Origin of the sequence: Xanthomarina sp., from assembly GCF_035306605.1 — a bacterium.
Classification (GTDB): domain Bacteria; phylum Bacteroidota; class Bacteroidia; order Flavobacteriales; family Flavobacteriaceae; genus Xanthomarina.
In genome coordinates this window covers 1-89690 of the sequence record NZ_DATGNR010000010.1, presented here as the reverse complement: position 1 = coordinate 89690, position 89690 = coordinate 1, and the positions used below count along the sequence as shown (strand labels likewise).

Annotated in this window: 83 protein-coding genes and 1 tRNA gene; 40 read left to right on the top strand and 44 right to left on the bottom strand. The window is 33.0% G+C overall.

The window, feature by feature from the left end; genetic code table 11:
* Positions 1 to 1073, bottom strand: a 1073-nt coding sequence (gene alaS / locus VKY41_RS01615; protein ID WP_500812685.1) for an alanine--tRNA ligase, incomplete at its 3' end; no start/stop codon positions are given.
* 228 nt (positions 1074 to 1301) lie between these two features.
* Between alaS and VKY41_RS01610 the strand changes: the two genes are divergently transcribed.
* Genes VKY41_RS01610 through VKY41_RS01590 form a run of 5 tightly spaced genes read left to right on the top strand, consistent with a single transcriptional unit; the run spans position 1302 to position 4507 of the window.
* A complete protein-coding gene (locus tag VKY41_RS01610; protein WP_500812684.1) occupies positions 1302 to 2273 on the top strand; it encodes a M23 family metallopeptidase in 972 nt (323 codons plus the stop codon).
* Positions 2273 to 2602 (top strand): MerR family transcriptional regulator, encoded by a 330-nt coding sequence (locus VKY41_RS01605; RefSeq protein WP_500812683.1) that lies wholly within the window; start codon positions 2273 to 2275, stop codon positions 2600 to 2602. Before VKY41_RS01610 ends, VKY41_RS01605 begins: the two co-directional genes overlap by 1 nt.
* A 57-nt stretch (positions 2603 to 2659) precedes the next feature.
* Positions 2660 to 3259, top strand: a complete 600-nt coding sequence (locus VKY41_RS01600; protein ID WP_500812682.1) for a LemA family protein — start codon at positions 2660 to 2662, stop codon at positions 3257 to 3259.
* Between the two features lie 7 nt (positions 3260 to 3266).
* A complete protein-coding gene (locus tag VKY41_RS01595) occupies positions 3267 to 3704 on the top strand; it encodes a TPM domain-containing protein (protein ID WP_500812681.1) in 438 nt (145 codons plus the stop codon).
* Positions 3704 to 4507, top strand: coding sequence for a TPM domain-containing protein (locus VKY41_RS01590; protein WP_500812680.1), 804 nt, complete (start codon positions 3704 to 3706; stop codon positions 4505 to 4507). The genes VKY41_RS01595 and VKY41_RS01590 overlap by 1 nt, the downstream gene beginning before the upstream one ends.
* Positions 4508 to 4569: 62 nt before the next feature.
* Here VKY41_RS01590 and VKY41_RS01585 read toward each other — a convergent pair whose 3' ends face one another.
* Together VKY41_RS01585 and der are read right to left on the bottom strand one after the other, a co-directional pair.
* Complete coding sequence (locus VKY41_RS01585) at positions 4570 to 5427, bottom strand: TraB/GumN family protein (RefSeq protein WP_500812679.1); 858 nt, start codon at positions 5425 to 5427, stop codon at positions 4570 to 4572.
* 27 nt (positions 5428 to 5454) lie between these two features.
* A complete protein-coding gene (der, locus tag VKY41_RS01580; RefSeq protein ID WP_500812678.1) occupies positions 5455 to 6759 on the bottom strand; it encodes a ribosome biogenesis GTPase Der in 1305 nt (434 codons plus the stop codon).
* 235 nt (positions 6760 to 6994) lie between these two features.
* On the opposite strand from der, the gene VKY41_RS01575 reads away from it, so the two are divergent.
* On the top strand, positions 6995 to 7504 hold the full coding sequence (locus tag VKY41_RS01575; protein WP_500812677.1) for a GTP-binding protein: 510 nt from the start codon (positions 6995 to 6997) through the stop codon (positions 7502 to 7504).
* 65 nt (positions 7505 to 7569) lie between these two features.
* Here VKY41_RS01575 and era read toward each other — a convergent pair whose 3' ends face one another.
* Positions 7570 to 8451 (bottom strand): GTPase Era, encoded by an 882-nt coding sequence (era, locus tag VKY41_RS01570; protein WP_500812676.1) that lies wholly within the window; start codon positions 8449 to 8451, stop codon positions 7570 to 7572.
* 184 nt (positions 8452 to 8635) lie between these two features.
* On the opposite strand from era, the gene VKY41_RS01565 reads away from it, so the two are divergent.
* From VKY41_RS01565 to VKY41_RS01535, 7 genes are all read left to right on the top strand, one after another.
* Positions 8636 to 9322, top strand: coding sequence for a hypothetical protein (locus VKY41_RS01565; protein ID WP_500812675.1), 687 nt, complete (start codon positions 8636 to 8638; stop codon positions 9320 to 9322).
* Positions 9322 to 10428 (top strand): BamA/TamA family outer membrane protein, encoded by a 1107-nt coding sequence (locus tag VKY41_RS01560; protein WP_500812674.1) that lies wholly within the window; start codon positions 9322 to 9324, stop codon positions 10426 to 10428. The genes VKY41_RS01565 and VKY41_RS01560 overlap by 1 nt, the downstream gene beginning before the upstream one ends.
* A 102-nt stretch (positions 10429 to 10530) precedes the next feature.
* Positions 10531 to 11112: a GNAT family acetyltransferase gene (locus VKY41_RS01555; RefSeq protein WP_500812673.1), complete on the top strand. Its 582-nt coding sequence runs from the start codon at positions 10531 to 10533 to the stop codon at positions 11110 to 11112.
* A 98-nt stretch (positions 11113 to 11210) separates the two neighbouring features.
* The gene (locus VKY41_RS01550) at positions 11211 to 11771 is read left to right on the top strand and encodes a Crp/Fnr family transcriptional regulator (protein ID WP_500812672.1); all 561 of its coding nucleotides are present in this window, start codon (positions 11211 to 11213) and stop codon (positions 11769 to 11771) included.
* Positions 11772 to 11948: 177 nt separating this feature from the next.
* Positions 11949 to 13322 carry a TolC family protein gene (locus VKY41_RS01545; protein ID WP_500812671.1) on the top strand — a complete coding sequence of 458 codons (1374 nt, stop codon included), beginning with the start codon at positions 11949 to 11951 and terminating at the stop codon, positions 13320 to 13322.
* 24 nt (positions 13323 to 13346) lie between these two features.
* Complete coding sequence (locus tag VKY41_RS01540; RefSeq protein ID WP_500812670.1) at positions 13347 to 14309, top strand: HlyD family secretion protein; 963 nt, start codon at positions 13347 to 13349, stop codon at positions 14307 to 14309.
* A 46-nt stretch (positions 14310 to 14355) separates the two neighbouring features.
* Entirely contained in the window at positions 14356 to 15534 is a 1179-nt protein-coding gene (locus tag VKY41_RS01535; protein ID WP_500812669.1) for an ABC transporter permease, read from the top strand.
* A gap of 22 nt (positions 15535 to 15556) precedes the next feature.
* On the opposite strand, the gene VKY41_RS01530 is transcribed toward VKY41_RS01535, so the two are convergent.
* The 4 genes from VKY41_RS01530 to VKY41_RS01515 form a co-directional block, all read right to left on the bottom strand.
* Entirely contained in the window at positions 15557 to 16711 is a 1155-nt protein-coding gene (locus VKY41_RS01530; RefSeq protein WP_500812668.1) for an RtcB family protein, read from the bottom strand.
* Between the two features lie 495 nt (positions 16712 to 17206).
* Positions 17207 to 18085, bottom strand: a complete 879-nt coding sequence (locus VKY41_RS01525) for a universal stress protein (protein WP_500812667.1) — start codon at positions 18083 to 18085, stop codon at positions 17207 to 17209.
* Positions 18086 to 18128: 43 nt separating this feature from the next.
* Positions 18129 to 19607 carry a BCCT family transporter gene (locus VKY41_RS01520; RefSeq protein WP_500812666.1) on the bottom strand — a complete coding sequence of 493 codons (1479 nt, stop codon included), beginning with the start codon at positions 19605 to 19607 and terminating at the stop codon, positions 18129 to 18131.
* A 9-nt stretch (positions 19608 to 19616) separates the two neighbouring features.
* Positions 19617 to 19802 (bottom strand): hypothetical protein, encoded by a 186-nt coding sequence (locus VKY41_RS01515; RefSeq protein WP_500812665.1) that lies wholly within the window; start codon positions 19800 to 19802, stop codon positions 19617 to 19619.
* An 866-nt stretch (positions 19803 to 20668) separates the two neighbouring features.
* On the opposite strand from VKY41_RS01515, the gene VKY41_RS01510 reads away from it, so the two are divergent.
* The 6 genes from VKY41_RS01510 (at position 20669) to VKY41_RS01485 (ending at position 29833) form a co-directional block, all read left to right on the top strand.
* A complete protein-coding gene (locus VKY41_RS01510; protein WP_500812664.1) occupies positions 20669 to 22123 on the top strand; it encodes an FAD-dependent monooxygenase in 1455 nt (484 codons plus the stop codon).
* A 294-nt stretch (positions 22124 to 22417) separates the two neighbouring features.
* Positions 22418 to 24262 (top strand): PLP-dependent aminotransferase family protein, encoded by a 1845-nt coding sequence (locus tag VKY41_RS01505; RefSeq protein ID WP_500812663.1) that lies wholly within the window; start codon positions 22418 to 22420, stop codon positions 24260 to 24262.
* Between the two features lie 378 nt (positions 24263 to 24640).
* Positions 24641 to 26263 (top strand): FMN-binding glutamate synthase family protein, encoded by a 1623-nt coding sequence (locus VKY41_RS01500; protein WP_500812662.1) that lies wholly within the window; start codon positions 24641 to 24643, stop codon positions 26261 to 26263.
* Positions 26264 to 26605: 342 nt separating this feature from the next.
* Positions 26606 to 27166 (top strand): hypothetical protein, encoded by a 561-nt coding sequence (locus VKY41_RS01495; RefSeq protein WP_500812661.1) that lies wholly within the window; start codon positions 26606 to 26608, stop codon positions 27164 to 27166.
* 215 nt (positions 27167 to 27381) lie between these two features.
* Positions 27382 to 28497: a DUF2914 domain-containing protein gene (locus VKY41_RS01490; RefSeq protein ID WP_500812660.1), complete on the top strand. Its 1116-nt coding sequence runs from the start codon at positions 27382 to 27384 to the stop codon at positions 28495 to 28497.
* 175 nt (positions 28498 to 28672) lie between these two features.
* The gene (locus VKY41_RS01485) at positions 28673 to 29833 is read left to right on the top strand and encodes a pyridoxal-phosphate-dependent aminotransferase family protein (protein ID WP_500812659.1); all 1161 of its coding nucleotides are present in this window, start codon (positions 28673 to 28675) and stop codon (positions 29831 to 29833) included.
* Positions 29834 to 29892: 59 nt separating this feature from the next.
* Here the strand turns inward: VKY41_RS01485 and VKY41_RS01480 are convergent, their stop codons facing one another.
* Positions 29893 to 30333, bottom strand: a complete 441-nt coding sequence (locus tag VKY41_RS01480; protein ID WP_500812658.1) for a universal stress protein — start codon at positions 30331 to 30333, stop codon at positions 29893 to 29895.
* Positions 30334 to 30763: 430 nt separating this feature from the next.
* Between VKY41_RS01480 and VKY41_RS01475 the strand changes: the two genes are divergently transcribed.
* The 3 genes from VKY41_RS01475 (at position 30764) to VKY41_RS01465 (ending at position 35001) form a co-directional block, all read left to right on the top strand.
* Entirely contained in the window at positions 30764 to 32827 is a 2064-nt protein-coding gene (locus tag VKY41_RS01475; RefSeq protein ID WP_500812657.1) for an amino acid carrier protein, read from the top strand.
* Positions 32828 to 32958: 131 nt separating this feature from the next.
* A complete protein-coding gene (locus VKY41_RS01470) occupies positions 32959 to 34386 on the top strand; it encodes an SDR family oxidoreductase (protein ID WP_500812656.1) in 1428 nt (475 codons plus the stop codon).
* A 108-nt stretch (positions 34387 to 34494) separates the two neighbouring features.
* Positions 34495 to 35001: a M23 family metallopeptidase gene (locus VKY41_RS01465; protein WP_500812655.1), complete on the top strand. Its 507-nt coding sequence runs from the start codon at positions 34495 to 34497 to the stop codon at positions 34999 to 35001.
* Between the two features lie 388 nt (positions 35002 to 35389).
* On the opposite strand, the gene VKY41_RS01460 is transcribed toward VKY41_RS01465, so the two are convergent.
* From VKY41_RS01460 to VKY41_RS01445, 4 genes are all read right to left on the bottom strand, one after another.
* Positions 35390 to 35462 (bottom strand) — tRNA-Met (locus VKY41_RS01460).
* 119 nt (positions 35463 to 35581) lie between these two features.
* Positions 35582 to 35764, bottom strand: a complete 183-nt coding sequence (locus VKY41_RS01455) for a CPXCG motif-containing cysteine-rich protein (RefSeq protein WP_500812654.1) — start codon at positions 35762 to 35764, stop codon at positions 35582 to 35584.
* Positions 35765 to 35830: 66 nt separating this feature from the next.
* On the bottom strand, positions 35831 to 36652 hold the full coding sequence (locus VKY41_RS01450; protein WP_500812653.1) for a leucine-rich repeat domain-containing protein: 822 nt from the start codon (positions 36650 to 36652) through the stop codon (positions 35831 to 35833).
* 116 nt (positions 36653 to 36768) lie between these two features.
* Complete coding sequence (locus tag VKY41_RS01445; RefSeq protein WP_500812652.1) at positions 36769 to 38673, bottom strand: ABC-F family ATP-binding cassette domain-containing protein; 1905 nt, start codon at positions 38671 to 38673, stop codon at positions 36769 to 36771.
* A gap of 85 nt (positions 38674 to 38758) precedes the next feature.
* Between VKY41_RS01445 and VKY41_RS01440 the strand changes: the two genes are divergently transcribed.
* Positions 38759 to 39151, top strand: coding sequence for a DUF983 domain-containing protein (locus VKY41_RS01440; RefSeq protein ID WP_500812651.1), 393 nt, complete (start codon positions 38759 to 38761; stop codon positions 39149 to 39151).
* On the opposite strand, the gene VKY41_RS01435 is transcribed toward VKY41_RS01440, so the two are convergent.
* The 9 genes from VKY41_RS01435 to VKY41_RS01395 all read right to left on the bottom strand — a co-directional run bounded on the left by VKY41_RS01435 (position 39132) and on the right by VKY41_RS01395 (position 50462).
* Positions 39132 to 40178, bottom strand: a complete 1047-nt coding sequence (locus VKY41_RS01435; protein WP_500812650.1) for an NAD(P)/FAD-dependent oxidoreductase — start codon at positions 40176 to 40178, stop codon at positions 39132 to 39134. The two genes, VKY41_RS01440 and VKY41_RS01435, sit on opposite strands and share 20 nt — an antisense overlap.
* A gap of 93 nt (positions 40179 to 40271) precedes the next feature.
* The gene (gene porN / locus VKY41_RS01430; RefSeq protein WP_500812686.1) at positions 40272 to 41171 is read right to left on the bottom strand and encodes a type IX secretion system ring subunit PorN/GldN; all 900 of its coding nucleotides are present in this window, start codon (positions 41169 to 41171) and stop codon (positions 40272 to 40274) included.
* A 53-nt stretch (positions 41172 to 41224) separates the two neighbouring features.
* Complete coding sequence (gene porM / locus VKY41_RS01425) at positions 41225 to 42775, bottom strand: type IX secretion system motor protein PorM/GldM (RefSeq protein WP_500812649.1); 1551 nt, start codon at positions 42773 to 42775, stop codon at positions 41225 to 41227.
* A 54-nt stretch (positions 42776 to 42829) separates the two neighbouring features.
* A complete protein-coding gene (gene porL / locus VKY41_RS01420) occupies positions 42830 to 43474 on the bottom strand; it encodes a type IX secretion system motor protein PorL/GldL (protein WP_500812648.1) in 645 nt (214 codons plus the stop codon).
* A gap of 80 nt (positions 43475 to 43554) precedes the next feature.
* Entirely contained in the window at positions 43555 to 44925 is a 1371-nt protein-coding gene (gene porK, locus VKY41_RS01415; RefSeq protein ID WP_500812647.1) for a T9SS ring complex lipoprotein PorK/GldK, read from the bottom strand.
* A gap of 168 nt (positions 44926 to 45093) precedes the next feature.
* On the bottom strand, positions 45094 to 46260 hold the full coding sequence (locus tag VKY41_RS01410) for a formimidoylglutamase (protein ID WP_500812646.1): 1167 nt from the start codon (positions 46258 to 46260) through the stop codon (positions 45094 to 45096).
* A 20-nt stretch (positions 46261 to 46280) separates the two neighbouring features.
* Entirely contained in the window at positions 46281 to 48803 is a 2523-nt protein-coding gene (gene topA, locus VKY41_RS01405) for a type I DNA topoisomerase (RefSeq protein WP_500812645.1), read from the bottom strand.
* A gap of 133 nt (positions 48804 to 48936) precedes the next feature.
* On the bottom strand, positions 48937 to 49683 hold the full coding sequence (locus tag VKY41_RS01400; RefSeq protein ID WP_500812644.1) for a hypothetical protein: 747 nt from the start codon (positions 49681 to 49683) through the stop codon (positions 48937 to 48939).
* Between the two features lie 20 nt (positions 49684 to 49703).
* Positions 49704 to 50462, bottom strand: coding sequence for a hypothetical protein (locus VKY41_RS01395; RefSeq protein WP_500812643.1), 759 nt, complete (start codon positions 50460 to 50462; stop codon positions 49704 to 49706).
* 163 nt (positions 50463 to 50625) lie between these two features.
* On the opposite strand from VKY41_RS01395, the gene miaB reads away from it, so the two are divergent.
* From miaB to groL, 7 genes are all read left to right on the top strand, one after another.
* Complete coding sequence (miaB, locus tag VKY41_RS01390; RefSeq protein WP_500812642.1) at positions 50626 to 52071, top strand: tRNA (N6-isopentenyl adenosine(37)-C2)-methylthiotransferase MiaB; 1446 nt, start codon at positions 50626 to 50628, stop codon at positions 52069 to 52071.
* A 61-nt stretch (positions 52072 to 52132) separates the two neighbouring features.
* The gene (locus tag VKY41_RS01385; RefSeq protein WP_500812641.1) at positions 52133 to 53392 is read left to right on the top strand and encodes a sigma-54 interaction domain-containing protein; all 1260 of its coding nucleotides are present in this window, start codon (positions 52133 to 52135) and stop codon (positions 53390 to 53392) included.
* 8 nt (positions 53393 to 53400) lie between these two features.
* On the top strand, positions 53401 to 53907 hold the full coding sequence (locus VKY41_RS01380) for an LptE family protein (RefSeq protein WP_500812640.1): 507 nt from the start codon (positions 53401 to 53403) through the stop codon (positions 53905 to 53907).
* Between the two features lie 4 nt (positions 53908 to 53911).
* A complete protein-coding gene (locus VKY41_RS01375) occupies positions 53912 to 54871 on the top strand; it encodes a DUF8458 domain-containing protein (protein ID WP_500812639.1) in 960 nt (319 codons plus the stop codon).
* 2 nt (positions 54872 to 54873) lie between these two features.
* Entirely contained in the window at positions 54874 to 55233 is a 360-nt protein-coding gene (secG, locus tag VKY41_RS01370) for a preprotein translocase subunit SecG (RefSeq protein WP_500812638.1), read from the top strand.
* A gap of 154 nt (positions 55234 to 55387) precedes the next feature.
* On the top strand, positions 55388 to 55663 hold the full coding sequence (gene groES, locus VKY41_RS01365; RefSeq protein ID WP_500812637.1) for a co-chaperone GroES: 276 nt from the start codon (positions 55388 to 55390) through the stop codon (positions 55661 to 55663).
* A 118-nt stretch (positions 55664 to 55781) separates the two neighbouring features.
* On the top strand, positions 55782 to 57410 hold the full coding sequence (groL, locus tag VKY41_RS01360) for a chaperonin GroEL (RefSeq protein ID WP_500812636.1): 1629 nt from the start codon (positions 55782 to 55784) through the stop codon (positions 57408 to 57410).
* A gap of 85 nt (positions 57411 to 57495) precedes the next feature.
* Here groL and VKY41_RS01355 read toward each other — a convergent pair whose 3' ends face one another.
* From VKY41_RS01355 to xrtF, 6 genes are all read right to left on the bottom strand, one after another.
* Positions 57496 to 57696 carry a putative signal transducing protein gene (locus VKY41_RS01355; protein WP_500812635.1) on the bottom strand — a complete coding sequence of 67 codons (201 nt, stop codon included), beginning with the start codon at positions 57694 to 57696 and terminating at the stop codon, positions 57496 to 57498.
* Between the two features lie 109 nt (positions 57697 to 57805).
* Entirely contained in the window at positions 57806 to 58159 is a 354-nt protein-coding gene (locus tag VKY41_RS01350) for a heavy-metal-associated domain-containing protein (RefSeq protein WP_500812634.1), read from the bottom strand.
* A gap of 27 nt (positions 58160 to 58186) precedes the next feature.
* Entirely contained in the window at positions 58187 to 60424 is a 2238-nt protein-coding gene (locus VKY41_RS01345) for a TonB-dependent receptor (RefSeq protein WP_500812633.1), read from the bottom strand.
* A 211-nt stretch (positions 60425 to 60635) separates the two neighbouring features.
* Complete coding sequence (locus VKY41_RS01340) at positions 60636 to 61046, bottom strand: HYC_CC_PP family protein (protein ID WP_500812632.1); 411 nt, start codon at positions 61044 to 61046, stop codon at positions 60636 to 60638.
* Positions 61047 to 61116: 70 nt separating this feature from the next.
* Complete coding sequence (locus VKY41_RS01335) at positions 61117 to 61545, bottom strand: exosortase F system-associated membrane protein (RefSeq protein WP_500812631.1); 429 nt, start codon at positions 61543 to 61545, stop codon at positions 61117 to 61119.
* On the bottom strand, positions 61538 to 62089 hold the full coding sequence (xrtF, locus tag VKY41_RS01330) for an exosortase family protein XrtF (protein WP_500812630.1): 552 nt from the start codon (positions 62087 to 62089) through the stop codon (positions 61538 to 61540). Before xrtF ends, VKY41_RS01335 begins: the two co-directional genes overlap by 8 nt.
* Before the next feature lie 91 nt (positions 62090 to 62180).
* On the opposite strand from xrtF, the gene VKY41_RS01325 reads away from it, so the two are divergent.
* The 8 genes from VKY41_RS01325 to VKY41_RS01290 all read left to right on the top strand — a co-directional run bounded on the left by VKY41_RS01325 (position 62181) and on the right by VKY41_RS01290 (position 71021).
* Positions 62181 to 62636, top strand: a complete 456-nt coding sequence (locus tag VKY41_RS01325) for an XrtF-associated fRMsr-like GAF protein (RefSeq protein WP_500812629.1) — start codon at positions 62181 to 62183, stop codon at positions 62634 to 62636.
* A 168-nt stretch (positions 62637 to 62804) separates the two neighbouring features.
* Entirely contained in the window at positions 62805 to 64337 is a 1533-nt protein-coding gene (gene purH / locus VKY41_RS01320) for a bifunctional phosphoribosylaminoimidazolecarboxamide formyltransferase/IMP cyclohydrolase (RefSeq protein ID WP_500812628.1), read from the top strand.
* Positions 64338 to 64474: 137 nt separating this feature from the next.
* Complete coding sequence (locus VKY41_RS01315) at positions 64475 to 65503, top strand: rod shape-determining protein (protein WP_500812627.1); 1029 nt, start codon at positions 64475 to 64477, stop codon at positions 65501 to 65503.
* Positions 65504 to 65511: 8 nt separating this feature from the next.
* Positions 65512 to 66333, top strand: coding sequence for a rod shape-determining protein MreC (mreC, locus tag VKY41_RS01310; RefSeq protein ID WP_500812626.1), 822 nt, complete (start codon positions 65512 to 65514; stop codon positions 66331 to 66333).
* Complete coding sequence (locus tag VKY41_RS01305; RefSeq protein ID WP_500812625.1) at positions 66326 to 66829, top strand: rod shape-determining protein MreD; 504 nt, start codon at positions 66326 to 66328, stop codon at positions 66827 to 66829. The genes mreC and VKY41_RS01305 overlap by 8 nt, the downstream gene beginning before the upstream one ends.
* Entirely contained in the window at positions 66829 to 68688 is a 1860-nt protein-coding gene (gene mrdA, locus VKY41_RS01300) for a penicillin-binding protein 2 (protein ID WP_500812624.1), read from the top strand. The genes VKY41_RS01305 and mrdA overlap by 1 nt, the downstream gene beginning before the upstream one ends.
* Positions 68688 to 69965 (top strand): rod shape-determining protein RodA, encoded by a 1278-nt coding sequence (rodA, locus tag VKY41_RS01295; protein WP_500812623.1) that lies wholly within the window; start codon positions 68688 to 68690, stop codon positions 69963 to 69965. The genes mrdA and rodA overlap by 1 nt, the downstream gene beginning before the upstream one ends.
* A 261-nt stretch (positions 69966 to 70226) precedes the next feature.
* Entirely contained in the window at positions 70227 to 71021 is a 795-nt protein-coding gene (locus VKY41_RS01290; protein WP_500812622.1) for a neuromedin U, read from the top strand.
* A 371-nt stretch (positions 71022 to 71392) separates the two neighbouring features.
* On the opposite strand, the gene gldC is transcribed toward VKY41_RS01290, so the two are convergent.
* Complete coding sequence (gene gldC / locus VKY41_RS01285; RefSeq protein ID WP_500812621.1) at positions 71393 to 71725, bottom strand: gliding motility protein GldC; 333 nt, start codon at positions 71723 to 71725, stop codon at positions 71393 to 71395.
* Positions 71726 to 72688, bottom strand: a complete 963-nt coding sequence (gene gldB / locus VKY41_RS01280) for a gliding motility lipoprotein GldB (RefSeq protein ID WP_500812620.1) — start codon at positions 72686 to 72688, stop codon at positions 71726 to 71728.
* A 94-nt stretch (positions 72689 to 72782) separates the two neighbouring features.
* Here gldB and nadE point away from each other — a divergent pair, with 94 nt between their 5' ends.
* A complete protein-coding gene (gene nadE / locus VKY41_RS01275; protein ID WP_500812619.1) occupies positions 72783 to 73571 on the top strand; it encodes an NAD(+) synthase in 789 nt (262 codons plus the stop codon).
* 99 nt (positions 73572 to 73670) lie between these two features.
* On the top strand, positions 73671 to 74300 hold the full coding sequence (locus VKY41_RS01270) for a response regulator (RefSeq protein WP_500812618.1): 630 nt from the start codon (positions 73671 to 73673) through the stop codon (positions 74298 to 74300).
* Here the strand turns inward: VKY41_RS01270 and dnaG are convergent.
* From dnaG to VKY41_RS01200, 14 genes are all read right to left on the bottom strand, one after another.
* Positions 74286 to 76256, bottom strand: coding sequence for a DNA primase (gene dnaG, locus VKY41_RS01265; RefSeq protein ID WP_500812617.1), 1971 nt, complete (start codon positions 76254 to 76256; stop codon positions 74286 to 74288). The two genes, VKY41_RS01270 and dnaG, sit on opposite strands and share 15 nt — an antisense overlap.
* A gap of 316 nt (positions 76257 to 76572) precedes the next feature.
* Positions 76573 to 77277: a hypothetical protein gene (locus VKY41_RS01260; RefSeq protein ID WP_500812616.1), complete on the bottom strand. Its 705-nt coding sequence runs from the start codon at positions 77275 to 77277 to the stop codon at positions 76573 to 76575.
* A 124-nt stretch (positions 77278 to 77401) separates the two neighbouring features.
* The gene (locus VKY41_RS01255; protein WP_500812615.1) at positions 77402 to 78379 is read right to left on the bottom strand and encodes a polyprenyl synthetase family protein; all 978 of its coding nucleotides are present in this window, start codon (positions 78377 to 78379) and stop codon (positions 77402 to 77404) included.
* Positions 78380 to 78413: 34 nt separating this feature from the next.
* On the bottom strand, positions 78414 to 79454 hold the full coding sequence (rlmN, locus tag VKY41_RS01250; protein ID WP_500812614.1) for a dual-specificity RNA methyltransferase RlmN: 1041 nt from the start codon (positions 79452 to 79454) through the stop codon (positions 78414 to 78416).
* Between the two features lie 286 nt (positions 79455 to 79740).
* Complete coding sequence (gene queA / locus VKY41_RS01245) at positions 79741 to 80790, bottom strand: tRNA preQ1(34) S-adenosylmethionine ribosyltransferase-isomerase QueA (protein ID WP_500812613.1); 1050 nt, start codon at positions 80788 to 80790, stop codon at positions 79741 to 79743.
* Positions 80791 to 80915: 125 nt separating this feature from the next.
* Positions 80916 to 82178 carry a 3-phosphoshikimate 1-carboxyvinyltransferase gene (locus VKY41_RS01240; RefSeq protein WP_500812612.1) on the bottom strand — a complete coding sequence of 421 codons (1263 nt, stop codon included), beginning with the start codon at positions 82176 to 82178 and terminating at the stop codon, positions 80916 to 80918.
* Between the two features lie 4 nt (positions 82179 to 82182).
* A complete protein-coding gene (locus VKY41_RS01235; protein ID WP_500812611.1) occupies positions 82183 to 82509 on the bottom strand; it encodes a nucleotide pyrophosphohydrolase in 327 nt (108 codons plus the stop codon).
* Between the two features lie 2 nt (positions 82510 to 82511).
* Positions 82512 to 84536 (bottom strand): DUF3858 domain-containing protein, encoded by a 2025-nt coding sequence (locus VKY41_RS01230; protein WP_500812610.1) that lies wholly within the window; start codon positions 84534 to 84536, stop codon positions 82512 to 82514.
* Between the two features lie 3 nt (positions 84537 to 84539).
* Positions 84540 to 85271 (bottom strand): DUF3858 domain-containing protein, encoded by a 732-nt coding sequence (locus tag VKY41_RS01225; protein ID WP_500812609.1) that lies wholly within the window; start codon positions 85269 to 85271, stop codon positions 84540 to 84542.
* Positions 85204 to 86445, bottom strand: coding sequence for a DUF3857 domain-containing protein (locus tag VKY41_RS01220; protein WP_500812608.1), 1242 nt, complete (start codon positions 86443 to 86445; stop codon positions 85204 to 85206). Before VKY41_RS01220 ends, VKY41_RS01225 begins: the two co-directional genes overlap by 68 nt.
* 75 nt (positions 86446 to 86520) lie before the next feature.
* Positions 86521 to 86973 carry a D-aminoacyl-tRNA deacylase gene (gene dtd / locus VKY41_RS01215; RefSeq protein ID WP_500812607.1) on the bottom strand — a complete coding sequence of 151 codons (453 nt, stop codon included), beginning with the start codon at positions 86971 to 86973 and terminating at the stop codon, positions 86521 to 86523.
* Between the two features lie 81 nt (positions 86974 to 87054).
* On the bottom strand, positions 87055 to 88014 hold the full coding sequence (rsgA, locus tag VKY41_RS01210) for a ribosome small subunit-dependent GTPase A (RefSeq protein WP_500812606.1): 960 nt from the start codon (positions 88012 to 88014) through the stop codon (positions 87055 to 87057).
* A gap of 51 nt (positions 88015 to 88065) precedes the next feature.
* Positions 88066 to 89148 (bottom strand): chorismate mutase, encoded by a 1083-nt coding sequence (locus VKY41_RS01205; RefSeq protein ID WP_500812605.1) that lies wholly within the window; start codon positions 89146 to 89148, stop codon positions 88066 to 88068.
* A gap of 88 nt (positions 89149 to 89236) precedes the next feature.
* Positions 89237 to 89690 (bottom strand): prephenate dehydrogenase dimerization domain-containing protein (locus VKY41_RS01200; RefSeq protein ID WP_500812604.1); only part of this gene is annotated, 454 nt, incomplete at its 5' end.

The window sequence follows — 89690 nt, the reverse complement described above, 5'->3', positions numbered from 1 at the left end:
AGTTGCTTTTGAGATTTCAATTCAGGGAATGCATTTCCCATTTTCTTACTTAAAACGTCAACCAATCTATAAATAAACGGTTCTTTTTGATCTAAAAATGTAAAACTATAACGAATGGCACGACGTAAAATTCTACGAATTACATAGCCCGCACCAGTATTACTTGGCAATTGGCCATCGGCAATAGAAAAAGCTACCGCACGAACATGGTCTGAAATTACACGAATAGCAACATCTACCTTCTCGTCTTTCTCATAATCCTTACCAGTAATTGCTTCAATTTCACGAATAATTGGGGTAAAAACATCAGTATCGTAATTACTTTGTACGCCTTGTAAAACCATACATAGACGTTCAAATCCCATACCTGTATCAATATGTTTATTTGGTAATGGCTCTAAAGATCCATTTGCTTTTCTATTGTGTTGCATGAAAACCAAATTCCAGATTTCCACCACTTGAGGATGATCCATATTGATTAGAGTTTTCCCATCAATTTTGGCCTTTTCTTCTGCTGAACGAATATCTACGTGAATCTCACTACATGGCCCGCATGGTCCCTGCTCTCCCATTTCCCAGAAGTTATCCTTTTTGTTCCCCATAAGGATTCTATCTTCCGAAATAAACTGCTTCCATAAATCGAAAGCTTCTTGATCCATAGGAATCCCATCGGCTTCATCTCCTTCAAAAACTGTTACGTATAGAATGTCTTTATCTATTCCATAAACTTCGGTTAACAATTCCCAAGCCCAGGCAATGGCTTCCTTTTTAAAATAGTCGCCAAAACTCCAATTTCCAAGCATCTCAAAAAGTGTGTGATGATAGGTGTCGTATCCTACTTCTTCCAAATCGTTATGTTTACCAGAAACTCGCAAACATTTTTGGCTATCAGCAATTCGGTTATTTTTTGGTTCAGCATTTCCTAAAAAATATTCTTTAAAAGGCGCCATCCCAGAATTGACAAACATCAGACTCGGATCGTCTTTTAAAACCAAAGGTGCAGAAGGCACAATACTATGTTTTTTCTCTTTAAAAAAACTTAAAAATTTCGAACGTACTTCTTGAGATTTCATCTATTTATTTTGAAGGCTGTTGTGTTAAATTTTGTATAAAACCACTTTTTTTTACAATTTCTCTGCAAATCTATTTTAAATTTCGGACTGAGAGACGTTAGTTTCCCATTTTATCGTTTAGTTTTCACTAAATTTACAATGAAAATATTTTGTAGGTTTGTTCGTTTTGGATACTAATTGATAATTCGTTTATAATTAATTCCATGCAAAAATAGCATAAATTAGACAATGAGTAAAGTAAAATATTATTATGATCCAGATACGCTTGCTTATAGAAAAATAGAGCGTAAAAAAAGACGAACTGTTAAGTACATTTCTCTGTTTTTATTGGCATCAGCATTATTTGCTTTTTTATTCGTTTTTATTGCAAGTCAATACATAGAATCTCCACGAGAAAAAGGCTTAAGACACGAATTACAAAACGCCCAATTACAGCTTGAACTACTAAATAAAAAAATGGATGAAACAGAAATTGTTTTAGCTAGCATTGCGGATAGGGATAATAATATTTACAGATTATATTTTGAAGCCAACCCCATTCCTGACGAACAAAGAAAAGCAGGATTTGGTGGAATTAACAGATATAAGGATTTAGAAGGATTTGACAACTCCAAATTAATTATAGAAAGTCATAAACGAATCGATCAACTACAAAAGCAAATTGTAGTTCAATCAAAATCTTTAGACGAAATAGCCAAATTAGCTGAAGAAAAAGAAGAATTGCTAACAGCTATTCCTGCTATTCAACCAGTAAAAAATGAAGATTTAAAAAGAATGGCCTCTGGTTATGGAATAAGAACCGACCCTTTTACTAAAGCTAGGAAAATGCACTGGGGGATGGATTTTACCGCTCCTCGTGGCACACCAATTTACGCTACAGGTGACGGTATTGTGGTTAGAGCTGATAACGGTTCCGCAGGATATGGAAACCACGTACGTATCGATCATGGATATGGTTATGTAAGTCTTTACGCCCATATGTATAAATACAATGTTAAAAAGAATCAGAAGGTAAAAAGAGGAGATATTATTGGCTTTGTAGGAAGCACAGGCCGATCAGAAGCACCTCATTTACATTACGAAATATTTAAGGATGGAGAACGAATCAACCCACTTAATTTCTATTATGGAAGTTTATCTGCCGAAGAATTTAATGAGTTGTTAGAACATGCTTCCTTAGAAAATCAATCGTTAGACTAATGCACATAGAATTACCTGAAAAACGTTATTACAGTATTGGAGAAGTTGCCAAAGCCTTCGATGTAAACCCATCTTTGATTCGTTTTTGGGAAAAAGAATTCGATGTCTTAAAACCGAAGAAAAACGCAAAAGGGAACAGAAAATTTACTCCCGAAGACATAAATAATCTTAAATTTATTTATCATCTCGTAAAAGAAAGAGGCTTTACACTTGAAGGTGCTAAAACGCATCTTAAAGAAGAAAAGAAAAAACCTTTAGAAACCTTTGAGATTATTAGTAAATTGAAAAATATTAAATCGCAACTTCTTAAAATTAAAGAACAATTGTAACATTCTCTTTACTTTTGCAACTAATTAAACAAACACTAACACTTAAAACAATATATTATGAAAAAATGGTTAATACCGGTAATTATCATAGCCGTCCTTGGTTTTGGTATTTATAATTGGGCTGTAGGATTTAACAACACTGCTGTGGTGCTAAATGAAAACGTAAGTGAATCATGGGGAAATGTCCAAACCTCGTACCAACGAAGAAACGATTTAATTGGAAATCTTGTAAACACAGTTAAAGGTGCTGCTGATTTTGAAAAAAGCACATTAGAAGCGGTAATTAAAGCAAGAAGTGAAGCTACAAAAACAACAATTGACCCTTCAAATATAACTCCGGAGCAATTACAAGAATTCAATCAAGCACAAGGAGGATTAAGCAGTGCTCTATCAAGATTATTAGTAACGGTTGAAAGATATCCAGAGTTAAAAGCGAATCAGAATTTCTTGAAACTGCAAGACGAATTAACTAGCACTGAAAACACCATTCAAACTGCAAGAACTCGCTATAACGAAGCTATCAAACCTTACAATACTCATGTAAAGAAATTTCCTAATTCCATATTAGCAGGAATATTTAATTTTGAAAGTAAGCCATATTTCGATGCTGAAGCTGGAGCAGAAAAACCAGTAGAGGTTGAATTTGATTTTAATTAAATAAAACATGTCTAAAATAGAAGATTTTTTAACTGCGCAAGAAGAACAAGAAATTGTAGAAGCTATTCGAGTGGCCGAAAAAAACACCTCTGGAGAAATACGTGTGCATCTTGAAAAATCTTCTAAAATAGACGCTTTTAATCGTGCTATGGAAGTATTCCATTATTTAAAAATGGACAACACCAAAGAACAAAATGGTGTTTTAATATACGTAGCAGTTGAGGATAAAACTTTTGTTATATATGGTGATAAAGGCATAAATGACATTGTAGGAAAAGATTTTTGGAACTCCACAAAAGATATCATTCAAACTCAGTTTAAAGCAGGAAACTTTAAGCAAGGTCTTGTAGACGGTATTTTAAAAGCAGGAAAAGAATTAGAAAAACATTTTCCTTGGCAACACAACGACACCAACGAATTACCCAACGACATATCCAAAGGATAATGATAAAGCCCCAAAAAATAAAATTTCTTATTATTCTGTTTGTGAGTTTGTGTTTTTCGCAAAACTTATTGGCGCAGTTCGATATACCTAAAATACCTAAAGAACAAACCAGTGTTTACGATTACATGTCGCTGCTAAGTGCTTCAGAGAAAAGTAACTTAGAACAAAAACTTATAAAATATTCCGATACAACTTCAACCCAAATTGTTGTAGTTATTATTCCAACCGCTAAAGGTGAAAACATTGGGCTTTTATCGGCTAAATGGGCTCATGAATGGGGAGTTGGACAGGCAAAGGAAGATAATGGGGTATTTATTCTATTAGCTAGAAACGATAGAAATATATGGATTTCTCCTGGATACGGAGTGGAACACAAATTAACGGCAGGAATTGTAGGCGAGCTTACTAGAAACATTATAATTCCAGAATTTAAAAAAGGAGATTATTACAGTGGTTTAGACAAAGGAACTGATGCTATTTTCCAAATTTTAATGGGAGAATATCAAGGTACTAGAAAGCCTAATACTAATTCCGAATCGCCAGATGGTTTTATCATATTCCTAATTATATTTTTTATTATTATTTTAATTTCAATTTCCAAAAACCGTAAAGGTGGTTCCGGAGGCTCAGGCAGTAATAATTCAGGAGGCTTTAGCATTCTCGACGCCATTATTTTAAGCAATATGGGCCGAGGTGGCTTTGGTGGCTCGTCTGGTGGCTTCGGAGGTTCTTCAGGAGGCGGATTTGGAGGCGGTTTCGGCGGAGGAGGTTTCTCTGGTGGTGGAGCTGGCGGAAGTTGGTAAACTTTAATTCTTAATATAAGAAAATAAAATCCATTATTTAGTTTCTAAATTAATGGGCTCTTTTACCTCCTAACTATTATAGGCTCAACCAAAAAACCTTTGCTTTTAAGCTGTTCTAGTAATCCACAAGTATTCTTTAAATGAAAAAGCCCTACAGCAAGAAAGCAATTGTTTGTTCTAAATAAATTTGGTAAAACTTGTAACCATTTTTCATTTCTTCCTTGAATTAAAACATCATTATCGCAAGGCTCTTCAAAATCATACGCTAAACCAAAATTCCTGTATTCATTTGCCATTTTACAGTATTCTGAATAATCATCATTAGAAAGCAACATGTTTATTAAAGAACTAATATCTTTCCTTTCGTCCTTCCACTTTGGACTATTATACTGAATATTAATTAACTCCAATTGTAAACTATCTGTTTCTAACCCTAAAACCTTTATGTTATTCTCCCTAGCTAAATGCTCTAAATAATTATCAAAATGCGTCCATGTATCCAAAGAATTATTGGTATTACATTTTATTCTCTGAAATTCTTGTTGCAGTTTCCATTTCAGCTCAATAGGCCTCAATTTATAAATATCAACCTTCCAGTTTTTACTTAATACCTGTAGCTTGGCAAAATCCTTCTTTTTAAGTTTTCTTTCAACTTTATTAGAAGCTTTCCTTTTGTTAATTAATGCTTGAGTATGTTCTGTTTTACAAACCGACTCGAAGATAGCTAAATCGGATTTATATAAGAGTTCTCTAATTTTAGGAATTGAATCTACAAAGGTATTTCCAAATTGATGAAAAGTTCCAACAATAGTCGAGGTTTTATGATTTACAGTATCTGTTACTCTCCACAAAATAGTGTTTTGTGACATGGAAAACTGCATGAAGAAAACACAAATTATAAAAAATGTCCACTTCTTCATTATAACCCCAACTATTGTAAGACCTATTTATTTTTTACGCATGTAAACACTTACTGGCACTCCTTTAAAATCGAAATGTTCACGAAGTTTATTCTCTAGAAATCGTTTATAAGGATCTCTAACATACTGAGGTAAGTTACAGAAAAAAGCAAATTGCGGTTGTGGTGTAGGCAATTGCATTATATATTTAATCTTTACAAACTTTCCTTTGTAAGCTGGTGGAGGGTAATTTTCTATAATAGGAAGTAAAACCTCATTTAACTTACTTGTTTTAATTTTTTTGGTTCTGTTGTTATACACTTCAACAGCCGTTTCTATTGCCTTAAAAATACGTTGCTTGTTTAAAACAGACATAAATACAATTGGCACATCCGTAAAAGGCTCGATTTCTCTTCTAATAATTTTCTCGAATTCGTTGGTAGATTTATGATCTTTTTCAACTAAATCCCATTTATTTACTAAAATAACAATCCCTTTTCTGTTGCGTTCGGCTAACCAGAAAATGTTTTGCACTTGTCCGTCGAAACCACGAGTCGCATCCATAACCAATAAACACACATCGCAATGTTCAATAGCACGTACACTACGCATTACAGAATAAAACTCTAAATCGTCTTTAACTTTAGCTTTCCGTCTAATTCCAGCAGTATCTACTAAATTAAATTCAAAACCAAAACGGTTGTATTTAGTGTCAATAGCATCTCTAGTTGTTCCAGCAATATCTGTAACAATATATCTGTCTTCACCAATAAGCGCATTAATAAAAGAAGATTTTCCTGCATTAGGTCTTCCTACTACGGCAAAACGAGGAAGTTCAGTTTCTTCAACTTCTTCTTTTACAGGCAACGCTTCAACAAGCGCATCTAGTAAATCTCCAGTTCCACTACCACTAATACTAGCAATAGTAAAATATTCTCCTAAACCTAAGGAATAAAACTCAACAGCATCTTGTGCACGTTTTGCATTATCTACTTTATTAACTACTAAAAAAACTGGTTTTTTAACCTTTCTAAGTAGGATGGCAACATCCTCATCCATTCCAGTTACGCCAGATTCAACATCTACCATAAAAATAATAGCATCTGCCTCATCAATAGCCAACTCAACTTGTTTATCGATTTCCGCTTCAAAAACGTCATCACTTCCTAAAACATATCCCCCCGTATCGATTAGAGAAAATTCTTTCCCATTCCAATCACTTTTTCCGTAATGTCTATCTCTAGTTACACCACTCACCGCATCTACAATAGCCTCCCTTCTTTTAATTAAACGATTAAAAAAAGTGGACTTTCCAACATTTGGTCTTCCAACAATAGCAACTATGTTACTCATTCTAAATAAATTTTGATGCAAATATAATGATATGCTAAGTATTTAATTGTATTTTGTTTGCTTCAAAAAAATAAAAATGAAATTGTCTCAAATATCATTATAATTACTTAGTGTTTTAATTCCTTGTTTATTGGTACTTTCCAAAAGCAAATACCCCAAAACTTGAGTGGTTTTACAATTAAAATACCAACTATTTCTTGACTGATTTACAAATTTAACTGATTTAAAAAACGATATGCCTAATTCATCAAAAATCAATGATGTGGTTTTAAGACCACGTTTTAAGTTTGAAAAAAATCAAAATTATGAAGAATTATTAAGCTTGTTTGACAAAGCGAAACAGGAGCAAAAGAACTTTGTAGTTTCTAGAATTGACAATCATGTGTTTCTTAGACTACCAAAACACAAACAGCATTTTTGGTCGCCACAATTACATTTAGAAATAGACGAACTAGAAACAAATTCAAGCACAGTTAAAGGCTTGTTCGGACCAAACCCAACTGTTTGGACCATGTTTATGTTTTTCCATTTTATTGTGGCCGGTATTTTTATAGTATTTGGAGTTTGGGCTTATTCAAATTGGACCTTAAAAATCACATTTAGTCTGCAAATTAGCATTATGATTTTAATGGTAATTATCTGGTTAGCACTATATTTTATTGGTCAATTAGGCAAGAAATTTGGACTAGATGAAATGCATAAGCTTTATGGTTTTATGAAAGCTACACTCCAAGAAGACAGCTAGTTAATAAGTCTAGTTTTGAAGTTTATTTCTTCACTCCTCACCCACTTATTTCTTAGTTTTTAGGTTTACTGATTGTATCCAAAACGACGCAATTGTTTTTGGTCGTTACGCCAGTTTTTATTCACTTTTACATAAAGTTCTAAGTGGACTTGTTTACCAAAAAACTTCTCTAAATCTTTTCTAGCCTCTATTCCAACACGTTTTAAGGCCGAACCTTTGTGTCCGATAATAATCCCTTTTTGAGTATCGCGCTCTACCATAATTACTGAACGCATTCTGATTATTTCTTCTTCTTCAAAAAACTCTTCGGTATCAATTTCTACAGCATAAGGAATTTCCTTTTTATAATGCATTAAAATTTTCTCGCGAATGGTTTCGTTTACAAAGAAACGTTCTGGCTTATCGGTTAACTGATCTTTTGGATAAAAAGCAGGTGATGCTGGAAGTAATTCAATAATTCTATCAAAAACTTCTTTTACTTGAAAACCTTCTAAAGCAGAAATAGCAAAAATTTCAGCATTCGGAACTTTCTCAGCCCAGCTTTGGACTTGCTCTTCTAGTTGATCTTGGTTGGATTTATCAATTTTATTAAGCAATAATAAAACTGGAATCTTGGATGTTGTAATCTTGTTAAAAAAGGATTCGTCTTTTAATTCCTTTTCTCCTATTTCAACCATATAAATTAACACATCGGCGTCATCAAATGCCGACTTTACAAAATCCATCATAGATTCTTGTAGCTGATAGGCTGGTTTTATAATTCCTGGAGTATCAGATAAAATCATTTGAAAATCTTCTCCATTTACTATACCAAGAATACGGTGTCTTGTGGTTTGTGCTTTCGATGTAATAATTGAAAGTTTTTCACCTACAAAGTCATTCATTAATGTTGATTTTCCAACGTTTGGATTTCCAATAATATTTACAAAACCTGCTTTGTGCATCATGTTAATTTAGAACTGCAAAGATAGTTTTAAAAATTTAAACTTGATAAAAACCAAATAACTAATGAAAATAAATCATGAACTTCAATTTTAGTACATCATCTTTTTGAACCTTTAAATATTTAGTACGTGATTTTTTTAATACTTTAGTGGGATATTTAAAACCTTTGTTAAAGCAGCTCTTTAAGTGATAAACAAATCCCATTTTACAATTTTATTAATAACATTTCTATGTGTTATTCCTAGCTTCTGTTATGCTCAAAACAAAGAAATTGACTCTACAGAAACTAGTGAAATGACACCTTTTAGAAAAGGAAGATGGCTTACTGGACTTACTGGATCTATAGGTTCAGGATCTTTCGAGAATACTAAAACCGAAAACAAATCCATTAGCAATTGGTACCGAATAGAAATTGGAACGGGGAAATTTTTAATAGACCGCTTAAATATTGGTTTATCTGCTAATATGGAACGAAGTAATATTGAAAATGATATTTCTGAAAATACATCTGAAACATTTTTTATTGGCCCAAAAGGCACTTACTTTTTATCGCCGAGCAATATAGGTTCAGTGTTTTTTAGCTTATCGCCTGGATATGCACTTTATAGAGAAACCATTGGTAGTTTAGTTGCAGATGTTTACGTTGAAAATTTAAACAAAGGTGGAGGATTTGGATTTCTTTCAACCTTCGGTTTTTCGTACGTTATCCACGACCGAGTATCTTTCGATTTAGGTCTTAATTACAATGTATATTGGTTAAATTTGAACCAAGAAACCAATATCAATCCTGCAGTAAAAAATGTTAGCTACGAACTTAGTAACCTCTCTTTTTCCTTCGGATTTAAAATTTTATTAGACTCGAAACCTTTATAATGAAAAAGCTATTTTTCTTCATATTAATAAGTCTCCTTTTAAGTAAGATTAGTTATAGTCAGGAAGATGTAATTAAGTCGGACACCATTAATAAGAATAAAAAAATTCAATTTGTTGCCATACCGATTATATTCTATACACCAGAAACAAGCTTTGGTTTTGGTGCTGGAGCTCAAGTATTTTTATTAAAACAGAAAAACATTTATAATGATAGAGTGTCCAATATTTTTGTAGACTTTATAACGACATCGAATAAACAGTTTATTATAGATGTAATTCCTCAAATATATATTGGCAATGGCGATTATTTTCTAGACATGAATTTTAAATGGAAAATATTTCCAAATAATTTTTGGGGAATTGGGAACACAACCCCTAATAGCAATGAAGAGTCGTACGATATGACCTCGCAAATTCTAAAAATTAGTTTCTTAAAAAGATTACCTCCTGCTTTAAATTTTGGCTTTGAATATATTTATGAAAATCACAATGTTACAAAAATAACGGAAGAAGGACTTTTAAGCACCAACGATATTTTAGGTAGTGATGGCGCTGTAATTAGTGGTTTTGGAGTGATTTTCAACCTAGATTCAAGAGATAATGTTGGCTCACCTATTTCAGGTCACCTTCTAAAAATGAACGCTCAGTTTTCTAGCGAACTTTTTGGAGCAACCCAGAACTACAATAAATTTATAGCAGATTTGCGCACCTACCAAAAATTAGGAGAAAAAAGTATTGCTGCACTACAATTATACTACGAAGGAAATTATGGCAACCCTCCTTTTCAAGGCTTAGCGTGGTATGGTGGAGGAAACAGAGCCAGAGGTTATTATCAGGGAAGATATATTGATAAAAGTTTATACCTATTTCAGGCGGAATACAGATATCGTTTTCATCCTCGTTGGGCTTTAGCTGGATATGGTCTTTTTGGAAAAGTGGGCCACGACCAAAAAGAACTCTTTAGTATTAAGGATTTAAAACCAAGTGCTGGTGGCGGACTTCGATTTAAACTTTTAAAAACTCAAGACACATGGGTACGTTTAGATGCGGGAGTTGGAATTGATGGCAGCAATGGTGTTTATTTTGGTATTAACGAAGCCTTTTAAATGGTTGATGATAGCCTCTTTCAAAATATTTGAAATTTAAAATCAGTAATTAATAGTTTTTAATATCATCTTCAAAACACTTATAGTTTCTTTATAAAAAAAATGGAAAGTATTCAAACTAGAATTGGAAACAAGAATGACATCGATGGTATTCTTGCACTACAGGAAAAAAACTTGTTTCGAAACCTAAACAAAACAGAGCTAAAAAACGGCTTTGTAACCACTCCTTTTACAGCCAAACAAATTGAAGAAATAATTAATGAAAACGGCATATTTGTAGCAATTAATAACAATAACAATCTGATTGCATACGCTTTCGCTGGGAGTTGGAAATATTTTGAACAATGGGAAATCTTCAATTTTATGGTCTCTCGTTTTCCAAACTTAACCTTTAACGGAAACAAAATAACAACTGAAAACAGTTTTCAATATGGACCTGTTTGTATTGACAAAGCTTATCGCGGAAAGGGTTTTTTAAATAAAATTTTTGAAGAAATGAGAGTTGAATTTCATAAGAAATATCCAATTTCCATTACGTTTATAAATAAGATCAATATCATTTCTGAAAAAGCACATACTAAAAAACTAGGTTGGAAAATTATAGATGAGTTTGAATTTAACAACAACACCTATATTGGATTGGCATTCGACATGAAAAATTCTGTATTGAATTTAAAGGATTGAAATCAGGTTAGAATCTCCCTAAAACAAAGAAGTTTATTCTTGATTATTTTTCAATATATTTGAACTTAATCGCTCAGTCAGTTATATCTTAAAACTATATGAATTTATCCAATTTCCTGCTTTCTATAATACCGTACAATCCTGAAGAATTAAAGGAAATTACATCTTATTTTGAAAAAGAACTCATTCCTAAAAACACCAAGTTAATTGAACAAGGCCAGATTAGCAAAAAACTATATTTTGTTGAAAAAGGTATGGGTAGAAGCTTTTACCTAATGGAAGATGGTAAAGAAGTAACCCAATGGTTTTTTGGAGTAGGAAAATTTATGACAAGCGTTGATAGTTTTTTTCAGCAAAGCCCTAGTATCTATTCATTAGAAACATTAGAAGATTCTCTTGTTTATTCTATCTCTAAAGAAAACATGGACTTTTTATTCTCCAAATATCATAAATGGGAAAAACTAGGAAGATTAGTTTCTATTCAAATGTTATCTAAAGTGGTAAACAAGCTCAATGCTGTGCAATTTCAGACTGCTCGTGAACGCTACGACTATATGCTAGCAGAATTCCCAAACATATCTCAGCGTGTTCCATTAGGATATATTGCTTCATATCTTGGGATGTCTCAAGAAACACTTAGCCGGATACGACGAGGTTAACACCCATAGAATTTCAACATAATAATTATTCCTAAAATCAACTTCAACTATAATATTTGTTAGAACCCTGGAACTAATTTTCATGAATCTAAATACCTTAGTGTTTTTGACTTAGGTCAAAAGGAACAACTTTAATTTGTATTAACTTTGCATTGTAATTTTAAAAAAATGTTACTAATGCAAATTAAAAAAAGCTTTTTCTATATTTTGTTTATCGGTATTGTTGGGCTTTTTCCAATCGAAAATTATGCACAACAATTAGATCCAGAGCTAAAGGACTTAATTATTAAAGGACTTAACAAGAGTCAAAAACTGAAAATTAATTCAATTGAAGCCGAACAGGCAAAACTAGATCAACAATTAGCAAAATCAGTTTTTATTCCTAAAATCTCACTCAACGGAAGTTACACGCGTTTGAATGACGATTTAACTTTTGATGAAGACACACAAAACCTATTAGTAGCTACTCAAAAACTGGTAATAAAAGAAGCGGTCGGAATTCCATTTAATGCACCATTTCCTGATGGAATTCCACTAAAAGAAACTCCAAATTTGCAAGACAAAAATATATTAAAAACGTCTTTAGATATGGATTGGGTTCTTTTTAGCGGACTCGAAGCCAGCAACGCTATAAAGGCAAGTAAGCATAAAGAATCTTCACTGAACTACCTGGGAATGGCTGAGGAAGATAAGATTGCATTAAAAGTTATTGAAACTTATGATAGACTCGGTTTAGTTTATGCTTCAGAAAAAGTATTAACTACCTCGGAAAAATATCTTAACGAACAGGAACATTTTGTAAAAAAAGCTATTGAAAATGGTCTAGCCACGCCTATAGGTCGAAAAAAAATCGAATTGGCTCAACAACAATTAGAAGGTAAAAAATTAAGTTTTGAACACAACAAAGCCTTACTAATTGAGGTGCTTCATCAACTTACAGGAGAAGATCGAAGCCTACTAAAAGAATTGAAACCTCAACTAGAATCTTTAGATTTGAATAACTCTTCAACTACAGAAAAGAGAAATGAAATAAAGGCTTTGGAGGAGGCTGAACAGGCAACAATCTATAAATCGAAAATGGAAAAAAGTCATTTTATTCCAAAGATTGCTTTAAAAGGCCATTATGAATTTATAGAAGATTACCTCTCATTACTAGACCCGAAATGGTATGTTGGTGTTGGTGTGAAGTGGAATGTTTTCGACGGAAATCAATCACATTTAAAAGCTAAAAAATCTCAATTGGAAAGTCAAATCTATAGAGAGAGAATTGAAGAAGCCGAGGAAATGATAGACTTAAGTATAGTAAAAGCAGAGCAATCCTACCTATCTTCTTTACAGTCTTCAATAATCGCCAAAAAAGAAGTTGAGCTAGCCACTGAAACTTACGAGATGATCAATAAACAATATAAAAACGATTTAGCCTCGATAAATGATGTATTAGATGCATTAACCGATTTAGAAAAAGCAAACTTCAAACTACAAGAATCATTTTTCGAGCAGCGCAGAGCTGTAACGGAATTGCTTCATGCTAAAGGAACATTAAAATATTAAAAGTACTCTAAAAAAAATCATAAAATGAATTCAACCAAAACTCTTATACTCGCACTTGTTACCTTATTGAGTTTAAATTCTTGCAGCAACGATAAAAAGATTACTTCAGAAAGAGGAAAAGTGAAATTTGAAACCATTGCACTTAGCAGTAAGCTAGGTGGGAGAGTTTCAGAAATATATGTTACCGAAGGGCAAGAAGTTAAGAAAGGTGATACACTTGCATATATAGACATCCCTGAAGTTAGCGCAAAAATGATGCAAGCTGAAGGTGCCATAACCTCAGCAAAAGGACAATTAAACTTAGCCTATAGCGGTGCTACCTCAGAACAATTAGACCAAATTGATCAACAATTAAATTCGGGAAAAGCACAATTGGAGTTTGCTCAAGAATCATATAATCGATTAGAAAACATGTTTAAAGATTCCTTGGTAAGCAAGCAACAATTTGACGAGGTAAAAATGAAACTCTCTATGGCACAAGCTCAAGTGGACGCTTTAGAAGCCAAACGTACAGAAATACGAAAAGGAGCTAGAGCTGAACAAATCGAACAAGCCAAAGGTCAGTTAGATCGTGCTTTAGGTGCTAAAGAAGAAGTAGCTTCTGCTTCAAATGAAAAATATCTTATTGCACCAGCCGATATGTCAATTGAAACCATCAGTTTAGAAGTTGGGGAATTATTGACTCCTGGTTATTCATTATTTAATGGTTATAAAAAAAGTAGTGTTTATTTCAGATTTACCATTCCTGAATCGAAAATCTATAATTATAAACCTGGTCAAAGTTTGGTTGTAGAAAACCCATATACTAAAGAGGAAATACAAGCCAAAATTATTGCAATAAACCAACTAGCTCAATATGCAGACATTACTAGTACAGCACCTTTATATGGTTTAGATGAATCTATTTATGAACTAAAAATAGTACCTACAAGTAAGGTTGAGGATATGACATTCTATTTAAATGCAACTGTTTTAATTAAAGAATAGAATATTAGATAATTCGAGGTGTAACGAGCTTTATACAACATAAAAAATGAAAAAGTTTAAAAATTTAATTCTAATAGAATTCAAGCGTATATTTTCAAATAATGTGCTTCTTGCCATATTTTTTGGTGCGCCAATTTTGTATGGATTTTTATTTGGATATGTGTATCAGCAAGCAAAAGTTGTTGACTTGCCAATCGTTATAATCGATCAAGATAAGAGCCCTACTACCGATAAAATTATAGATGCTTTTAATGACAACGAAGGATTATTTGTAACGGACGTACGATTTTCGGCCGGGAACATTATAGAAGAAATGCCTAAACAACAATACTCTGCAGTTGTAACACTGCCTGCAAATTTTGAAGCTGATATATTTCAAAAAAGGCATCCAGAAGTAAGAGTAGACTTGAATATGGCAAACATATTAAACGCCAATACCGCAAGTAAAAACATTCAATCTGTTTTAATGACACTTAATGCCGGAATTGAAATTGAAGGTCTTAAAAAACAAGGAATGCATCCTGCTCAAGCTTTAAGCTCCTTCGAAAGTTTTAAAATCAACTTTAACAAACTCTATAATTCCACAGGAAACTACGTAACTTTTATGCTACCTGGCTTATTAGCTGGAATTATGCAGCAAATCATATTCTTGGCAATGGCCTTGGTTTTCTCCCGAGATTTTGAAGATGGTTATTTTGGAAATTTAGTTAAAGAAAGTAAATCATCCTTATACCACATTGCTTTAAAAGCCACTCCTTTTTTATTAATGCTACCTGTAATGTGGTTGTTGGTTAGTTTGTTTTTTCCATATTTTAAAATTGATGTTAGTGTTTTCAACTTCCCTATGTTTGTTTTGGTTACCCTGTTAACTTTTGCTTCAATGTGTATTGGTATGCTGTTTTCAATAGCTATCCCAAGTCAGCTAAAAGCTACCGAACTTTTAATGGTAATTTCCACACCTGCGTTTGTATTAAGTGGATTTACTTGGCCTACTATAGCAATACCAACAGTCATTACGAATATTGCACAATTTATTCCATTAACCCAGTTTTTAAATGGGTTTAGAAAAATTGGTTTTTACGGAGGTGATTTAGCCTCCATTAAATCGGAAATAGGAATGCTAACACTTATTACTGTTGTTGCCTTTACACTTATGGTAGTATTACTACAATTGAAAATTCACTTTTACGGTAAAAAGCAAAAAGAAACTATACAGGAAGTTTAGTATTTAAAGTAAATAAAATAATTTAAGCCTTTACAACTGCTAAAGGCATTAACTCTACTTTTATTTCCACTAAATCTTCTTGCAATGCCATAACCTTCTTAATATTTTTATACGAACTCGGCGCCTCATCTAAGTCTTTTTTATGGCGAAGTGCATGGAGCACCCCCATTTTTTTTAACTGAGCAACCTCCTTTTTAAGATCTAAGGTTTTTCTGGCTTCTGCTCGACTCATAACACGCCCTGCTCCATGAGAACAGGAGTTAAAAGACATTGGGTTTCCCTTTCCTTGCACCAAGTAAGAATTAGCACCTTGCGAACCCGGAATCATACCCCACTCACCTTTTTCGGCACGAGTAGCACCTTTTCTATGAACTATCAACTCCTCTCCAAAATGCGTTTCCCATGCAGCAAAATTATGGGGTTTATTAATAAAGTTTGAAAACTCGACGTCCGAAATTGATTTAACAATTACATCCTTAACCCGCTCCATCATAAGTTTACGGTTTTGTAAAGCAAAATCAATACAATAATTCATTTCCTTAAAATAATTATCGTAGCCCTCCGTACCTTTAACGAAATAAGACAAGTCCTTTGGAACTTTATCGCCTCTCTTTTTAGTTTCTTCAACAGCTTTTTTGTGATAATAATTGGCTACTGTGTACCCTATATTTCGAGAACCCGAATGTACCATAATCCAAATATAACCATCGGAACCTTTTTGGATTTCAATAAAATGATTTCCACCACCCAAAGTACCAACTTGGTATCTTCCTTTTTCATATTCTTTGGCAACAATCGGTAAATGTTCTTCAGTTAAAGGCATCCACTTATCATCTTGTTTTTCCTTATGATGATTAAATCCAACAGGTACTGTTTCTCGGATTCCTGCTATTACTTTCTTTAAACCATCTATATCAATTTCCTTCAAATTTGTTCGTAATGAACACATGCCGCAACCAATATCCACACCAACGGCATTTGGAACAACAGCATCTTTTGTAGTTAAAATTCCACCAATAGGCATCCCATATCCCTGATGAGAATCAGGCATAATAGCAATATGTTTAAACGCTATTTCCAAATTAGCCAAATCCTTTGCTTGTTGTAAAGCTCCTTCTTCAAGATCATCCAACCACAATTTTATAGGAATTCGCTCCGTTTCGATTTTTTTTATCATAATTAGAATATACAAATGTTTCAGACCAAAAGCAAAGTCTATTAATACCAAGCAAAAGTTAAGTCTATTTACCTTGAAAAGAATTTCGAGTTTTTGGAAACACTCCTTATTTGCTTCAATTAAACAAATAATATAATTTTACAAATGAATATCATCAGTCTAATTTAATTGACGGGTAACATACCTAATAAAAAAAATGTGAGAAATGAAAAAATCCTCTTTTGATGTCTTTTTTATAATATGTGCAACAATAATACTTGTAGTTATGAACGAGTATGGTTTGTTAGAAAAGTACATTGCATTTTCTTTAATACCAATTTTAATTGCTTACTATTTAGGGCAATTTGCTCAAAAAAAATTTGGAATCAACTCGAAAGACAAGTGATTTTTATAAGTGAAAGTGACTATAATTATCAAACTGAGCACAGTCTAGATTTTTTTAGTAGTTAGTAAACTTGAATTCTCGACTGTGCATGTATTTAAAATAAAGTTTTCTTAACGAATCACCAATAATGGCATTTTTCTGTTTCTTATTAATAAATCGTTAGTAACACTTCCTACAAACAATTTCGTGATATTATTTCCACCTCTAGCTGAAACCACAATTACATCAAAATGACCTTTCTCCGCATGGAGCTCAATAGCTTCAACAACAGACACATCTCCTCTATCAATATATCTAAACGGAATCTCTTCAGATAGCTTTTGCTTTTTTCTGAATTGCTTTACCTTCTCCTTTAAGTGAAGCTTGGTCTTATCAATGGCTTTTTCAGTATTTATATAAGGAAAGAAAAAAGAAGGAATGTTATAGACATGTAAGGCTTCAATTTTTCCTTTTGAACGTTCAACTAGACTTTGCGCTACTTTAAAACAACTTGCAGAAGCCGAACTAAAATCGGTTGGAACCAATACATTTTGCATTTCGTGACTGGCTTCTTCAGGAACCAATAACAGGTTAGCATCTAGCATTCTTACAAGTTTTTGATTTAAGGCTCCCGTTCCTTGTAACTCGTCCTTATTTCCGACTACCATAATATCAATCTTATACTCTTTAGCCAGATGACTAAGGATACTTTCGGTATAGTCATCAGAAGTAATTAACACAGTGTGTGGAACTGAAGCTGTGTAGTACTTATCAACGGTCTTTTGCAAGCCTCTTTCAACTATATCTTCAACAGTTATTCCTTCTTCAAGAAACTCGTCATATAAATCATACAACTTATACTGTTTAATGTTGTGTGCAAAATATAGGTGTTCAATATTCCACACCTGACATAGAAAACTGACGTACTTTAACAAAATGGAATCCATTGCCGTAAGGTCCATTGCTACCATCAGTCTTAATTCATTTTCTAAATTTATTTTTTTAATCATCTTTTAAACTTAAAATATTTTCATCGATATATCTAAACACTATCTACAAATCGGTTGTAATTGTTTTCTTCCCAGGTTTTGATTCTGGTTCGATTTTTTTCAAATTCTTCTCTTCTCGTTCCTCGTTTACCAATTGCAGGATGTTTTTACGATAGGTTTGTCTTTCCAAGAGTTTTTCTTTTCGCTCTGCTTTTTGATAATCCTCGTTTACTCCTCGATATAGCGAGAAACACATCATTACCAACAGAATAGCAAAAGGCAAACCTGAAATTGTTACTACCGTTTGTAAAGCATTTAAACCTCCACCATACATCAGTACAGCCGCAATCAATCCAGTTGCTACTGCCCAAATTACCCGTTGAAAGGCAGGCGTTTTTAATTTTCCTCCTGAAGTAATACTATCCACAACCAATGCTCCTGAATCTGCTGATGTAATTATAAAACTACAAATAAGAATTACTCCCAACGATTTTAAAAGTATGGCTAATGGGAATTTATCAAAAAACACATAAAGTGCTGTGGAAATGTTTTCGTTTACAGCAACAATCATAGCTGTATCACCAAGAAGGATATCACGCATAGTAGTTCCGCCAAATGCACTAAACCATAAAAAAGTCACTAATGCAGGTAGAATTAATACACAAAGAATAAACTCTTTAATAGTTCGTCCTCTTGAAATTCGGGCAATAAATGTTCCAACAAAAGGCGACCAAGAAATCCACCATCCCCAATACATAATAGTTCGTGTTTTCTGCCAATCGGTACCTTGTAAAGATTCTGTCCAAGTAGACATATCTATAAAATGCACCAAATAACTCCCCAGATTCTGGATATACGATTTAAAGATAAATGTTGTTGGACCTAATATTAAGACTAAAATAAAAATTGCTGATGCAACCCTTACATTCAATTTACTCAACATTTGAACCCCTTTATTTACTCCACTAAAAGCAGATATTGTTGCGGCCAATGTCACCCCAAGAATTATTAGCACCTGATAGAACAATGAACTCGGAACACCAAAAACATGTGTAAGTCCTGAATTAATCTGTCCCACTCCAAAACCTATGGTAGTTGCCAATCCAAAGAGTGTTGTTATTACCGCCATGATATCGATAAGATCTCCCATCCATCCGTGGATTCTATTTCCTAAAAGTGGATAAAAAGCAGATCGTAAGGTGAGTGGCATCTTTCTATTAAAAGTAAAGTAAGCTAATGAAAGCCCGACTACGGAATAAATAGCCCATCCGTGAATTCCGTGATGTAAAAATGAAAAATTAATAGCTTCTTGTGCAATTAATGCAGGCGCCTCTCCAGCCAAACGCGGCGGGTTTAAATAATCTCGAACAGGATCAGCTATACTAAAAAGCACCAATCCATTCCCAATTCCTGCACTAAATAACATTGCAAACCAAGCCCATAAACTAAATTCTGGTTTTGCCTCACTGCCTCCTATTCGGATTTTCCCAAATTTGCCAAAGGCCATATACAAGCAAAAAACGATGAATAAATTTACTGCCAAGGTGTAAATCTATCCTCCATGAGCCGACACAGCAGTTTGCGCCAATCCAAAATAATAATCGGCTTGTTCTTCAAAAATTAGGGTAAATCCAATGCTAAAAATTACAACGGAAATCGCAGAAAAAAATACCGTCTTATTTACTACAAGCCCAAGGAATTTGGAAGCACTTTCTTTTCTAGTAACTCTAATTGACATATACTAATTGATTTATTTTAAAATAAAAAGCGACCCCATTCTTCCTATAGAGAAAATAAGGGTCGAAAATTTAGAATTGAACCACTTTGGCCTTTCTATAAATTACTGAAAAAACATCAGTGATAATTACCTCTAGTGATTTGAGGAAAAATGTATGAAACATGTAAAATAAGTGAAACATTTAGATTTCAGGTTAACTGAAGTACGGAGTTTCACATGTGGCTTTTTAAATTTTACAAGTGACATTATAACATAAATAAACACTTTTTCCAAATTTTTCTATAATAGACCCCAAGCCAAAGCCTTAAAGCACTATAAATCAACAAATTTCACCACCTTAAATATTTCAATAATTTATATATTGTTTATAGACAAATAACATATCTGTGAGTATTTACTCATAATTTATCAAAAACAAGGTCAAGCCAAGAATTATCGCTTTCATTTTTTGTTATCTTTGAAATTAAGTGGAACGACTTAAATGAACAACACGAAGTTTTTATCATTTAATACCAAAAGCATTTTTTTCCTTAAAAAATATTAATAAACATATTTATGGAAGGAGACTCAGAATTTGGATTAATGAAACACCGAAGCAAACAATCATTGCAGATTTTAGCACAGTCATAGAGCTACGTCAATTGGATTATATTCGTGAACAGATTTTTAAACACCTTTCCATAAGCGATACAGACATGACTACATTAGAATTTGAATACCATAAATTAACTGGAAACTAAAATTCGTTCCAAAAACAAATACCATTAATTTCTCAAGTCAAACTTTGTTGTAGTTTTAAAATCAACAACAATTATTTCAGTTAGGCTTTTATTGAAAATAAGAAATCGAAAACAAATTACTAAAAGGTGAAAAACGCGGAAGACAAAGAACCTAATTGGGAAATCTGTCCAGAATGTTATGGACTAGGCAAAAAAAAACAAAGACTCCGAAAAAAAACACGGCTCCGCTATAAAAACGAACTAGCTAAATTTGAAAAAACTACGAACGGACCAATTCCTATTCGCCCAAAAGCTCATCTTACTTTATGTGTAAACTGTAACGGGTCTGGACTAGTTCCAGCTACTAGTTGCCCCGTTCCTGATAAAGAAAACTTTCCACATGTAGCTATTATTGGTGGAGGAATTGGCGGTGTGGCTTTAGCTGTAGCCTGTTTACATCGGAAAATTCCTTTTACACTTTTTGAACGGGATAGTAATTTCAATACTCGATCTCAAGGCTATGGACTCACTTTACAACAAGCTAGTAAGGCAATCGAAGGATTTGGCCTTTTCAATTTAAAAGAAGGTGTGGTTTCTACCAGACATATTGTTCATACTACAGAAGGAAAAGTAATCGGTGAATGGGGCATGAGAAAATGGTTACAGGCAGGCGAAAACACTTCTCCTAAACGTACAAATGTGCATATATCCCGACAATCTTTACGGCTAGCATTACTTGAACAACTTGGAGTACCTGATTCTGTACAATGGGGACATCAATTAGTAGATATCAAGAAACTTGAAAACAAAGGTGTTGTTTTGAGCTTTCAAGTAAACGGAAAAACAAAAAACGTTTATCCCGACCTGGTAGTTGGTGCCGATGGAATTCGCAGTTCTGTCAGAAAGTTTATGATTGGTGAAGATATTTCCCCTCTACGCTATCTAGGTTGTATTGTAATACTAGGAATTTGTCCTTTAGAAAATATTAAAAATCTAGATTCTTCCCTACTCGATTCGGCCACTGTATTTCAAACAGCCAACGGTAATGAACGTGTTTATATGATGCCTTATACATCAAACTCGATAATGTGGCAACTTAGTTTTCCTTTGTCTGAAAAAGAAGCTAAAGCCTTGAGTTATCAAGGTGCAAAAGCTCTTAAAGCAGAAGCTTGCAGAAGAACTAAATGGCACCACCCGATTCCACAGATTTTAGAGGCAACCGAAGAAGCTCAAATTTCCGGATATCCTGTATATGACAGAGAACTACTAGACCCAGAATTATTGAAAAAAGGCGGACCAACAACTCTTATTGGAGATGCAGCTCACCCCATGAGCCCTTTCAAAGGCCAAGGAGCGAACCAAGCGCTTTTAGATGCCTTAGAGCTTGCTAGGGAAATCTCGAAAGGATGCAGAGCTTTATCAAATTGGAGAGAAGTTGGAATAAGAGAAAAGGTATTAAATGAATTTGAATCAAAAATGTTAAAACGAAGTGCTTCCAAAGTTAAAGACTCTGCTGAAGCTGCGAAGTTCCTACACTCGGAAATCGTACTTCATGAAGGAGATGAACCCAGAGGGCGCTGCCTAAAAAGAAATGAGTCATAAGAAATATTTACACTTAACATTCAACCTAAAAACCATTGTAAAACTACAGAGTAATCGGGGTCTTGATAATATTTGGAATACAGATATAAACAGGATTAGAATTTTACGTATTAAAAAAGCTAAGCTTAACCTGAAAATAAACTAATAAATAAAATAGAAAAGAGCGAATTGATAATGACGAAATTTTAGGTTAGTTAAGAAACTAACTAAATACCAAGAGCAACAAACGTCTAGTATCCTTTCAAAAATAAATCTGATTAATGTATCTTGCCAACCTATCTAAAGTCGGGAATCATGGAATACAATAAAACACGAAATTATATTAAAGATGTACTGAAAAATATGCCAACTGGTTGGTTGAGCATAACAACACATCGACTAGATATTTATAATGAAGAATTAGCTAAAACTCAATTCTTAGAGCAATTTGAAACTCTATTTAGCTCCAATAACTCTGAATCGTCGGCATTAAATGAGTTGCCTACAGCTTACGACTATATCCGACTAGGTCATCCATTATCATGCGTGCTAGAATGGGCTATTGCTAAATTACATCATTTAAAGCCAGAAAACGTCATCAGTTTTTCGTCCATGACAACTCCTGTTTTGGCCGTTCTAAGAAAGAACTTATTAGATAATAAAAACACACAAATCCTTTACACAGGAGAATTACCTTTATTTTTTGATGCTGATGTATTAAAAAACGTTTATGGTTATAACTTCAATTTAAAACAAGTTGAAAAAGCAGAAGATGTGTCAACATTTAATGGTTCTACTGTTTTTATTTCAAATCAAGAAGAAATAAACAGGGTTGACCTTCATTCAAATATTGACTTTTATATCAATCTTCATCCACAGCTTGGAAGTGTATTGTTAGTTAATGGTGATAAAAATCAAAACTATATTTCAGACATACAGCATGTACGTCGAAGAGAAACTATTGCAATGACACCTGCCAACTGTCTTGTTGCCTTAAAAGCATTAACAAGTGAAACTGCTTTTGATGTTCCAAAAAGTAATGTCGGCACAAATAAATCTCTTGTTTTAAATTCACTTAAAGAAATTACCGGGACAACTTCAAAACCACTCGTGGCTTCTAGCGGGTTATCAATTCAATATGCCATTATGATGGGGCTTGTTCATGATGCCCTTGAAAATCATAAAGGAAAAAACATTAAATTTATTGTGCCTCCAAATTGTTACGGTGGAACCAATGACCAAGCTAGACGTGTTTCTGCTTGCATCGATAACGTTGAAATTGTAAATTTACTTGTAGATGGCGACAATGATATGGTTCAAAGCATCGAAAGCGTGTTAGATAAAATATCCGAAGAAGATGCCATTCCTTACATTATTGCCGAAATTCCAACCAACCCTCGAGTAGAAGTTCCTAATCTTGTGAATTTAAAAAATGTTTTAAGCAAGGAACGTAAAACTACAAGTGGTAATAAAGCAATCGATCCAGTTTTTATTTTAGATCAAACATTTTGTCCTAATTATCTTTTTTTAGGTGAAGGAGAAATCCTCTCAACCGTTAGAGCTATTTCATATGCTAGTGGATCTAAATTTCCAAGTGGCGGACAATGTACTGCTGGTTATGTGGTTGGAAATAATAAAACTGAAGAGTTGATGAAAAAAATAGAAAAGCATCTAGTACTTTGCGATAACGAAGCTACCAATCTTCAATATGAAATTTTAGCTAAGCAACTACCTTCTATGAATCAAAGAATTCTAGACGCTTATAAGAATACTCGTGATTTTGTAAACTACATCCACGATATTTTACCTGAAGCAAAAATAAATTTTGTTTCAGAAGAATTGGCTGAACAAGGATTCACTCCATCCGTATTTTCATTAGATCTTCCAACAAAAGGGAATACTTTTGAAGAAAGAGAAACATATAAAAGAGCTTTAAACTTGAAGTTAATCAACTTAATGATTACAGAAATTCCTAATGAAAGTAAATTTTGCGTGAGTTACGGACAGTTAAAGGGATGCTATTGGACAATTCCAGCAACATCAACTCAAGGAACTACAAAAGAAGGAGATAAAGACTATATTGTTCGCGTATCACTTTCACCTAATTTAGATCTTGAACTTCATAAAAAAGTCTTTTTAGATTTTGTAAAAAACATGTAGACAAAAAAGGATGTAATAAACTCCCTTCAAAATAAAACCAAAAAATACCTTCAATTAGGTATTTGCGTTTTTAAAAATGCTTAAAGCGCCTGAATTAGGCACTTTAAGCATTTTTACACCATTAATAAAAACGTTTTACCTAACAAAAAACATGAAATTTTTCAGAATTTTATCATGTCTGGAATGTTTAAAAATTCACATTCTTGTTTAGATTTAACAATAAAGTTAAATTCTTATAAAATGAAGTGAAATTTTATCAATTTCGTTTTTATATTTAGTAATTTTGCGCATTAATCTATTAACTATTAATTCTAAAAAAATTGCAAGAAAGCTATTTTAGTTTTTAAATATAGCTTTGAATTTAATATTACTTTGATTATGAGAAATACCTTTTATATTGTATCAACTGCTGCGCTTTTGATAACATTTGGATTAGCCTTTTTCTTAAGCTCAAATTGGTATGTACTTTTTGTAATCGTTTTACTCTTGACAATTTTGGGGTATTCTGATGTACTTCAAACGCGACATACAGTCATGCGAAATTATCCAGTGGTAGGGCGTCTGCGTTATGTATTAGAAGAACTTCGTCCAAAAATGTATCAGTATTTTATTGAATCTGATATTGATGGTCGTCCGTTCAACCGAGTTGATCGTTCTACAGTATATCAAAGAGCAAAAGGAGTTAGAGATACTATCCCTTTTGGAACCCAGCTTGATTTATATGCTGAAGGTTATGAATGGATTTGTCATTCAATTGCCCCAAAAGCTTTTGATACATTAAATCAAGACCCTAGAATTATGATTGGAAATAAGGATTGTAAGCAACCTTATTCCGCTAGTATTATAAATATTTCTGCTATGAGTTTCGGATCGCTAAGTTCTGCAGCGGTCGAAGCGTTAAATGCTGGTGCTAAACTTGGAAACTTTGCTCATAACACGGGAGAAGGTGGATTAAGTGACTATCATTTAAAACACGGTGGTGATATTATTTGGCAAATTGGTACAGGATATTTTGGATGCCGAACTGAGGACGGAAAATTCAATCCAGAGCTTTTTGCTGAGAAAGCTTCACTACCAAATGTAAAAATGATTGAGTTAAAAATTTCTCAAGGTGCAAAACCTGGTCATGGAGGTATTCTTCCAGCAGAGAAAAACTCTGAAGAAATTGCTAAAATCAGACATATTAAACCTCATACTAAAGTAAATTCACCACCTTACCACTCCGCTTTTGATACGCCATTAGAAATGGTGAAATTCATTCAAAAATTAAGAGACCTATCTGGAGGAAAACCTGTTGGATTTAAATTATGTATAGGTTACAAAAGTGAATTTATCTCCATTTGTCGTGCCATGGTAGAACTGGATATTTACCCAGATTTTATTGCAGTAGATGGAGGTGAAGGAGGAACAGGAGCTGCTCCACCAGAATTTAGTAATTATGTAGGAGCGCCATTACTTGACGGTCTTGATTTTGTACATAATATCCTTAATGGACTTAATATTAGACAACATATTAAATTAATTGCTTCTGGTAAAATTTCATCTGCTTTTCACGTTGCACGTGCTATTGCATTAGGAGCTGACGGATGTTACCAAGCTCGTGCCATGATGCTAGCATTAGGTTGTATACAGGCATTAATTTGTAATACAAACAAGTGTCCTGTAGGAATTACAACCCAAGACCCAAAGTTAACCGTTGGTTTAGTTCCTCAAGATAAAAAGACTCGTGTGGCCAATTACCACGAAAAAACAATTAAAAATTTTGTTGAACTATTAGGAGCTACCGGTTTAGATGAACCTAAAAACTTAACACGTTCTCATATTTATCGTCGTATTTCACTTAACGAAATGATTACGTATGAAGAGCTTTTCCCATCAATAAAACCAGGAGCTATGCTTAGGGGTGAAATTCCTGAGAAATATAAGTTAGATTTTGCTTTTTCTGACACACAACGTTGGGGAATACACCCAGTAATAGAAGAAGCTTCAGAAGTAATTTAAACCATTTTTCGCTCAGGCTTCTAACCTATAAGTTAGCTTTAAAACAATTTAATGAACTGCTAGCTATTAGGAATTGAGCAAAAATTAAAACACCGAAATAATTATTTAGTAAGAAATCTATTTGAAAAAATAGAACTTATAAAAATATTATTCCGGTGTTTTTTATTTGGCAAATTATCAGTTTTGATCAAATACCCAATTAAATGGTTACTAATGATAAGTTCCAACTACAAACCGTACACCTCAACTTTTGATATAAAAACCATAGAGGATAAATAGAAAAGCGGGTAACATTTACGGTGAAAATAATTATGCTTACTTTAGTGTTCTACCTGTAGAAGCATGAAAACTAGACACCTTATATTTATATTACTTTTTTCGATTGCGCCCATATTTGCCCAAAACATTCCTTATGGACAAAATCCAAAATACAAATCCAGCCTAAACCCAAAGTATAATTCAAACATAAACCCACAATTTTCGTCTGAAATTAATCCAAAATACACTTCTAGAATAAACCCAAGATTTAATTCGAGTTTAAACCCTAATTACACGTCTAGCATTAACCCTAAATATACAACTCAATTAAATCCACAATACAACTCTAAAATCAACCCGGAATACTCCACTAGACTAAATCCATTATACAGATCTTGGGAAGGAAAATATTTGTTTAATATTTTGGCAGAACCCTATGGCGTTCTTGTTTATGCCAACCCTAACATTTATTTATATTTTGATTTGAACGGTAAATGGCTTGGGTATTTCGTTCGTGCAAAAACTAATTACAACTTATTTACACGTGATGGGAACTGGACAGGTCAATACTTATCCTCTGACTCCAATGGTGGCTACAACCTCTTTGATGAAGATGGCACATGGACAGAAAACTATGTTAAATAACAATCAGTACACAACCGTACTCACAATTCTAGAACAAGGAACCTGATTAAACCAATAGAATGAATTCATTATTAACAAACAATTTAATCCATTGTTATAAATACAAATTCAAGGCTTATTTAAATAAACTCAATTATTAAAATAAAAAAGCAAGTATCACAACGGTTTTAGTACTATCTTTTCTCTAATTTAACCACACCATCTACTAAACATTTATGAAAAGAACTTTGGTTAAACTTAGAAACAATGCAATCCTAAAATTTGCAATGAAGTATGAGAAATATGCTCCTATCATTTTCTTTATAGGTGGTTTTATTTTCGATTCCTTAACACTTGGTCGTATCGATCGAACATATGATTTGACCATACTTTCTATACACATGGCCTCATTAACCGTAGCGTTATACCTCTTTAACTTAATAGAAGATGGTAAATGGAAAAACACATTACTAGATCGTAATAAAGAATATCTGCCTTTAGCAATTCAGTTTTTCTTTGGTGGTTTATCCAGTGCCTATGTAATTTATTTCTCGAGAAGTGTTTCACTTTCTAAAACTATCACATTCTTCATCATCCTTCTAGCTTTACTTGTTGCCAATGAATTTCTAAAAAAACGAATCTCTAATAAGTATTTACAATTTGGAGTTTATTTTTTTATAAATTTTACTTTTTTCACATTTATGATACCGGTTTTCATCAAGGAAATGAATACTAGTATTTTCATTATTTCAGGTTTAATAAGTTTAAGCTCTACCCTGCTTTTAATGACTATCATTTATTTAAAAAGTCCAAGCACAAGATTGGAACTCAGTTTTAGAAAAATGCTTGGCATTATCCTCTCCATTTATCTAACTATAAATTTATTTTATTTTTTCAACCTCATCCCACCTGTACCACTTGCACTAGACATTGGTATTGTTGCTCATAATATTCAAAAAAAAGACAATACCTATAATGTAACATACGAACAAGATAAATGGTATGTGTTTTGGCGAGACCACAAGTTTAAGCTAATAATTCAGCCTAATACAGACGTGTATGTTTTCACATCCATATTTGCTCCAACCGAAATAAAAAAATCTGTACTTCATCGTTGGAAATGGTATAACAACACTTTAGGTGAATGGGAAATTGTTGAGGATATAGGCTTTGAAATTACTGGAGGAAGAAATGCTGGATTCCGAGGCTACACCTTTAAAAACAATGTTAAGCCAGGTTTATGGAAAGTCGATGTTATTACCGAAGAAGGATTAGTTATAGGAATTGTAGATTTTGAAATTATAATGAATTCAACCACACAACCAAACAGAGTTATTGAAAGAAAATTCTAATAAGCCGTACTAACACATAGGTCAAACAACTATGTTTATTCTTCTAAAAAACAGTCATTAAGTTTTAAAACGAAATATTATTTATAACTTTAAGAATTAAACAACAGAAAAAGACAAACTCAAAATTTCTTCTGTTTGATTCCCACTAAGCCTGAAATAAATTTAAGCACAATCTATGAAATCGAGAAAACTACTAATGATACCGGGACCAATAGAATTTGAAAGTGAAGTTTTACAATGTATGTCTGTTCCAACTCTAAGCCATGTGGACCCCGATTTCATAAATATTTTCGCCAATAGCCTAAAACTGTTGAAAGAAGTTTGCCAAAGTACTTCAGGACAGGCATTCATAATAGCTGGAACAGGAACATTTGCCATGGATATGGCGGCAGCAAACCTTGTAGAAACTGGAGACAAAGCACTTGTAATATCCACAGGTTATTTTGGTCTTCGTTTTGCTGAAATTCTAAAACGATATGGTGCCGAAGTTGATATACTTGAAGCAGTGGTGGGCAATATAGTTCCATTAGAACTTATAGAGCAACAACTGAAATCTAAAAGCTATAAACTTTTAACCTTTACACATGTCGACACCTCTACGGCTGTATTAAATGATGCTAAAAGTATTGGTGATTTAGGTAAGAAATACAAAGTATTGACAATTCTTGATGGTGTTTGTTCTGTTGCTGGAGAAGAAATCCAACAAGAAGAATGGGGAATTGACGTAGTTCTAACTTCATCACAAAAAGCAATTGGTGTTCCTCCGGGTCTTGCTCTTTTAGTTGCGTCTAAAGCTGCAATTAAAGCATTTGAACAAAGAAAGAATCCCGTTTCGAATTATTATGGAGACTGGGCTAATTGGCTTCCCATAATGAAAGCTTACGAAAATAGACAAGCTTCTTATTTTGGAACACCACCTGTTAATCTTATTATGGCTCTAGAAAAAAGTTTACAAATTATTACTAATGAAGGTCTAAAAAATCGTTTTGACCGACACCAAAGAGCGGGAACAGCCATGCGAGCTGCTATTAAAGCTGTAGGCTTGGAGCTGTTATCAAAAAACGAGCAAACATCTTCCAATACCTTAACAGCTCCTTTATATCCATCTAAAATAGCCCCTAAATCATTCCTGCAAGCTACTAACGAAGAAGGCGTTATATTAGCTGGAGGTTTATTGCCTGAATTAAAAAACAATTATTTTAGAATTGGACACATGGGTTCAGTAAACAAGGCCGATTTACTAGCTACAATCGGTGCTATTGAAACCGTACTAAAGAAGCACGGGTCTACTCATGTTTTAGGATCTGGAAGTGCAGAAATATTAAAACACTTTTAATTAGAAAAGTGTGAAGGTTGGGTACTTTCGACAATTTATAGTTTTAATCGAAAACTACCTTATCTCAAAGGAATAGCTAATAAAGGAATTTGCAATTCATCAATTAAATCCTTTTTCTTGTTTTCGGTAAACAGTCCGTAGATTACATTTTTCTTTCTATGTCCAGCTATTACTAGGTCTATATTATGCTCTTCTACAATTTTCTTTATAGATTTAATTACCGAACCTTCTATTAAAAAACCTTCAGTAGGAATATTGTTTTTCTCCTCCACATCACGGGCTAATTCCTTAATTAATTGGGCTGCTTTTTTATTATCTTCTGTTCTTTTGTCATAGATGAACTGAGGTCCTGCCTCACGACTCAGCAAATCTGTAGGATTGGCTGCTGACACCTGAATTATCCATATCTTGGCATCGGTAAGCTTAGCTATTTTTACAGCATGAGCGGTCAATTGATCTGCGTTTTTTAATTGATCTACGGCTACGAGTATGTTCTTCATAAAGAAAATTTAAGCATTAATTAGTAAGTATTAAATTTAAGGAAAAATCTCAAAGCAGTTGATAAATAATGAGAAAACTTTAATTTGAAAACTCAGTAAGAGAGGATAGCTTAATTTGAATGACGGGTAATTTTAAACAAAACAAATTCAACACTCAAATAAAAATTAAGCGATATTTTTAATCTACTTTAATATTTTCTAAGTAGTTACGGGAGCTCTTTGCTTTTATTAATTAAACCTCATAATTTCACCTTAGGATAAAAGAAAAACTTCATTTTTAGTTAAAATCATACTACACGATTTTCCTGTATTGTTCTTTATTTCCATTTTTATCTCCTGTAAAACCCAATTAAAATTATTAAGCATATTTTTACAGTTGATAAAGCTAAGTTGTAGGAATCCATAGTGTAAATTTTAAACCTTAGAAATAATGGTAAAATATATTTTTTTCATTCTCTTTTTGTGTCCAATTATAGCACTTCATGCCCAAATATTAGAAGTACATGAGAAAACAGGTAATAAATCAGATTTAATAAATGACGGATTTGTAGAACTAAAAGTTTCTGGTGGAATTCCCCCCTACACCTATAAATGGTCTAAGCCTGATACTGCTTTGAATTCACCAAATGCATACGGCCTAACCGAGGGGATTCCATATTCAGTAGTTATAACTGATAGTCAAGGGAATTCCACAACGCGCTCTTATGAAATAAAGCCAGGAATTATAACAGAATATTTTAATGGAGCTGCTGTCCCTTTAGTAAAAAAATTAGGAGCCTTTCTCTTTTGGGATCCATTTAGCGCTATAGGTATTTACGATCCCGTAGTCTATGCCGATATAAAAAAAGTACCTGTTACGGGCTGGACCCCTTCAATACAAGACCGCTTCATTCTTAGCGATTGGAAAGTTAAAAACGGAAACTTAGTTAATGAAGGAGACCTTATAGCAACAGTAGAATCTTCTAAGAAGGGAGAAATAAGTATTTATGCCAATGCCACCGGAACCCTTACACAACTTTCCAAAAAGGGTGAGATAATTTATGACTCGGAAAACAGCAAAGATGTTATTGAAGTTGGAGCTCATAACTTAGCAGAAATAAAATATTTAGAACCAATAATGGTAACCCATCCTAATGGCGACCCAATAACCCACAACATTCCACTTATTGTAATTTGGTTAATTTTTGGAGCTGCATTTTTCACCGTAAAAATGGGGTTTATCAATTTCAAAGGGATTAAACATTCTATAGATCTTGCACGCGGAAAATATGACGATCCTAATGCGCCTGGTAAAATCACTCATTTCCAAACTATGACTACAGCTGTTTCAGCAACGGTTGGCTTAGGGAACATTGCAGGTGTTGCAATTGCTATTTCTATAGGAGGTGCTGGAGCAACATTCTGGATGATTATTGCAGGAATATTAGGTATGGCTTCAAAATTTGTAGAATGCACCCTTGGATTAAAATATAGAGAAATTAACGCTGATGGAAAGATTTTTGGCGGTCCTATGAATTATTTGGAACATGGCCTTAAAAAGAGAAATATGAAATGGCTTGGAAAGTCTCTAGCCGTATTTTTCGCCATATTATGTATTGGAGCTACAATGGGAGGCGGAAATATGTTTCAGGCCAACCAATCGTTTGAAATTCTTGCTGGACAATTTAATTTCATGCAAGGAAAAGGTTTTTATTTTGGCCTTGGCCTTGCACTTCTTGTTGGCGTTGTAATAATTGGGGGAATTGAAAGTATAGGAAAAGTTACTGGACGCATTGTACCAATTATGGCTGCAGTATACATAATTTCAGCTTTTATTGTTATTGGTGTAAATATTGAAAATATTGTACCTGCATTTAATGCAATTTACAATGGTGCATTTAATGCATCAGCAATAAATGGTGGAGTTATTGGCGTATTGATAGTCGGTTTTCAAAGAGCAGCTTTTTCAAGTGAATCGGGAGTAGGTTCGGCTGCCATTGCACATAGTGCAGGAAAAACTAACCATCCAACTTCTGAAGGTTATGTTGCACTTATGGAACCTTTTATAGACACAGTGGTTATTTGTACACTTACCGCTTTGGTACTTATATTTACAGGAATGCACGAAGTTGAAGGAATAGGAGGAGTACAGCTTACCTCCTCGGCTTTTGCTACAGTTATTCCATGGTTTCCCTATGTGTTGTCTTTAGTCGTATTTTTATTTGCTTTTTCCACCATGATTTCATGGTCGTACTACGGAATGCGTGCTTGGACATATCTCTTCGGAAAATCTAACAAAAGTGAAATGATATACAAAGTAATGTTCTTGATGTTTGTAGTAATAGGCTCTTCAGTTGGATTAGGAGCTGTACTTGATTTCTCGGACATGATGATATTAACAATGGCTTTTCCTAATATTATAGGATTATATATTATGTCTGGCGAAGTACGGAATGATCTCCAGGAGTATACACGTAAATTAAAGACAGGGGAATTATTTAAAAAAACAGAATAGACCATCAAAAATATTGAAAAAACCTCAATGTTAAGTTTTTAAATCATTTTCCGAATTACTTTTTCGTGTTTTTGTGCTAACTTGGTTACTTAGCCACAATAGCAAACATTCACAACAGGTAAATCAATAAAATGAAAATACTACTAACAGGAGCAACCGGGTATATTGGAAAAAGACTTCTCCCCATATTGGTTTACAATGGTCATGATGTAATTTGCTGCGTTAGGGACAAAAAAAGATTTAATCCTCCAGAATCCCTTAAGTCTAAAATAAGTATCATCGAAATTGATTTACTTGATGAAGTTTCACTAGAAAACATCCCTAAAAATATTGATGGAGCTTTCTATTTAGTACATTCTATGTCAGCTTCTTCCGACTACCACCTTTTAGAGCAAAAATCCGCCGAGAATTTCAGAAATGCCATTAACAAAACCCATGCACAACATGTAGTTTATTTAAGCGGTATTGTTAATGAATCGGAACTATCCAAACATCTAGCGTCTAGAAAAAACGTTGAAAATGAACTAAGTAAAGGCAATTATAGTTTAACAACATTAAGAGCTGGAATTATTATTGGCTCAGGTAGTGCATCATTTGAAATAATGCGAGATTTGGTTGAAAAACTTCCTATCATGATCACGCCAAAATGGTTAAACACCAAATGTCAACCAATTGGAATATCCGATGTAATAAAAATTCTATCAAACACAATCCTAAACCCAAAAACATATAATAAAGATTTTGATATAGGCGGACCCGACATCCTTTCTTATAAAGACATGCTTTTAGAATTTGGTCGTTCAAGAAACCTAAAACGGCATATTTTTATTGTTCCTGTTATGACTCCAAAGCTTTCTTCTTATTGGCTATACTTTGTAACGTCTACATCTTATAAACTTGCAATAGCTTTGGTAAATAGTATGAAAATTGAAGTAATATGCCGGAATGATGATATTAATAAAATATTAGAAATCGAACCTATAAGTTATCAAATGGCTTTAGAAAAAGCATTTAGCAAAATTGAAAGAAACGAAATTATTTCTAGTTGGAAAGATGCATTTATAAGTAGTGATTTCAATTATAATATTTCAGATTTTATTGTGGTGCCAACCTTTGGGTGTTTTAAAGATATTAGAGAAAAAGAGATTATCGACAGGAATGATTGTATTGATAAAATTTGGAGTATTGGTGGTGAAAACGGTTGGTACTATGGGAACTGGCTATGGAAGCTTAGAGGTTTTCTTGATAGATTATCGGGAGGTGTTGGCTTAAGAAGAGGGCGAACCTCTGAAAACACCATAAACGCCGGAGATGCCTTAGATTTTTGGAGAGTATTATACGCAAATAAAAAAGAAGGGCGTTTACTTCTATTTGCTGAAATGAAGCTACCTGGCGATGCGTGGTTAGAATTTAGAATAGTTGAAAATAAATTAATTCAAACAGCTACTTTCAGACCCTTAGGATTAAGCGGAAGACTATATTGGTATTCAGTTCTTCCCTTTCATGGATTTATATTCAATGGAATGATTCAAAACCTAACAAAACACTACAACGAATAAAAAAATAATTAAATTAGTAAAGAAAAAAGTTTTGATCCTTATAAACTTCTTTCAGCTTAAAAAGAAGACCCCTAAACTACCAATTCTCCTATCTAAAGGTTAGCTAAATTGAGAAAAAGAAATAAAATTTTAATAAGTTTATTATCGATTTTAATTATCGGATTTATAATTCCTCAAAATCTAAAAATACCAGTTAGAGGGGCAACAAAATCCGATTATAATTTTAAATCGTTTTGGTACTATCCTTGGGGAAGATCTGTTACACACAAAGGTGTGGACATTTTTGCTAAAAAAGGAACTCAAATCAGTTCTTCAACATCAGGATTAATTTTATTCTCAGGAGAAATACCTGTAGGTGGAAAAGTTGTTCTGATCCTTGGTCCAAAATGGCGATTACATTATTATGCACACCTTAATGAGTTAAAAAAATCTACTTTATCATTGGTTAGTAAAAGATCTACAATTGGAACAGTTGGTGCAAGTGGAAATGCCGTAGGAAAATCACCCCATCTCCACTATTCAATTATAACCCTTATCCCATATGTTTGGAGAATAGATACTGATAGACAAGGTTGGAAAAAAATGTTTTATTTAAACCCAATCAAATATTTTTAAACCAAATAATCTAAATTACGAAAACAACACTCGTTATTTTAAACGTGATTAAAATCCTATTCGTTGTTTAACCTATAAGCAATAAAATAACGAAATAAGAGAAATAAATGGAGCAGGAATTTTTATTTTAATTTAAGCGATGATACTTTCTTGAGCTTTAATTGACTATTTAGTATTGTAACTTTCACTTCCATTTAATTCAAGTGCTTCGATGGTATCGAACTTCTTTAACTTGATTTTACAGTAAGGTTTCAGTTTTGTTTGACATATACTAAAAGACAAACCTTATAAATCTTAATTGTAAATTATCAGATTAATACAGTAACCGTATGCAAGGAGAACAAAACAAAAAACCCATCAACTATTTCTAGTGATGGGTCTTGTTTAGTAGCGGGAACTGGACTCGAACCAGTGACCTTCGGGTTATGAGCCCGACGAGCTACCTACTGCTCTATCCCGCGATTTAATACCAAAATGATTTTCTTAGCTTTTAACTTTCGGTTCATAATGCCGACTCAATCATTTTAGGACTGCAAATATACAATGCTTTTTAGATATAACAAATAATTTACAAAGAAATTTATTGGTCTATGCTTTCAACTTGGAAACTAACAAGTTCTTGTCCTGTAAATTTAACTGTAATTTGAATAGGATTACAACACACTTCACAATCCTCAATATATTCTTGTTCAGTCTGTGAGGTATCTAATAACATCGAAATTGTCTCCCAACAATATGGACATTGAAATTCATGTTCTTCCATATTTTAAAGATAAAAAAAAGGCTTTCTTTTCAGAGAGCCTCCTTCAATTTATAAATTAACTAATTCTTAATCGTTATCGGTAATGACGGTTCTTGAATTAAACTCAATAAATTTGTTTGGATGGACTCCTTTTCCTTGTACTAAGGACACATATTCTCTTTCAAAATTATTATCACCCACCATAAATGTATTTAATTGAGGTAGGCCAGTAATTTGATAAGGTACAATTCCTGTTAATTGATTACTTGTTAAAACTAACTCTTTTAACTGTGTTAAACTCGATATCTCAAGAGGTATCTCGCCAACCAATTTATTGTCAATTAAACTTAATATTTCAAGTTGTTGTATGTTTCCTATTTCTGATGGTATGGTTCCTGATAAATAATTGCTTCCTAACAAAAGCTCTTTCAAACTTGTTAAATTCCCTATAGAAGAAGGTATTTCACCAGTTAGACTATTACTATAAAGCTTTAAAACCTGTAAATTATTTAGATTACAAATCTCTGAAGGCAAGTTTCCTTCAAACTTATTCATAAATAATTCTAAAGAAACTAATGCTGTTAAATTTCCTAAAGATAAAGGTAAGATTCCTTCTAGTTGGTTAAACCCAAGGTTCAATTTTCTAAGGTTTACTAAATTTCCTATTTCATTAGGAAGTGTTCCCTGTAGATTATTGAAATGTAAGTTTAGCTCTACAACCTGATCATTTTCAACTGTAACACCATACCAATTTTCAAGAGGTTCATCTAAATTCCATGTATGGTTCCATTTTTCGCCATTTGTAGCCTTATAGAAAGCCAAAAGAGCATCCTTCTCTTTCTCAGACACTTCTGAAAACGAAAAACTAGTTACCAAAAAACATAGTAAAACAAGTGTATAGGTCTTCATAGTTGTTAGATTTAGGATGATTCTCTAACAATATTAACTTTTTTATAGATGATAAACAAATTTAATCGATGAAGTGCATCGGTCAACAAAAAGTTTTAAACCTAAAAATCAAATGGTTATAAATTTTCAATGGTTCCTTGGACTTTCTCCCAATCATCCATATGAGCTTCTAGTTTTTTCTTTTTGGATTGATACGTATCAAAAAATCCAGCTTTTGATACAGTTTCATCATAGTTTGATGCTAAAGCCATATCCATTTCTTTGATCTCTTTTTCAAGTTGCTGAATTTTAGCTTCTAAATTACTTAGCTTGTTGTTTAAAGATTTCATCTTCTTTTGAGACTCGTAAGATTGCTTATTGCTTTCTTTCGGAGTTTCCTTTACAACATCACGCTTTTCTACTTCACGCAAGTTTTCAACATTACGTTGTTCCAAATAGAAATCGATATCTCCTAGGTATTCCTTTATTTTATGGTCTTTAAATTCGTAAACAGTATTGGTTAGACCTTGAAGAAAATCCCTGTCGTGCGATACAAGAATCAAGGTTCCTTCAAATTTTTTCAAAGCATCTTTCAAGACATTCTTAGATTTTATATCTAAGTGGTTTGTTGGCTCATCCATTACCAAAACATTTAATGGCTGTAATAATAATTTAGCTAAAGCCAAACGGTTACGTTCTCCACCCGATAGCACACGAACGTATTTTTCTGCTTCTTCACCTCTAAACAAAAAAGATCCAAGAATGTCTCTTACTTTACTTCGGTTAGTTTCGTTTGCTGCATCAATCATAGTGTCTAGGACAGTTTTATTACCGTCTAGATACTCGGCTTGATTTTGAGCAAAATATCCAATTTGTACATTATGGCCAAGTTTTAATTCACCTTGATGTTTTAGTTCTCCTACAATAATTTTTGCTAGTGTAGATTTACCTTGTCCGTTTTGACCAACAAAAGCTGTTTTGGTGTCTCGTTCAATAGTTAAACTAATATCTTTTAACACTTGAACATCGCCGTAATTTTTAGTAATATTTTTAGCTTCTACGACTACTCTACCTGGAACAATCGATATGGGAAAATTAAGTTTCATTACTGCATTGTCATCTTCATCTACCTCTATCCTATCTATTCTATCCAGTTTCTTAATTAAAGATTGAGCCATTGTAGCTTTAGAGGCTTTGGCACGGAATTTTTCAATAAGTTTTTCCGTTTGTTCTATTTGTTTCTGTTGATTCTTTTGAGTAGCAAGTTGCTGTTCCTTGAGTTCTTGACGAAGAACTAAGAACTTAGAATACGGCTTATTATAATCGTAAATTCTTCCTAAAGAAATTTCAATTGTACGATTAGTTACATTATCTAGAAACATTTTATCGTGAGAAACAATTACAACTGCACCTGTATAGGTTTTCAAAAAGCTTTCTAACCATATTATGGATTCAATATCCAAGTGGTTTGTTGGCTCATCTAACAATAACAAATCATTATTTTGAAGTAGTAATTTTGCCAACTCAATACGCATACGCCAACCACCAGAAAAAGTATCAGTTAGTTTATTAAAATCTTCACGTTTAAAACCTAGTCCTTGAAGTATTTTTTCTGTTTCACCTTGATAGTTATAACCTCCCAATATTTCATACTGATGTTGTAAATCGTTTAAATCCACCATTATTTGATGATAACCATCACTTTCATAATCGGTACGATTTGCTAATTGGTAATTTATATCTTCCAACTTAGCTTCAATTTCCTTTAACTCCTTAAAGGCTTCGTACGATTCTTCTAAAACTGTTCTACCTAAAACGAAATCGATATCTTGTTTTAAAAACCCAATACTTAAATTTTTGTCGGCAGCAATTTGCCCTGAATCAGGTTCCATCTCTTTGGATAGAATTTTTAACATGGTAGATTTCCCTGCTCCATTTTTTCCAATCAATCCAACTCGATCACCCGGGCTTAATTTAAAAGTTAGGTCTTCGAATAAATATTCTCCTTGGAAGGAAATGGATAGATTATGGATATTAAGCATTTTTGTGACTATTGTTACAGTGGGTTGTTAAATAAAGTTATAATTTTGTACTAACTTTCAAAACGTAAAAGTAATAGTTTTAGCCATGATAAAAAAAGGTAATAAGCTTTATAGCATCTTTACTGGAGTATGCCCTAAATGCCATCAAGAATCCATGTACCCTACCAATAATCCTTACATCATAAAAGATGTTATTAATGTAAAAGATCATTGCTCTAAATGTGGAACAAAATACAGGATGGAACCTTCTTTCTTTTTTGGAGCTATGTATGTAAGTTATGCAGTAGGAATTGCTTTTGCTGTAGCTGCCTTTGTAATTAGTTATATGTTTTTAGGAAGCGATATTACAACAGCTTTTATAGCAATAATTGGTACTTTAATTGTATTTATCCCTGTTATTATGAGATGGTCAAGAAATATTTGGATTAATATATTTATGCATTACGATGAAACTTTAGTTAAAGATAAAAACGATTAATATCGATTTCACTATCTAAGCACTCATCATTTTCTATATAATTAAAAAGCTGTTGTGCCACATAAGGTCCAATCATAACACCTCTAGTACCAAGTCCGTTCAAAACAAACATATTTTTGTATTCTGGGTGCTTGCCAACCAATGGTCTTCGATCTTTAACGGTCGGCCGAACACCCGCAACTTGGTCAACCACCTCAAACCTACAATTTAAGAAGGTTTTAAGCTTATTTAAAAGCTCTTCTCTACCTTCCTTGGTAATATTATTGGTTTTGTCATTCCAATTGTATGTAGCGCCTATATGATACAAATCGTTTCCTAAGGGTAAAACAAAAACACTGGATTTTAAAACATAATCAATTTTTAATTCTGGTGCGTGTATGGTTAAAAGCTCTCCTTTAGATTCCTTTAAAGGAAGATTATTAAAAAAAGGATTTAATTTTAACCCAAAACCTTCTGAAAAAACTATATGTGAAGCAGAAATATCTTTGTATGAAATACCCTGCTCTATAGATTTTAGTTCAGAATAGTTAAAAGATTCTTCAATTAGTTTGCTTTCCTCTTTCAAATATGATTTATAAGCAGATGTTAGGATATTGGTATCAATCCTTCCAGTGTTTAATACTTCTCCAAAACCAAAATCGGCATAGACACATGGATTGGTATTTATTACAACTTTTAAGGAAAGGTGTTCTACTAACAGATTATTATCTGATGCCGAAAACCAATTATTTTGTTCTTCATGAGAAGTAAACCGTCTATAAACTGGTATTTTATAATCAATTTTTATATTGAGTTTTTCTTCAATGTGGTGATACAAAGGTAAGGCTATACTTAATTGCTCCTCGCTTTTCCACACTGGAGTAAATCGTTTTAAAACAACTGGATTATATAATCCTCCAGCAACCACAGAAGACTGCTGAGATTGGTTATCAAAAACAACAAAACTTTTATTAGCACGAATCAACTGTTCGCAAAATGAAATTCCAGCCAGGCCACAACCAACTAGAATATAATCTACTTTTTTCATATAGTACAAAAGTAAGTTAAACTCTCAATTAATAGAATAAAAAAAACGTTCACTAAATAAGTGAACGTTTTTAAATTTATTATGTGTAAATGCTTAGTAAGCCCACATATCTAATTCAAAGTCTCTAATTTTTTCTTTAATTCTATCAGATTCTAATAGTTGCATTAAAGCGTTTTCAGAAATATACTCAGTTACTTTACGGTCTCCATAAATATTCTCTTCTTTATACACATACCCATTAAATCTTCTTGAATTCAACAAGTGATCGTATGAGAAAGGCACGGCACTATTAGCATTGTTAAATGCTTTGGCTTGGTGCAGAATATCTCTAGCATCTGGGAAAAACACCCAAAATAAAGGAATTGGTTCTTTGTTAGATTCATCATCAGAATCAATAAAGTTAACATCTGGAGCCGCTGGTGCTATTCCAAGAAGTCTGTACTTCAATTCTGCTTGACGTTTATCAAAATACCAAAGACCTTTAATTAAATAAGCGCTAATATCGTACGATGTAATATCTCGTTTAATGATGTACTCTGGATCTACATAGCCATCAGCATTAAATTGTTCATACCCTATATCTAAAGTATCTACTTTAGACAATGAAGCTTGAATATCTTTTAATGTACGCTTACTTGTAAAATATGAGTCATCATAAATGTTTTCAATTTTACCCTCTTTAATATTTTTCCAAAGAACATCGAATAAAGATCTTCTATCCTTACCAATATTATGGGTATCTACAGGATAATATAAAGGGAAATTAACACGCTCGTCTAGAACTACTCTTTCCCAAGTCATTTTAGAAAACATAATGTCCCTATCGTCAACATAGCCATATTCCAATGGTTTGTCATTGTCAACTTCTTTTTGAGCTTCGGTTCTAACACCAATCTCACTAGGAGTTTTAGCATTTAAAATATTCGCCTGAGCAAAAGAAGCAGATACAAATGATATGCTTAAAACGGTTAATAAAAAACTTTTATAATTCATCATTTTACATTTAATTATTAGGGCTTATCAACTTTTAAAGAAGATAATTTCTATTAGTTTGCTATCTCAACAATTACAGCTGACACTCCTTTTAACTTGTAAGAAGAGTTCCCTCTAATCTGAGCTTTAATATCAAATATTTGAACGTTATCACCACGTCTTGCTTTACTTAAAGCATTTTTCGCTTGGCTGTTCAATTTAGTACCATTAACTTCAACTGATGGTTGACCAGGAACTTTAAATTTAAACGAAGTTACTTGAATTGGTAATTCAAAATCAAATTCGTCTAACATAGCTCCAATAGTAGCAATTTCCACAGAGTTACGTGGTAATTTTACTATACCATCTTGTCCACTAATTGTTCCTGTTGGTTTTGGAATATCTTTAATTCTAAAGGTAGCTTTGTCACTAACCTTAGATCCATCTGGTAACGTACCAGAAACATTAATAGATACTTCTCTACCAGATCCAGGATTCATTACGTATTTTCCAACTCCAGAAGCTTTACTTAATCCAGGAGCACTTGCTGAAACGTTGTTATCTGGAATACCAGCGAAAGAAATAGTCATTGGATTTGCTACACCGCGGTAAACCACATTCATCTTATCTGCAGAAATAGTTGCAGAGTTTGGTTTAGGTACAACTGCATACGTACTCTTTACTGGAATAGAGATAATTGAATCTCCTTCTTTAAATTGAAATTCTCCTGTAATTTCTCTTTCTCCAACAGCTCCTGCAGGGAAATCTAAAACTGTTTTACCAGCTTGCATAGATTCAGCAGATAACTCCTGTCCATTGATAATTACTTTATCAGCTTTTAAGGTATTATCTTTTTTACCTAAGATAATTGTACCTGTAAAGTTTTCTCCAGAAAAGAAAGCCGTTTTACTTGGAACAACAATAGCGTCAAAATTAGTTAAAGAAGCTTCTACTTTTAATTTACCTGCTAACATAGAAGATAAAACTTCAGACTGTGTAGTCTTAACGTCTGCTTGAAGCTGAGTCATTTTAGTTAAAGAAGCTACTAAAGGAAAACCTTTATAATGGTAGTCTAACCAATCAACTTTATTTCCATCTCTGTTAGTAACTGGCTCTGTTTCAAATTTCTTTTTAACATCCTCAGCAATACTAGCCATATCAGGGTTTTTAGATAAGATCTCTACAACTCCATCTCTAAATTTAGCGATTTCAGCCATAAAAGTTTGACCTTCTTCTTTCAATTTATCTCCTTTAAAGAAATGATTATCTAAGTAATCTCCCTTATCCATTACTTCGTAATCTTTAGGGTTTTCAACAGTAGCTATCATATTCCCTTTTAACTCCTCTAAATAAGCGTTAAAGTTATCAGATAAAGTACTAATTTGATCAGCTTGTTCCTTTAAAGGTTGGTATTTTGCTGGTTGTTCAGAAACCTTTTCTGCTAAACCTTGCATAAAAGCATTGTTTCTTTGAGAAGCCGCTTCGTTAGATTCGGTTAATTTTTCGTTCATTAAACCAAATGCAGATAGCACTTCTTTTGACATATTAAGTGCTAGCATGGCTATAAACACTAAATACATCAAGTTAATCATTTTCTGTCTTGCGGACAATTTTCCTCCTGCCATTTCTAATTAGTTTTGTAGTTAATTTTTAAAATTTAATTATTAGTACTTTACTAATTAGTTTTTATTCATAGCAGATAACATACCTCCATAAACACCGTTTAATGATGATAAGTTAGATGCTAAAGATTTCATTTGTTCTTTTAATTTAGTAGCGTTTTCAACTGCTTCTTCGTTAATAGTAGCTTGACGGTTTACACTTTCTAATTGTACTTTGTATAAACTGTTTAAAGATTCCATCTGTGCAGCTGCTAAAGATAATTCTTCGCCATATTTTTTAGTAGCAGCAATTGAATCAACTGTTGGGCTAATCCCTTTTGCAGCTCCTTCAAAGTTTTTAATGCTATCACCTAAGCTTGCCATTAATTCAGCATCTATTTTAGCTTCTTTTAATAAGTTATCTAATTTTTTAGAAAGTAATCCTTCTGCATCTTTTGGTTGTTCTTGCTTTCTAGCAACACCTTGACCTCCTGCTAATTCAGGATATACTAGTGACCAGTCTAAATCATCATCAACAGGTTCAAAAGCAGAAATAGCGAATACAACAGCCTCTGCAACTAGACCAATTGTTAACATTACGTTACCAGTTAACGGTCCTATTTCGAAGTGAACAATTTTGAATAAAGCTCCAATAATTACGATTGATGCTCCGAAACCATAAGACATGGTCATAAATTTTTTGAATGCTCTTGATTGTGCCATAATTTTTAGTTTTTTTAGTTAGTGTTAAGTTTGCACTTAAATGAATGGTTAATATTAAAATTTATTGTGGTTATTTAATTTTATCTGTTAGTAGCTGTAGCGTTTTTAGTAACTTCAGTTCCCATATAATCTTGAACGGTTCTAAACCCGATATAACTTCTAGCAGAATCTGCGTATTCGTAGTCTCTTGAACTAACTTGCAAATAGTATTTCACGTCTTTCCAAGAACCTCCACGTACAACTTTACGTTTGTTATTAATGTCGTTAACGCTTGGATTTATTGTTGAAACATACTCGTAAGAAGAAGGGTCATAAGAAGCACTTACCCACTCTGATACGTTTCCAGCCATGTTATATAAGTTAAAGTCGTTTGGATCGTACGATTTAGCTTCAACAGTATATAATGCTTGATCGGCAGCATAATCTCCTCTTAAAGGTTTGAAGTTAGCCATAAAACAACCTCTGTCGTTTTTAGTGTATGGTCCACCCCAAGGATAAGTTGCAGCTTGAAGCCCACCTCTAGCAGCATATTCCCATTCTGCTTCAGAAGGTAATCTATAAGAGTTTACATAGTGTTGCTTTCTCTGTTTTCTGTATGCATTGTGATACATAGTTCTCCATTGGCAAAAAGCTTTTGCTTGAGTCCAGGACACTCCAACCACAGGATAATCTCCATAAGCATCATGCCAGAAGTAATCATTATGCATTGGCTCATTATAAGAATAAGCGAAATCTCTAATCCAAGTAGTTGTATCTGGATAAATTTCTACTTCTTCCTTAATAATAACGTCTTTTCTTTTTAAAGATCTGTTTTTAGCAGCTTTTTCTATATCCATATAAGAATATTGAAACTTGAATTTAGTTACATCCCAAGTTCTTTGTCCGTTATATGACTCCTCAATTGGAATATACATGGTATCCATTACCTCTGCATAATATTCGTCTGGATATTCAGCGGTATCAAAAATAAGATCAACATCGTGGTTTAATTTTCTTCCCTCGTAACCTGTTGGTCCTAGACCACTATAATTATCGTACATATACTTTTCATAGACAGTCATGTTTTCAGGATCTGAATCTTTAAAAGCATATTCTCCAATGCCTCCATTACCTGGGGTCTCACCAATTTCATCAGCAAGAATTGCTAATTTGGTTCTAATAGTAGAGTCTCTTACCCAGTTTACAAACTGACGATATTCGCTATTTGTAATTTCTGTCGCGTCCATGTAGAATGACCTAACAGTAACTGTTTTAGAAGGCGCATCATTAATGCCGGCTAAGTCATCATCTGCCTTACCCATTATAAAAGCTCCTCCTGGCACTAACTCCATACCATAGGGCTTTTCAGGATGCCACTTCTTTCCCTTAACACCTACCAACTGGCCTCTGTCCCCAGAGCCACAACTAGCTAACAATGTTAAAACTGCGGTTAATAAAATAAACTTCTTCATATCCATAGAAAACTCGAGGTTAATAATTTAATTTTTGTGTCTTAAAAATTTTAAGAGCGTAAACATATCTATATATTTTTTAAAAAACAACTTTTTTTAAATTTAATTCACGGTTCATCGTGAAAAAAGTGCGCTTTACCGATAAAATATGCGGTTTTATCAAAGCTACTAAATACAGTTCTTCTGATAAGCTTTGTACCATCGCTCAGGAAGCTTGTTGTTACATGCGTCCAAATAATCTTCATGCATGCAAGGTAATAACGTATGTCTTTTTAATTTAGTATTTACTTCTGATAAAAAAGGTATTTCAATCCACCAACGTTGTGTCTTAATACTTTTATAAAACATCAGTTCTTGATCATCGACCAAAGTAATGAATTTCTGATAACTTTCATCATTTAAAAAGTCATCATCTTTAATTCTACAATTCACTCCTTCTATAAAATACCAAATTATTTGAGCTACCATCATAGAAGTAACTGTATCATCGGAAGATGGCTTGTATTCATATATTCCTATAGAAGAAACTTTATTACTAATTCCTGCATATCTTGCAATAGCACAAATTTCTTTCCCATCCAACCCATTAGGAGATGTTTGTTGCCTAGTGCTTAACTCGGATGCCTTGATAGAATTTAAATCGATACTCACAATATTGGCATCACGTAATGCAGGTTCTGCTAAAGTTATGTCGTTTGAAACTTGTCCTAATCTATAGGATTCAAAATACAATCTATCCATTAAATCTATTTCTTCTTGCGAATTGAAATAGGTTTGATACCCTATGGTTGCATAGTTAAATAAGTTATAAGGTTCATCTAAGATTATTTTACCTACAAAGCTATCATTCTTTATAGGCTTAGCAGAATCACCTAAATCAAATTTAGAATCTACATTAACAATATTAACCATAGGTAACAGGCTATCGTATGCACGATAGTTTGCGTAAGTTAGATCTTGACTTCCCCCTAATATAATAGGTATGATATTTTTTTGGACTAAAATGCTGACTGTAGTTTTTAATGCAAAATAAGTATCCTCTACCGATTCCCCTTTATTGATATCCCCCAAGTCGGCTATATTTCTGTGCCAATTTCCTGGAAACAGAGAATACAAGGATTTTCTAATTTCATCTAAATCAAAAGTTTCACCTATATAATTAACGTCATTCCTAGTTTCTAGAACACCAATTATAGCTAAATGCACATTATCTAATTCTGGAATGCCTTCTTCTTTAGAATGAATCTTGATTTTTTTCCCTAAGGTTTGCTGCGGCAACAACTCATTATGAGACAGGACCATTTCGGAAACGGGAGAAAGAAAATTAAAGTTCATTAGACTTTATATACTTTTAATTATTTTTTCTTTTTTGTAGCTGTCTTTTTTGTGGCCGTTTTTTTGGCAGCCGGCTTTTTCTTAGCTACTTTTTTCTTTGGTGCTTTTTCTTCAATAAGCGCTTCAGCTTCCTCTAAAGTCATTTCCGACACATCAACGGTTTTGGGTAGTTCTACTTTTATTTTACCCTTAATAACATTGTGTCTACCCCAACGGGCTTTTTCAACACGGACACCCGCATCTTTCCAATCGTGGATAACTTTGTCTATTTCTTTTTGAATTTTATCTTCTATAAGTTCTACGATATCTTTATCTGATAAATTATCCCAATCGTATTTTTTGTTTACGTTAATAAACATGTTGTTCCATTTAATATATGGTCCAAAACGTCCTTTTCCTTTTTGAACAGGTAAATCTTTATACATATATATAGGAGCGTCTGCTTTTTGCTTTTCTTTAATTAAAACAATAGCGTCTTCTAATTCAACACTTAATGGATCTACTCCTTTTGGCAAGGACACAAACTGATCTCCAAATTTTACATAAGGCCCAAAACGTCCGTTATTAACTTCTACCTCTTCATTTTCAAAAGTCCCTAAGTTCTTTGGAAGTTGAAACAAATCCATTGCTTCCTCGTATGTAATGTTGTTTAATTGCTGATCTGGTGATAAACTTGCGAATTGTGGCTTTTCCTCATCGTCAACTGTTCCTATTTGAACCATTGGCCCAAACTTTCCTAAACGCACACTTACTTGTTTTCCTGTCTTAGGATCTTTACCAAGAATACGTTCTCCTGATTCCCTTTCAGCATTTTCTTGAACATCTTCTACCGTAGGATGAAAATCTTTATAGAAATCCTTCATAATGGTAGTCCAGTTTACTTTTCCTTCAGCAATATCATCAAAGTCTTCTTCAACTTTTGCTGTAAAATTATAATCTAGAATATTTTGGAAGTGAGTAACCAAAAAGTCGGTAACAATCATTCCAATATCCGTTGGTACCAATTTCCCTTTATCCGAACCTACTTTTTCAGTTAATAGTTCGTCCTTTACTTTACCATTTTTAAGTATTAATTGCGAATAGTTTCTCTCTACACCTTCTATAGTTCCCTTTTCAACGTAATTTCTATTTTGAATTGTAGAAATTGTTGGCGCGTAAGTAGATGGTCTACCAATTCCTAATTCTTCCAATTGTTTTACTAAAGACGCTTCAGTATATCTATATGGTGCACGTGTATATCGTTCTGTAGCTGTAATGTAATTATTGAGAAGGACTTCGTTGGTTTTCATAGCTGGCAACATACCTTCTTGCTCTGTATCTTCGTCGTCTGTTCCTTCTAAATAAACTTTTAAAAATCCTTCAAACGTAATAACCTCTCCGTTTGCAGTAAAGATTTCTTTATGTGATGAAGCACTAATCTTTACATTAGTTCTTTCTAATTCGGCATCGCTCATTTGAGATGCAATAGCGCGTTTCCAGATTAATTCATATAATCTTGATTGATCTCTATCAATATCTACCGAATGAAGTGAAAAATCAGTTGGTCTAATAGCCTCATGCGCTTCTTGAGCTCCTTTTGATTTTCCTTTATAATTTCTTGGCTTACTAAATTTTGAACCGTAAGCATTTTCAATCTCTTTTTGAGCGCCTTTTCTTGCTTCGTCAGATAAGTTTACACTATCTGTTCTCATATAAGTAATTAAACCTGCCTCATACAAACGCTGTGCTAAAGTCATGGTTTTACTTACTGAAAAATATAGTTTTCTAGCAGCTTCTTGTTGTAATGTTGAAGTTGTAAATGGTGCTGCTGGAGATTTTTTAGCTGGTTTCTTTTCTAATTCAGCAACTTTAAAATCGGCCGAAGCATTTTTCTCTAGAAAAGCTTGAGCTTCCTTTTTAGTATTAAAATTTTTAGGCAACTTGGCTTTAAATGCCTGCCCTTCCTCGTTGGAAAACTCTGCGTCTACTCTATAAGAAGCTACAGGTTTAAAATTTTGAATTTCACGCTCGCGCTCTACAATTAACCTTACAGAAACCGATTGCACACGTCCTGCTGAAAGCCCTCCTTTTACTTTTCTCCAAAGAACAGGAGATAATTCGTAACCTACTATTCTATCTAAAACACGACGGGCTTGTTGCGCATCCACTAAATCATAATCAATACCTCTTGGGTTTTCAATTGCTTTTTGGATAGCCGACTTGGTAATTTCATGAAAAACAATACGTTTGGTTTTATCTTTATCTAAGTTTAGAGATTCAGCTAAATGCCAGGCAATCGCCTCACCCTCTCTATCCTCATCACTTGCTAACCAAACCATTTCTGCTTTTTTAGCTAAGTCTTTAAGTTTTTTAACTACTGCTTTTTTATCTTTAGAAACCTCGTACTTCGGTTTAAAATCTCCATCTACATCTACTCCTAATTCTTTTGAAGGTAAATCTGCAATATGTCCAAAACTAGATTCTACCTTGAAATCTTTTCCAAGGAATTTCTCTATGGTTTTAGCCTTTGCAGGTGACTCAACAATTACTAAATTCTTCGCCATTTCTCATTTTTTAAGGCTACAAATGTATGTGAAAAAAAATTTATCATCCTAATTAATAAAATATTCAAGTGTTTTTTATCAATATTTTATGCTTTTATCTTCAACAAACAAAGCTTAATATAACGAATAAATATTAGTTCTCAAGTGTTGCTGTTTCTACAGCAGACTCAAACCCAACGGCTCCCTTATAAATAAAATAAGCCGGAAGATATGAAAAAGACGCTGTAACAAAAATTCCAACAAAACACATAAGCATACCAACCATTTGAGCTAAAATAGAAGAAACAACAATCAAACCGAAGGTTATTAGCCATTTCTTATTGCCTAATTTAAAACTTGATTTTACAATGTCAGAAGCAGATAAATTTGGATTAAAAGCAAAAACAACATTCATTAAGGCTAATGGAATCATAACGTATATAAGAGGTAAAACAAAAAGTAAGGTTGCCAAAATAGAAACTCCTAAAGTTATTAGAGATAAAACGATCACTTTACCTAAGTATGGTTTCTTTAAAAAGTAAAAGTAATCGTCTGAACCAGATATATTTAAATCCTTATGCTTACATATCCTATAAAACGAAGCTTTCAATCCAAAACTAATTACCATAGCTACCAATGAAAAAATAAATATCGGTATTACAAGTAGTATATTAAAATCCTCTTGATTATAGTTTTGTTTAGTTTCTAAAACATCTACACCTAATAATGGTACGTACATAATAAAATAAACAGGAACCAGAATAACCATGGTTAAAAGCAACATAACTAAGCCTTGCACCCATACTTTTTTAAAAAGCTCAATACATTCACTAAATATGTCTCCAAAATCTAAAGTTTTGGCGTTTTCAATTTTTTCTAATAATGTATTTTTATAATTCATCTAAAAAGGATTTTTAAACTCTATTCGTCTAGAGTTTCATAATTAGTAATTTGATTGTTTTCATCCAATCCAATTACTTCTCTATAAACAATGAATGAAGGTAAATAAGCTATTGATATAGTTAAAATAATTCCAATTCCACAGGCAATTATACCTAACATACCTATAACTCCAGCTACAAACATGGTTATAAAGGTAATAAACCACTTTTTATTACCTAACTTAAAACTTATTTTTACAACTTCCATTTCTCCTAATTCTGGATTATTAGCTAATACAACAGCAAAAAAAGACAAAGGAATATAAACATATAAATAAGGGATAATAAACATAAGTTGCGCTATAACAGCAATAGCCGTATAAATTATCCCTAACATAAATACTTTAGAAAAATATTCTTTTTTGAAAAAATAGAAATAATCATCCTCGACTGTCTCACCCAAAACAACCTGATTACATATTCTGTAAAAAGCAGCTAAAAAAGCAAGGGTTATGGTGCTTATTAAAATAGTTTGAGGAATTCCATAAAGTACATTATAAAAATACGAATTGTAAAAATTTGTTATATCTAAAGTGTCCTGAATTGATAGGTTTTGAGGAATAAATCCAATAAAACTAAAAACAAATATAATTCCTAATGCAAAAGCCAAAATCAACGAAACTGTCAAAACACCTTTTAACCAAACGGTTTTAAACAATTCAATAACATTATTGATAAGGTTTCCAAAATCTAAGGAAGGAGCGTTTTTTATTCTTGTTTCTAATTCTAGGTAGGTCATTAAAAATGATATTTTGTTAGTGGTTAAAAGTAATTAAATTCTATAACTTCTTACAATAATTTTAACGCTCTGACACTTTGTCACTTTTCTTAAATTAATTGTATCTTTGCAGCTGTTCGATCAATCAGGCAGAAAAATTGCTGAAAATAATTTTTCAAAAACTATGAATAAAGTTATAGACGAAAGTAAACAAGGCGAAAGTCTAGTTATAAAAAATAAGGAACAAAATTCACGCAAGCTTTACATTGAGAGCTATGGTTGCGCTATGAATTTTAGCGATAGCGAAATTGTAGCTTCCATACTTTTAAATCAGGGCTACAACACCACTCAAAATCTTGAAGATGCCGATTTGGTTCTAATAAACACCTGCTCCATTCGTGATAAAGCCGAACAAACGGTTAGAAAACGTTTGGAAAAATACAATGCGGTAAAACGTACCAATCCAGGAATGAAAGTTGGAGTTTTGGGTTGTATGGCCGAGCGTTTAAAAAGCAAGTTTCTTGAAGAAGAGAAAATTGTAGATTTAGTTGTTGGTCCAGATGCTTATAAAGATTTGCCAAACCTACTTGCCGAGGTTGACGACGGAAGAGATGCTATTAACGTAATTCTTTCTAAAGAAGAAACTTATGGAGATGTTTCTCCTGTACGATTAAACAGTAACGGTGTTACGGCATTCGTTTCTATAACTCGTGGTTGCGACAATATGTGTACGTTTTGTGTAGTCCCTTTTACTCGCGGACGCGAAAGAAGTCGCGATCCACAAAGTATTTTAGAAGAAATAAATGACTTATGGTCTAAAGGCTATAAAGAAATCACGCTGTTAGGACAAAATGTAGACAGTTACCTCTGGTATGGTGGCGGTTTAAAGAAGGATTTCGAAAAGGCAAGTGAATTACAAAAGGCCACAGCTGTTAATTTTTCTAATTTATTAGATATGTGTGCTAAAGAACAACCAAAAATGCGAATTCGTTTCTCCACATCAAATCCACAAGATTTAACCTTAGATGTTATAGAAACCATGGCAAAGCACAGCAACATTTGTAAACACATACATTTGCCTGTTCAAAGTGGAAGCAACAGAATTCTAAAAGAAATGAACCGCTTGCACACACGAGAAGAATATTTCGCTTTAATAGACAATATCAAGCGTATTCTTCCAAACTGTGCTATAAGTCAGGATTTAATTGCGGGATTCCCAACAGAAACAGAACAAGACCATCAAGACACCTTAAGTTTAATGGACTACGTAAAATACAACTTCGGCTTTATGTATGCTTATTCTGAAAGGCCTGGAACCATGGCTGAACGTAAGTTAGAAGACGATGTTCCGGAAGAAGTGAAAAAACGCAGATTAGCAGAAATTGTTCAGCGTCAACGTGACCATAGTGAAATTAAAACCAAAGAATATCTGAATACAATAGTAGAAGTTTTAATTGAAAAAGAATCTAAGAAATCTGATGCCGAATGGTCTGGAAGAACTCAACAGAATAGCGTGGCTGTATTCCCAAAAGCCAATTACAAAGTTGGAGATTTAGTACTTGTAAAAGTAACGGATTGCACTAGTGCCACATTAATAGGAGAAGCTATTGGGCTTTCTGAAAACAATTAATAATAGAAAATAAACAGATAAAACTAGGTTTCTTTTATTTTCACCTTTTCATTTAATAGATATGGAATCCATACAATCAACAAAACAACGATTTGGAATTATTGGTAACGACGCTAAACTTAATCGTGCCATAGAAAAAGCCATGCAAGTGGCGCCTACAGATATCTCGGTTTTGGTAACTGGAGAATCCGGGGTTGGAAAGGAAAGTATTCCTAAAATAATACATCAATTATCCCATAGAAAACATGGGAAATATATAGCTGTAAACTGTGGAGCCATTCCAGAAGGAACCATAGACTCTGAACTTTTTGGTCATGAAAAAGGAGCCTTTACTGGTGCCACTCAATCAAGATCAGGATATTTTGAAGTTGCTGATGGTGGAACGATTTTTTTAGATGAAGTAGGCGAATTACCACTAACAACACAAGTCCGTTTACTACGTGTATTAGAAAATGGTGAGTTTATAAGAGTTGGGTCTAGCCAAGTGCAAAAAACAAATGTACGAATTGTAGCCGCTACAAACGTAAACATGTTTGAAGCTATTAAAAAAGAAAAATTCCGAGAAGACCTTTATTACAGATTAAGTACCGTAGAAATTCATCTACCACCTTTAAGAGAAAGAAAAGATGATATTCATTTACTTTTTAGAAAATTTGCTAGCGATTTTGCCATAAAATACAAAATGCCAACCATTAAATTAACAGACGAAGCTATTGCTGTCTTGTTAAAATACAGATGGAGCGGAAACGTAAGACAGCTTAGAAACATAGCCGAACAAGTTTCTGTTTTAGAACAAAACAGAACCATTAATGCAGCTACACTTCAAGGCTATCTACCTAGCGAAGGAAGCAATTTACCAGCAATTGTAAAAACCTCCAAATCAGAAAGTGATTTCAGCAACGAACGAGAAATCCTCTATAAAGTTCTATTCGATATGAAAAATGATTTAAACGATTTGAAAAAACTTACCATGGAGCTTATGAAAAGTGGTCATGGAAAAGATGTTCAAAAAGATCACGAAGGTCTAATTCAAAAAATTTATGGCGATGTAGATGAAGACAACGCTACAATTGAAGATTTAGAAGTTTTATCGATTGGAGAAAAATCAGCAAACACTTATGAACCTGTTATTGAGCCTCAAGATAAATATCATTTTGCTGAAGAAATTGAAGAGGAAGAAACCCTATCTTTACATGATAAAGAATTGGAACTTATAAAAAAATCTTTAGAACGCCATGATGGTAAACGCAAATTAGCAGCGGCCGAATTGGGCATCAGCGAACGCACCTTATACAGAAAAATCAAGCAATACGACCTTTAATATTTCCTATGAAATTATTTAAAATAACTTTATTCGCCCTTATTTCCTTAACTATTTTAGGTTGTGGCGCCTATTCATTTACTGGAGCTTCCATATCATCAAACATAAAAACCTTCCAGGTTAATTATTTTCAAAATAACGCAATTTTAGTGGAGCCAGGATTAGATAGAGACTTCACAAATGCATTAGCCGATTTACTTTTAAACCAAACCAATTTGGAATTAGTAAACTCTGGTGCAGATTTAGTTTATGAAGGTGAAATTACGGAATATAGAATTTCACCAACAACAGCTACAGCAAACAATACTGCTGCACAAAACAAGTTAACAATTACCGTGAATGTACGTTTTTATAATAGAAAAAATGAAGAAGACGATTTAGAACAGCGGTTCTCATTTTTCTACGATTATGCTGGAGATATGAACCTTGTTGGCGCACAAAAAACAGCTGCAATCGAAGAAATTTTTGAAAGACTAACTCAAGATATTTTTAATGCAACCTTAGCTAAGTGGTAATAAAATGAATCAAAAAGCTTTTATAGATATTCTACAAAATCCGAAAGGCATAAGTTCTGAAAACACCTCAGCCCTACTTGCTATTACCCAAGAATTCCCATATTTTCAAGCGGCAAGAGCCCTTTACTTAAAAGGACTAAAACATTCCGAAAGCTTTAAATATAATCAAGAGTTAAAAACTACAGCAGCTTACACTGCAGACAGAAGCATTTTATTCGATTTTATTACTTCAGAAGAATTCCTGCAAAATAAAATTTCACAATACATAAAACAAAACACCTCCCATTTAAAAGATATTCCTGTGGATATTGAAGATGTTTCAGTATCACAACCAATGGGTGTAGACGACACTTTAAGTCAACAAATTGAAGATACATCAGGCGTATTAGATCCTAATTTATTTGAACGGAAAATAAAAGAGCACTTCGAGCCTGAACCATCAGAAGATGAGATTAGCAATAATATTCATCCAAACGAAAATTCAGATGCAGACACATCAAGAGACCAGAGTTCACCTGATAGTATTTTACAATTAGGCAAACCCTTACAATTCAATAAAAACGAAACTCATTCCTTTAACGAATGGTTAAAAATAACTCGTTTTCAACCAATAGAGCGTCCAGAGTCCACACCTGATGAAACATTAAAACCCGAACCAATAGAGGATGATTTATCTGCTAACAGGAATAAAAAATTTGAATTAATAGATAAGTTTATTTCTTCCAACCCGAAGCTAAAACCGAAACAAAGCGCAACAATTGTTGGTAATTTAGCTGAAGAACAGATGATTCAAACCGAGTCGTTAATGACTGAAACTTTAGCCAGAATTTACCTGGAACAAAAAAACTTCAAAAAAGCTATTCAATCTTACAACATTTTAAGTTTGAAATATCCAGAAAAAAGTGGTTTCTTTGCAGACCAAATTAAAGCAATCAAAAAATTACAAGAACAAAATAACAAATAACAATGAGTACGTTTACAATATTTTTAGCACTAATTGTCGTTGTAGCCTTTCTACTAGTAGTAGTTATTATGGTACAAAATCCTAAAGGCGGAGGCCTTTCTTCTTCTTTTGGAGGCGGTGGAACACAACAGTTAGGTGGTGTAAAAAAGACAACCGATTTTTTAGACAAGAGTACTTGGACTTTAGCAACTTTAATGTTAGTTCTAATTTTATTATCTAACGTAGCCATCAACAAAGGTTCTAGCGCAGTAGATTCTAAAGCTTTAGACACTGAAGCTATTTCAAAACCAGTGGTTCCTGCAACTCCTGCAGCTCCAATGTCAACAAACAATACTGAAGCTGAACAAGGTTCTGAAGAATGATATTGTTTCAAAAAAATCAAGACACATGCCAACTATTTTAGTTGGCATTTTTTTTAAATGAAAATTTGTCAGCAAAACTAGCATGGCACATTTTTAGCACACTTCTATTGCAGTAAATAATTTATTAATTAACTAAATAAAAAACATATAAACTATGGGCTTAAACATTAAACCTTTAGCAGATCGAGTTCTTATAGAACCTGTGGAAGCGGAAACTAAAACAGCTTCTGGAATTATCATCCCTGATAATGCAAAAGAAAAACCGCAACAAGGAAAAGTTATGGCTATTGGTAAAGGAACAAAAGATGAACCAATGACAGTTAAAGTTGGTGATACTGTTCTTTACGGAAAATACTCTGGAACTGAACTTAAACTTGAAGGGAAGGATTATTTAATGATGCGTGAAAGCGATATCCTAGCAATTATTTAATTGCAAACTCAAAAAAACAAAAAATAAATACCAAATATCTCTAATTGAAACGTACTAATCCATATTTAGAATTAGTATTTAAATTTTGAGATTAAAAATTTTAAAATAAATTTTCATTATGGCAAAAGATATAAAATATGATGTAGACGCCCGCGACGGATTAAAACGTGGTGTTGACGCATTAGCAAATGCAGTAAAAGTAACTTTAGGACCAAAAGGTAGAAACGTTATTATCAGCAGAAGCTTTGGAGCTCCTCAAGTAACAAAAGACGGAGTATCCGTTGCTAAAGAAATAGAGTTAGAAAACGAGCTTGAAAATATGGGAGCTCAAATGGTAAAAGAAGTAGCATCAAGAACTAACGATTTAGCAGGTGATGGAACTACAACTGCAACCGTATTAGCACAAGCAATTGTAAGAGAAGGCTTAAGAAACGTAGCTGCTGGAGCAAATCCAATGGATTTAAAACGTGGAATAGACAAAGCAGTTGAAGCTATTACCAAAGACCTTGAAAAACAAGCTAAAAAAGTAGGCAACTCATCAGAAATGATTAAGCAAGTTGCTGCAATTTCTGCTAATAACGACGATACTATTGGTGAATTAATTGCCAAAGCTTTCGGAAAAGTTGGAAAAGAAGGTGTAATTACTGTTGAGGAAGCAAAAGGTATGGATACTTATGTTGATGTTGTAGAAGGAATGCAATTCGACAGAGGATATCTATCTCCATACTTCGTAACAGACGCTGATAAAATGGTAGCTGATTTAGAAAATCCATACATCTTATTATTCGACAAAAAGATTTCTAACCTACAAGAAATCCTTCCAATATTAGAGCCAGTTGCTCAATCTGGACGTCCATTATTAATTATTGCTGAAGATGTAGATGGTCAAGCATTAGCTACTTTAGTAGTAAATAAATTACGTGGAGGATTAAAAATTGCTGCAGTAAAAGCTCCTGGATTTGGAGACAGACGTAAAGCTATGTTAGAAGATATAGCTATATTAACTGGTGGTGTTGTTATTTCCGAAGAAAGAGGATTCTCTCTTGAAAATGCCGATTTAAGCATGTTAGGTACTGCTGAAACAGTAACTATCGACAAAGACAATACAACTATTGTTAATGGTTCTGGAAAAGCTGAAGATATTAAGGCTAGAGTAAACCAAATCAAGGCTCAAATTGAAACAACTACAAGCGACTACGATAAAGAAAAACTTCAAGAACGATTAGCTAAATTAGCTGGTGGTGTTGCTGTACTTTATGTTGGCGCCGCTAGTGAAGTTGAAATGAAAGAGAAAAAAGATCGTGTTGACGACGCATTACATGCAACAAGAGCTGCCGTTGAAGAAGGCATTGTAGCTGGAGGTGGGGTAGCTTTAGTTAGAGCAAAATCTGTACTAGAAAAATTAACTTCTGACAACTTAGATGAAACAACTGGTGTTCAAATCGTAGCTCGTGCAATTGAAGCTCCTTTGCGTACCATTGTTGAGAACGCAGGTGGCGAAGGAAGTGTTGTAGTTGCTAAAGTTATAGAAGGTAAAGGTGCTTTTGGATTTGATGCTAAAACCGAAACTTATGTAGATATGCTTAAGGCAGGAATTATCGATCCTAAGAAAGTAACTCGAATTGCTTTAGAAAACGCAGCTTCAGTTGCTGGAATGATTCTAACAACGGAATGTGCTTTAATAGAAATTAAAGAAGACGCTCCAGCCATGCCAATGGGTGGAGGTGGCATGCCAGGAATGATGTAAATCAACAACCTGAAAACCATTTTATAATAAAAAATGCCTCAAGAAATTGAGGCATTTTTTATTTAATATTTAAAAAGAAATAAAATTACAAAATATCCTTAATAAGAGATTTTGCATTTACCTCATCCAATTCATTAACAAAAATCTCAATCTCCCCAATAATTCCTGGATAAGAAGAATCCGATTTGTTAATTTCAAAATAAGAGATATTCGCTTCATCAAGTGCGTTTTTTACTCCTGACGCCACTATTTGCGAGTTTCCTGAAAAAATTAACTTTCTATCCATAATCTACATTTTATATAAGTTATTCTAAGTTACGCATTTAAATAGTAATTCTCCAAACTTAAAAAGCCCAAATTTTTGTTTGGGCCTTTTATATTTATATTAATTATTTCTATTCTTTATGATCTTCAATCACATTATCATCGCGATACAAACAACAACTATGTAAACTATTATACGCATCATCTGGTGCCACAACATTTTTAGTGTCATGACCTACAGCTGCAATATTTTTTTCAATAGTTGGCAAATCGGTTTTACGTGCATCATAAATAAGACTTAGCTCGTGTGTATTCACATTCCAAACTGCAGACTTAACACCTTTAGTTTTAATACATGCTTTTTCTATACGTTCCTTACACATATTACAAACCCCGTCTACTTCCAAAGTAGCTCTTGCATTTTTATCCTGGGAAAAAGCTGTCATCCCAATTAACATCACTAATAAAATTCCTAATTTCTTCATAATAAATATTTTAAATTGTACTTTTTTTTAATGTATTTTAAAACGTAATCCTGCATAATAGGTACTTCCAAAAACCGGACCATACACAAAGGTAGTATCAAAGTACGAACCAAAAGGATCGTTTGGTGCTAAAATAGGATTTTCTTGTTTAACGTCTGTAATATTCTCGCCACCAAAATAAACTTCAAATTTATGAGAAAACACCTTTGTTACTTGAGCATTTAAAGTCCCAACAGTTGGCGAATATTCCGCTACTCGATATGTCGTAGGATTACTTACAGTTGAAGAGAATCTCTGCTCACTCAACCAATTATAGGTAGCATCAAATTTCCAATGTGCGCCATTAGATTTTAGGTTTGTTTCATATGATACATTAGCGAATAAGCGATGTTGAGCAGTTAAAGGTTTCTCTAGCTTCCCGGAAATGTATTGTGTTTTAACATCGTAAAACTTATAAGCTGTACGCAAATCAAATTGTTTAAACACATTGTAATTAAACTCAATTTGAAAACTATTGGCATAACTTTCACCATCTAAATTATAAAAACTAACAGCTTGCGGGTTTTCATAATCTACTACTACCTGATTTTCGAAATCTGTTCTATAAAAATCTAAAGCCACATCTGCTTTCCTTCCAAACAGGTTAAATCCTTGTAAAAAAGACAACCCGTAATTCCATGCTATTTCAGGATCAAGTCCGTAAATTTCTCCTCCTGAATTCACAATATTTATAGTTCTTGAAGTAGCAAACATACTTTGATTTTCAGTAAAAATATTAGCACTTCTTTTGCCTCTTCCAACAGATGCTCTAACAGCCGATTTTTCCCATGGCGTATAACGAGCATGCAATCGAGGTGTTACAAAAACACCTAATAAATTATGATTATCTACACGTACCCCTGCCGTTAAATTAAGTTTATCCAAATTATCATAATTGTATTCAAAAAAACCACCAATAGAAGCCTCTGTACGTCCATAATTTGTAGTATTAACCAATTCGTTATAATGATCGTAAGTATAACTTATTCCTGTTTTCACCTTATGCCTAGAGTCGCTAATAATTGAATTATAAACAGCATTCGCATACAAACTGTTATGAGTAATATCGTAAACATTAAGACCAAAATACGAACTTTGTTCATGCCAGCTAAAGGCCGCCTGAACCCCCAAACTTTGATAAGGAATATTTGGGTTCACATAACCTAATTTGACTGCAGTTTCAAAACGCTGAGTATCTATTTCACTTCCCCAAGCGTTGGTTGTAAGTTTATCAGTTTCTGAATTGAAATCTAATTCGCCCGTTTGTTTGGAATCGTTTAAATATTTCACATTTATAAAACTTACCAATCCTTTTTCCGGATTAACGTATTGCCAACGGTTCATCAAATTAATCTGATTATAAATAGGCATATCCATAAATCCATCATCGTTAACATCGTGTTTTTTATTATGGGTATTTCCGTGAATATACAAACCTGTATCCCATTTGTCCGAAACTTTTGTATTTAAATGTGTGTTCAGTTCCAACCTTTCGTTACTTCCCGCATATAAATTAACAAACAACGAATTATCTGTTTTCGGCTTTACCAATTCTGCATTTATCTGTCCAGCAATACTTTCGTAACCATTAACGACACTTCCTGCTCCTTTGGTAATTTGAATACTTTCTACCCACGTACCCGGAATAAAACTTAATCCATAGGCTTGTGATGCACCGCGAATAGAAGGAATATTTTCTGTAGTAATTAAAATATACGGACTAGTTAAACCCAACATTTTAATTTGTTTGGTTCCAGACACAGCATCAGCAAAATTTACATCAATGGAAGGATTGGTTTCAAAACTTTCCGACAAATTACAACAAGCTGCTTTTAAAAGTTCATCACTACTAATATTCATCACATTTTGCGACTGTAAATAGGATTTAGCTGTTGCTTGTTTTCTAGATGTTAAAACCACTTCTTTTAAACTACTTGTTGGTTCTAATAAGTGATGTATATGATCAGTGCTTTTAATACTAATAGTATTGGTTTTATAACCTACATAACTAACTACTAGTTTTTTGTAATCGTTTTTATACGGAATTGTAAATTTTCCATCAAAATCAGTTACAGTTCCTACAGTTGTGTTCAGCCAATACACATTGGCCCCAGTAACAGGAATATGCTTATTATCCTCGTTAACTTCCATTATCATACCATTTATTTTCTCTTGTGAAAAAGAAATTATTGGTAAAAAGGCAAGTAAAACTGCTAATTTTCTCATAATTGAACAGCTTTAGTAGGCAAAAAAATCGCCATGATTAACATGAAGGAATTTGAAAAAAGAATATGTTTCATTTTTAAATTTATATTTGATTAAATATTACTTTGAATGTTGGTATTCGAAAAAAAATATCGAAAACCAAATAAGTAAGTGCCAATTCTGAATTGTCTTAAATAATTTAAGACAATTGACACCGAAATTCAAAGTAAAATCAAATTATAAAAACCTGATCAATGACGTGAATGTCTACAACCAAATTAGGTGGAGAGTAATTTTTATGAGGTATTACCAATTCTGGTAGACCTTCAAAAAGATTTAAATAGGAATAGACAAGGGTAGTAAAGAACAATTGTTGCTGAAATTGTAAATCTTCAAAAGATGCATTCTTTAATTCATCTTGACCCTGAAGAATTTCTATTTCATTTTTACAACAATGCTTGTTTTCCGAGTAAGTAACGGAAACAGAATCCATATCCATCCCACAACTTTCTGCTTTTGAAAAAACAGCTATATCAATTAAATTATCGCCACAGTAATGTTTTTCAACGGTAAGAGATAAGGTTGAAAACAACACCAAACAAGCTAATGTTATTGAAAACAATTTATTTAAAGTGGGTTTCATCGTAATAAACATACCTAGCAAATTTACAAAAAAAGCAATTGACACCCTGCTTTTAATAAAGGATTAACACCTACAAACGTTGTTTGTGATAATAAAAAGCCGGAATAAGCAATAAGGCTATTAGCGGTTGAATTAAAAATCGACGAACATTAAAAAACAAATAGTACTCTTCTTGTTTTGGGTTGATAACAAAATACAAAAACAAAGACATAAACAATATGTAAGCTACTACAAAAATAAGCGTAGAAAATTTAATGATACTTTTATCTTTAAAAAGCACAAAGAGTATTGCCAAAGAGATTATAGAATTCATTACATAACGAAGACTAGTGTAAGCAGCCAATTTAAAAATCTCACGTCTTGGAGAATCTATATACAGATAATCATTTTTAAAAAACAACAAATATGGGTCGTAGAAAAGTTTATCTTCAAAAACTCGAATAAGGATTAATAACCCAATCAAAACAGAAAACCATATCAGTTTTAAAATCTTATTCATGGTTTCTTGCTGTATTAGAAAATCTATTTACCCAAAACAACCAAAGCAAACAAACCATTCCATAAATAATGGCTGGAAAAATAACGGTATGTAAAATATCTTTATGCCAAGGATAATGGTATAAGCCAACAGACAAAACAACCACACGAACTAAATTAGCAATATAAATTAACACACTACCCGCCAACAAATACAAAACTGTGGTTTTAAACTTACCAGAAAAAGCTACTATAAAGGAAGCAAATAGAATAATAACACTTATAGAATTACATCCTTCAATAACTCGAGCAATATATTTATTATTAATAATTAACTTCATGGAAGGCTCATCTGGATGAGGAGCTACTTCTGCATTATAACCAATAGTTTCCAATATCTCCCTACTTTGCTTCGCCACTAAATTTGTCATGTAATCCGGATAATAAGTTTCGCTAGAGCCGTATTGCAAATATAATTTATATGAAAAAGTCAAAACTGCATACACCAATAGAAAGGTGCAAATAAACTTAATAACCGTTTTGTATTTTAGAATGAGTTCTTTCAAAAAATTTAAGATTGATTCCAACGTTAAATTTATACAAATTACAAATGAGAAGCCTACCTTTTTAAATACTTTTACTAAAAATTTTTAAACAATGAATTTTACATCTCTAAAACCACAGATAGAACAAATTATATCTTCATCAAATAAAACGGTTGACGCGCGTTTAAAAAACATTTGCGAACTCCTAGAATCTGAAGTCCCACATTACAATTGGGTAGGTTTTTATTTTAAAAACGGAGATAAAAACGAATTAAAATTAGGTCCTTACGTTGGAGAACCAACCGACCACACTATTATTCCATTTGGAAAAGGTATTTGCGGACAAGTAGCTGTTAGCAATAAAAACTTTGTAGTTCCGGATGTTTCTGCACAAGACAATTATATTGCCTGTAGCATAACTGTAAAGGCCGAAATTGTAATCCCTATTTTCGTTAACAATGAAAACATTGGTCAAATAGATATAGATTCCAATACACCCGATCCATTTAGCGAAGAAGATGAACGTTTTTTAGAATTTGTCTGTAAGAAAGTTGCAAGCATTCTGTAGTTGTTGATAACTTTTTATTTAAGTTGAAAAACCTTGTGTTTTTAACCTCTATATCCAAGTTTTTTTTAATTGAAATACGTACTTTTGCACTCATTAAAAACAACTAACACTCTTAGGTGATAAAATTTAGTTTTTCCTAAGAATAATCACACACACAACACAACTAAAATGAGCAACAACAAAACTATTAAATCGGCTTTAATTTCTGTTTTCAGTAAGGACGGATTGGAACCTATTGTAAAACAACTACATCAACAAAACGTTACAATATATTCAACTGGTGGGACAGAGAAATTTATTAAAGATTTAAACATTCCAGTAGTTCCTGTAGAAGATGTAACTTCTTACCCATCTATTCTTGGCGGGCGTGTTAAAACCTTACACCCAAAAGTATTTGGTGGAATTTTAAACAGGCAAAATAACGAAAATGATGTTCAAGAACTAATCGATTTTGAAATCCCTCAAATAGATTTAGTAATTGTCGATTTATATCCTTTTGAAAAAACAGTTGCATCTGGAGCAAGCAATCAAGATATTATTGAGAAAATTGATATAGGTGGAATTTCTTTAATTCGTGCCGCTGCTAAAAATTATGCAGATGTAATTTGCGTGTCTTCTGTTGAAGATTACAGCGAGTTTTTAGAACTACTTCAATCCAAAAACGGAGAAACTTCTGAAGATGATAGAAAATCTTTTGCAGCCAAAGCCTTTAACGTGTCATCACATTACGATTCAGCTATTTTTAATTATTTCAATAAAAACCACGAAATAACTTCATTAAAAATTAGTGAAACGCAAGGTCAAGTGTTGCGTTATGGTGAAAATCCTCATCAAAAAGGTTTCTTCTTCGGAAATTTTGACGAGATATTTACAAAGCTTCACGGAAAGGAATTAAGCTATAACAACCTTTTAGATGTTGATGCTGCAGTTAATTTAATGAATGAATTTAAAGGTGAAGCACCAACTTTCGCTATTTTAAAACACAATAACGCTTGTGGTTTTGCACAACGCGACACTATTCACAAAGCCTATGTTGATGCTTTAGCAGGAGATCCAGTTTCGGCATTTGGTGGAATTCTAATAAGCAACACTGAAATTGATTTAGCTACTGCTAAAGAAATTAACGATTTATTTTGTGAAGTGGTAATCGCACCTTCATTTTCAACTGAAGCAGAAGAATTGTTAAAAAGTAAAAAGAATAGAATTTTATTAATCCAGAAAGATATTGAACTACCACAAACAACGGTTAGAACTTGTTTGAATGGTGTTCTAGTTCAGGATAGAGATAATTTAACAGATACTATTTCAGGTTTAACATATGCTACAAACAATAAACCAAGCCAAAACGAGTTAGAAGACCTAATATTTGCATCTAAAATTTGCAAGCACACTAAGTCGAATACTATAGTTTTAGTGAAAAACAAACAATTATGTGCAAGTGGAACAGGACAAACAAGTCGTGTAGATGCTTTAAACCAATCTATACACAAAGCTTTATCTTTTAATTTCGACTTAAAAGGAGCTGTTATGGCAAGTGATGCTTTTTTCCCATTTCCAGATTGCGTGGAAATTGCAGAAAAAGTTGGTATTTCAGCAGTAATTCAACCAGGAGGTTCTATAAAAGACCAATTGAGTATTGACTACTGCAATGAAAACAATGTAGCAATGGTATTTACAGGAACAAGACATTTTAAACACTAATACAGAGAGTCTTTAAACAAAACAAGTTTCTAAACAAAAAATAAAAGTTCAAAAAGAAAAGCTAAGTTATTTTATTGAGTAACTTTTATTACATTTACAAGATTTGATTAACAACCCTCAAATAACGAATAAAACACATGGGATTTTTTGACTTCCTAACCGAGGATATAGCAATAGATTTAGGAACTGCAAACACACTTATTATTCATAATGATAAAGTAGTGGTTGATAGTCCTTCTATTGTAGCACGAGATAGAATTTCTGGAAAAATAATTGCCGTTGGTAAGGAAGCCAGCTTAATGCAAGGAAAAACTCACGAGAACATTAAAACTGTAAGACCATTGAAAGATGGTGTAATTGCAGATTTTGATGCTAGTGAACAAATGATAAGCTTATTTATTAAAAATATTCCTGCATTAAAAAAGAAATTTTTCACTCCTGCCTTGCGTATGGTTGTGTGTATTCCTTCAGGTATTACAGAAGTAGAAATGCGTGCAGTAAAAGAGTCTTGTGAGCGTGTAAACGGAAAAGAGGTATATTTAATTATGGAGCCTATGGCTGCAGCAATTGGTATTGGGGTTGATATTATGCAGCCAAAAGGAAATATGATTGTAGATATAGGTGGTGGTACTACCGAAATTGCGGTTATTGCTCTTGGTGGAATTGTTTGTGATAAATCAGTTAAAATTGCAGGTGATGTATTTACAAACGACATCGTTTATTACATGCGTACCCAACACAACCTATATGTTGGAGAGCGTACTGCTGAAAAAATAAAAATTCAAATTGGTGCTGCAACTGAAGATTTGGAACTTCCTCCAGAAGACATGAGTGTTCAAGGACGTGATTTATTAACGGGTAAACCAAAACAAGTTAATATTTCGTATAGAGAAATAGCTAAAGCTTTAGATAAATCTATTTTACGAATAGAAGATGCGGTTATGGAAACTCTGTCTCAAACTCCTCCTGAATTAGCGGCAGATATTTACAATACTGGTATCTATTTAGCTGGTGGTGGATCAATGTTAAGAGGGTTAGACAAACGTTTATCTCAAAAAACAGACTTACCTGTTTATATTGCTGAAGATCCATTACGTGCAGTTGTTCGTGGAACAGGAATTACTCTAAAAAACATCTCCAAATACAAAAGCGTTTTGATAAAATAGGCTAACACATGCAGCAAATAATAAACTTCATCATAAGAAACAAAAGCTTTTTGTTATACTTATTGTTGTTTTCAATTGCTTTTGGTTTTACTATTCAATCGCATTCGTATCATAAAAGTAAATTTATAAATTCGGCAAACTTTTTGTCCGGCGGAATTTATAATTCTATAAATAATGTTAACGAGTACATTCACCTAAGATCGCAAAATGAGTTGCTTCAAGAAGAAAACAACCATCTAAGGTCTATTTTATACAATCAGCCAGATAGCATTCAAGAAACTTTTGTAGATAGCTTGTATTCAGGAATTTCGTATAAATTCTCTCCAGCAATTATTATCAAAAACAGCTATTCTTCAAGCAATAATATTTTATTACTAAATCGAGGAAAAAGAGATAGTATTCAACAGGACTTTGGAGTTATTTCTTCAAAAGGAATTGTGGGTATTGTGGATAATACAAGTAAAAAATATGCTACTGTAATTTCTATTTTAAACACTACAAGCCGCATTAGTGCTCAATTAAAAAAATCCAATCATTTTGGATCATTAATTTGGAATGGAAAATCACCACACATAGTACAGTTAACTGAAATTCAAAAAATAGCACCAATACAAAAAGGAGATACCATTGTAACTTCTGGTCGTTCGGCCATTTTTCCGAAAAACATTCCGATTGGAACAATTGAAAGCTACAATCTAGATTCTTCAGAAAACTATTACACCATTCACGTCCGTTTATTTAACGACATGACTAGTTTGGAACATGTGTATATTATTGAAAACAAGGATGTAAATGAAATTAACATGCTATTAAATAATCCTCATGAATAGTATTGTATTAACACATTCCTTCCGTTTTGTAATTCTTGCTTTATTGCAGGTGTTAATATTAAGCCATATTAATTTCCTTGGTTATATAAACCCGTATTTATACATTTTATTTATTTTATTATTTCCTTTAAAAAACAATCGAGTTATTTTTATTTTCCTGAGTTTTTTATTGGGCTTAACCATTGATATGTTTTTAGATTCGGGTGGAATTCATGCTGCAGCCTCTGTAACAATTGCTTATATAAGACCTGCTATTTTGAAGCTTTCTTTTGGTGCTGTTTACGACCATCAAACCCTTAAGTTTAGTAATGTAGAATTTGGATCTAAATTAAGCTATATAATTATATTAACTATAATTCATCATTTAGTACTCTTTTCCTTAGAAATTTTTAACTTTTATAAAATAATTTTAATCCTTCAATACACGTTATTCTCTAGTATATTTACTATTATACTTTGTTTACTAACAACCGTTATTTTTAACAGGAGAAAATAATGAGACAACTTTTACTGTTTATTACTATTATTTTGGTCGGCATTAGCTTTATTGCTAGACTTTTTTATTTACAAGTTTACCATGCTGAAGAACACAGCTTATACGACGATAATGCCATAAGAAAAGTTTACGACTACCCAAAACGCGGTTTTGTTTACGATAGAAATGGAACTCTTTTAGTTTCTAATCAACCTTCTTATGACGTAATGATTATTCCTAGAGAAGTTAAGCCCTTGGACACTTTAGAGTTTTGCAATCTTTTAAAAATTGATAAGGAGCAATTCAAAAAAATATATAAACGAGCTTATCATTATTCACCTAGATTACCTTCTGTTTTTGTAGCACAACTTTCCAAAGAAGATTATGCTGTATTACAAGAAAAAATGAGAAAATACGAAGGTTTCTATATCCAAAAGCGTTCATTAAGAGATTATCAAACAGCTATTGGAGCAAACGTTTTAGGCTATATTGCTGAAGCCACACCTTCTCAAATAGAAAAAAACCCTTATTACAACATGGGGGACCTTATAGGAAAACAAGGTGTTGAACTTTCTTATGAAGAAGAGTTAAGAGGAGTAAAAGGAATAAAATTCATTCAGAAAGATCGATTTAACAGAGATCTAGGTCCGTATAAAGATGGAATGTATGATACCATTCCCCAACAAGGAAAAGACATTACCATTACAATTGACGCAAAACTTCAGGAGTACGGAGAAAAACTCATGCAGAATAAACGCGGAGGTATTGTAGCTATTGAACCTGCCACAGGAGAGATTTTAAGTTTGGTCTCAGCTCCTACGTACAACCCTAATTTATTAGTAGGAAGACAACGTTCTAGAAATTTTACGAAGTTATATAATGACACTTTAAGTCGACCATTAATTGATAGAGGCTTGTTGCGTATGCACGAACCTGGGTCGCCTTTTAAAATTTTAGTGGCCTTGGAAGCACTACAAGAAAAAGCCATTACACCTGAAACCACAATCAATTGCACCGGAGTTTACCGTTATGGAAGACGTGGAACAATGGGCTGTCATTGTGGAGGAGGTAAAAGAGATTTAATAATGGGAATTGCAAAATCTTGTAACTCCTATTTTGCTAATGCTTTCAGAAAAAGTATTGACAAGTACTCCGATGCAGGTCAAGGTATGGATGTTTGGAGTGATCATATGAAGAGTTTTGGATTAGGAAATTTCCTTGGATACGATTTACCTATTGGAAAAAAAGGGAATATACCTGATGGTGCTTATTACGACAAATGGTATCCGGATTTTAATTGGGGATCTACAACTATTATTTCCAATTCAATTGGCCAAGGTGAGGTTCTAGTTACCCCTATCCAATTAGCAAATGCCACAGCAGCAATTGCAAACAGAGGACATTATTACACACCACATATAATTAAAGAAATAGCTGGCCAAACTATTGACGAAAATTACACTACGGTAAAACATACAACTGTTGATCCAAAATACTTTGAACCTGTGGTAGAAGGCCTTTTTGATGTATATAATTATGGAACTGCTAGGTTTTTACAAGTTCCAGGAATTGAAATTTGTGGTAAAACAGGTACTTCTGAAAACTTTGCCATAATTGATGGTAAAAGAACCCAATTAACAGATCACTCAATTTTTATTGCCTTTGCTCCTAAAGATAACCCAAAAATTGCCATTGCCGTTTTTGTAGAAAATGGTTACTATGGATCACGTTGGGCAGGAAGAATTGCCAGTTTAATGATTGAGCAATATATTAAAGGAGAGGTAACTTTAAAACAAATGGAAAAACTTGTTTTAGAAAAAAGCCTAGAGGACGAATATGCAAAACCATATTCAGGTAAACCATTTACCATTAACAAATAATGTATAGAGATAACAATAAATATTTTCAATTTGACTGGATTACCATCATTCTGTTTTTAATGTTGGTAGGTTTCGGATGGCTCAATATTTTATCGGCTTCTCATGTTGGTGATACCATAGATTATTTTAATATGGAACAACCCTACGGAAAGCAATCCATATTTATCCTTTTAAACTTCGCTTTAATTATTCTTGTTTTATCTATTGAATCAAAATTTTACGAACGGTTCTCTAGTGTAATCTACATAGTATCCATGCTATCTATGGTTGGACTCTTTATATTTGGAAAAAATGTTAATGGCGCCACAGCTTGGTATGGAATTGGAGGAATGACATTGCAACCAAGTGAGTTTGCTAAAGCTGCAACTGCATTAGCGGTAGCAAAGTTTATTAGCGATTTAAATACCGATATAAAGCATTTTAAAGATCAAGTAAGAGCCTTTTTAATTATAGCCATTCCAGCTATCCTTGTAATACTCCAAAACGATACGGGTAGTGCCTTAGTTTATGCTGCTTTCTTTTTTGTATTCTACCGCGAAGGACTACCAAAAACTTACTTAATTTTAGGTGTTCTTCTAGCTTCTATCACTGTAAGTTCTTTAAAATTTGATGATATTACTACAAGCGTAGTTATTACTCTTATTATTTTAGTATATCATTTTACAAGACGAAAAAAGCCTGCTATTATAAAAACAATATTTGCAATAATAGCTTGTATCGTTTTAAGTTCTGGGGTGGAGTTTTTATATGACAATATTTTACAAGCACACCAAAAAGATAGAATTAGTCTTTGGTTACGTTTGGAAAAGGATCCTGTAAGAATTGCTGAAATGCGTCGTGATATTTTATACAATCTATACGAATCTGAGAAAGCTATTAGTTCTGGAGGCTTAACAGGAAAAGGATTTATGCAAGGAACAAGAACCACAGGAAAATTTGTTCCAGAACAACACACCGATTATATATTTAGTACCGTTGGTGAAGAATGGGGTTTTGCAGGAACCACATTCGTTGTAATAGTTTTTGTCCTTTTACTTCTACGGATTTTACATCTTGCTGAATTACAAAAATCGCAATTCAGTAGGGTTTATGGCTATAGTGTTGCATCAATTCTATTTTTCCATTTTATGGTTAATATAGGTATGGTAATGGGGCTCATTCCAACTATAGGTATTCCACTACCCTTCTTTAGTTATGGAGGTTCAGGTTTGTGGGCTTTTACCATTCTTCTATTTATTTTTATTAAACTAGATTCTAATAGGATTAATGAGTGGTAAAAAAACAATATATTAAATATATCCTTTTCTCCGTTCACCTTTCTGTTTAGAAATTACTTTCTGTTTTCAAATTAAATTAAGTCCACAAACCAACTTAGATGCTGATTTCAAAATACTTACAGCATACAATTTTAACTTTCTATTTCCTTTAATAAGTTATTCTTAGTATATTTATCTTACAAAAAACAATTTTCCCCAAATATTAAAAGTTGAAATTCAGATTGATAGCAAATTATTACAGTAATTTTAAAAGTTCAACCTATGAAAAAACATTTTTTATTTGCGTTTGGATTCATGCTTGCGTCGATACTTAACGCACAGGAAAACAGAAAAACCGCTGTTTATGAAGACGGAAACAGCTTGGAAGACAAAATCCACAATCCGATTGCCAACATGGCAAGTATCCCGTTAAATTATGACCTTTCAATTAACGACGATTATGTTAACTCAGTAAACCTACAACCCACAATCCCCGTGAAGCTATCAAAAAACTTGTTGTTAGTAACACAAGCTAACCTACCCTTGATTAATGCTCAAACAGAGAAAGGTTATGAAAATGGTGTAGGAAACACAACCATTCTCGGAACCCTTACCACTGCAAAACAAAGTGATTTCTCTTGGGGATTTGGTCCAGCTTTTATGTTGCCATCTGGACTAAAAGGGCTAGGTTTTGATAAACTCTCCATTGGTCCTTCTGTTATTGCTTTAAAACAAACAAATGGTTTTACTTATGGTTTAATATTACAGAACTACTTTTCTGTTGCTGGACCAAGTAACACCGAAGATGTCAATTATCTAAATTCACAAATTATTTTATCTAAGAGACTAAACAGAGGATGGTATGTTTACTCCAATCCATACATTACTGCTAATTGGAATGCACCTAGTAAAAAACAATGGGAAGTCCCGATAGGTGCAGGCGCTGGAAAATTAATTACCCACAACAGGTATCTTCCTATCAATTTAAAGGCAGGAGTTTATAAATATCTATCTCATCCAACTAATGCTGATTGGTTGGTTCAAATGCAAGCTACATTTATAATAAAACAAAACTAGCGACAACCAATACAACCACTTTACAATAGACAATAACAGGCCCATATAAATTAATTCTATGGGCTTGTTTTAAAAGTTTCGTACAAAAGAAATAACTAAGTTTAAACAATTCATTTAGACTAATGAAATTTAAATAGATATTACAGTTTTGTTTCCTATGAATAAAGAGAAGCTTCCCTATTGAGGTAGACCATTACAATTGCTTTAGTGAATGAAGCTGTTACAACATTTTTGAGTATAGGAAACATCCCTTACAGATAAATATAAAAACAAATTTCAAGTTTTGCTCGACACAAACCCCTAAGCAATTTATAGTTGTTTTGACTTATTAAGTTATAACTCCAAACAAAGACTACTAATTAGCAATCCTTTTATTTTTTCAATTCTAATTTCTCTGCAAAATAATCACAAAAATCTTTCATAGTTGCAGTCATTTTCTCATCATTAGTAGCTCTATGAAACGTATCACTCATAGCAACTAAGGTTTGATGGAAAAATAATTTCATTTCATCTACAGGCATATCTTTGGTCCACAAGTCAATTCTTAAGGTTTCTTGTGCGTTACTGTCCCAGACAGATAATAACATCGCTTTAGCTTCTTCGTTGTTTATACCCCCATCCTCTGCTGTCCAAAGTAGTTTTTCAGGAATTCTATTCTCGTCTAACTCGACAGATAATTCGATTTTTGATGTTGTATTTGCCATTTATTTTTTTGGTTTAAAATTTGACTGATTAAAAATTTCCTTTGCTTCCATTTGCAACATATCCTTAATCGACACATTGTTATTAGCCATGAAAGCCTTAACGATTTGCCATCCCATATACCTTCCAATTTTTCCAGGAGATTCCCTATCAATTTCTTCCAATTGAAATTTAGAAAAAGGAGCTGGATTTATAAACCTATTTGGAAGGGAGGCATCTGTACTAAATAACAATTCACGTTCTACAAAATAACGCCAAATTTCAGTTTCGTTAGCACTAGCCCAATCTATTTGTTCTTGAGAGTAACCAATTTTGTCAGCATCAGTTTTAAACGGAATAACCAAATCTTTAAAATAAAGCTGTTTTCCATAATAAACCATCTCATCTAATAAGGTTTTAATTTGTTGTTGGTAGATATATTTTTCAGAATACTCAGCGGCCATATCCACAACCATTTGTTCCTTAATAAAATTTTGTCTCAAGTATTTTTGTATGCCTTGATAAAACTCATGATCATTTCCTAAATATGTATCTAAAGAAATTAATACAATAGTATCGGTAACTAAAACCTTATTTCTATAATCTACACTTGATGTAACAGTTATAACTCTTGGAGTTTTAAATTCTGGAAAATAATATGAAAGATGTTGGAAAAGCTGAGTAATTTCCTTTTTTTCTTTGTTTAATTCAGGAAAAACACGAGCAGTTTCTTTTGTTAATTGCTGTTGTAAAGTATCGTGTACCTTTGCAATCCAAAAAGAATCTGTATACTTTTCGGAGAACATAAATGGATAAGCTCTTTTTGTTTCAACCAAATTTTCTTCAGTAGTTTCCCCGAAAATTTTATCAAATCGTTCAATGTTATACTCGATTGGAATACTTGCTATTTCTTTTTCAACTTTACTGTCTTTTTTACATGAAAAAACAGAAATCAACACTAAAAATAGAACGCTAAAATTCTTCATATAAAACAAAAAGCTTGTTAATTTTTATTAATAAGGTGATTCTTTTACTTTTGTTTAGCAAAGGTAAGATACTTTGTTTAAAAACACATTGAAAATGGATACAGAAAAAGTAATAGACCATATAGTAAATTGGCTTAAAGAATACGCATTAAAAGCAAATGTTAATGGTTTTGTTCTTGGTATCTCTGGAGGCATCGATTCTGCCGTTACCTCAACGCTTTGCGCTAAAACCGGATTAGAAGTTTTGTGTCTAGAAATGCCTATTCATCAAGCGAAATCTCATGTAACAAGAGCACAAGAACATATTAGTTTTCTTAAAAATAACTTTACAAACATAAGCGATTTAAGAACTGATTTAACACCTGTTTTTGAAGCCTTTAAATCTGAAGTTTCTCGTACTGGAGACCAAGCTATTGTAGACATGGCTTTAGCCAATACTCGAGCACGATTACGAATGACAACCTTATATTATTACGCTGGATTGCATAAATTATTGGTTGCAGGAACTGGTAATAAAATAGAAGATTTTGGTGTTGGATTTTATACAAAGTATGGTGATGGTGGCGTGGATTTAAGTCCTATTGCCGATCTATTAAAATCTGAAGTGTATCAAATTGCGAAAGCTCTAAAGGTTCCTAACTCAATTATAAATGCAGCTCCAAGCGATGGTTTATTTGGAGATGACAGAAGTGATGAAGACCAACTAGGAGCTTCCTACCCTGAACTTGAATGGGCCATGAAAATGGCCGAAATGAACAAAACCGTAGAAGATTTTGAAGGCAGGCAAAAAGATGTTTTTAAAATTTACAAACGATTAAACTCAGCCAATAAACATAAAATGACTCCTATCCCTATTTGCGTGATTCCTAATAATTTAAAATAAAAACAACGAGATTTTAACAGAATTTTCCTATCTTTACTATATACGACACACCTTTTTCTGCCTCAACAGTCTTACTTAATATTTAAAATTCTTGAAAACATGATAAAACTGTTAGTGGTTGATAGCCACCCTATTATTAGAAAAGGCATCGAACTTTTGTTTGTTGCATCCAAAGACATAACGGTAGTTGGGGGAGTAAGTAATGGAGAATCTATATTTGATTTTCTTAAACAGGAACAAGCAGATGTAATTTTATCTGAAATAGACCTTCCCAAACTTAATGGCATTACAGCCTTAAGGCGTTTATCTAAGGAATTTCCACAAATAAAAGTTCTCATGTTTTCTGCGCAACCTGAAGAAATCTACGCGCTTAATACAATTAAAGCAGGAGCTTCTGGGTATTTGTCTAAAAGTGCCAACATAGTTACCCTTAAAGAAGCTATTATAAAGGTTGCTCAAGGAGGTAAATATTTAAGTAATAACTTAGCAAGTAAAGTGGCTTTTGGAGGACCTGCCAGCCATTCCAACCGATTTCCTTATAAAAAACTTTCTACCAGAGAAATTGAAGTGTTAAAACTTATTTCTGTGGGAAGGAAAAACAAAGAAATTGCAGAAGAACTTGAAATTAATGAAAAAACAGTTAGCACATATAAAGCGCGATTAATGAAAAAACTACATGTAGAAAACATAGTAGATTTAATTAACAGAGCTAAATTAATGGAAATTTAAAGAGCTTTTGTTCAACTTTCTTGATAGTAAGTTGTCCAGTTTTTTGTAACCAACAACCTCCTCCAATATTTCACGATATTGCACTTCTAAATTACTCTTAGTTTCTTGACTAAGCGCATCTATTTTCTTGCTAATTAAAAAACAACGTAAATTAAGTATGGTTTCATTTACCAACTGTGCTACGGAATCAGTCTTCTCTTTTGGAAAAATATTCTTCCGCTCCCAATTAGATAAAGTATACCGCTCGTCTTCCATTAAAATAGTTGTCATTTCTGAGGCTAACTCCGCATCTACGTCGTTTACAAAATTCTCTAAGGCAAATTCAGGATTTTGATTTAAGGTATCAATAATTTTATAGTAGAGGCCTTTAAATTTCACGTTTGTAAACTCCATTTCATCCTCCTGTAGATCTAAAAATATTTTTTCAAATACTTTTGCTTGATGAACTATAGGCTCTAAAACCAACTCGTGTTTTTCGTTTTCTTTTAGGATTAAATCTTCAAAATCTTCCGTTCTATTTCCATACAACAACAAAATTTGAATAATTTTTCGCTCCAATTCATATTGAACATCAACTCCCTTTTGGACTGGTTGGTTCTTTATAACATCAAAAGCCTTTTGCTCTTGGTTAAATTGTTTGCTAGCATCTTGGAATTCTTTTTTTGAAGATTGCGCTAAAGTACTATACAGAACATCCTCACTAATATCCATGATTTTGGAACACTCTTGAATGTATATTTCACGCTTAATTCTGTCAGGAATTTTAGAAATGCTATTAACAATATCACGAACCGTTTCCGCTTTCTTAATAGGGTCATTTTTAGAAGCCTCAAACAACATAGAAGCTTTAAACTGGATAAAATCCTGGGCATTCTCTTCTAGGTATAGGGTTACTTCTTCTAAAGTATTTTGTTTTGCAAAACTATCAGGATCGTCACCTGCTGGAAAGGTGCATATCTTAACGTTCATGCCTTGTTCCAAAATTAAATCAATCCCACGAAGGGATGCTCTAAGCCCAGCTTCATCACCATCAAATAATACAGTAATATTTTTTGTCAATCTGTTTATTAATCGGATTTGATCTGGAGTCAAAGCTGTTCCAGATGAAGACACTACATTTTGAATTCCTCTTTGGTGAAATTGTATAACATCCGTATATCCTTCAACCAAATAACAATTATCTTCTTTAGCTATACTCTGCTTAGCATGAAAAATTCCATAAAGCACTTTACTTTTATGGTAAATATCACTTTCAGGTGAATTTAAATACTTGGCAGCTTTTTTATCGTTAATTAAAATTCTTCCTCCAAACCCAAGAACTCGTCCGCTCATACTTCTTATTGGAAACATAACACGTCCTTTAAATCGATCAAAACGCTTTTCGCCTTTAACGATGGTAACCCCCGTTTTTTCGAGAAATTCTAGTTGATACCCTTGCTTTAAAGCCTCGTCTGTAAAAGCTTGCCATTCGTCTAAGGAATAACCTAAATGGAATTTTTTTATGGTTTCTTCAGTAAAGCCACGTTCTTTAAAATAACTTAAACCTATAGCTTTTCCTTGATCTGTTTTGTGTAATATATTTTGAAAATACTTGCTTGCAAACTCACTTACCAAATACAAACTTTCACGCTCGTCAGCCTGCTCCTTTTGCTCATTAGTTTGCTCGGTTTCTTCAATTTCAATATTGTACTTATTAGCTAAGTACTTTATGGCTTCAGGATAAGTAAAGTGCTCGTGCTCCATTAAAAAGGCTACAACGTTCCCTCCTTTCCCACTTGAAAAGTCTTTCCAAATTTGTTTTACAGGCGAAACCATGAAACTAGGAGAGCGTTCATCACTAAACGGACTTAAACCTTTAAAACTACTACCAGATTTTTTTAATTGGACAAAATCGCCAATAACCTCTTCTACACGAGCTGTTTCAAATACTTGGTCTATGGTGGATCTTGATATCAATGGCTTAGAATTTTATAGCGTATAAAAGTACTAAAATTAAGTCTTAATCATATAAACTTCTGTTAAACCTATTTAAATTTTAAAGCTAAAAAATGGAATTTTAATAAAATAATTGGTGTTATGGCGTTAAGCAGATAAAAACTAGAACTTACTGCATAGTAAATAAATATCTATCGCATATTTTGAACGATTCTAAACTTATTAAAGCAAAACCTTTTATTTAGATTGTAAAAACTTGCAGTGCTCCAATTTATATTGAAAAGCAAATGTATAGAACATCTACATCAAGCAATTTATTAAAATATTTTCTTTGAAGTTACACTATGGATTCAGACCTACTACGTTGCCAATAATAAAAACCAATGTATATAAATATAAAGTATGCATATAGCATTTCTCTAGTTTCAGCCATGGCCATTTTAACCAATACTGGTGACGAAACTGCTAACACAAAGGACAAGACAAATATAATTAGCATAACAAATAGTAATTTTATTCCTGGTTTTTGATATCCAATTCTTAGTAGTAGAGTTTCAACTTTTTTATTGAACATGAGAAGAGGTAAAGCAAAAAAGTAGCCAAAAAAGCCTATTCTAAAAATATTTTGAGAGGATTTGAAGAAATTAATTACCCCTGCTTGGCTTATTTTACCGTCAACAAAAAGCTTCTCGCCGACAAACATATCTAGGTTATGGAAGTTGAATTCCTTTTGAACATTAACTGCTTCAACTGCAGGAACAGAATAATTAAAAACTCTTTGAAACCAGCTTGTTTCCTCTCCCAAAAAAACAAAACACAAAATCACCCAAGTAATAGGGAACACCAATTTCTTTTTGGTTTTAAAAATCACAACTAAGCAAAGTATAAAAGCTAAAAGGTAGAAAAACGCCGTCAAGTATTCTATCGGCCCATCTTCTTGATTTAGTTCAGAGACATAGTTTGCATCTCCAAACCAGTTAAAGAGGACGAAAACTAATCCGAAGATTAATGATATTGGAAATAACCAATTGGTACTAAACATATCGTAAGAGATTAAGACTATTAACAATCTTACTATCAATCAATTACGAATATTTAAAGATATAGAGTTATTTTAAGCATTCAAAGGAAAAGTACTAAAAAGATGTTTTATTAACCGAGATATTTTACTTTTTTCTGTCAATTACATAATTAACCATAAGCTCTAGCGAGCTTTTAAATGTTGTTTTTGGATAGATTTCAAGTATTTGAAGAGCTTCTTGTTGGAATTCTTTCATTTTAGAAACAGCATAATCTAATCCTCCATTTTCTTTAACGTAGCTTATTACTTCTTTAACCCGTTTTTTATCCTTATTATGATTTTTAATAGAATTAATAAGCCATCTTCTATCGTTTTTATCTGCTCGATTTAACACATAAATTAATGGCAAGGTCATTTTCTGCTCTTTAATATCAATTCCAGTAGGCTTACCTATTGCCTCATTTCCATAATCGAATAAATCGTCTTTTATTTGAAAAGCCATTCCTATTAGTTCTCCAAATTTTCTCATGCGTTCCACATGGTCCGATTCTGGTTTTACTGAAGCAGCACCAAGACTACAACAAGCTGCAATTAATGTAGCTGTTTTTTGACGTATAATTTCGTAATAAATATCTTCTGTGATATCTAATTTTCTGGCTTTTTCTATTTGAAGTAATTCGCCTTCACTCATTTCCCTTACGGCTATGGAAATAATTTTAAGTAAATCGAAATCGTTATTATCGATAGAAAGTAGGAGTCCTTTTGAAAGCAAATAATCGCCTACTAATACGGCAATTTTATTTTTCCAAAGGGCATTTATTGAGAAAAATCCTCGACGCCTATTACTTTCATCAACCACATCGTCATGGACCAAAGTTGCTGTATGGATAAGTTCTATAACAGAAGCACCACGATAGGTACGCTCACTAACCTCACCATTAGAAACCATTTTAGCGACAAGAAAAACAAACATAGGACGCATTTGCTTGCCTTTTCTATTAACGATGTAATGAGTGATTCTATTAAGTAACGCTACTTTAGAAGACATAGAAAGTAGGAACTTCTGTTCAAAAAGTTCCATTTCGTAGTCGATGGGCTGTTTTATTTGTTCTACTATTTTCACTTGTGTATCAAAGATATCAAATCAAATAATATAATTAGCTTTTATTAGCCAATTGTCCACAAGCCGCATCAATATCCTTTCCTCTAGAACGTCTAACGGTTACTGTAATATGGTTGGCCTCGAGCATTGACACATACATGTCTATAGCTTCGTTATTGGCGTGTTGGAATTCGCCATCGTCTATAGGGTTGTATTCAATTAAATTAACCTTACTTGGCGCAAATTTGCAAAACTCTATTAAGGCATCAACATCTTTTTTCTTATCGTTAATGTCCTTCCAAACAACATATTCGTAGGTAATTCTATTTTTTGTTTTGGCATACCAATACTCCAAAGCTTCACGTAAATCAGCTAAAGGGAAGGTTGCATTAAATGGCATGATAGACGTTCTAACTTCATCAATTGCAGAATGAAGAGATACAGCTAGTTTAAACTTAACCTCATCATCGGCCATTTTTTTAATCATTTTTGGTACACCTGAAGTAGAAACAACAATTCGTTTTGGCGACATTCCTAAACCTTCGTCAGAAGTAATTTTATCGATAGCTTTTAGTACGTTATTGTAGTTCATAAGCGGCTCACCCATTCCCATAAACACAATATTACTTAAAGGTCTGTCGTAGTATAATCTACTTTCTTTATCGATAGCCACAACCTGATCAAAAATTTCGTCTGGGTTTAGATTACGCATACGTTTAAGTCTAGATGTTGCACAAAATCTGCAATCTAAGCTACAACCAACTTGACTAGATACACACGCTGTGGTTCTTGTTTTTGTAGGAATTAAAACTGATTCTACAATTAACCCATCATGCAATCGAACAGCATTTTTAATAGTACCATCGTTACTTTTCTGCATGGTATCTACATGAATGTGGTTGATAACAAAGTTATCTTCGAGCATTTGCCTGGTTTCTTTGGAAATATTAGTCATATCTTCAAAGCTATGGGCACCTTTACTCCATAACCATTCGTAAACTTGATTTCCACGAAAGGCTTGATCTCCTTCTTTAACAAAGAAATCTCGAAGTTGCTCTTTTGTCAGGGCGCGTATGTCTTTTTTTGATGTTGTCATTGTTTTGCAAAAGTAATAAAAGGATTTTACGAAATAAGGGTTTGGATTGACGAATTACTGTTTTTGAATTTATGCAACTACCTTAGGCTAGCACATTAGGGATTGAACGGCCCGATAGCTATCGGGGTGTTTGAGCTCTTTTTATGTTGTTGCGCCTATGCATTATAAAAAAGCGAGTAGTGAAAGCGCGACACTTTTCGAACAAAAAGCGAAGTGCACAAAGTGGAATGCCCAAAAAACAAAAAAGCCCTGTATAAACAAGGCTTTTTTTTATAGGTAATCCTAATTAAATAATTAGCATAGCATCGCCATAGCTATAGAATTTGTATTTTTCTTTAATTGCTTCGTCGTACGCTTTTTTAATAAAATCGTGACCTGCAAAAGCCGAAGCCATCATCAATAAAGTTGATTTTGGTGTATGAAAGTTAGTAATCATACAGTTTGCAATACTAAAATCGTACGGAGGGAAAATGAATTTATTAGACCAACCATCAAACTCGTTTAATGTTCCGTTTGAAGATACTGAACTTTCAATAGCTCGCATTGCAGTTGTACCAACAGCACATACACGTTTTTTATTTTTAATTCCTTTATTAATAATATCTACAGCTTCCTTTTTAATAATGATTTCTTCACTATCCATTTTGTGCTTAGATAAATCTTCAACCTCAACAGGATTAAAAGTACCTAAACCAACATGTAGGGTTACTTCAGCAAAATTAATTCCTTTTATTTCTAGACGTTTTAATAGGTGTTTAGAGAAATGCAAACCAGCTGTTGGCGCAGCTACTGCTCCTTCGTTTTTAGCAAAAATTGTTTGGTAACGCTCTTCGTCTTCTGGTTCTACTTCTCTTTTAATATATTTTGGAAGTGGAGTTTCACCTAGTTCCTTAAGTTTTACACGAAAATCTCTATAAGATCCATCGTATAAGAAACGTAAAGTTCTACCTCTTGATGTTGTGTTATCAATAACTTCAGCCACTAAAGATTCTTCTTCACCAAAGTATAATTTATTTCCAATTCTTATTTTTCTAGCTGGATCTACAAGAACATCCCAAAGGCGTTGTTCTTCATTTAATTCCCTCAATAAAAACACTTCAATTCTTGCTCCTGTTTTCTCTTTGTTTCCAAAAAGTCTGGCAGGAAATACTTTCGTATCGTTAAGAATCATTACATCATCTTCGTCGAAATAGTCAATTAAATCTTTAAAGGTTTTGTGTTCGATAGTTTGTTTTGCTCTATCTAAAACCATTAAACGAGATTCATCCCTATTTTCAGCTGGATATTCTGCTAATAATTCTTCTGGAAGATCAAAATTAAAATGTGATAATTTCATATATAGTTTGTTTTTATCGTTTTCACTTTTTATAAATGAGGCACATATTTTGTGAAAATCTATTATTTTGGAAAGGTGCAAATATACGACCTGAAAGTAGGCGTTGTCAAGTATTTAGCCACTTATTATTTTGTAATTTTAAATCCAATGCTTTTAAGGTCTTCCCAAAAAGTTGGATATGATTTTGAAACAACCTCAGCATCCTTGATAATCATTGAGGTTTTTAGTGCTAAAGGTGCGAATGCCAAGGCCATTCGATGATCGTTATAAGTATTGATACTTACATTGTTTTTTAGATTTTTTGAAGCTTTTAACATCAAACTGTCGTCGGTAATTAATATTTCCGCTCCCAATTTTTCAATTTCGGTTTTAAGCGCTAATAGTCTATCGGTTTCTTTTATTTTTAAAGTATGAAGTCCGGCAAGGTGACATTCCAACCCTAATCCTAAGCAAGTTACTGCTATGGTTTGTGCAATATCTGGAGTGTTTGATAAATTCAATTTGATGGTTGTTTTACCGTTAATTGATGTTGTTTTCCGAAGAATAATATTGTTATTACTAAATGTAGTTTCAACCCCAAATTGCTGGTAAATTTCCGCCAAAACAGAATCTCCTTGCAAGGAATCCTTTTTATATGAAGAAAGGCTAATTTCTGTTCCAACTTGGCTTAAAGCCAAAATGCTATAAAAATAAGATGCAGACGACCAATCGGATTCGATTACCAATTTGTAATTGTTAATTCTTGATTGTTGTTCGACTTTTATAACCTGTTTCTTAAATGAATTTTTTATACCTACTTCATTTAGCAAACTTAAAGTCAAATTGATATAAGGAACAGATGTTATTTCTCCCTCTAAGGTAAGTTCTAGACCGTTTTCTAGTCTTGGCGCTATAAGGAGCAAAGCCGAAATATACTGACTGCTAACGTCGGCTTTTAAACTTGCCTTGTTTTGAGTTAAAGTTTTTCCTTTAATTTTTAATGGCGGAAAACCTTCGGTCTCCAAATAGGAAATCTCAGCTCCGAGACTTTGGAGTGCTTCTACCAAAATTTTTATTGGACGCTCCTTCATTCTATCAGAACCGGTTAAAACTACTTCTCTCCCATTTTGCGTGGAAAAATAAGCAGTTAAAAAACGCATGGCAGTTCCGGCATGATGAATATTGATAATGTTAGAAGTTGTGGATAAGGCTTCAGCCATTACCATGGTATCATCCGAATTTGAAATATTTTCAATTTCAATGTTTGGATATAAAGCTTGTAATAACAACAATCTGTTTGATTCGCTTTTAGAACCAGTTATTCTAATCGATAATTTACTTGTATGTGTATTTTCAATACAAACAGATTGAAGGTTTTGGATTGTTGATTTATTAAGTTTTATATCCATTAAGCTATTTTAACTTTTCGTTGTTGTGGTGTCTGTCGTGATCACGCTTGGTTTTCTTATCCATTTTCTTATCGAAAGCGGCTTGCAAATCAATTCCTGTTTGATTAGCAAGACATAAAACCACAAAAACAACATCAGCTAATTCTTCTCCTAGATCTTTATCCTTATCGCTTTCTTTTTCGCTTTGCTCACCATAACGTCTAGCAATAATTCTAGCTACTTCTCCTACCTCTTCAGTAAGTTGAGCCATATTCGTTAGTTCGTTGAAATAACGAACACCATGTTCTTTAATCCAAGTATCAACCTGTTGTTGAGAGTTTTTTATGTCCATTGCTATGCTTTTTTAAGTACAATTTTTTCAGCTTGTTTGCTTACTAATAATTCAAAAAACTTTTTGAATTCCTCATAATTAGCTGGTAAAATTAAGGTATTATTTAAATCTAATGAAATGATCAATTGAAGCATTGAGCCATTTTCTTTTATTAAATATGTAAACTCTCCTTCAGTATTATTATATTGTAATTTCTCGTTTTTTGGCAAAGACGCTACTTGAAAACCATCTGGTAACATAATATTTACCATATATTTTTTTGAAGTAGGAAAATTTAAATCTATTGGATATTTTCTAGTTTGAAGCTTAAATGGTGTCTCTTCTGTTTTTAAAAACAATAAAGGTGAAAAATAATAACTGTCGCCAATTTCCTCTAAAGCTTCTTCTAATTGATATTCATAAGATAAAAGCACAGGTTTAATTGGAACTTGCATTTCTAAAACCTCAATATTTGAAACCTCTAATTGCCCATTTTCTGACTCTATTTCTTTTACTAAATCGTCATGGGAATAACTTTCAAAGGTATTTCTATAGTTTAAAGCAGAATAATCTGTAAACTGATTTCTTACTTTTCCAGTTGCGGATAAATCTGAATTCAACTTAATATTCAATGAAACAATTTCTTTTGAAGCTTCTTCAACCGATAGGTTAACCCAATCTGAACTTCCATCTCTACGTATTAAACGTCCTTGCCAATTTAATACTTTAACAGGTAGAACATTTAGGCTAGTATGATTTTGTGAAGCATCTAAAAGCAACTGACCTTGGGCTGTATTAACTGCACAAATAACGTAGTTAAACCCAGATCTAGTTGGAAATAATGGAATACCGTTTTCTTTTGTACTTAATAAAACAGGATTGGCTTCTAAACCAGCTTCGCGCAACATAGCTATTAAAATTAAATTAATATCTGCTACATTTCCTGCTCCTTGCTTATTGGCTTGTCTAACTCCTAAGTCTGTATAATACCCGTGAAGACCATTCCATTTTACTTTAGATTTTACAAAATTAAGTATGTTATTTGCCTGTTCAACTGGATCTGTTGCTCCGGCTAATGCGGTGTTTAAGTCGTTTCCAAAATAACCAGATTTATTTAATTGCTCCCCAAACTCCGTATTATTATAAATACTTGTAGTTACTTTTTCCCAGTTGGTTGAATAATCTTTTCTAACTTGATTTGGAAATTGAATATAGTTTAGATCCATTTTCATAATAGCTCTATAGTTATCTATATTAGTAACGTAGGTCTCACTTTTTACAGCGGGAATATTAACTAAGTTAGCAGTTGTAATATATTCCACATACTTCCATTCATTTTTACTAAAGTCTGAACGCGTGCCTCTTTGAGGATTATGTGAGATTTTAGTCTGCATTTCTCCTGAAAGAAAAACGGTCGTCTCCTTATAGGTGTTATTTAATTGTGGATAATACGCTGCTTTAACATTTGGGTATTTTGAATAATTATAAAACTCTGGAGTCGTCATTTTAAAATCTAGTTTTCTTATTGGTATTTCCTGTTGAAATTCAATATCATCTATTCTAATCAGTTCCGATTGTATGGTGTATTTATATTCAATGACGCTACCTTCCTTAATATTAGGCATGGTAAACTTGGTTTTTAACCAATACTTATTTGTTTCTTCTTCGAAAATTCCATCATTTTTTAATTTGTCTTCCTTAATTTTATTACCTTCTAAATTATAGGTATAAGCCCTAAATCCTGTTAAGCTTTCTTTCAACTCATTAGATTCATTATAAAGATTAATGGATTTAGTTGCTTGATCAAATCCTTCTTTATTATAAATTTTTATACGTTCATGAATGTCGTTTTTCTGAACAAAGCCTTTGCTTTCTATATATTCAAATTTAATTTCTTGACTTCTATATAACACCGCTGCATTGACTTCTGGATCTGTTGGGTCGGATATTTCTTGAAGTTCCTCTTTACTTACTTTTCCAAATCTATAATCTTGGGCAGTTATTGTTTGTAAAGTAAATACAGTTACGAGTAAAAAAACATATTTCATAGGTTAGGTTTTAGAGTTGAAAACAATTTTGGAATTATCATGCTTATTAATACTTATAAAAAACTCTCTAAATTCTTGATAATCTTCTTTAGAATAAGAGCCTTTATTTAGAATTAATTCGCGTTTATAGTTTATTATATTATTAGTTTTTGTGATGGTTAAATTGTAAGAGCCAAACTTATTTCGGATTGAAACAGGCTTCGTTTTAGCTTCCACATCTAGATTGTTAGAAAATTTAATTTTATAAGTATCAACATCTGTAAAACCTCTTTCGATAACAAATGGTGATTTTCTATTTTTATACCTTGGAGGTACCATGGTTAGTTTATTAAACACATTAGGCTGAAATAAAAATTTACTACCTGCTCTAGAGGTATAATTAGGGATTTTAACTTTAATGTCTTCATTAAAAACAATACTATCTCTATTGTTTTTATAATTCATATTTAAAATCTCAAGATTGTTTAGGTCCTTCCAGAAATCATGCTTATAATATAATTCTTGTTCTTTTAATGTGGTATTTTGTATGCCTTCATGTTCGCCATATTGCGCGCCCTCTGACTGAATATTAACTTCTGCTAAAACAGATCCGCTTTCATCTAAATAAATATCAGCATCTATCCTTTGAACATTTTCTTCTGCGGCATATACCTTTGTATGTACAATTTTACCACCTTCTGGTGTAATTATTAAGGCATCCCTCCCTATCATCAGTAAAATTAGCAGTATACCCAAACGGATTGGTTTGACTAGTACACTCTAACCAGATATAATCGTCATTATTAGGCAAGCATAAAATAGCATGATTCCCTTGAGTTGCCGAGAAATCCTTATCTATATTTACAAGTTTATCATCTCCATAAATAATGGTATAATAAGAAGCCACTCCCACTTCTTTTAATAGGGCTTGTGTATAATTTGTTAAGGCTTTACAGTCTCCATAACTCAATCTTTCTACATCTTCTGCCAGCATAGGTTTCCAACCACCAATACCTACTTGAACACTTATATAGCGTGTTTTGTTTTGCATATATTGGTAAACAATCTTCGCTTTTTCAACGTTCGAATTAGCGTTTTCAGTAAGTTCCTTTATCTTGTTTTTAACTGTTTGAGGTAATTCTTGTGTCCCAACTAATAAACTATTGTTCATCCATAATCCAAAATCCTCCCAATTATTATTAACTCCTTTTACGCCTTCCATATCAAACTGTGTTAAAGCTGCTTTTAAAACAGGGGCATAGGTTTTAAAATCTGGACTAAAAGATTCTGGTTCTATGGATTTTAAGTTTTTAGATTTAAAATGAAAGTCGTTTAGTTTCTCAATAGAATAGGTTTCAAAATTTGAAGTTTTTATTTTAATAGGAATTTCTGAAGTATTCGTGATTTTATATTCTGAATTTTCTGAGCTTATATAGAAACCTTCAATAGGTAACCAGCTTGGAATGAAGGCTGTTGAATTATAAATAACTTTAGCTTCAAAAAGAATGGTATATGGATAATTAATGGGAGTGTAGTCTAGATATTTTACTCGACTATCGGAATATAAAGTACCACCAGGAACGGCGCTAACATCTTTAAAATCGTTTTTTCTAAATTTCTTAATTTCGTTGCCATTAGCATTAAATACTCTAGCTTCAAGGTTTTGGATGTTAATATTTTCATCATAATGATGAAAAGCTCCTATTTTATAATCGCCTTCCTTATTTAAAATTGTAACAACTCTTTTGTTTGTGTAAACAATTTTATTATAATCAATAACATCAATTTGAATCTGATCAAATCGAACAACGGCATTTGCCTTTACCTTAAGATCTAACGGAATAGAATGCACATTAAAAAGCGAATCTTCCTGTGCGATTATTTGGACGTAAAATAGTGCCGAGATTAACAAAAGTATAATTTTATGCATGTAGGCACTTCTTTTATCTATCTCAAAAATAGACTTATTTACTAAATAACAAAATTTTAAGTTAAATAAATTAGCTTATTCTTTGTTTTTTGTATCAATTATGATGGTTACCGGACCATCATTTAAGAGTTCCACTTTCATATCTGCACCAAACTCTCCTGTTTGAACCTGTTTTCCTATAACCATTTCCAATTCTTTCACGAAAGCTTCGTATAATGGAATGGCTACATCTGGTTTAGCAGCTTTAATATAGCTTGGTCTATTTCCTTTTTTTGTGTTTGCGTGAAGTGTAAACTGACTAACAACAATTGCTTCTCCATTTTGATTTATTAGGGATTGATTCATCACACCATTTTCATCATTAAAAATTCGAAGATTGGCAATTTTATTGGACAACCACGAAATATCTTCATGGGTGTCTTCATCCACAATACCTAATAACACAAGTAATCCGCTACGAATATTTGCAACTTGTTTTCCATCAATAGTGACACTTGCTTTTGAAACTCTTTGAATAACTGCTTTCATCCTATAGTGTTAATGTTTAGAGGAATGATGTAAATTGAAATGAGTATTTACTATAAATGCAAGAACTAAATTAAACTAAACCTATTCTGGTTCTTTATCCCAGTTATCAGTTCTATAATGCTCGTCTTCTCCTTCTAAAATTTGAAGATAACTTCTGTACCTTGAAAATGCTATTTCATCTCTATCTAATGCTTCTTTAACTGCACAGTTAGGCTCCTCTACATGAATGCAATTATTAAACTTACAGTCTTGTTTAAGCTTGAAAAATTCAGGGAAATAATCACTTACTTCTGCTTTATCCATATCAACAACTCCGAAACCTTTTATTCCTGGAGTGTCTATAATTTTTGCTCCAAAGCTCAAATCGAACATTTCTGCAAAAGTAGTGGTGTGTTGACCTTGGCTATGTTGTGTAGATATTTCTTTTGTTTTTAAATTCAATTCAGGTTCGATAGCATTTACTAATGTAGACTTACCCACTCCTGAATGTCCAGCAAACATGCTTACTTTGTCCTGCATCAGTGCTTTTACCTTGTCGATGTTTTTTCCAGTTGCTGCTGAAATTCCAATACATTCATACCCGATTTTTCGATAAACATGAGCTAGAAATCTCACTTCGTCCAATGTATCCTGGCTATATGTATCGACTTTATTAAAAAGTATAACTGTTTTAATAGAATATGCTTCAGCAGTAACTAAAAATCTATCGATAAAGGTTGTGAAAGTTGGAGGGTTATCAATTGTAACTAACAAAAACACTTGATCAATATTAGATGCGATAATATGTGTTTGCTTCGATAAGTTAACAGACTTTCTAACGATGTAATTTTTCCGATCGTGAATGTGGGTTATCATCCCCATTGGATTTTCGTTGTTATCGACATCTAACTCAAAATCAACTCGATCTCCAACGGCAATGGGATTGGTACTTTTAATGCCCTTAATTCTAAACTTTCCTTTTATCCGACAAGGATAAACGGTGCCAAAATCTGTTTTTACAGTGTACCAACTTCCTGTAGATTTATATACTATTCCTGTCATTATTACAAAGATGCAATTTTAATTAATAAGGAAAAATTAATCTTGGATAAACTACTTTTTAACAATCTTTTCTTGATGATTAATCGATTCCTGATGAATGGCTTTAAACATGCGTAAAATAAACTCTTCGCTTAAATTCTTTTCATCTCCTTGCTGGATCATTTTTTCCAAAACTTCATTCCATCTCTTGGTTTGTAAAACAGCTACATTATGAACTTTTTTCAAAGCACCAATATCTTCCGCAATTTTCATTCGTTTCCCAAGCATATCTATTAACTGATGATCTATAACATCTATTTGCGTACGCAGGGTGTTTATTTTATTTTTAAATTCGGCAGCTTCGCCAACCTCTTTTCTAATACGCAAATCTTTTGTGTACTGAATAAGGGTGTCTGGAGTAATTTGCTGAGAAGCATCGCTCCAAGCTTTATCCGGATTATTATGGGTCTCCACCATCAATCCATCGTAGTTTAAATCGAGAGCTGTTTGACATAAATCAAAAATAACATCCCTTCGACCGGCAATATGCGAAGGATCTAATATAAGTGGTAAATCGGGAAATCGATTTTGTAAATCGATTGGAATTTGCCATTCCGGATTGTTTCTATATCTGGTTTTTTCATAAGTTGAAAATCCACGATGGATAACCCCTAATTTATCGATTCCAGAAGTGTGAAATCTTTCCACTGCTCCTAACCAAAGTGATAAATCTGGATTTACCGGATTTTTAACCAAGACAATTTTATCGGTTCCTTTTAAAGCTTCAGCAATTTCCTGAACAATAAACGGACTTACTGTTGTTCTTGCTCCAATCCAAAGCACATCCACATCATGTTCCAATGCTAAATCCACATGATTTGCATTAGCAACTTCGGTAGCTATTAACATTCCTGTTTCTTCTTTGGCCTTTTGCAACCATTTTAAACCCAAAGCTCCAACACCTTCAAAATTCCCTGGTCGTGTTCTTGGCTTCCATATCCCTGCTCGCAAAACAGTTGCATCACTCTCTTTTAATTGATGTGCTATATTTAAAACCTGCTCTTCGGTCTCTGCACTACAAGGTCCAGCAATCACCAAAGGATGCTTTAAATTAAAAGCATTTAACCAGTTTCTTAGTTCTTTTTTGTTTTTCATAATATTGTTAATTTTCCTGTCTTGTTGAAAGCCAGGTAAAAATCAAGTTTCTTGTCTGTCAAGAGACAGGCTAAATTCGAGTTTTTACTTATTGTATTCCGTTTAAAATCTGTTTGATACGATTGGTGTTTTCCATATCGTTAAAAACATATTCATAATCGTCTAATTCCATTGCGTCTTTAAATTGAGATAAATTATTTATATACTCGTTTAAAGTATCGATAACATTTGCTTTATTTTGTTTAAAAATGGGTGTCCACATCTGTGGTGAACTTTTTGCCAATCGGACGGTTGAAGCAAACCCGCTTCCTGCCAAATCGAAAATATCCCGTTCGTTCTTTTCTTTTTCCATAACCGTTTTCCCCAACATAAACGCACTAATATGAGATAAATGAGACACGTAAGCAATGTGTTTATCGTGCGCTTCTGGATTCATATAACGCATATTCATTCCCATAATTTTAAAAATACTTAAAGCACGTTCCTGTAACTTAAAAGCCGTTTTTTCAACTTCGCAAATAATGTTCGTTTTATTAAAAAAC

Bases quoted from the DNA above. Each gene is read 5' to 3' on its own strand.
- porK (WP_500812647.1), bottom strand. From the start codon at position 44,925: ATGAAGAAGTTTATTTTATTAACCGCAGTTTTAACATTGTTAGCTAGT.
- mrdA (WP_500812624.1), top strand. From the start codon at position 66,829: ATGAGACAACTTTTACTGTTTATTACTATTATTTTGGTCGGCATTAGC.
- VKY41_RS01235 (WP_500812611.1), bottom strand. From the start codon at position 82,509: ATGGACATAAAAAACTCTCAACAACAGGTTGATACTTGGATTAAAGAA.
- VKY41_RS01385 (WP_500812641.1), top strand. From the start codon at position 52,133: ATGGAATCCATACAATCAACAAAACAACGATTTGGAATTATTGGTAAC.
- VKY41_RS01350 (WP_500812634.1), bottom strand. From the start codon at position 58,159: ATGAAGAAATTAGGAATTTTATTAGTGATGTTAATTGGGATGACAGCT.
- gldB (WP_500812620.1), bottom strand. From the start codon at position 72,688: ATGAAGAATTTTAGCGTTCTATTTTTAGTGTTGATTTCTGTTTTTTCA.
- nadE (WP_500812619.1), top strand. From the start codon at position 72,783: ATGGATACAGAAAAAGTAATAGACCATATAGTAAATTGGCTTAAAGAA.
- VKY41_RS01550 (WP_500812672.1), top strand. From the start codon at position 11,211: ATGAATTTATCCAATTTCCTGCTTTCTATAATACCGTACAATCCTGAA.
- VKY41_RS01545 (WP_500812671.1), top strand. From the start codon at position 11,949: ATGCAAATTAAAAAAAGCTTTTTCTATATTTTGTTTATCGGTATTGTT.
- VKY41_RS01410 (WP_500812646.1), bottom strand. From the start codon at position 46,260: ATGAACTTTAATTTTCTTTCTCCCGTTTCCGAAATGGTCCTGTCTCAT.
- VKY41_RS01230 (WP_500812610.1), bottom strand. From the start codon at position 84,536: ATGAAATATGTTTTTTTACTCGTAACTGTATTTACTTTACAAACAATA.
- topA (WP_500812645.1), bottom strand. From the start codon at position 48,803: ATGGCGAAGAATTTAGTAATTGTTGAGTCACCTGCAAAGGCTAAAACC.
- VKY41_RS01490 (WP_500812660.1), top strand. From the start codon at position 27,382: ATGAAAAGAACTTTGGTTAAACTTAGAAACAATGCAATCCTAAAATTT.
- secG (WP_500812638.1), top strand. From the start codon at position 54,874: ATGAGTACGTTTACAATATTTTTAGCACTAATTGTCGTTGTAGCCTTT.
- VKY41_RS01595 (WP_500812681.1), top strand. From the start codon at position 3,267: ATGTCTAAAATAGAAGATTTTTTAACTGCGCAAGAAGAACAAGAAATT.
- VKY41_RS01305 (WP_500812625.1), top strand. From the start codon at position 66,326: ATGAATAGTATTGTATTAACACATTCCTTCCGTTTTGTAATTCTTGCT.
- VKY41_RS01560 (WP_500812674.1), top strand. From the start codon at position 9,322: ATGAAAAAGCTATTTTTCTTCATATTAATAAGTCTCCTTTTAAGTAAG.
- groES (WP_500812637.1), top strand. From the start codon at position 55,388: ATGGGCTTAAACATTAAACCTTTAGCAGATCGAGTTCTTATAGAACCT.
- era (WP_500812676.1), bottom strand. From the start codon at position 8,451: ATGATGCACAAAGCAGGTTTTGTAAATATTATTGGAAATCCAAACGTT.
- VKY41_RS01485 (WP_500812659.1), top strand. From the start codon at position 28,673: ATGAAATCGAGAAAACTACTAATGATACCGGGACCAATAGAATTTGAA.
- VKY41_RS01205 (WP_500812605.1), bottom strand. From the start codon at position 89,148: ATGAAAAACAAAAAAGAACTAAGAAACTGGTTAAATGCTTTTAATTTA.
- VKY41_RS01335 (WP_500812631.1), bottom strand. From the start codon at position 61,545: ATGAATAAGATTTTAAAACTGATATGGTTTTCTGTTTTGATTGGGTTA.
- VKY41_RS01475 (WP_500812657.1), top strand. From the start codon at position 30,764: ATGGTAAAATATATTTTTTTCATTCTCTTTTTGTGTCCAATTATAGCA.
- rlmN (WP_500812614.1), bottom strand. From the start codon at position 79,454: ATGACAACATCAAAAAAAGACATACGCGCCCTGACAAAAGAGCAACTT.
- VKY41_RS01540 (WP_500812670.1), top strand. From the start codon at position 13,347: ATGAATTCAACCAAAACTCTTATACTCGCACTTGTTACCTTATTGAGT.
- VKY41_RS01480 (WP_500812658.1), bottom strand. From the start codon at position 30,333: ATGAAGAACATACTCGTAGCCGTAGATCAATTAAAAAACGCAGATCAA.
- VKY41_RS01290 (WP_500812622.1), top strand. From the start codon at position 70,227: ATGAAAAAACATTTTTTATTTGCGTTTGGATTCATGCTTGCGTCGATA.
- VKY41_RS01340 (WP_500812632.1), bottom strand. From the start codon at position 61,046: ATGAAACCCACTTTAAATAAATTGTTTTCAATAACATTAGCTTGTTTG.
- VKY41_RS01400 (WP_500812644.1), bottom strand. From the start codon at position 49,683: ATGAATTATAAAAATACATTATTAGAAAAAATTGAAAACGCCAAAACT.
- VKY41_RS01530 (WP_500812668.1), bottom strand. From the start codon at position 16,711: ATGATAAAAAAAATCGAAACGGAGCGAATTCCTATAAAATTGTGGTTG.
- VKY41_RS01260 (WP_500812616.1), bottom strand. From the start codon at position 77,277: ATGTTTAGTACCAATTGGTTATTTCCAATATCATTAATCTTCGGATTA.
- VKY41_RS01220 (WP_500812608.1), bottom strand. From the start codon at position 86,445: ATGCATAAAATTATACTTTTGTTAATCTCGGCACTATTTTACGTCCAA.
- VKY41_RS01355 (WP_500812635.1), bottom strand. From the start codon at position 57,696: ATGGATAGAAAGTTAATTTTTTCAGGAAACTCGCAAATAGTGGCGTCA.
- VKY41_RS01345 (WP_500812633.1), bottom strand. From the start codon at position 60,424: ATGAGAAAATTAGCAGTTTTACTTGCCTTTTTACCAATAATTTCTTTT.
- porL (WP_500812648.1), bottom strand. From the start codon at position 43,474: ATGGCACAATCAAGAGCATTCAAAAAATTTATGACCATGTCTTATGGT.
- VKY41_RS01395 (WP_500812643.1), bottom strand. From the start codon at position 50,462: ATGACCTACCTAGAATTAGAAACAAGAATAAAAAACGCTCCTTCCTTA.
- VKY41_RS01450 (WP_500812653.1), bottom strand. From the start codon at position 36,652: ATGAAGACCTATACACTTGTTTTACTATGTTTTTTGGTAACTAGTTTT.
- VKY41_RS01325 (WP_500812629.1), top strand. From the start codon at position 62,181: ATGAATTTTACATCTCTAAAACCACAGATAGAACAAATTATATCTTCA.
- VKY41_RS01585 (WP_500812679.1), bottom strand. From the start codon at position 5,427: ATGAAGAAGTGGACATTTTTTATAATTTGTGTTTTCTTCATGCAGTTT.
- rodA (WP_500812623.1), top strand. From the start codon at position 68,688: ATGTATAGAGATAACAATAAATATTTTCAATTTGACTGGATTACCATC.
- queA (WP_500812613.1), bottom strand. From the start codon at position 80,790: ATGAAATTATCACATTTTAATTTTGATCTTCCAGAAGAATTATTAGCA.
- VKY41_RS01535 (WP_500812669.1), top strand. From the start codon at position 14,356: ATGAAAAAGTTTAAAAATTTAATTCTAATAGAATTCAAGCGTATATTT.
- groL (WP_500812636.1), top strand. From the start codon at position 55,782: ATGGCAAAAGATATAAAATATGATGTAGACGCCCGCGACGGATTAAAA.
- VKY41_RS01240 (WP_500812612.1), bottom strand. From the start codon at position 82,178: ATGGATATAAAACTTAATAAATCAACAATCCAAAACCTTCAATCTGTT.
- VKY41_RS01605 (WP_500812683.1), top strand. From the start codon at position 2,273: ATGCACATAGAATTACCTGAAAAACGTTATTACAGTATTGGAGAAGTT.
- mreC (WP_500812626.1), top strand. From the start codon at position 65,512: ATGCAGCAAATAATAAACTTCATCATAAGAAACAAAAGCTTTTTGTTA.
- der (WP_500812678.1), bottom strand. From the start codon at position 6,759: ATGAGTAACATAGTTGCTATTGTTGGAAGACCAAATGTTGGAAAGTCC.
- VKY41_RS01600 (WP_500812682.1), top strand. From the start codon at position 2,660: ATGAAAAAATGGTTAATACCGGTAATTATCATAGCCGTCCTTGGTTTT.
- gldC (WP_500812621.1), bottom strand. From the start codon at position 71,725: ATGGCAAATACAACATCAAAAATCGAATTATCTGTCGAGTTAGACGAG.
- purH (WP_500812628.1), top strand. From the start codon at position 62,805: ATGAGCAACAACAAAACTATTAAATCGGCTTTAATTTCTGTTTTCAGT.
- VKY41_RS01445 (WP_500812652.1), bottom strand. From the start codon at position 38,673: ATGCTTAATATCCATAATCTATCCATTTCCTTCCAAGGAGAATATTTA.
- VKY41_RS01315 (WP_500812627.1), top strand. From the start codon at position 64,475: ATGGGATTTTTTGACTTCCTAACCGAGGATATAGCAATAGATTTAGGA.
- VKY41_RS01590 (WP_500812680.1), top strand. From the start codon at position 3,704: ATGATAAAGCCCCAAAAAATAAAATTTCTTATTATTCTGTTTGTGAGT.
- VKY41_RS01375 (WP_500812639.1), top strand. From the start codon at position 53,912: ATGAATCAAAAAGCTTTTATAGATATTCTACAAAATCCGAAAGGCATA.
- rsgA (WP_500812606.1), bottom strand. From the start codon at position 88,014: ATGACAGGAATAGTATATAAATCTACAGGAAGTTGGTACACTGTAAAA.
- VKY41_RS01440 (WP_500812651.1), top strand. From the start codon at position 38,759: ATGATAAAAAAAGGTAATAAGCTTTATAGCATCTTTACTGGAGTATGC.
- VKY41_RS01505 (WP_500812663.1), top strand. From the start codon at position 22,418: ATGGAATACAATAAAACACGAAATTATATTAAAGATGTACTGAAAAAT.
- VKY41_RS01380 (WP_500812640.1), top strand. From the start codon at position 53,401: ATGAAATTATTTAAAATAACTTTATTCGCCCTTATTTCCTTAACTATT.
- VKY41_RS01610 (WP_500812684.1), top strand. From the start codon at position 1,302: ATGAGTAAAGTAAAATATTATTATGATCCAGATACGCTTGCTTATAGA.
- porM (WP_500812649.1), bottom strand. From the start codon at position 42,775: ATGGCAGGAGGAAAATTGTCCGCAAGACAGAAAATGATTAACTTGATG.
- VKY41_RS01495 (WP_500812661.1), top strand. From the start codon at position 26,606: ATGAAAACTAGACACCTTATATTTATATTACTTTTTTCGATTGCGCCC.
- VKY41_RS01575 (WP_500812677.1), top strand. From the start codon at position 6,995: ATGCCTAATTCATCAAAAATCAATGATGTGGTTTTAAGACCACGTTTT.
- porN (WP_500812686.1), bottom strand. From the start codon at position 41,171: ATGAATTATAAAAGTTTTTTATTAACCGTTTTAAGCATATCATTTGTA.
- VKY41_RS01435 (WP_500812650.1), bottom strand. From the start codon at position 40,178: ATGAAAAAAGTAGATTATATTCTAGTTGGTTGTGGCCTGGCTGGAATT.
- VKY41_RS01500 (WP_500812662.1), top strand. From the start codon at position 24,641: ATGAGAAATACCTTTTATATTGTATCAACTGCTGCGCTTTTGATAACA.
- dtd (WP_500812607.1), bottom strand. From the start codon at position 86,973: ATGAAAGCAGTTATTCAAAGAGTTTCAAAAGCAAGTGTCACTATTGAT.
- VKY41_RS01470 (WP_500812656.1), top strand. From the start codon at position 32,959: ATGAAAATACTACTAACAGGAGCAACCGGGTATATTGGAAAAAGACTT.
- VKY41_RS01515 (WP_500812665.1), bottom strand. From the start codon at position 19,802: ATGTCAATTAGAGTTACTAGAAAAGAAAGTGCTTCCAAATTCCTTGGG.
- VKY41_RS01455 (WP_500812654.1), bottom strand. From the start codon at position 35,764: ATGGAAGAACATGAATTTCAATGTCCATATTGTTGGGAGACAATTTCG.
- VKY41_RS01555 (WP_500812673.1), top strand. From the start codon at position 10,531: ATGGAAAGTATTCAAACTAGAATTGGAAACAAGAATGACATCGATGGT.
- VKY41_RS01270 (WP_500812618.1), top strand. From the start codon at position 73,671: ATGATAAAACTGTTAGTGGTTGATAGCCACCCTATTATTAGAAAAGGC.
- VKY41_RS01525 (WP_500812667.1), bottom strand. From the start codon at position 18,085: ATGATTAAAAAAATAAATTTAGAAAATGAATTAAGACTGATGGTAGCA.
- miaB (WP_500812642.1), top strand. From the start codon at position 50,626: ATGAATAAAGTTATAGACGAAAGTAAACAAGGCGAAAGTCTAGTTATA.